The organism is Microcoleus sp. A006_D1, assembly GCF_036702805.1.
In the GTDB taxonomy this organism is placed as follows: Bacteria; Cyanobacteriota; Cyanobacteriia; order Cyanobacteriales; family Microcoleaceae; genus Microcoleus.
The window spans coordinates 1-115,343 of record NZ_JAUBVZ010000009.1; the positions used below are offsets into that span (position 1 = coordinate 1).

A 115,343-nucleotide genomic window follows, 5' to 3' on the forward strand; every position below is an offset into this window, starting at 1 on the left:
CTGTTTGAAGATGGCGAAGGTGCAAACACTTTCCCAGCTTTTAACCCAACTCAGTCTGAAGAAACCTACTCGATGGTTACAGCTAACCGTTTTTGGTCGCAAATCTTCGGAATTGCGTTCTCTAACAAGCGCTGGTTGCACTTCTTCATGTTGTTCGTCCCTGTCACAGGCTTGTGGATGAGCTCATTGGGCATCGTCGGTTTAGCATTAAACCTGCGGGCTTATGACTTCGTATCACAAGAACTTCGCGCTGCTGAAGATCCTGAGTTTGAAACGTTCTACACTAAGAACATTCTGCTTAACGAAGGTATTCGTGCTTGGATGGCTCCAACTGACCAACCGCACGAAAACTTCATCTTCCCTGAAGAAGTTCTGCCTCGTGGTAACGCTCTGTAATCAGCGCGATCTCTCAAAAAATCCAACATTTTGAAAGGATAAGATCGATAATTTAAATTTTATCCTCAATGTTTAAAAAGCTCCTGCCGAGCGATCGGCGGGAGCTTTTTATTTTATTTGTGACAATACCAACGTTCGGGGCCGCATGGGGATTTTGCCAGGTTGCTAACTCAACAACAGTTAAATTCTGCCTTTGATGAATCTAGCGGACTTTCGCTGCACCCGACGACGCCGCATTTGTCAAGCTTCTGTCTGGCAAAAAATCGAGCTTTTGAACGGATCGCACATTTCCCGCTCCACACCCCGCCCCACAGCCCAGCTTCTGGATCGAATATTTGCAATCCGTTCAAAAGCTCGATCCAGAAGCTGGGCTGTTGAGATAGATCGAAAACCTTACCGATAGATTAATTTGCCCGCATTTTGCAAAAATATCAATTTGCATCCCCCCACTTCTAATTTCTTGTGCTATTCTAATAATTGTGACTACTGGAATGATACTCAGAACGCAGGTTCTTTCGGTTACGCTGGCAAGGGCTAGCGCACAAATACTCACACCAAATCTTGTATTTGGGTGAGGTGCGTTCAAATATTAAACCATTTAGCTAATCCCGGAGGTGATGCCCATGATAGGTAGTAAACTCATGGGTCATCAGATTGGAAACTACCGGCTGTGCGCCGGGGCCGCTCACTAGCAGCCAGCCGTCGTTGCCAACTGGAAACGACTTCCACGGGGAACCAGGCTGAGCTAGGGATTCTCCCGGCAGTCAGGTTCTAATCTGAAGACCCGCTAGACCGCTCTCACCTCAAATAGTGTTAAATCTTGAGTGTTAAAACTTGAGGCTCAATACTATTGGTGAGAGCGGATAGTTTTTGGTCAGATTTTCTACAGGTGGGTAGTTAATCTGCCAAAAAGCTCATCCCAAAATAAAATAAAAATTATGGCTGACCTACTTAACGATACTGAAATTCAAGAGCGCACCAGTCAATTATCGGGCTGGAGGGTTGAAGACAAGCAACTGCGGTGTACCCGGAAATTTAAAGACTTTATTGCAGCGATCGCCTTTGTGAATAAGTTGGTCGCCCCCTCAGAAGCCGCAGCACATCACCCAGACATAGAAATCTCCTACAACAAAGTTACACTTAACTTGACAACTCACGATGCCGGAGGCTTAACTGAGAAAGACTTTGCGCTAGCTCAAGAGATTTCTACGTTAGATTAAAAGAGTTCCCGTTTTCGTAACAGGAGCCACGGCATCTAGCGACAGTCCCAAGAGCAGAAAGTTCGCCAATAAAAAATCGACTCTGGGTTAGAATCGGGTGTGAGAAAGTCGAGATGCAAAAAGTCCAAGGTATTAAAGGCTATTCGCCATCATCCGACCATGATCGTATTTGAAAGGCCAGAGTTTAAGAACGAATCTGCTGTAGAAAAAACCGATCTGATAGAAAAGCTTTTGGATATAGGCGCGGCTCTGTCGAGCGCCCAAGATTTGGGCGAATTGTTAAACTTAATTTTATCCAAAAGCCGGGAAATTACCTACAGCGATGCGGGGAGCGTTTATTTAGTAGATCACAGCGACGAAAAATCAAAGTTGCTGTTCAAAGTAGCCCAAAACGGTTCTAAACCCAGACTGTCGTTTAAGGAGTTTGCTCTGCCCCTGACAGACAAAAGCTTAGCGGGATACGTGGCGATTACAGGTCAAAGTTTGAACCTGTCTGATGCTTATAACTTGCCCAACGGCGTACCCTACCAGCTAGATACCAGTTTTGACAGGGATATTAATTACCGCACTTGCTCGGTAATGGTGCTGCCGATGCAAAACCGACAGGGGGAGACAATCGGCGTACTGCAACTGATCAACCGCAAAACAAAGGCAGATGCGGTGCTGACAGCCGACAATGCTTGGGAATCGACGCAGCAGTATTCGGAGTGGGAAGAAAGGATAGTTCGATCGCTGGCATCTCAAGCAGCAATCTCGATCGAGCGAAATCAACTCCAAGAAAGCATAGAACATTTGTTCGAGGGCTTCGTAAAAGCAAGTGTGCAAGTCATAGAAGCCAGAGACCCCTGTACCTTCGGTCATTCAGAACGAGTCGCAGCCCTAACAGTACGCCTGTCAGAAGAAGTAAACGCCGTCAATAGCGGATGGCTGCGCTCTGTTTACTTTAATCCCCGCCAAATTCAAGAAATTCGCTACGCCGCCCTGCTGCACGATTTTGGGAAAATCGGAGTGCCAGAAGCAGTTTTGACTAAGCAGAAAAAGCTATACCCGGCACAGCTAGAAATCATCCGCCACCGCTTTGGCTTAGCTCAGCGGACGATGGAAATGGAATGCGTCCAGTCTAAATATAAATACTTGCTAGAGCATTCAGCTTACCGCAGACACCCGAGCGAGGAGTCTGAGTGCGCTCAATGCCAAGAAATCGAACAGCTAGACACGGTGCTAGCAAATGGCAAAACCAGATTGGCAGAATACTGGGAAGTCTTGTTGGAAGCCAACGAACCTCACATTTTGGCAGAAGAACCGCTAGCTCAACTGCGAGAACTTTCCCGGCAAACTTACAGAGATATCGACGGGGCAATTAAACCGCTGCTGAGTCCTGACGAAATCGTGCAATTGATGGTGTCGAGGGGCAACCTGACAGCGGAAGAACGATCGGCAATAGAATCTCACGTAACTCACACTTACGAATTTCTCAGCCAAATTCCTTGGACAAAGGATCTAAAAAATGTGCCCCAAATAGCCTACGGACACCATGAAAAACTAGACGGCACAGGTTATCCGCGAGGTCTGAAACACTCAGAAATCCCCATTCAAGCGCAATTGATGACGATTGCCGATATTTATGACGCCCTGACAGCAGGCGATCGCCCCTACAAGCGAGCTCTGCGAACTGAGGCAGCGATGCAAATTTTGCGACAAGAAGCCGCTCACCACAAAATCAACGCTGATTTGTTAGAACTATTCGATCACTGTCGCGTCTTTAGCGTTCTCGGACACAGCTTGGAGGTTAAAGTCGAATCAGCCTAGACGACTCCAGGCGACTGTGCTAGAAAGTAAATAGACGGCGATCGGGCGCGATCGGAGTGTCAGAAGTCAAATCAACCAACAGCCAAAGTCTTGTAAGGTTTTGAGGCGGTTGATTGCAGGGTAAAAAACAGGCTCTGTGCAGCCGCAAGTCCCATCTAGACGCTTAGTCAGCCCGAAAGAATCAAAAGAAAAAGTTAATTTTGGATCTCTTTTTAAACTATGCTGGTGTGGCAACTACTGACCGCATAGAAGACCAGAAAATTTTCTTTGTAATCGGTGTGAGGAGGAGAGTGAACATGACAAAAATTTTGTGGAGATATCTACTAATCAGCCCAGCAGTCTTGGGAGCTACCCTAGTAGTTTCTTCAAGGGCGATGGCAGCAGACACTCAGCAAGCTGCTGATGCGCTCAAGCCTCAAGCTGCCAAAACTGAAACGGCTGAAAGCTTTGACGCGAAAGTCAATACTTTAGCTGCTGTTTCCGAAACTACTGCTGCCGAGGAGCCTGTCACAGAAATTTCCCAAGCTGCAAGCCGGGAAACCCAGCCAGGGATTGCAGATGCTAGCACGGCTGCAACGGGCAGCGCGATCGCCGCAGCTAACACAGATCCTGGAGTGGCAAATCCCCAAGCTGCATCACAATCTGCAAGTGAATATGAAGCCGCCAGGCCAACAGTCGCTCAACCAGTAGAAATTGCAGCCCCAGCAGCTACCGCTGTCCCAGAGATCCTCGGCGCAGCTCAATTAGAAACAACTGCCCCGACAGTGGCACAGCCGGCACAACCAAGTGTGGCTTCTCCGGCTGAATCTGTAGCCCAAACTGCTGCACCACAAGCTCAAAACCCAGCCACCACATTAGAGCAGCTCAACGAGTACAGCAGCGAAGGTACTGCCGATGGCGAAACTCAAGCTCAAGTTACCTCAGTATCTCAACTTTCCGACGTGCGCCCGACAGACTGGGCATTCCAAGCACTGCAATCCCTAGTCGAGCGCTACGGCTGTATTGCCGGGTATCCCGACGGCACATTCCGCGGCAACCGGGCAATGACCCGCTACGAATTTGCCGCCGGTTTAAACGCTTGCTTAGACAAAGTTAACGAGCTAATTAGAGCTGGTACGACCAACTTAGCGACCAAAGATGACTTGGCAGCCCTCCAACGGCTCCAAGAAGAATTTGCAGCGGAACTGGCAACCCTGCGCGGCCGGGTCGATGCTCTGGAAGCTCGGACATCCGAACTCGAAGCCAACCAATTCTCAACTACTACCAAGCTGACTGGGGAAGCAATTTTTGCCCTCAGCGACGACTTTGGTGGCAATGACGGTTTGTTGGGCAGAAACAACACCAGAATCGGCAGCGGTAACAATGAAACCGTCTTCCAACAGCGGGTACGTCTCAATTTAAATACGAGCTTCACCGGCAGAGACTTGTTGCTGACCAGGCTTCAAGTCGGCAACGGTCGCAACTTCAATTTTGGGGCTACCAGCGAAGGTACTCAAACTTGGAATATAGTCGGCAGAACCGATAACGTTTTTGCCCTAGACAGCTTGCTGTACAAGTTTCCTCTGTCCGCGCGGACGAACGTTACCATTGCAGCCAACGCTGGCGTTTGGGACGACATTATTCCGACTGTCAACCCTTACTTTGAAGACTTTGACGGCGGCAACGGCTCGCTGAGCGCGTTCGGACAGCGCAACCCGATTTACCGCTTGGGCGGTGGCGCTGGTATCGGCTTTGACTATGCCTTCGGTGGCAGGGGCTTGCTGGGCGGCGTGTTCGGCCCGACTTCTCTGTCCTTCGGTTATTTGGCGTCAAATGCAGCCAGTCCCGCCAAGGGTGCAGGCTTGTTTAACGGCGACTACGCGGCGATGGGCCAGTTGACTTTTACCCCCGGACGCAACTTGCAAGTTGCTTTCAACTACAACCACGGTTACTTTAGCCGAGGTAACTTCGGGTTTGACAACGGTTTGGGGAACGGGGCCGGCAATCTCGGCGGTTTCACTGGTACCGGCGTGGCTAATTCCCTCAACGGTTTGAGCGAAGGTTTTGGCGGTGCCAACGGCTTCCGCGCTCGTAAAGTTGTCAGCAATTCTTACGGCGCTCAGGCTTCGTTGCGCCTGAATCCCAGATTTATACTGGGGGGCTGGGCCGGTTTAACTAATGCTCGCATTCTCGGCATCGGCGATGCGAGAATTTGGAACTACGCTGTCACATTGGCTTTGCCTGATTTAGGGAAAGAAGGCAACTTGCTGGGCTTTGTGGTAGGTCGCGAGCCTTACTTGGATAAACTTGAGGCTGCAAGCAATTTGCGGAGTTTCCGCAATGATACTTCGTGGCACGTTGAAGGGTTCTACAAGTACCAGCTTACGGATAACATCTCTCTGACTCCAGGCGTCGTTTGGATTACGAACCCGAATCAAAACCGCCGTAACGATGACATCATTATTGGTACTCTGAGAACTACTTTCACGTTTTAAGAGCGGTTAGATGAGGCAGGGCGGGTGATACCCTCTCTGCTGACAATTAACTACTAAATGCCAAATTTAGCTCTGCCTCGGGCAGGGCTTTTTTGTGCGCTGGACGAGTTCAGTGCTGCTATATTGGGTGAAAGTCGATTAAGTTCAGTGGAAAACCGGAGTATAATAAGAACTTAGGGGTTAGAATTTTTAACTCAACACTGAGGAGAATTTTAATATCTGACTTCAAAGTTGAGAATTCTGGTATGTGAAGCAATTATGGTGGAACTCTCCTGTAAAAGCGAATACGCAATCTTAGCTTTGCTGGAGCTGGCCGATTGCTACGATGAGGGCGAACCCCTGCAAATTCGCCAGATAGCGGCTCAGCAAAATATTCCAGATCGATATCTAGAACAGTTGCTGGCTACTATGAGACGCTGCGGGCTGATTCGCAGCCAGCGAGGAGCTAAGGGCGGTTATATCTTGGCGCGAGAACCGTGGAAAATTACACTCCTAGAAATTATCAACTGTCTCGAAGGTTCAGAGTTCGATCGCACTCAAAAAGACTCGCCTGCTCAAACTGTAGAAAGTGCGGTGATTTGGGAAGTTTGGCAAGAAGCTCGATCGCAAGCCAACTTGGTTTTGCAAAAATACACGCTACAGGATCTGCGCGAAAAACGCAATGGCAGGCGGCAGCTCGATATTATGTATTACATCTAGTTAAGCTGGCGCGCGTCTAATTCTCAAAATCCTGTTTTTTGACGCCAGAGTGGGGTGGGCATCTTGCCCGCCCTAAAAGTTAAATCTCAATGCAGAATAGCTGAGTATTGCCAACTAGAAATTAACATTGACTTTCAACAACCAACTGACAAAGATTATGCGTATTGCTGGCGACATTACAGAATTGGTGGGGCACACGCCCCTGGTGCAACTCAACCGCATTCCCCAATCCGAAGGCTGCTTGGCTCGGATTGTGGTAAAACTCGAAGGCATGAATCCGGCAGCATCCGTAAAAGACCGGATTGGTGTCAATATGGTGAATCAAGCCGAGGCAGAAGGGCTGATTACTCCAGGCAAAACGGTTTTAGTAGAACCGACATCTGGCAATACCGGAATTGCTTTGGCCATGGTGGCGGCGGCTAAGGGCTACCAGTTGATTTTGACAATGCCGGATACGATGAGCACGGAACGCCGATCGATGCTGCGGGCTTACGGGGCCCAACTCGAACTGACTCCCGGCATTGAGGGGATGAGCGGCTGCATCCGCCGCGCTCAAGAGATTGTGGACAAAACTCCGAATGCTTATATGTTGCAGCAGTTTCGGAATCCAGCGAACCCAGAGGTGCACCGTTCGACAACGGCTGAGGAAATTTGGGCAGATACCGACGGCGAAGTCGATTTCCTGATTGCTGGAGTCGGCACTGGCGGTACGATTACGGGTATTGCAGAGGTGATTAAGTCGCGGAAACCGGAGTTTAAGGCGATCGCCGTTGAACCGGCTAACAGTCATGTACTGTCGGGCGGAAAGCCGGGGCCTCACAAAATTCAAGGTATCGGTGCTGGTTTTATCCCGCCGGTGCTGAATGTGAATGCGATCGACGAGGTGATAGTTGTTAGCGATGACGAGGCGATCGTCTACGGGCGCCGCTTAGCCAGAGAAGAAGGACTTTTGTCAGGTATTTCCAGCGGTGCGGCACTCTATGCAGCCTTGAAAGTCGGCAAGCGTCCGGAGAATGCAGGGAAATTGATTGTGATGATTCAGCCTAGCTTCGGCGAACGCTATCTCAGCACTCCATTATTCCAAGATCCAGAACTCAATCTGGCGGTAGCTGTCAACTAAACTAGCCTCCGGCGTGAGTTGCAGAAACTAAAAGCAGGGCGTACAGTGTACGCCCTGCTCGGCTTTGTTGTGTGTAATCCGGAATGCAAGTCCTTCTTAACTGAACTCCGCATAGAGAGGACTGAAGTCATCACTACAAACTTTCAAATAATCAATATTTTTCTAAAATGGATTTATTATAATAATTGGAAAACAAAGGTTTTTTACCTATAATCTTTGGCATTTATATCAGACAAATAACTAATATATTAGCAAGTAATGATATTTTTGTCAAGCCGTTTTTCGCAGATCATCCAGATTTCAAGGAAATAACAGCGTGTCTTCCGTTACCAATCACTACAGAACCCTAAAGATTAGCCCAACAGCAACACAGGCCGAGATTAAACAAGCATACCGCCGTTTAGTCAAAATATTTCATCCAGACAGCCAAAGCTCAACAGCCGGTCACGAAGAGATTATCCGCCTCAACGCAGCCTATGAAATATTAGGAGACGCTCAACACAGACAATCTTACGATCGCCAAATTTCCCAGCCAAGCGAACAGCAATCACCCTGGGCGCCAAACGTCAGCCGCCAGCAAAAACAAACAGCACGCGACGCCGACGAACAAATGGAACAATGGCTGATCAAAGTATACAAACCAGTCAATCGAATGCTCAACAGCATCTTGAAGCCGCTTAAAAAAGAAATAAACGAATTGTCAGCAGATCCGTTTGATGACCAACTGATCGAAAAGTTTCAAACTTATATCGAAACTAGCCGCGACTTTCTTTCAAAAGCTCATAACTTTCTGAAAGCGATGCCCAATCCATCTAATGTAGCCGGAGTTGCAGCGCATCTCTACTACTCCATCAATCAAGTCGGCGATGGCATAGAAGAATTGCATTTATTTACGCTAAATTATGACGATCGCCATTTGCACACAGGTCAAGAATTGTTTAGGATTGCCGCTAGATTGCGGCGGGAAGCACAGGAGGAATTGAAATTTAAAAGTTAGTTAGTTGAAAGAAAGGGGAAGAGGGGGAGAGGGGGAGAATGGGAGAGGGGGAGAGGGGGAGAATGGGAGAGGGGAAGAATTGCCCAATTACCAATTCCCGATTCCCAATTCCCAATTCCTAATGACTAATGACTAATGACTAATGACTGAGAAAGAGAAAGAGGGCGGGTTTAGCCATTTTTTTAGTCATTTGTATCATATATCTTTAGCTAAACCCGCCCCTACAAAGGGCGGGTTTAGCCATTTTTTTAGTCATTTGTATCATATATCTTTAGCTAAACCCGCCCCTACAAAGTCAAATTCCAAAAAGAACTTGAATTCGCTTCCGAATTTTAATAAAAGGAGTTTGTTCCAGAGAGTCGTCATCTAACAATCCCAAATCTCTCAAAGCTTGCTGGCGTTCAGACAATTTTTGAGCAATCTGATCTGCCAAATTCGGCTGTTCTATTAAAAGTTTTTGCAAGTCGTGGCGTTCCACCACAAACAAAATTGCATCTTCGCTAGTTTTAACAGTCGCGGTTCTCGGAGTTCCCAACAGCAAAGATATTTCCCCAAAAAACTCGCCCTCGTGAAGTGTCGCAATATACTGATCGGCTTTTTGAGAAAGAACTTCTACAGCACCAGAAAGAATAATATAAAAAGAATCGCCCGGGTCATCTTCTTTACATACAACCTGTCCCGCTGGAAACAGTTGTCGGTAGCCGTATTCAATTAACTGTCGCAGTTCTAAATCCGTACACTGTTCAAAATAAGTTACTCGCCGCAACAAATCTCGCAGCGTCCAATTATTAGGCGATTTAGCCCCGGGCTTTTTATGATCGGAAACCGTAGGATTTGATTTTATTTCTGCTGAATGTTTGGCATTCTGCGGAAAAACTTTGCCGTTGGAATGATCGTCTTTGTTATTGTTGTAAAAAAGTTTAGTTAACTCTTGCGGGTTTCGCAGCCACAAATCCCGCTGGGGAAATGGAATTTCGATATTTCGGTGGCGCAATTCGTAATCAATTAAAAAATTGACCGCACTTTTAATGGCATCGCTTTCCTGCGGCTGGTCAATCCAAACTAAAAGTTCAAAATTTAAGGCGTTATCTCCAAAACCGCGAAACCATACTTTAGGAGAAGGATGGGACAAGACATTAGATTCCATCCGCGCCGCAATTAACAGCGCTTCGGTAACTATTACTGGGTCAGAACCGTAAGCAACGCCGATGGGGATGTGGAGGCGGCATCTGGGGTCTCTGTAACTCCAGTTAATAATGTTGGTTTCGACAAATTTAATATTTGGGATAATCACAAATAGTCCGTCAATTGTCTTAATAATTGTGGAGCGAATCGAAATTGTTTCTACTGTTCCTAATAAGTTGTCTATTTCAATAAAATCTCCGACTCTAATTTGGTGCTCGAATAGCAGGGTAAGACCGCTGATAAAGTTGCTGGCAAGATTTTGCAAGCCGAAGCCGAAACCAATGCCGACAACGCCAGCTAAGACGGTGAGAGAAGTGAGGTTGATCCCGGCACCTTGCAGGACGAATATACAGCCAAGAGTTGCTAAAATATAGCTGATGATGGTGGAAATTGCTTCTCGACTGCCGCGATCCAATCCCATCCGAACTAGCAGGCTGCGCTTGATTCCTTCACTGAGGAGACGAGCTATAAAAAAGGCAAGTATAGCTAAGATTATCAGTTGGACGATCGCGCCAATCGACAGATGAGTGTCCCCGATATAAAATAGCGGGGTTGTCATCGCACCCCAAAAATGTTCAAAAAAGCGATCGGCTGATTCAGTAATCCAATTCATTAATATTTGGTAATGAGTAATTGGTGATGGCTAAGGAGTGATGAGTTTTGGTAGCAACTGAACCGCAAACGGCTAAGTATTGCAGAGCTTAGACTGAAAACTCGAACTGTGGAGTGTCCAGTGTTGCAAAAAAGGTGCGCGCAGGCGCAGCTATCCCTCTTGGCTGAATCGTACTTTGTCAAAGACTGGTAAGTGATGCGCTAGCAACCGATCGCGAGAAACTATTTTGTAGCGGTATTTTCGGCCGGATATCTGTGTTGTGCGGCAAAATCAGCTTTGGGGAGCGATCGGCGACGTGTTGCCAATATCTGAAAAATTGGTAGAAATTCATCTAGAGCACCCTCAAATTATCGAAAAATTCCAGCGAAAATTGGTTTATCCTTAAGAAGTAAGTCCTTTACAGAACTTAACAAGCTTACCTTACTTGACTTTTATGCAGTGCATCATCAATCGTCGGGCACAGTTTTCGGCGAGTCATCGGTACTGGCTACCGGAGTTGAGCGAAGCCGAGAACTTTGAGCGGTTTGGCCCAACAGCCCGCGCACCGGGACACGGACACAATTACGTTCTTTACGTTTCCATGATAGGAGAACTCGACGAGTACGGCATGGTGCTCAACCTGTCTGATGTCAAGCACGTCATCAAGCGGGAAGTTACCAAGGATCTCGATTTTTCCTACCTTAACGAAGCATGGCCGGAATTTGAGCAGACTCTGCCAACTACCGAAAACATAGCACGGCAAATTTGGCTGCGACTAGCTCCTCATTTGCCGGTGAGCAAAATTCAATTGTTTGAACACCCCGAACTTTGGGCTGAATATTTAGGAAACGGAATGGAAGCTTATCTAACTCTGTCTACTCATTTTAGCGCCGCCCATCGGTTAGCTCGTCCCGATTTGAGCTTTGAAGAAAACTCGGAAATTTACGGTAAATGTGCTCGTCCGAACGGTCACGGTCACAACTATCATTTAGAGGTGACTGTTAAAGGAGAAATTGATGCGCGGACTGGGATGATTGCTGATTTGGGAGCTTTGCAAAAAGCTATTGACGATTATGTTGTTGAACCCTTCGATCACACTTTTTTAAATAAGGATATTTCTTATTTTGAGCAGGTTGTGCCGACGGCGGAGAATATTGCGGTTCGGATCGGGCAATTATTGCGATCGCCCGTTCGGGAATTAGGCGCCGAGTTGCACAAAATTAAGCTGATTGAAAGTCCGAATAATAGCTGTGAAATTTACGGTGCAGATTTAGATGTAGCCGATGTCGCGCGCCAGCAACCATCAGCGGTTTTAGCTGGGGTTTAGAGTTAAACATCGGGTTGGTTGGGGCGGGTTCACCCGGATGTTTGGCTAATTGTGTAAATTGGTGAAGCCGCCCCGACGATTTCGAGGGTGATTCCGAGGGTTATTCAACCGGATGAGGGGCGAGAATATATTTTTTGACAAAAGTTCTAGAGCCAGAATTATTGGCACTTTTCCTGACAAGTCAGACGCAGCCCGTATTTTGGAGATAGTAGGCCAGCATTCCTCATCTCAGTTATTCTAACCGCCCAGAGTATGAGGTCGATCGCCCGATCGCTGACAAACAAGCACTAATTTCTCCTAGGTGAGTTGACGTTTATGCGAGTCTCAAATGTAGCTCTCTTGACTCTGGCCGCCCTCGCATCCCAGAATTTAACTGCTAACACTAGCGCCGCTCCTGCTGCACCTCCCGTCTCTGGTGGGACACCGCAGGCTAGCAACTTTGTTGATGCCATAAATAATATCGCATCCCGTCCGGCGGAGTCAATTAGCGCGCCTGAGACGATCGCCCACGAACAATTTTCCCCAAGAATTGCGGTAAAATCGCAGACTGGTTTGCTGGTAGCGGCGGTGCAACCGGAGTTGTCTGCTGGTGCAAAAACCAAGGCGAATACTCCTGCTGCATCCGGCGATGAACTAACAAAATCTTTACAACAAACCTGGCTGACTAAATTAATCGAAACCGGGGTTAAAAGCAATCCTCAAGCTCGGGACGGTTTCGACTTTCTTTCCCCGCAGACTGGCAGTGCTGAATCTGGATACGGTTTTAATAATACTATAAATCTGCTGAATATTTTGCTGATTCTCGGTACTGTATTTCCACCTGTGACAATCGCGTTTTTTTGGGCGATCCGTCGGCTGGTAGTGAGACAGTTGGTTGCGGATGCCAATCAAAGATTGCAGGGCATTGGCGTGTTGGAATCAGAGCTGATTAATTCTAGCCAACTGACTCAAAAATTGCGGGATGAATTAGAAGCGCAATTAAGTGCAGCTAAACAATCCATAGATTTTTTAAGTAGAGAAACTGAAATTTCTAAATCTTCCGTCGAGCAAATTGAGACTCTCAAATCTCAATTTCTGATGCACCTGCAAGTTTTGCTGACCGAAGTTTACGAGAAGAAATCGCAAATTGTTCAAGAAATTTCCCAACTTCCGGCAGTTGTTGCCAAAGAATCTGTAAAACTCGCACCTCAACCGCAGTCAAACACTTCCCCAAATTCGGCAAATGTACCTAGCGACGCCGAAAATTTGATTGCTGACGATTATATCAAGCAAGGCGAAGGGCTTTATTTTGAAGGCAATTATGATGAGGCAGTAGTCTGCTTTGAAAAAGCAATTCTCAAGAATAATAATTTGGATGAGGCTTGGTATTGGCGCGGAAATGTGTTAATAAAATTGCAGCGTCACGAAGAAGCACTCGCCTGTTACGACCAAGCAATATTAATTAAACCGGATGGCTGGGAAGCGTGGTATAATAAAGCGAATTTGCTGGCAAAATTGCAGAAGTACGAAGAGGCGATCGCCAGTTACGAGCGAGCAAGTAGCAGCGAGTCCCACAAATACGCTTGTTGGCACAGCATAGCAGCTTTGTTGGGTAAGTTGCAGCATTACGAAGAGGCGATCGCCAGTTACGATCGCGCCCTGGCTATCAAAACAACCGACAGCGAAATTTGGCACAACCGAGGCGCGATGCTAGGTAAAGTACAGCAGCACGCAGCAGCAGTCGATTCTTACGATCGCGCTCTGGCTCTCAATGCCAATAGATACGAGACTTGGTACAACCGAGGTAATATGCTGTGGAGATTGCTGCGCTACAGCGATGCGATTGATTCTTACGATCGAGCTCTCGGCATCCGGGCCGACAAATACGAAGTTTGGTACAATAAAGGCGCAGTGCTGGGAAAAATGCAGCGCTATCAAGATGCGATCGCATCCTACGACAAAGCAATTGCCATTAAACCGCAGGATTTTGAAGTGTGGCACAACCGAGGCGCAGCTTTGGACAAACTGTCGCAGCACGAAGCAGCAATTGCATCTTACGAATCAGCAATCGCCTTGAATTCTGAGTGTTACGAGGCTTGGTTTGGTAAAGGCGAATCTTTGACAAAAATGCAGCGTCATCAAGACGCGATCGCAGCTTACGAAAAAGCGATCGCGCTCAAGCCGGATTCCTACGATGCTTGGCACCACTTGGGTACAGCTTTGTCACAATTAAATCGTTACGAGGAAGCAATGGCAGCTTACGATCGGGCGATCGCCATCAAGCCGGAAAATGCTGAAGCTTGGCGCGATCGAGGCGCAATCGCCTCAGAATTAAAGCAAGATACAGAAGGATTTGCTACTGGCGAAAAAGATACTTAAAACCAGTCACAATCCGATGAATATTCGGACAGTTAGTTAGGCGTAAGGTGCACGCGGATCGGTGCACTTTTTTTTGGCAAGGTTTACGCGGAGGCGTGTAGCAATTTTTTTGCTCGCTCAAATATTTACAGAAACTTTGAAATATTGTCCTGAAAGTGGTTGAGTCAATAGAAACATATAGCTAAACTGTTAGCAGTATTTGCAATCGGCAATCGGCATTATTTTCTAAACTGAATAGGTATTAATTCTGATCTAACAGAATATTAAAATTTCGGGAACATTGCGACAGCATTCTCATTCTCCACTCTTAACAGGACATCAAAGCGGAAATACAGTTGCAAAAATAGCACGACAGCATAAAATTGCACATAGAGATTACCTTATGGGGTAAAAAAGTATACTAAATACTGACATAAGTACCCGGTTTTTCTCCAAGTCATCTGTTAATTAAAATACCGCAATCTTACCCTGCACAATCTCTACAGGTGCTTCTACCACAAGCAAAAAAAATTAACCTGTGGAGTTAAAAAAACAATGGCAAACATAACAGGAACTCTCGGCCCCGATGTAATGCCGGGAATCTTACCCGACGGTCGCACAATTGGCCTGGGAAACTTACTGGCAGACGACACCATCAGCGGCCTTGACGGCAATGATGCGATCAATGCAGGGCCAGGAAATGACCTGGTATACGGTGGCCCCGGCAACGATATTCTGAATGGCAATGAAGGCGACGATCAAGTATACGGCGGCAAAGACGACGACCAAGTTTACGGCGGCAAAGGCAACGACTTAGTTAGAGGCGACATCGGCAATGACAGCGTTTTCGGCAATGACGGGAACGACAGTCTGTTCGGCGGCAAAGACAACGATACGATGTTCGGCGGCAAAGGCAACGACTTGATCCTGGGCGACCTCGGCGACGATGTACTCTACGGCGACCTCGGTTCTGATACGATGAGTGGCGGTGGTGGAAATGACATTTTTGCGATCGGGCGAGTCGGCGACGGCAAACCCACAGCCACCACCGGCGGCCCCGGAGTCCCCGATGCCGACGTAATTACCGACTTCCGAGTCGCCGGCAACGATGTCATCCAACTATTCGGCGGCCTGCAATTCAGCGATTTGCAGTTCATCGACGGCACCGGTTCCAACGGCATTAGCATCGGCAACACCCTGATTCGCGATACCGGCACCGGCGAGTATTTAGTCAACATCCAAGGTTTGAGCGCAGCCCAACTGAGCGCGAACCCGGCTTGGTTCCAATCGGCTGGATTCCCGACACCAACGCCAACGCCAACACCAACGCCAACACCGACACCGACACCGACACCGACTCCTGCAAGTGTCTTCAGCTTTAGCGCAAATAATTACTCTACTCCCGAAGGCAGTCCCGCTACAGTCACAGTGATTCGCACGGGCAATACTTCCTCCCCTGGAAGCATTGATTTCGGCACTGTGGACGGTTCAGCACTTTCTACCGGCTCGGCTGCTGACTACACTGCTGCTACGGGAAGTCTGAACTTTGCGGCAGGACAAACTAGCGCGACTTTCACTATCCCAACTCTGAATGACGCCATTACCGAAGCGCCCGAAACCGTGAATGTCTTCTTGAGCAATGGCAATGTGGGTACTGTCAATCCAGCCACGGTGACGATTTTTGATGCTTCAACCTCGGTATCACCAACTCCGACACCGACTCCGATTCCGACTCCGACTCCAACGCCTGCAAGTGTCTTCCAGTTCAGCCAGCAGAGTTACACTGTCAGCGAAGGTGGCCAGGCTACGATTACAGTTACTCGCACCGGTGGGACGGGTGCAGCAACAATTAACTACGCCAGTGTTGACGGTTCGGCTACTTCTAGCGGGACTGCGCCGGATTACACGGTGGCGGCGGGTTCCCTGAACTTTGCGCCGGGGCAAAATAGCGCGAGTTTCACTGTCCCGGCGTTGACTGATGCGATTACTGAAGGCCCGGAAACTGTGAACTTGGTTCTCAGTGGCGGCAGTGTTGGCAGCAATCCGGCAATCTTGACGATTAATGATGTGGCGCCGACTCCGACTCCGACTCCGACTCCAACGAGTCCGACTCCAACTCCGACGACAGCGACTACTGGGCCTAGTATGTTCTTCTTTAGTGCCGCGACTTACAGCGGCAACGAAGGTAGCACTGTGAATGTGACAATCAATCGCTCTGGGGATTTGACAAAGGCAGGAACAATTCTATTTAGCACTGCTGACGGTTCGGCCACAGCTTCTGGCCCTGATTATGTCCCTGTCAGCAATGTGTCAGTGAACTTTGCTCCCGGTCAAGCTAGCGCGACAGTCGGCGTACCCATCCTCAATGATACGGTGCCGGAATTGACTGAGACTGTGAACTTATTCCTGAGCGGCGGCTCTGTAGCTAGTCCGTCAGCAGCAGTCTTATCGATTCTTGACAGCAGCGGTGGGCCAAGCAATGGATTCTTCTACGGTTCGGCTCCTGCCCCTGTGGCGGACTCTAGCACTGGAGCGTTTACAATCAACCGGACAAGCGGTGTCGGTGCTGGAGCGATCGACTTTTTGATCGCCGCACCTGGTGGTGGCCAACCCCAAAATCTTACGGACTACTTTATCACTGGCCCTGCTGTAGTCCCCAACGCTACCGGCGGCACCGTGAATTTTGCTAACGGGCAAACTAGCGTCAGCCTGACAATTAACAACATAACTGGTTTGACTGCTGGTAATGTCAACTTAGGTTTCGGCGCTGGTTCGATCGCTACTCCAGCATCAACCTCGATTACTCTGCTTTAGGACTATTAGTAGAGCAATGCTTGCTCTACTAATAGGTTTCTGGAGTGCAGTTAAACTATTTTAGTTTAAGATTTGCCATTTAAGTTTTCCTCTTTTCGCCGCTCTATTTGGGGCGGTTTTTTTTTGTGGTAAGCTTAGAGCAACTGTTGAAAAAGGAGAATAGTTATGTTTGTTCAGACTCAAAGACGGCTATTTACAGTGCAAGAATATCACCTGATGAGTGAGGCTGGCGTATTTAGAGATAATGAACGAGTAGAACTTATCGAAGGAGAAATTATCCAAATGGCAGCAATTGGTAGACGCCACGCCGCCCGTGTCGATCGCCTTGCGCGAATGTTCAGCCGCATTCCAGAGTCGCTGGTGATTTTCCGAGTGCAAAATCCTATTTGCCTTAATGATAACTCAGAACCGCAACCTGATATTGCTTTAGTCCAACCCCGCGCTGATTTTTATGAAGAATCCCTGCCAAATAGCGGGGATGTTTTGCTGTTGGTAGAGGTAGCAGATAGTACCGTTAATTATGACCGCGATGTGAAAGTACCGAATTATGCGCGATCGGGCATTCAGGAAGTATGGCTGTGGGATCTTGAAGCGAACTGTTTAGAAGTTTACCGCAATCCTACGGCAAATGGCTATACTTCAATCCAAAAATTTGAGCGGGGAGAAATTGTTTCGCCACTAGCTTTTCCTGAATTTGCGGTGAGTATTGATTTGATTTTGAGTTAGGGAAATTGGGCTATATTATGTGTATGTGGGTACTCCGCTGAAAGTGGCTAAGTGTGATCGCTGTCTCTCTCATCTAAATAGTGATGCAGGTAATTGACTACACAGTTATGATATGATTCCTTAAGAATTTCACCCAAAACAGCTTCACAAAAAGATATGCCCCAATATCCAGAGATTTCTTACGCACGTATCCTGTCTGAGCTTTCTGTTAATCGCAAAGACCCGTGCGAAGTCATCCGAGAGTTGATATCTAACTCTTATGATGCTTCAGCATCTCGAATCGAGATATACCCGCTAGTGCAGTCGCAATATAAAGGATTTATATACTTTGACAATGGTACGGGTTTAAGCGAAGAAGAAGAGATAAATGAAATAACTCCTTACAGAGCATTTTTCTCCATTGGCAAGTCTACTAAAATACAGGGAGAGTCTATAGGTTACAAATGTCAAGGGTCAAAGCTGTGCTTTGCTTCCCAACAAATTACTTTGATAACACGCTGTAAAAATGAGGAAAACTGGCGTTCAATATCTATTGATAATCCGAAGCATAAGTTGAATCAAGAGTATGACATCCAATCTCAAACTGATTGTAGTCCTTGGGAAACATTGAAGAAGATATTTATACATAATAATAAAACGACAACCAATATTTTGGAAAAGTTTAACCAAGACTTTTTTGTCAACCAATTTTCTACAGGAGCTATGATCGTTGTTCACAAGCTTGAGGTGGAAAATTTTTCTGAATTTTACGATGCCGAGGAAGATGGTACAACCAAATGGTCATATCTCAAACATTACATACGTTTTAACACAAAGCATGGAGACATGAGGATTCTACGCCCTGATGAAACAGATTTTCCAGATGCTCAATCAGTCAGTTTTAAAAAGTCTTTAGGATACAACGAAGATTGTGAATTATACCTGTGTACAACAAATAAACTTGAAAAACTTAAGGCAGGATATCCCTACTTAGGGAAGCCGGATGAGCAAGATAAATTGCAGATCAAAAGCCCTGCTAAAATAGCTAGATTAAATGATGGGAGATTTTTTGGTCGTGGGGCTGCCACTTTCCGTTTTCAAGATACAACATACTGTTTAACTCTAGCAATAGATGGTAATCGCCGAGCGCTAGATAAGCATGAAGAATTGGATAGAAAGGGCAAGAAAAAATCTGGAATTCGATTAACCGATCAAAGAGGCACATTTATTTGCTCCGACGGTGTAAAAATTTGCGAATACAATGAGCTATTTGAACATAGCAAGCTGCAAGATTACGCAGTCCTTGGCACGGCAAGTGGACAGTTACACTATATTTTTATGATTAATGGCACTTTTGATGTTGTGACTAACAGAAATTCTTTGACTGACACTTCCTTAAGCATACTAAAAGACGATTCTTTTATCGATAATATCAAACAGTTTTTTGACAAAGCAAAAAGTAGAATTAATGCTTTTATAGAACTTATAGACAGGCTAAATAAAGAGGATCGGGATTTAAAACTAGAGGCTTATACTAAAAAGCTGATTGAGCTAAAAGAAGGGATTCAGGACAGAACAAGGTTTACTGTACGCGATATCGATCAACTCAAAGAAAAAATTTTGGTGGAGCCTGGGGTTGGAGAAGAGCATTGGGTAGGAGCATTGTACACAATGTTTGCTCATTTTGTACCCCAGGAATCGCAGTACGCTGATATTTGGCTGCGTCCGCTTACCTTCTCTGGCATGGGAATTGATAGCGTTGCTGTTAGTATTGGCGAGAAAACCCTAGCAACTAAGATTCAGAAGGCTCTTGAGTACAAGTACACTCTCTCGCCTAGTGATGAGTTTAATCATCCGTTGAAGTTGACTGACCAGATTGTATGCTGGGAGATGACGATTCCAAAAGAGGGCGAGGATATTAGTGACTCATACGAACATTTTGGAAAGGTATCGTTAACTGAAGAGCTTAAGGAAATAGGATACAAAATTATAAAGATTCAGAGTCGTGATGGGGAATGGCATGACGGGGAAGTCAAAGTAATTAGCCTCAAAAATCTCATCAACAAGACTTTTGACTGCGAATGGGTAACTCCACCACCAAAAGCAACCAATTCCAATAAAAGAAAAGGCAGTAAAAAGTCAAAATAACTAGGAACTTGGAATAATTTTCACTGATAGGCAAAATTGCCAAATGAAACTCAGCATAAGTTCAGCAATGCCGATCGCTCTTTTTTTACAGCAGAAATATCGCCAGTAAGGAAAGTGCGATCGCACATCCAAAAAATCCGAAATTAATTATCTTTTATTTTTCATAAATTTCAGGATTTTTATTAAAACTTCACATCCTCATGGAAGTTTTATAAAGATTTAATCTTTACCCAACATAAGTGCTAGTATTATAAACCTAAAGCTAGGGGTGCCCGCAGATCCGGGCTGAGAAAACACCCTTAGAACCTGAGTCTGGGTAATACCAGCGGAGGGAAGCTGTTTATCAAGGAATTCAATATTATGCGTACCGAATGGATCGCTAAGCGTCAGGGGCAAGCCAATGTATCTCAAATGCACTACGCTCGTCAAGGTGTCATCACTGAGGAAATGGACTATGTTGCTAAGCGAGAAAATCTCCCAGCAGAATTGATCCGCGCCGAAGTAGCACGGGGACGGATGATTATTCCGGCTAACATCAATCACACGAATTTGGAGCCAATGGCGATCGGCATTGCTTCCAGATGCAAAGTCAATGCTAATATCGGTGCATCTCCCAACTCTTCCAATATGCAGGAAGAAGTTGATAAGCTGAAATTAGCAGTCAAATACGGCGCTGATACCGTGATGGACTTGTCCACCGGCGGCGGTAATCTGGATGAAATTCGCACTACAATTATCAAAGCTTCACCAGTGCCGATCGGTACAGTACCGATTTATCAAGCACTAGAAAGCGTTCATGGTAACATGGAAAGTCTGACCGCCAATGACTTTCTGCATATCATTGAAAAACACGCTCAACAAGGTGTTGATTACCAAACTATTCACGCCGGAATTCTGATCGAGCATTTGCCATTAGTGAGAGATCGCCTGACTGGAATTGTATCTCGCGGTGGCGGCATTTTGGCGCGGTGGATGCTGCATCACCACAAACAAAATCCTCTCTACACTCACTTTAACGACATCATTGAAATCTTCAAAAAATACGATGTTTCGTTTAGTTTGGGAGATTCTTTGCGCCCCGGTTGCACTCACGATGCGTCGGATGCGGCTCAATTAGCTGAACTCAAAACTTTGGGACAATTAACTCGCAAAGCTTGGGAACATGATATCCAGGTAATGGTGGAAGGCCCGGGCCATGTACCGATGGATCAAATTGAGTTTAATGTCAAGAAACAAATGGAGGAATGTTCGGAAGCTCCTTTCTATGTTTTGGGGCCGTTGGTGACAGATATTGCACCCGGTTACGACCACATTACCTCGGCAATTGGGGCGGCGATGGCTGGTTGGTACGGTACTGCGATGCTTTGCTACGTAACGCCGAAGGAACACTTGGGATTGCCGAATGCTGAGGATGTCAGAAACGGGCTGATTGCTTACAAAATCGCGGCTCACGCTGCGGATATTGCGCGGGGCCGTCCGGGTGCGCGCGATCGCGATGATGAACTCTCTAAGGCGCGTTACAATTTCGATTGGAACCGTCAATTTGAGCTATCGCTCGATCCAGAAAGAGCGAGGGAATATCACGACGAAACTTTGCCGGCGGATATCTACAAAACTGCGGAGTTCTGTTCGATGTGCGGGCCTAAGTTCTGTCCGATGCAGACGAAGGTTGATGCGGATGCTTTGACTGAGTTGGAGAAGTTTCTTGCTAAGGAACCTGTAGCCCAAAGCTAATCTTAATCAGGTGGGCGGATTAATTCGCCCACCTGATTAATTCACAAGGCACTAACTTTTTGTTTGGTAGGGGACAAAACATTCTGGATAACTTCTTGAGCCACAGCTTTAACTACATTAATACTGACGCTATTGCCCAGTTGATAGTAAGCTTTATCATCATTGGGATGCAGTACAAAACTATCGGAAAAACCTTGTAACCGTGCGGCTTCGCGGGGAGTAATTCGGCGGACTCGGTGGTTATGATAAACACCTAATTTATTCGCATCGCTGGCAACAATTGTTACAGAAATCTTCTGCGGATCGAGAAATTTATATACTTCAAAGGAAAAGTTACCCGATACAGGTTTGTACAAATCGTTGTTCCGCTGTAGGTACTTCTTGGCAACCAGTAAATCCAGAATTTCATCGAGATTGGGATGAGCAAAAAAAGTAGCGATTTGCTCTTTAGTTAATAGCTTGCCATCTTGGTCATGCCCAAATTCTTTATTTCGCCTTTTCAATATAAAACGATTCATCAACTCAATTTCGTCTAAACTGCACTCGCCTCGCAAACCTAGTTCCCAAGAATGAATCGAATTGCCGCCGCGATAGTCAATTAGCCGGATTCCGTGCAAGTGGTTGAAATCATTCTTGACGATTGGTTTCAATGCCTTGACAAATTCTGGCGAGCAATCATATTTTGGCTCGGGATTGTCTTCCAAAATATCTGCAACTACGACGGGTTTACTTAAGGGGGAAAATAAGGATAGCTGTTGATGGTTACAGGAATGGGAATCTTTTGGCCCCAAGTCGGAAACTAACCCAAATTGGGGCGAAGCATTTAAAATTCCTACTAGGTAAACTCGGACGCGGTTCTGATTAACTTTTCGGGCGGGCTCGCGTGCCCACCCCACAAGAGAGAGTTTCAAGAAACAGGATTGTAAAAATTAGATGCGCGCCAGCTTATTTCTTGCTAAGAATCCATTCTTTGAGATCCGCGATCGTAAAAACGGTCTGAAAATCCAATCCCGCCTCGCGATACAACTCCCCTCCACCTTGCTCCCTGTCGATCAGCGACAACACCCGATCGACCTTATAGCCAGCACCCCGCAGCCTCTCCACCGCCTGCATCGCCGACTTACCCGTTGTTACGACATCTTCCAACACCGCAACATTCGTCCCAGAGGGCAACACAGGCCCCTCAATATACGCCATTGTGCCGTGTCCCTTCGTCTCCTTGCGGACAATTAGCGCTGGAATCGATCGACCTTCCAGAGCCGAAACCACGCTCACCGCAGTGACAATCGGGTCAGCACCCAAAGTCAAACCGCCCACAGCTTGCACCTGAGGCGGCAGCATCGAGAGGAGTACGCGCCCCGTCGCCAAAGCACCTTCAGCGTGCAAAGTCACCGGTTTGCAGTTGATATAATAAGAACTTTTCTGCCCCGAAGACAGTACAAAATCGCCCTCGCGATAGGCAAACTCGCACAATAAATCCAAAAGTCGATCGCGCAACACCTTTAAATCAGCAGCATTCATAACTCACACCGTGTAAAAAACACAAATAATCCGCCGATAATCAGTTTATATTGGAACCGTAATTAATCTAGAAACTGAAATATATGAGTCAAAAGTTAAAAAGCCTGAGCGGCGCGTTGATTCTCGCTGTCGCCTCTGCCGCACTGGCATCAGTGAAACCAGCTCAAGCAGAACCAGCTCGATTTCAACCGATTAGCGACGACTTCAACCGACAATTCTTTGAAGCTTCAGGAGACTTTTACCACAACGTCAGCTTGCAAGGTTACTTTGGCGACTATTTAGGCATCGGTTCCCCCAGCGGCGTTGTTGCCTTTCCCGAAAAAGAAATTGAGCGAGATGCCAGCCGCGTTAACGGGATGTACCGAAGAGTCATGCAGCGGCAAGTTTCCAGCGATCCGATTCTCCGCGTCCCGGATGCCACCAATCCCTTTGATGCCTCAATCATGGCTTTGCCTCCAGCTTGCCAAACAGCACCTCAACCGAGCGGCTGTTTTGCCACTCCCGCCGGAGTCCAAGAGCAGCTTGTACCTCAAAGACAGCAGCAAGAGCCACAGACAGCTCCAGGCTCGGTGAGAGGACTGTACAATGTATCGCCGGCTGGTAGAAATTAATTACCGATTTGCGATCGAAATTGTTTGTAGTCAGGACTTTAATCCCGATCGACTAAAAGTCACACAGAGCACTGAAGTCCTCACTACAAACCTGCTCAAATTGGTTCGCAGTCAGGACTTTAGTCCTCCTAAAATTCTCAGGACTAAAAGTTCTTACTACAAACTTATGATGAAACAATGCTGCCGTCAGGCATGATTGTTCCTTTCAAATAAGCACCACCGAGATTAGCTCCCGCCAAGTTCGCTCCTCTGAGATTTGCCCCCGTCAAATTCGCTCCCCTCAAGTCAGCTTTGCCAAGATTTGACCAGCGCAAATCGGCAGCGATCAACTCCGCAAAACTGAGATTTGCCCTAAAAAGATATGCGCCAGTGAAGTGAGCTTCGCCGAGGTTAGCTTTAGACAAATTAGCTGCATAACAATGCGCTTCAATCAATTCCGCTTGAGTGAGATTAGCTTGACTGAGATTAGCATGATTGAAGTGAGCGCCGATCGCATTAACTCGAAACATTACCGCACCGATTAAATTCGCATCTTTGAAATCGGCTTGTTGGAGATTGGCAGCGGTGAGATCTGCCCCAATTAAATTAGCACCGCTCAAATCAGCTCCCCTGATGTCGGCTGCTCGGAGGTTTGCTCCAGTTAAATTAGCTTTCATCAAATTAGTTTCGAGCAGTTGCGCTCCGGCAAGATTGGCTAAACTCAGGTTAGATTCGGCGAGGTTTGCCGCAATTAACTTAGCATTAAATAAGTCTATTTTACAAAGGTTAGACCGCCCGAGATGCGCACCTCTGAGATTTGCTGATGCGAGGTTAGCTTCGCTGAGGTCAGGTTGCAGATTCGGGTTGAGATTTCTCCATTCAATCCAAGTAACTGCCCCTTTTTTCAGCAGCGCTAAATGCTGTGTGTTTGCCATAATTGCATCTCCTTTAAGGGCTATTCCTTGCGACCAAAAATTGCGGGATTTTCCCGGCCCGTCACGCTTTCCACTGCCGCAATTGCTGCCCGGGAACCTGCTAAAATATCTTGTTCTGAGCCGCCGAGGTAAAGTCGCCCAAAACTGCCGACAGCCTGAACTTCTAAGATGTTAATCGATGCGCCTTTTTCTGCTTCATTGGCCGCCAGCGCTGCATAGGCCGCTGGTTCTACTTCTAAGACGTAAAGCGTTTGTCCCGCCAGCAGCAACTGTCCGCGCCTAGTGCGGTTGATTAATTGCGTTTGGTGCGGGTCAATGTTGCGAATAATTTGGCTGGAAATCACCCGCGGTTTGATACATTCTTCTCTGCGGACTCCGATGAATTCTAGAATTGCTTTGCCGGCGGCCCGGGTTTCCCCCTGCTGGCTCGAGTGTACTTCCAGCAAGCCGTACAAGCGCTCGACTATCTGGATTCCGGGGCGCACGGAGGCAGATTTGAGGGCGACATCGGTAATTCGGTTAATTTCGATACCGGGCGAGATTTCTATCCACAGCGACGCATCCCCCGGCAGCGGCAAGAATCCGGCGGCGATGGTGCCGATGTATGCTGCGTGCTGCGGCTGCAAGTTGTCTAGAAATACGTAGCTGCGTAGCTCTATACCCAATTTATTTTGATCTCCGTCGATCGAGCTTTAAGTGTGGTCTGTCCAATACCTGAGTTTACCTTTTTTTGTCAACAGTAGATTGTCTATTATGTTTGGCGCTTCAACCTCACAAGCAACCAAGCTGTAAAGCGCGCGCTTGTCTCTTGCTGGAATGCCACAGCAAGTCACGTTTCATTTGATGCGCCTGCTAAAAACAAATAGGATATCAATCTGTAGTAATAGCTGGAGTTTATCAATCTTTACTGCTACAGGTGGATTTAACTTTAATTGCCGATCGATATAGTGGTGATAGTTAAACATTTTTGCCAACAGAGAGCATTTGAATTATGAAACGTTCTGACTTATCCAAAGCAATCGGTGCAGGTATTATCGCTGCTGGTTTAGCCATTGCACCAGCTCATCTGCCTGCTTCTGCTCAGACAAATACAGCTCCCGGTACTAACAGCAGAGATACCACCACCACCACCACCACTCCTCGCTCCGATGTCTACAGTGCTGAAAACGATCGCGATTTTGACTGGGGATGGTTGGGCTTGCTCGGCTTGTCGGGTTTGCTCGGTTTGATGCCCCGCAAACGCGAAGAAAATGTCCGCTATACCACTACTACAACGGGCGATCGCGACCCCGCAGTTCGTACAGATTACCGCTAATGCTCCAGCATAACGGGCTGTGGGCATGATGCAGGGACAGGATGTTTTAACCTGTCGGACGATCGCGAATAATCATCAAAAAACCTCCATCTGTGAGGTTTTTTTATGTACGGTTCGATCGTTCGGACTTTAGTCCTCAGAAAGAGAGGACTAAAGTCCGAACGATCGAACCTATATTATTTATTTCTTCTTTTCTTCTACCTTTCTTCCTTCGCGTCCTTAGCGCCTTCTTGCTTTCGTTAAATAAAGATTTTTAGCAGGTAAAAACAATTTAAACAATATTTTTGTTCGATCGCTCCACGAGCAAATCCAACATCGCCTGCACCAACTTGTCAGGATCTAAAGGCTTAGAAAGATGGCGCCCGAACCCCGCAGCCAGGGCTTGCTGATAATCAATTTCTCCAGCATAAGCTGTCAGGGCGATCGCAGGCACCAGTCCGCCTTGCTCGGGCGGCAGAGCCCGCACCTGCCGCAGCAACATATAACCGTCAGTGTCCGGCATTCCAATATCGCTCAACAGCAAATCTGGCACAGACTGAGTTAAAACCGCCAAGGCATCGTCGGCGTTAGAAACTGCTGTCACGGTTGCGCCACAATCCTCAAGCAGAAAAACCACCAAATCTCGCGCATCAGCATCATCATCCACCGCTAACACCCGGATACCGCTCAAATTGAAGGATGACTCCGGCGGTGTTTGTGCAGGACTTGTCTGAGGTTGCAACGGCATCAGGGGTATGCTGACTGTAAATGTCGCGCCTTGTCCTTCGCCTGCACTGTCCGATTTGACTGTGCCGCCGTGGAGTTCGACGAGATGGCGGACGATCGCCAATCCTAAACCCAATCCGCCAAACTTGCGCGTAAACGTGCTGTCTGCTTGCCGGAAATAGTCGAAGACGTAGGGCAGAAAATCCGGTTCAATGCCTTTGCCCGTATCAGTTACAGTAATTTGAGCGTCGTTGTCAACCCGATCGAGCTTGACATCGATTTTGCCCCCGGGGGAGGTGAATTTGACGGAATTTGACAGCAAATTCCAGAATACCTGCTGAAGTCTGCCCGCATCGCCCAACACTCTTGCCAGATTTGGGGTAAATTGAGTGCTGATTTGAATCGATTTAACTTCCGCCGACAGACGCACCGTTTCAATGGCACTGGCGATCGCCCCGGCTAAATCCACAGGTACAATATTCAAGCTGACTTTGCCTTGCAGAATCCCCGACACGTCGAGCAAATCTTCGATTAGCTGGGTTTGCAGTTTGGCATTGCGCTCGATCGTTTCTATGGCGTAGCGCTGTTTTTCCGGCGACAGATTGTTCGATCGCAGCAGCTTAGACCAGCCCAAAATCGGGTTTAAGGGAGTCCGCAATTCGTGGGACAAAACAGCCAAAAATTCGTCTTTGACGCGGTTAGCGCGTTCTGCTTCCTCTCTGGCGGCCTTTTCTCCGGCTAGCAAGCGTTCCCGTTCCGCTGCGGCAAGTTGGCGCTCGGTAATGTCGGTGTTGGTGCCGCACCAGCGCAGCACATTACCTCGATCGTCGCGAATCGGCACGGCGCGGGAGAGAAACCAGCGGTAAGATCCGTCTGTGCCACGCAAGGGAAAAGTATCTTCCCAGAGTTCGCCTGTTTCAACACAGCGTCTAAATTTTGCGACAACCCGATCGACGTGTTCCGGGTGCTGCACCTGCTGCCAGCCCCAGCCTTGCATTTCCTCTAGAGTGGTGCCCGTGTAGTCAAACCAGCGCTGGTTGTACCAGAAAATCCAGCCGGTGGCATCTGTCATCCAGGCCAACTGGGCGATGTTGTCAGCTAGGGCGCGGAACCGATCCTCGCTTTCGTGCAAGTCTTGCAGGGCTCGCGCGTGCAGGATCACCGTCCAGAGGCGAGCCACCATTTCTTGCATCAGCGAAACTTCATCATGCCGCCAGTGCCGAACCGCCTTTGATATCACCGACAAAACAGCCACCCAGCGCCCGTCCTGAAGGCAGGGAACCCCGACCAAAGCGCGAATGCCAACGCCACCGTATTTATCGACAAAAGGCGCTGTATCCGGGTAATTAGCGATATCTGAGATGACTGCGGTTTGACCTGCCTGGTACAGAGCTTTCTGTTGTGGCGTATTAAAGTCTGAGATTTGATAGGTACCGGCGATGCTGGCAAGCCCGGGCTGGTGCCAATCTCGATCGACAATTGCCAGTCCGGCTGCTGCATCGATATCGTGCCAGATGCAGCGATCGACCTGTAAATATTCTCCCAGACTGCTGGTGGCTTCCCAGAACATTTCTTGGGGGTTGGAGCGCTGCCGCAACCGAAGTTCGAGCCCGGAGAGAAACTGTTCGTGGAGTTGGGTTTGTTTGCGATCGTGAATATCGGTATTCGTGCCGATCCACTCGACAATCTCGCCCTCTGCGTCGCGAATTGGCACGGCGCGGGACAAATGCCAGCGTTCCATTTGGTCGGAGGCCCGCCGCAGGCGCAGCTCAACTTGATAAACTTCTCCGGTGATTTGACACTCTTGCCAGCGGGCAGCAGATTCTGCCAAATCGGACGGCGGCACTAGGGAATCCCAATTGTTTTGAGCGGCTTCCTCGTAAGACATTCCCAGATATTCCGACCATTTTTGATTGGCAAAGCGAAGTTCTCCGGCGGTGTCTACATTCCAAATCAGGTGGGGGAGAGACTCAGCCAAGAAGCGGAAGCGGCGGTCGCTTTCTGCTAAGCTTTCTTCGGCTTGTTTGCGATCGTCAATATCAATCCCGATCCCCACCCATTGCAGCACCTGTCCCTCCCCGTCTTTGATGGGTACAACTCGCTTTAGATGCCAGCGGTAGATGCCGTCAAACCTGCGTACCCGACATTCAAATTCGTAGGCGAGTCCTGCTTGAATCGCCTGAGTGCGCGTGGCGACAACTGCGGGCAGATCAAGAGGATGAAATATTTCTAACATCGTCACAGCCACAGGTAGTTCGGGCATCCAGCCCGTGTACCTTTCCCAGTGCTGGTTGCAAAAATCTAACCTGCCGTCGGCGGTGTTGCTCCACATTAACTGCGGCACCGCATCGGCGATCGTGCGATAGCGATTTTCGCTTTGGCGCAGTGCTTCTTCTGCTTGCCGGCGCTCGGTTTTGTCCTGCATGATTTTCAGGAAACCTTGGAGCTCGCCTGCTGCGTCGCGCAGGGGCATCACCAGCCCGCTGCCCCAAAAGCGGCTGCCGTCTTTGCGGAGGTGCCAGCGCTCGTTTTCTCCTTTTCCCTCAGTCAGGGCAAGGTGCATTTCTAGTTCCGACTTGCGGGCGGCAGAGTCTTCTGGGGTGAAGATGATTCGTCCGTGCCGCCCGACGATTTGGGCTTCAGCATAGCCCAACACTCGCTCCGCGCCTGCGTTCCAACTGGTAATGTGTCCGCCGGTGTCGAGGGTGATGATGGCGTAGTCTTTGGCGCTGTCGAGAATCAACTGCAAGTGGGTTTCGCGATCGCGCAATGCTGCTTCTGCTTGTTTGCGCTTGGTGATGTCGGTGGTGAAGCCGACAATTTTGGTCACTTCGCCTTGCTGGTTGCGGATCGAACAGCCGCGCTCCCAAACATCGATCCAGCGCCCGTCTGCGTGCCGGACTCGGTACTCGCCTTCGTAGCGCTCCTGTTTTAAGGTTAATTCCGCTCCGGCTTCGATGCGCGCCACATCGACGGGATCGATGCGTTCTTTCCACCACTCTGGTGTTGCTTGTGCATCCTCTGGGCGGACACCGATGAGGGAGTACAGTCCCTCGGAACGGTAAACCGTGTTCGATGCGAGATCCCACTCAAACACGATGCCGTCGATCGCCTTTGTAGCTAACTCGAAGCGCTGGTTGCTGGCTTGCAAATCGAGTTCGGCTTGTTTGCGATCGGTAGCATCAAATACTACTCCGATAAACCGCACTGCAACGCCTGCTGCGGTGTCGTAGAAATAGCGCCCGAACACGCTCAACCAGCGGATTTCTCGTGTGTCTGCCCGGATGATGCGGTACTCGATCGAGTAGAGCGATCCTGTTTCCCGAGATGTTTTGACTGCGTGCATGACTCGCTTTAAGTCGTCTGGATGCACGCAGTTTTTCCACACAGCCACTGTTGTTTCCCCGCCCGGTGCCGGTTCGCAGCCAAAAATCCTGAAATGGTTCGCCGACCAAATTACTCGATTTGTTCGCACGTCTAGATCCCAGGTTGCCATGCCTGAGCCTTCGATAGCGAGGCTCAAACGTTCTTCGCTTTGTTGGAAGGCTGTTTCTGTTTGTTTGCGATCGCCGATATCGGTCAGGAAACCCACGGCGCGCACGGGATTGCCGGATTCGTCCCAAATTGCTCGCCCTCTGGCTAAAACCCATTTGTAGCGCCCATCGGGACAGCGGATGCGGTATTCGCAGCAGTAATGTGAGGTTTCTTGATGCAAGTGCTGCTGCCAAGTGCTCTGCATTCTCTCCAAATCGTCGGGATGAACCCAGCTCAAATATTGGCTGAAGTGCTTGACTTCTTCGGGCTCGCGTTCCAAAATCTCTAAACAGCGATCGCTCACAACATGGCAATTTGTTTGTAAATTATGATCCCAAATGCCGTCGTTGTTGCCCTGCAAGGCTAGCTGCCAGCGTTCTTCGCTTTCTCTGAGGGCTTCTTTGGTTTGATTAGCGCGATCGATTTGTAGGGCGGCAACGGCAAAGTCTGCTAGGGCAAAAGCGATCCGCAAGTCTTCCGCATCGAACTGGCCCGAATCGTGAGATACAATCCAGATTGCTCCCAGCGGTTGATTTTCTGCTAGCAGTGGCAGGACTAATGCTTCGGCGATCGGCATTTCTAGCTGCTGCAAGTCGGTGAAGTATTGTTCTGGATGCAAGTAAAGCTGGGGAGTTTGGAAGTCTAGATTTGTTCCTGACAAACGCAATGTAGGGGGTGTGTTTGTGCGTTCTGCGGCTGCCCACGCGCCCGCCAAGGCTTCCCAGCGAAATATTTGTTCTGATGTGGCATTTTCTTCTAACAAGCCGACTCCGACGCTGCCTGCGCTGCACAAATCTTGAGCGATCGCCACGAGTGTTTTCAGCAGCGTGTGCGGCGAGGTTGCCAGTTGTCGGGCCAGCGTTTGCAGCGCTAGGTTTTCTGCTTGCAGATCCCGATGGCGAGGATTGCGGCGCGACAGTTCCTGGGCGATCGGAATGTCGGTTAAGTTAGTTTGTGAGGTTTGCCAAGGTTCCATCAATTAGTCGTCTCTACGTCTTTCGGTCTGAGCGGGCAATGTCGTATTAGCGCGCAGTTAAATCATCTGCTATATTGTATTATCTACCCACAGACAGAAACAGTTATCTATCTTTAGCATTAGTTTTGAGTTTGCGGGCTAGATAATTGCCTTGTTTGTCTTTGCTCTTGCCTCCAGAATATAGTTTTAAATCCGATAAAATACAGGACACGGCAGTGCCGTTTCCCTACCCAAGCATCTGTACTTCCTTCCATCAAATGAAAACCCAAATATGCACAATTTTATTCCAGAATCGCGCTTTTTTCCCTATCTGACTTGGACAGAAATTCAGTCGATGCCGGATAAGGAAAATACTGTGATAATTCAGCCGCTAGGTGCGATCGAGCAACACGGCCCGCATTTGCCTTTAATTGTAGATGCGGCAATTAGCGCGGCGGTGACTGGTAAAGCACTGGCAAAGTTAGATGCAAGTATTCCCGCTTACGCTTTGCCGCCTTTGTACTACGGTAAATCGAACGAACACTGGCATTTTCCTGGTACAATTATGCTCAGCGCTCAGACACTTTTAGCCGTAATTGGTGAAATTGCTGACAGTATTTATCGGGCAGGATTTCGGAAATTGGTGTTGATGAATGCTCACGGCGGACAGCCGCAGGTGATGGAAATTGCGGCGCGGGATATTCATCAGAAATATCAGGATTTTTCGGTGTTTCCGCTGTTTGTTTGGCGGGTGCCGAATGTGGCTGCGGAATTACTAACTGCGAAGGAGTTAGAATTGGGAATTCACGCGGGTGATGCAGAAACGAGTTTGATGTTGTCAATTTTGCCGTCACAGGTGAAAATGGATCGAGCAGTTTGCGAGTATCCGAGGGATTTGCCAGCAGACAGTTTGCTGAGTATGGAAGGTAATTTGCCTTTTGCTTGGCTGACGCGAGAGTTGACTGATAGCGGTGTGTTGGGCGATGCGACGGTGGCGACGCCAGAAAAGGGCGATCGTATTCTTGAATCTCTATCTGACGGCTGGGCACAAGTTATTAAAGATGTGCACAAGTTTCGACAGCCGGGAAGTAAGCTTTAGATGTTCAAGGGGGAGAGTGGGAGAGTGGGAGATGGGGAGATGGGGAGAGTGGGAGAGTGGGAGAGTGGGAGAGCGGGAAAATAGTCTCTCTTCCTTCTTCCTTCTTCCTTTTTCCCTCTTCCTTCTGTTATAAAATTCAAAAATTTGTTCTCATCCGTGTCAAAATAAGTATAACAAATTTTCTGAGTTGGAAGACTAACGATGAGTGTAAATTCTAAATTGCAGCGCGCATTTGAGCAAGGCCGCGCCCTGAAAATTATCAGCGGTTTAAATAATTTTGATGCAGCCAACGTTGCGGCTGTTGTCAAAGCAGCGGATCTTGGCGGTGCTTCGTTTGTTGATATTGCTTGCGATCGCGATTTGGTATTGATGGCAAAACAGTTGACAAATTTGCCAATTTGTGTATCGGCTGTGGAACCAGAAAAGTTTGTGGCTGCGGTAGAAGCTGGCGCCGATTTGATTGAAATTGGCAACTTTGATGCTTTCTACGCACTAGGCCGCCGCTTTGAAGCTGAGGAAGTTTTGGAGTTGACTCGCCAAACGCGATCGCTATTTGGGAATATCACGCTTTCTGTAACAGTTCCGCACATTTTGACCCTCGACAAACAAGTGCAGTTAGCAACAGAATTAGTCAAAGCTGGCGCTAACATCATCCAAACTGAAGGTGGCACTAGCGCCCAACCAATTCACGCCGGAACTTTGGGATTGATTGAAAAAGCAGCGCCTACTTTGGCCGCAGCCTTTGAAATTTCCCGCGCCGTACAAGTTCCCGTACTCTGCGCTTCGGGCATCTCCAGCGTCACCGCACCGCTCGCTATTGGCGCCGGCGCTGCGGGTGTGGGCGTCGGTTCTGCTGTCAGCCAACTTAATAGCGAAGTGGCGATGATTGCTGCGGTTCGCAGTTTGGTTGAAGCTTTGGCTTTGGTTTCGCGATCGCACTTTGTGGCTGCAATTTAATTAAGAAGTTCGGCAACGGATTTTGTAGCGGATGTAACGGATGGATTTTGGGGTTGAAGGGAGAGGAAATGGGGAATTGGGAATGGGGAATTGGTAATTGGTAATTGGGAAATTCTCCGACTCTCCCCCTCTCCGACTCTCCCCCTCTTTCCCGACTTTCTTAATAGTTGAGAAACCACACTGAATAATCGTGCAATAACTGATGGTTAGGGGAGATGACATCAACTGATTCTAACTCTGACAAAGGCAACGTAAACTTTTTGCAATCGCCGAGGCGCTGCACTTCCACAAATATGCCTTCTTGTTGAACGCAAAAATCATCCAACCGATTAATTGTGAAGCTATCAGTATAAGAAGGTTGAGTTTTTTTGAGCCTTGCATATTCTTTTTTAGTGCCCGAACCCATTGTATATTCTTCTTCCCATTCAAACTCTTCTATGCCAGTAACGTGGCACGGCAATAGAAGATTTTGCTTGATATACTCTAGATATTTGATTGCATTTTCGAGGCTGAGCGCAATATTTTTAGATCCGAAAATTTTTCTAATTTTACTTTCAAATTGCTTTGCCTTAAACGGGTTATTTTCATGGAGATGGGTGAACATTTCTGGCTCGAATCCCGCTCTAAATTCCGGTACTTCGGCAAGCAGGCGCTGCAAGTCGTTTAGCTGTTTCGGTCTTCTGCCTGCTACAATGGTTTCATCAACCTGAACTGGAGGAAGTTCGGATTCTGAGGGCAGGGATTTGCTTGAAGTTGGGCTGTTAAATTTAGATTTGTTAACTTTAGGCTTGTTAAATTTAGGCATCGCTCGGTCTCGCTGTATCGGTTTATCAATAAAGTATATCTTGGCAGAAGTACATTCGTGTCTGATAGGAGGAAGCTGTGATGCAATTACTCAAATCGCCTGATGAATCGGAAGTCTATCAAGGACAATTCGGCGAGTTTACGATTACTCAAAGCGATCGCACCGGAGTGTTGATCTACCGCGCTGGATTGGGGGTGGCGGCGCTGTGTTTGGCGGTGGGTGCTACTCTGGTGCTGCAACAAAGCGACAACCCAACGGCAATCCAAGCTGTAACGCCTGTTTTTGCGTGTTTCTGGATAGCTTTGGGCGTTAGTTTGGCAACTATTCACATTTACATGATTGCGCTGCACCGCACGTTACAGGTGTTTTGGGCGATCGGTGGCGCGGCAGCATTGTTTGTCGCCTTACAAAGCAGCGAACCTTTGGCTTTAGCTGTGTATGAACATCCAGCGACTTTGTGGGGAATTGGCTTTACTTTTGCGGCATTGAATGGCATCTTTTTTAAGGAGGCTTTCTGCTTCAACCGCCTAGAAACTAAGTTTTTGACTCCGGGAGTTCCGCTGTTACTTTTAGGACATATTTTCGGATTTTTGACACCGGAAAATGAACAGTTGTTGCTGGGGCTTTGGGCGATATTGTTTATCATTTTTGCCGTGCGGAAGTTCTTTCAAGCGATACCGCAGGATATTGGAGACAAGAGCGTTTTTGAGTATCTTAAACATAAATAGAAAAAGGAAGATTGGCAGCGGATTGTGTAGCGGATTTAACGGATTTAACGGATTTAACGGATTTAATTTTGCACTCGAAAGTTAGATCTATTGGTGTGATTTTTATCAGAACAGTTTGCGATCGCACTCTTAGGCTAGAAACCGGGTTTATAGCCTAAGAGTGCGTAAATCGTCAAGAATTAGATTAATATGAATTTTGCCAGAATGCGAAAACTCAAAATCAAAATTAGTCTAATCCGCCGCCAAGAAATGTGGGCAATTACCTGGGAAGGTTGGGTAATTGCGATCGCAGGTTTAATCATTACCATGCTCTTAATTATCACAAATATCCATCCATTTTTGGCGGTAAATGCGCCGATTAAAGCAGATCTACTGGTTGTAGAAGGCTGGTTGCCGGATTATGCAGTCGAAAGTGCGATCGCCGAATTCAAAAAAGGCGGATATCGCCAATTGGTGACAACCGGACTTCCCGTAGGTAAAGGCTACTATCTCGCTGAATATAAAAATTATGCCGAACTAACCGCCGCGACTTGTATTGCGCTAGGATTTGATAAAGATAAAGTAGTAGCCGTACCCGCTGCGAGTGTTGTCAAACATCGCACTGCTGCTTCTGCGATCGCCCTTCGAGATTGGCTAGCTACTTCCGGCCTAAAAGTGGACTCAATTAATCTTTATTCTTTTGGCACTCACGCCCGCCGCAGTTGGATTGTTTTTAAAGAAGTGCTACATCCTGACATTAAAGTGGGGATCATAGCTGCTGAATCGCAAGATTACAACGCGCAAGAATGGTGGAAATCCAGCGAAGGCTTTCGGACAGTAACAGGAGAAATCATAGCTTATATTTACGCCCGTTTTGTCGATTGGCAAGCCTAAATTAGGTTCGTAGTGAGGACTTTAGTCCGCAACAAAAGAAAGGACTGAAGTCCTCACTACGAACCTTCAAAAAATGATAAAATTATTCTCAGATAAATTGAGGGCAAGTCTTTGCTAGAAGAACGCGCTTACTGGTTAGCATGGTCGCAAATTAACGGTATCGGGCCGATTTTGCTGCAAAGATTGCACCAACATTTCCCTAGTTTGGCAGACGCTTGGATGGCGAAACCAGTAGATTTAATGCGAGTAGAAGGGTTTGGCAAGCAGGTAATTGATACAACTGTGCAAGAACGATCTAAACTCAATCCTGAAGAATTTATTGAAAAACATTTGATTAAAAATCCCTGTTTCTGGACACCAGCAGATAAGGATTATCCCAGCTTATTATTGGAAATTCCGAGTCCGCCGCCTGTGTTGTATTATCGCGGTTTAGTTGACTTAAAAGAGAATCAAGGAATTACGCCGACGGTGGCAATTGTTGGGACTCGTAGTCCTTCTGAATACGGCCGCCGCTGGACTCGCAAATTTAGTGCGGCTTTGGCTACGAACGGTTTTATTGTTGTTTCGGGATTTGCTGCGGGTATTGATACGGAGGCTCATACAAGCTGTTTGGAGGCGGGCGGCCGGACTTTTGCTGTTTTTGGGACTGGGGTTGATGTTGTTTATCCTAAGCCAAATGAGCGGTTGTGCGATCGCCTCGTGCAGCAGGGATTGGCAATTAGCGAATATCCGGCGGGGACTCAACCGAATAAAACTAATTTTCCGCGCCGCAATCGGATAATTGCGGGCTTGAGTCGCGCTACAATTGTGATTGAAGCTCCGCACAAATCCGGCGCGTTAATTACTGCTTATCAAGCTAATGATTTTTGCCGGGATGTGTATGTTTTGACGGCAAGGTTGGATGATGAGCGATCGTTTGGATGTTTGGAGTTGCTGAGTAAAGGTGCTCATCCGATTCTCCCGAATTGCGATCGACAGTTAAGTGAAGACCGGTTGCTGGAAATGCTCGGAGCTATGCCAAAATTGGATAGCGCGCAGCAGTTGTCCTTGTTTCCGACAAATCAGGCCCCTGAAAGGCCAGGCCCGCCGTTGGATGCGGAGTTGGCTGTGGTGCTGGGGGCGATCGGTTCTGGGCCGAATTCTTTTGATACAATTGTGGAGGCTGCGGGATTGGAACCGGGAACGGTTTCTGGTATTCTTTTGCAGTTGGAATTGTTGGGATTAGTTTCGCAGTTGCCGGGTATGCGCTATCAGCGGTGTTGATTGGTGTTAGAAAAGACGGCGGTTGAAACCGCGTTTATACTGAACAGAAGACGGCGGTTGAAACCGCGTCTATACAAACGATGTCCGCCGACGCGGACTGAATAAAATAAGGCAATTTAAACCGCCTACTATTCAACCCCTCTGAGCTCGGGTTTTGTCTGTATAGACGCGGTTTCAACCGCCCGGTTTTCTTCAACCGGCGGAGGCGGGTTTTGTTTGACAAGAGGCGGGTTTCAACCGCCCCATCTTATCAAAACAATCTCAAATTCGACGCGCTAATGCTGCTACCGGCAACTCCGTTGATAGTAGCTAAAAGCTCCCCTGTTTGGGTAAACCTGACTAATGTTTTACCTCGGTCTTCACTAATCGTCAATTGCCCGGAAACCAGCCCGTTACCCAATACTAATACGTCTTCACCAAATGTAAAATCCGTAATAAAATCACTCCCGGAGTTGGTAGCAATTACGAATTTATTGGTTCCTATTCCTCCTGTCAAAGTATCATTTCCCAAACCGCCATTCAGGAAATTATCTCCTTTGCCGCCAAACAAGATATCATTGCCATCGCCGCCCAGCAAAGTATCATCTCCTAGACCGCCAAACAAGATATCATCTCCTTTACCGCCCAGTAAAGTATCGCTACCTTTGCCGCCGAAAAGAGTGTCATTGCCAAGGCCGCCGTCTAGGGAATCATTGCCTCGCAAGCCGTAGATAACATCATTGCCATTGCTGCCGGTGAGGGTGTCGTCGCTATTTGTACCCTTGATTTGACCTGGGGAATTGCTGACCAAATTGGCGTCGCCGGCGACAACAGGAACTGCAAGGCCTGTGGGCAAGATTGCGGATTGAATTTTGCTATCTAAAGCAGCACCAGTATTGTCAGTAACTAGCTGGGAAATTGGCTTGCTTCCGGCACCAACTGCTTTGAAGTCTTGACTCGTTGCGCCCAAGGATACTTGTTGGACGCGGGCCACGGCTTCGGGAATTGATGTTGCTGTTGGATTGGCGATCGCGAGATCGATGCGCTGATTTGCTGTTGCCATTACTGTCGCTGCTTGCTGGGTAATTTGGGTGACAGTTTCAATTTTGAAACTGGGGTCAATCTGCTGTATTTTAGCAGCGGATTGCTGAATTATTGGTTCTAAGGCGGCTGGATTGCTGAGATTTAAGATAGCACCGCCTTGAATTTTATCGCCCATTGAACTGACAACAGCTTTGACAAGATCGTGATTGGCTGCACTGGATGCGCCGTCAATCAAAGCGACTGTTTGAGTGATGACGTTTTGGACTTTCACCATTGCTGCTAAGACTTGGACTCCGCCCGGTTGGTTGTTGTTGGTGGCGAGGATGGGGTCTAAGGTGGTCAGGTCAACATCAGCGGGGAGTCCCAGGGCTGCTTTGACTAAAGATTGCGCTGATTCTGGTTCAATTCCTTTGTCGGTTAAGTCCGCGATTAAGCTGGTTAATAGGGTGACTACACTGGAATCTGGAGGTGCGGTGACTGGGGTTTCTAGGGGTAATCCGGTGGCGGTGTCTGTGCCTCCAATTGCGACTAGATTGCCTTCTTCGGGGTCGATTTCTCCGTTTTTGTTTTTGTCGAAGATGTCGAAGGGAATATTGAGGTTGAATTTACCGCTTGCGTCGGTGGTGGTGGATGGTTCGTTGCTATCTTTGATGCCGTTTTTGTTGGCATCGAGGAAGAGAGTTGAACCGGAGATGTAACTGTCAATCACTAAACCAGTGCTGCTAAATGTTAGCAACATACCATCGTCATCGCTGACATTAGCACCCGCCTCGTCTGTTGCTGTTAACTTGATTTTTAACTGCTGCGCTATGGGACTTGTGCCGCTGAGGGTACGGGTATCTGGGTTGAAAGTGAGCCAGCTTGGTAGGGGACTGCCGTCGATCAGAGTGGCTGTGTAGGTGAGCTTATCGCCCGGAAGATCGGGGTCTGTGAAAGTGTCCGCTGGGAACGTGTAGGTGAATGTGGATGAGTTGCTTACTGGTAGGTATTGGTAATGCCACGGGGTTGTAGTCTGGCCGTAGTTTAGAACTGGGGGGCGGTTGACGACTGTAAAACTGCCCTCTGTGGCGAAAGGTGAACCGGCCCAAGCTGTGTCAATTGCTTGCACGCTCCAGTAATATGTCCCTGGAGACAAGTCTTTGAGTTGCCAGGTAGTGTTTTGGTTGGCATTGCCGAGCCCCACTACTTGCCGAGTTCCATCGTCGAGAGACATGGGGGCGAGAATATCCTTCCCACCGGGAGTAGTGCCAACTCGCAGGTTGTAGCTTAAACCATCAGCAGGAGTTTGAGCGTCTGTTGCTGGGTTCCAGTTGAAGGTAACTTCTGGGCCGGAAGCCTCAGCCGACAATCCTGTGGGTGCCGTGGGAGGAGTATTGGCATTGGCTGTATTGCTGCGGTAGACTTGGTTGCCGATCAAGATGTCAAGTTTGCCGTCATTGTCGTAGTCTCCCCAAGCACCTAAACCACTGTCACTCAGTCCAGCACTCGCGTCTTCGCTAAAGCCGCCGCCAGTGTTGCGGTACACTTTGCCGTCGAGTAAGATATCTAGTTTGCCATCATTGTCGTAGTCTCCCCAAGCTCCAAAACTGCCCCCCGGCAATGCCGCATTGGCATCTTCAAAGCCGTTGCCAGTGTTGCGGTAGACTTTGGCTATTTTGCCCGAACCTGTATCGCCCGCCAGCAGGATATCGAGTTTGCCGTCATTGTTGTAATCTCCCCAGGCTGCCGAACCGCCAGAAACACCGGGTAAGGCGAAAGCTTCGGTAAAGCTGGTGCCAGTATTGCGAAACACCTTGGCTATTTTGCCGGAACCGGTATCGCCCGTCAGCAGGAGATCCAACTTGCCGTCTTTGTCATAATCTCCCCACGCAGAGGAACCGTTGAGAACGCCGGGGATTTGGGCATTAATATCTGGCGTTAAAACACCATCGCTATTATTCCCATTATTGCGATACAGTACGCTGGCGTTTCGCTGAACCAATTCGCTTGTCTGTGGGTTGGTGATACTTGTTTGGGTGGCACTCAGAAGATCGAGTTTGCCGTCGTTGTTGTAGTCTGCCCACGATTGGGAACTACCTTCGGAACTTCTCTGCTGGCTGTTGAATGGATTTGTTGCGCCGTAGATTTTGAGAAAGCTTGGTGCTTGAATTTTGCCAATTCCATTTATTTGCAAAGAAAAATTTAGCTTGCCGTCATTATCGTAGTCTCCCCAAGCTGCGGCACTGGCTAACCCCAAATTTGGGTAGCCACTGTCAGCGGTAAAGGTAGTGCCACTATTTCGGTACAGCCAAGAGCCTACGAAGTCGGAATTACTACCGAAGCTGCCTACAGACTGAGAACGTCCCGATGCGATAAAATCCAGTTTCCCGTCGTTGTTGTAGTCTCCCCAACCGCTAATCGCTCCGCCATTGAAATAATTCGAGATTTCGGTATTGATTTTGCTGAAAGTGTAATTGCGTTCGAGGTTAGTTACGCTGACATCTTGAGGATCGATGCCCGCGTAATTGAAACCCGAACTTGCAGGATTGCGATCGCTCAGGGCAGGATCGAGGATAATTTTGTAAGAGGTGTCCCCATCAGGTTGATTGTCGTTAACACCTGTGACTGTGACAGTCTGAGCCGTATTCCAATTATCAGGAGTGAAAATTAGCTGTGACACAGAAGCATTTCCTTCTGCCGTGTTGTCACTTTTCACTGGAATTACGACATCAGCGCTAGGTTGGCTAGCAAGTAAAACACTAAAATTGGCAGTACCGCCTGCTTCTGTTGTTGTCAGCCCCCTTGCCGGCTCGACTAAAATTTCTGGGCTTGAATAACCCCGATAGCGGAATATATTGGTGACACTGACATCAGCAGCATCAATATCTGAGTATTTGGGATCGGTGCTAATTGCAGGGGCAGTGACGATCGTGTAAGGACGGTTCGCAGCCATCATCAGAGTACCGGGTTGTCCCGTTACCGTTACTTCTTGGGGTATATTCCAGTTGTCTGGTGTAAAGGTAACTCCAGGAGTCGAGAGACTGCCTTCTACAGGATTTTGAGGAGAAACGTTTAAGCCGATCGTCACAGGAGCCGTGGGCGGGCTGTTTAGTTGGAGGGTAAATTTAGCTTTCCCGCCTGTTTTCGTAGTAGCTAACCCGCTGGTGGGACTGACAGTAATTCCGGGAGTGTCGCTAATCGTAAAACTGCCCGATTCAGCAAAAGGTGAACCCGCCCAGGCGGTATCAATTGCCTGCACGCTCCAGTAATAGGTTCCCGGTTGTAAATCTTTTAACTGCCAGTTAGTGTTTTGATTGGCATTTCCCAATCCGACAATTTGCCGAGTTCCGTCATTTAAAGACATCGGTGCAACAATATCTGTGCCGTCGGCCGTCGTGCCAACTCGCAGGTTGTAGCTTAAGCCATTAGCAGGAGTTTGAGCGTCTGTTGCTGCATTCCAACTGAAAGAAACTTGTCTGTTATTAACTTGCGATCGCAGTCCTGCGGGTACAGTGGGAGGAGTATTGGCATTGGCAGTTTTGTTGATGTACAGTTTGTTCTTGAACAAAATATCGAGTTTGCCGTCACTGTCGTAGTCTCCCCAAGCACCAGCGAAATTGCCACCAGTCAACCCGGTATTGGTATCTTCGCTAAAGCGGCTGCCAGTGTTGCGGTACACTTTGCCGTCGAGTAAGATATCTAGTTTGCCATCATTGTCGTAGTCTCCCCAAGCTCCAAAACTGCCCCCCGGCAATGCCGCATTGGCATCTTCAAAGCCGTTGCCAGTGTTGCGGTAGACTTTGGCTATTTTGCCCGAACCTGTATCGCCCGCCAGCAGGATATCGAGTTTGCCGTCATTGTTGTAATCTCCCCAGGCTGCCGAACCGCCAGAAACACCGGGTAAGGCGAAATCTTCGGTAAACCCGCTGCCAGTATTGCGGAACACCTTGGCTATATAGCCCGCATTGGTATTGCCGGTGAGCAAAATATCTTGTTTCCCGTCGCTGTCGTAGTCTCCCCAAGCAGCCACACCGTCGGTAACACCTGGCAAATTAGCGCTGGTATTAATATCTTGCACCTGGCTGCTGCCAGTGTTGCGGTACAGCAGGCTGGCGTTTTGCAGTACGTATTGGCCGGTAGTATCTTTGGCTTTTCGATTGTTGGCGTCTAGGAAATCAAGTTTGCCGTCATTGTTATAATCTGCCCAAGCAAGATAACCTGCTGAACGCCGATCGGAATCTCGATCGGAAGTAACATCTGATCGCCTCCAAGAGCTGCCGGTATTGCCATACAGTAAGATTTGCCGCACTGGCACAATGCCCTCAGTGGCAGACCTTGTACCTACATCTACCACGAAATCTAGCCGCCCATCATTGTCAGCATCTCCCCAAGCGGCGGATGAATTAGCGCGAATATCGTTGCTATCTACAGTTAGGGTGTTGCCCGTGTTGCGGTACAGCCAAGTTCTATCGCCGATTGAGAATATCGGATCGCTTCCTGATGCTAAAACATCAAGTTTTCCATCGTTGTTGTAGTCTCCCCAAATTCCCCTAATGCGCCCGGGCAACTGCGATATTTCTGTGGGGAGTTCGGTAAACAGCCCAGCAGATTCGGATAGGCCCTGCGGTGTGTCGTTACCTCTGCCAATATTATCGATCGGAAACAGTGATATCGGTCTCGGCGTTGGTGTCGGCGTCGCCGTAACAGATGTTGGCGTCGGAGTTGGTGTCGGTGTCGGCGTAACAGATGTTGGCGTCGGAGTTGGTGTCGGTGTCGGCGTAACAGATGTTGGCGTCGGAGTTGGTGTCGGCGTCGGCGTTCCCGTCGGTGTCGGAGTCGGCGTTCCCGTCGGTGTCGGAGTCGGCGTTCCCGTCGGAGTCGGCGTTCCCGTCGGTGTCGGAGTCGGCGTTCCCGTCGGTGTCGGAGTCGGCGTTCCCGTCGGTGTGGGTGATGGCGTTCCCGGCGGTGTCGGAGTCGGCGTTCCCGTCGGTGTCGGTGATGGTGATGGTGTCGGCGTTACATCGTTATCGGCGATCGCCACTGTCACGCCCGGAATCCCGATCGCACTATACTTAGCATCAGCACTCGCAGCCGTATGAGAAATACTGCCCGTATGATTGCCTTCAACAACCGCATCGTCTGTAGCCGTGACAGTCACTGGTTTCGCCACATTCCAGTTAGTATAGTCAAAAGTAACATCCGCGATCGCATTTATTTGATCCCCTGTAGCAAAACTAATCGTCACAGGCGCGGTGGGCTGGGATTTTAACTGAACGCTGTACGTCCCTGTAGCACCGCCTTCCGTAGCGGTGGTACTCGTCGGTGAAATAGTCACACCTGCGGCATCATTATCAGCAATCGTGGCAGTCACAGGAGAAATCGTCAGATTGTTATACTTGGTATCCGTGCTGACAGAAGTGTGAGCGATCGTCCCGCTGTGGGCTCCTTGGGCTATGCTGTCATCGATCGCACTCACGGTCACATTTTGAGCAACATTCCAATTATTCGGCGTAAAAGTGATAGGTGCGATCGCACTAATTTGAGTACCCGCGTCAAAATTAATCGTCACAGGTGCGGTAGGTGCGCTAGTCAGAAGCACGCCGTAGGTAGCCGTTGCACCGCCTTCAGCAATATTTGTACTACCGGCCGATTGGACGATCGAAATACCCGCACTATCGTTATCAGTAATTGATGCTGTCACATCGGGAATCACTTTGGCGTTATAACTAACATCGGTACTGCTAGCTGTGTGTGCGATCGTCCCTGTGTGCGTTCCTTGTGCTACATTGTCATCGATCGCAGTAGCAATGACAGTCTTCTCAACATTCCAGTTAGTGCTGTTAAAAGTAATTTGGGCGATCGGGCTAATTGCATTGCCAGTATTAAAGGTAATGTTAACGGGTGCAGAAGGTTGCGAATTTAGCTTAACTTTGTAACTGCCCGTTGCGCCGCCTTCTGTAGCAGTGATGTTCGTAGGTGCGATGGTGAAACCGGCAGTGTCATCATTGGCGATCGTCATGGTAGCAGTTGCCGTCGGAATTGTCGGCGCGCCACCCGGTGAAACAGGATTCGATAGCGTAACCGTAACTGTTTCGTCAGGTTCAACCAATCCGTCGCCCAACACATCCAAAGTAACAGTTTTCGATGTTTCGCCCGCTGCAAAAGTAATTTTGCCAGTAGCAGTCGTCGCCCCAGAAGTACCACCGATATTGTTGTAGTCGCTGCCGTTAGTCGCAGTTCCGGCAATACTATAATCTACCGTACTCCAAAGTTCCGTGCTGCCATTGCGAGCGATCGTAAATGTGGCGGGAGTCTTGCCAGAATTGCCTTCAATAATGCTAGGAGTATTGGCGGCAATAGTATAAGAACTATTCCGATCCAAGATTGCCACTTTAGCTTGACTGCTGCCACCAGTAACGGCAGTGCCACCTGTAATTTTGCCAAAATTTAGAACAATTTGTTCGTTACTGTCAACGATATTGTCAGGTTTGATAGTGACTGCAATATTCTGGGTGAGAGTAGTAGTGTTGGCCGCAAAAGTCAGAGATGTAGTTGAAAGAGTGTAATCAGCACCTAGAGTAGCTGTGCTGCTAGGGTCGATGACAATTGGTACAACTACATCACCAAAAGAACTGCTGTTGGTGATAGTAACCGGGATGTTAATTACTGTGTCGGTAGCGCCTTCATTGACATTGTAAGTACCACTATTTTTAGCGCCGACAAAACTTACCTTACTGGGTGTATTCAGCAGAATTGATACCTCGCTAGAGGTTTCATTCGTTACCATTACTCCCATATCTGGCAGGGAATCGCCGTTAAAATCGTTAACTGATATCTTACCGGGACTTGTCCCTATCACAGCAAAGTCGATCGGCTGATTAAAGCCTCCTGTACCATTTCCTACTAAAATTGATACGTTATTAGAAGAGCCAGAATTTACAGCTAAATCGACCTTGCCATCTGCGTTAAAATCGGCTACGGCAAGGGAAGAAGGACTGCTGCCGACGCTAAATGTAGTTGAAGCACTAAAACCTCCAGTGCCATTTCCTAAAAGAATTGAGACGTTGCTGGAACCATTGTTAGTTGTTGCTAAGTCGAGCTTGCCATCTGCATTAAAGTCTGCTGAAACAATGGAATTGGGATTTTGCCCGGTACTGAAGTTGCTTGCCGCACTAAAACCGCCACTACCGTTCCCCAATAAGATAGAAACGTTGTTGGATAAACTGTTAGCTACTGCTAAATCATCGAAGTTGTCAGCATTAAATCTCCCTACAACAACGCCAGCAGCGCCAGATGTCCCAAGGTTGATGTTAGTAGGGCCGGTAAAGCCACCTGTCCCATTCCCCAACAGAATTGAGACGTTGCCAGTGGGACTGCCGGAGTTAAAGTTTGTTACTGCCAAGTCAGGGAAGGCATCGGCGTTAAATTGGCCGACAGCAATCCCGGTGTTTTGAAACCCTGCCCCAAAGGTATTGGGAGCGTTGAAACCGCCAGTGCCATTACCCAAGCGAATTGCAACAGTATTAGTGCCGCTGACTGTTGCCAAGTCGAGGATGCTGTCGCTGTTAAAGTTGCTAAGGGCGCTCATGCTACTTATGCTATTGACGGGAAGTTTAAAACTCCCAGTGCCGTTGGCTAAGAAAATTACTCCGCCTACAACTAAGTCGAAGATGCCGTCGCCGTTGTAGTCTACTGAGGGAACGAAGGCATCTGATGCCATAGGAAAATTATTAGCAGCACTGAATGTCGAGAGAACGTGATTGTAAGCGACTAAGACTTCTTCCTGAAACGCTAAAGATGTCTTAATTTCCCCGGTTGTTGCTTCGAGTTTCCAATCGCCACCTTTTGCCGCGCTTCCCGTGAGGTTTTTGGAAGCTGCAACATTGGTATTGGTGAGTTGGGCGATGCGCTGAATGAATGCGATCGCACTTAATGCCACATTACAACCATAAATCAGAATGTCCGCGCCGTGTGTGAAAGCACTCCGCCACTGCTGCAATTTCTCGGAATAAGCTTCTAGATTGTCTAAACTCAAGCCACCGCTACCCAGTTGCAAGCGGCCGGGACTGCCGTGAGAAATGATGTGGATGCTGTCAATATTTGTGCGATCGGCTAAGATTTGAGTAATTTGGTCGATCGCATCTTCCGTCGCATCCAAAACTACTACTTCCGTACCGGGTGTTACCCCAGCCACCAAGCTTTGATAATCTGGTACTTGAGTGTCGATAAAGGCGATCGACTTTACTGAAACTGGAATATTTAAATTGGGCATAATACACCTGACTGGGGTTAAAAAAAGACAAAGAGTCTCCTATTTCGTTAATTACATACGAAACTATTTATCAATTTTTATTTACAAAAACACAGCATCCCTGTGTAACAAATTGACGATGGAATATCTGTTGTAGCAACAATAACAGTTTTTTTAGAGAATATATATAAAGTTTTCTTAAAAAACACCTTGTCAATTAAAGTTTTGGTAAAGTTTCGGAAAACATTAAGTATTATTACTACGGTCAATGCAAGATTGATTACTTACCACACATATTTTTGAAACGTAAGTGCAATTGTACGGAAATTTTGAATCATCACTTTTGATACATAATTTTGGGTAAGTAAAGTGATGTGCGATCGCCCAAATTAGACACCTTAATTACGGGTAAGCGCCCAGAAATGAGATTATTTAGCGATATTTCATCAAAAAACCCGGTTGTTTAAACCAACCGGGTCATCCAGGGCGATCGCACATTAAATGCTAACTACAGCAAACTGAAATCCGCCGCATTAATCTGAGTTGCAGACACTCCAATTAAATCAGCAAAAACTTTTCCGGTGGCGGCAAAACTAATTTGAGTTAAGCCATTACTTTGAGTAATTGCCAGTTGCGAAAAAGTCACCCCATTACCGAGAATTAGCAAATCTTTACCATCTTCAAAATCGGTAATAGTATCAGTCCCAGAATCAATAGATAGTAAAAATTTATCAACTCCGTTTCCTCCTGTCAAAGTATCATCTCCCAAACCACCATCCAATAAATCATCTCCCTTATTGCCAAATAAGATATCATTACCGCTACCGCCCAACAAAGTATCGTTATCTTTGCCACCATAAAGAGTGTCATTCCCAAGATTACCGTCTAGGGAATCATTGCCTCGTCGGCCGTTCAGCACATCATTATCGCTGGTGCCGGTGATGAAGTCATCGCCACTTGTGCCATTGATTTTACCAGGGGAATTGCTACCCAGATTCACATCACCAGTGACAACAGGAACCGCAAGCCCAGTCGGCGTTGTGCCTTGAATCTTGCTATCTAAAGCAGCACCAGTATTCTCAGTAACTAGCTGCGAAATTGGCTTACTTCCCGCACCAACTGCTTTGAAACTTTGAGAAGTTTCACCCAAAGATACTTTTTGGACACGGGCAACGGCTTGGGGGATTGATGTTGCGGTTGGATTGATAACAGCGATATCAACGCGCTGATTTGATGTTGCCATTACAATCGCGGATTGCGGGGCTATTTGCGTAACTTTCTGAATGTTTAAATTGGGGTCAATCTGCTGGACTTTAACAGCAGATTGCTGAATAATTGGCTCTAAATCCGCTGCCTTGCTGAGATTTAAGGCACTACCATCTTGAATTTTATCGCCAATTGAACTAACAACAGCCTTGACAATATCGTTAGTAGATGCACTAGATGCACCGTCAATCAAAGCCGCTGTTTGAGTGATCACGTTTTGGGTTTTCACCATTGCGGCTAAGACTTGGACTCCGCCCGGTTCCTGGTTGTTAGTCGCCTTGATGGGGTCTAAAGTAGTCAGGTCAATATTCGCGGGGATTCCCAGGGCTGATTTGACTAAGGATTGGGCTGATTCTGGTGCAATTCCTTTGTCAGTTAAGTCGGTGACTAAGCTGGTTAACAGGGTGACGACACTGGAATCGACAGGTGCGGTGACTGGGGTTTCTAGGGGTAATCCGGTGGCGGTGTCAATGCCTCCAATCGCAACTATATTGCCTTCTTCTGGGTCGATTTCTCCGTTTTTGTTTTTGTCGAAGATGTCGAAGGGAATATCGAGATCATATTCACCGTTAGCATCAGTGATAGTTGATGGTTCATTGCTATCTTTGATGCCGTTTTTGTTGGCATCAAGGAAGACAGTTGCGCCGGAAATGTAATTGTCAATGACTACGCCTTTGCTACTAAATGTCAGCTTCATACCCAGACTGTCGCTGACACTAGCGCCCGCCTTGTCCGTTGCTGTGAACTTGATTGTTAACTCCTGCGGTTTAGGAATTGTACCGCTGAGTGTACGAGTATCTGGGTTGAATTTGAGCCAGTTTGGTAGAGGCTTGCCGTCCTTCAAAGTAGCTGTATAGGTTAGTTTGTCGCCCGGATCGGGATCTGTGAAAGTGTTCGCCGGGAAAGTATAGTTGAATGTTCGTGAGTTGCTGCTTTTTAGGTTTCCGTAATGCCACGGGGTTGTAGTGGGGCCGTCGTTTAGCACTGGTGGGCGATTGGCAATTTCGTTGAGGAGTTTCTCTCCATTATCGGTATTGGTAACGGTGACATCGGCTGCATTTAACCCGGAGTATTTACTATCATTACTGACAGCAGGTTTTGTAATAATTGTGTAGGCTTTATTTCCGTCATCTACATTGTCGTTAACACCTGTTACTGTTACTGTCTGCGAGGAATTCCAGTTAACAGAGTTGAATGTCAGCGAGGGCGTAGAAATTGTTCCTTCTGCTTTATTGGAACTTTCTAGGTCAATTTTGACATCAGCAGTCGGCGCATTATTTAGTTTGATGGTAAATGTTGCCTTGCCTCCGGCTTCTGTGGTGGTTAATCCTGATGTCGGATTAACAGTGATTCCAGCGGTTCCAGTTACCGTTGGTGCGATCGGTATTGTCGTTGTCGTTGTCGTTGTCGTTGTCGTTGTCGTTGGTGTTGTCGTTGTCGTTGTCGTTGGCGTTGTCGTTGGTGTTGTCGTTGGTGTTGTCGTTGTCGTTGGTGTTGTCGTTGGTGTTGTCGTTGTCGTTGGTGTTGTCGTTGTCGTTGTCGTTGGTGTTGTCGTTGGTGTTGTCGTTGGTGTCAGGGGTGGGACATCGCTATCGGCGATCGCCACCGTCACACCAGAAATCCCAATTTTGTTATACTTAGTATCACCACTCGTAGCTGTGTGAGCGATCGTCCCTAGGTGTTCATCCTCAATGAAATCATCGTCTGTAGCCGTAACAGTGACTGATTTTGCGACATTCCAGTTAGTAGCGTCAAATATGATTGGGGCGATCGCATCAACTTGACTCCCAGTAGCGAAACTAATCGTCACAGGTTGCGTCGGTTGCGAAGTAAGCTTGACATTGTAACTGCCTTTTGCACCGCCTTCTACCGCAGTTGTACTCGTAGGTGAAATGCTGACGCTAGCAATATCGTTATCAGTAACCGTGGCAGTTATAGGAGAAATCGTCAAGTTGTTATACTTAGTATCCGTGCTGGCAGACTTGTGAGTAATAATGCCATTGCGGGTTTCATTAGCTTTACCATCATTGATCGCCTCAATGCTGATATTTTGAGCAACATTCCAATTATTAGGCGTAAAAGTCAGAGGTGGCGGATTATTTGAATTGCCCGTGTCAAAATTAATCGTAACATTTGCAGTAGGTGCAGTAGTCAAAAGCACCCCGTAGGTAGCCTTTCCACTGCCTTCAGTAAGATTTATACCACCTAGCGGCTGGACAATCGAAACACCTGCACTATCGTTATCAGTAATCGATGCCGTCACATCGGGAATCACTTTCGCGTTATATTTCGGATCGGTACTCGTAACTGTGTGAGTAATCGTGCCAGTGTGGAGTCCTTGTGCTATCTTGTCATCGATCGCAATAACAGTCACATTTTGAGGAACATTCCAGTTAGTGCCGTTAAAAGTCATTTGCGCGATCGGATTAATTTTATTACCAGTATTAAAGGTAATATTAACTGGTGCGATCGGTTGGGCATTTAGCTTAATTTTGTAACTACCTGCTGCACCACCTTCTGTAGCAGTTATACTCCTAGGTGTAATGCTAAAACCGACCGTATCATCATTCTTTACAGTAGTTATAGCAGCTGGAGTAGTAATTACAGGTATCGGCCCCGGTGCCACAGGATTCGACAGCGTAATTTCAACAGTTTCGTCAAATCCAACCAATCCATCACCTAACACATTTAAAGTGATAGTTTTCGATGTTTCAGCCGCCGCAAAATTGATTATACCGCTAACATCCTTTGCCCCAGAAGTGCCACCAATACTACTATAGTCGCTTCTATTAGTAGTTCCTTTAATTGCATAATTAACGGTACTCGGTACAGCAGTACCACCAGCGCGAGTCACAGTAAAAGTTAAGGGAGTTGTCCCAGTGTTGCCCTCAATGATACTAGGAATAGCAGCCGCAATCCCGTAAGAGATTTTATCATTAGGTGCAATTGCTACTGTTGCTTGTTTTGTTGTACCGGCAACCCCTCCAGTTATTGTACCAAAGTTAAAAATTGCGGTTTCGGTATTTTCAGGAATGTTATCAGGTTTGATAATAACTGTAACATTCTGAGTAAGAGTGGTAGTACCCGCCGGGAAAGTAATAGTTGTAGGCGAAAAAGTGTAATCTAAATTTTGAGTAGCTGTGCTGCTGGGGTTAATGACAATTGGTACAGTTAAAGTATCCTTGGGAGTCTCATTGATAGTGACTGGGATATTAATTGCTGTGTCAGTCTTACGTTCATTAGCACCGTAAGCATTGCCTGTTGTTGGAAGACCAAAATTTATTGTACTGATTGTATTCACTGCATAGGGTGTATTGGATTAAAACTGAGACATTTTTATACCAATTGGATCATTTTTAAAATTGATCCTGATAATTGGATATTCGCTTGTATTTATGGAAGAGGAGGCTTGCTTTTAAATTCATCCCTATCATTCCACAGACGAAACTATAAGTCAATTCATAAAAGTCATTTGTTGAGTTCATAAAAGTCATAAGCCTCAACTCATAAAAGTCATAAGCCTCAACTCATAAAAGTCATAAAGTGTTTGAAATTTATGGAAATTTGTCAAATTAAGGCAACAGTAGTCGTAGAGTATGTTGCCCTAAAAAATCCCTAACTTGCATATCGACAATTTAACACCGACGCATCTTATGAACCGTATTGTGCTATAAGCTTTTCGACTCTTTTGGGAATCATCGATAGCGACACTACAAATAATGTTGCAACAATTATGAAAATTGGTATTAAATGTGGGACAGCTTTTGACAAAACAGTTGATTACCGCAAACCCGCATCAATCTCCGTCAAAATCCCCTCAGCATCCGCGCACAAAGCAGCGTGACAGCAACCATTACTCGCCAATAATCCCCCCCACTGACTAACATCTCCCCGGTTGTATTGCAAAGCAGAACCGTCAAAACGAGTAAATCGGCCGCCCGCTTCCGTCAAAATCAATTCCGGCGCAGCCAAATCCCAATCCTTCGGCGCAGACTTGGCGGAAAGCGCAATATAAACATCAGCTTTTTGTTCGACAATCGTCGCAATCTTGCAGCCGATGCTGCCGACAGCCAGTTGATTTTGGCAGGGAAATTTGTGCAATAATCGATTTAGGCGATCGTCCCGGTGACTACGACTTGTTACTATAGATAAATCTGCCACTATATTGCGCGCAGAAACCTGCAATTTCACCGCAGAACCCCCGCGACTTTCCCCAAAAGCCCCTGCATCGCGGATGGCATAATAAATCTTTTGCTGTTCCGGCCAAGCCACAACTGCTAATACGGGTTTTCCCTCGAACGCTAAAGCAATGTGAACCGCAAATTCCCCGGTTTTGTCAATAAAATCGCGCGTTCCATCCAAAGGGTCAATAATCCAAACCCAAGATTGAGGTAAAGGAATTTGACCGCAACTTTCTAAATAAGATTTGTAAGTTTCTTCGCTGAGATAGCCAAATTCTGCATTCCCTAAAACTGATTGCAGTTTGTCTAGGATGTAAGAATTGGCTGCTACATCGGCGGCGGTAACTGGGCCGTCTTTTTTTTCTTGAATGTCCAGGCTTGGAGTATTGCAATCAGGGCGATAATAGGATTGCAAAATATCTGCGGCACCCCAAGCTGCGGCCTGGGCAATTTCGCTTAATTCTTCGAGATTTTTCATGTTTGTCGATTTAAGTAGGGTGCGTCAGATTGCATCTACTTCATAATAATCGAAAAACCCCAAGTGACGCACCCTACGAATGAGTGATTAACTGCCAACTGCCAACTGCCAACTGACAACTGCCAACTGACAACTGCCAACTGCCAACTGCCAACTGTCAACTGTCAACTGTCAACTACCAATTAATATGAGGATATTTCCATTCATAATAATTGGGAAACACAAAATTAGTAAACGACACCGAAATACTCACTTCCAGCGATTTTACGTGATGCCACCAACCCACAGGAATAAATATAACTTCTCCCGGTTCCAAAATCACCTCAATGATTTTCGCATCTCTGTAAAGCGGATATTTGTCATAGTCGGGATTCTCGCCGTCAACCTTGCTGAAAACTCCGACGTGATTGTAAAGTAGAGGTGTTTGCTGCGGACAAATCAACTTAATCAGTTTGCGTCCCGATACCTGTGCTAAAACTAAATTAACTGGGTCGTGATGCAGCGGCGTAATTGTACCTTTCGGGCCAAACCAAAAGAAAACTCTGCCTTTTGTATCGTCGGGATTGAGATATTCGGGAAAAATTTCAAAGTCGTTAAATAAGGGTTTAAATTCTTCTCTTTCCAAAGTTTGGTTGTTAGCAACCATGTAGCAGTCGTTGCTGGGGCCGCCGTTGACGACCATATCTATATACTCGCGGAACTGAACGGTTTTTTTGTGGTTGTGTACCTTAATTTCGTAATCCGGGTCTGAGTTGCGGTTGGCTTGAATTTCTACCGCTGCATCGCCGTATTTTTGCTGCAAATACTCCGGCGTCCACAACTGCAATGCTTTCCAGTTGTGCATGATGTTGGTAATAATTACCGGAGTATTTTTGGCGTAGTAATTCTCTAAAAAATACTCTCGGGAAAGGCTGCTTTTGCGTTCGATTGTGCCAAACTTGGAAGAAAGGGCTGCTAATTGATTGTTGATGCTGAGTTGCGATTCCAGTTTTTGCAGTAACTGCACGTATTGACTGCCTGCTTGGAAGTAAGGATGAGATGATATGGCCGTAACTTCTGCGGTTGCTGTTTCGGCATCAACACCTGTATTTATTAAGCCTTGAATGATGTCTGCATCTGGTAGATTTAATAATTTATTGGCCGCCACCCACTGTTTCAGGTTGTCGGGGACTTGTGGTTTGCTGGGCGCTGCTGCGAGTAGATTGGGCAAGTTTTGCGTCAGCCATTCTAGGTTAACTTGCTGTTCTTCGGTTAGGGTAATCCGCAAGGGGGGAAGTGTGATGGTTAGGGGTTGGGTTTCAGGCATGATTCGAGTGTTTTGTTTTAGGGTAGTTTGGTTTTGCTTGCAGGTGTTTGACTAATATAGCAATCTTGTTTGGTTTGTGAATGAGTTTTTTTGCGAACCGCGAAAATGAACAGGCGAGACGCCTGTTCCACGGGCGCTAAGGAAGAGAGAGAGGGTTGCTATGACTATTTTAGCTTAACAAGTGTTGGCTGTTAGAGTTTTCTGGGTGCGATCGCTTTTGTCCGGATATTTGTGTTAATTTAAAGTTAAGGTTGAAGATTTTTTATCCATTGGCGGGTTCCGAAATATTTGCAGGAATCGGAAGCTACTTTAGCCGCGGCGGCTAGGGCGTTCGTAAAGTTTTCTTGTAAAATGTAGTGGCAGAATGCACCGTGAAAGATGTCGCCTGCGCCTAATGTGTCTGCGGCTTGAATTTGAGGTACTTCTAAATTACCAAAACTGCCATTGCTGAGGTATTGAATTGGTTTTTCGCCACGAGTGATGGCAATGTTGGGAATTCCGGCTGCTGAGAGATAAGCAAAGATTTGTTGGGAATTATCGCATTCGGGCGGATGAAAGTTATCCGAACACACGGCCCATTTAACGAATGGCAATATTTCCTCTAATCCGGGTTTCCAACTGCCGCCATCTAAAACAATTGGGATGTTTTTGGATTTGGCGAATTGAGCAATTTCTAGGCTGGCTGGGATTTGGTGTCCGTCAAACAGTATGATATTAACTGATGTAAAAATATCGGGATTAATTGCTTGGCTGTCAACCTGGGATTTAGTAGCATTAATCGAGATTACTGCCCGATCGCCCGTTTGTTCAGTTACAATAATCGAAGAGACTGGCGGAGAGTGCGATCGCCCTGGTTGCAAATCGATTATCCTGACATCATACTCCGCTAAGTCTGCACGAATCAATTGGGCGATCGCGTGAGTGCCCAAAACCCCCGCCAACACCGCCACATTCCCCAAAGCGCTAAAAGCCACCGCAGCATTTGTCGCCGGCCCGCCCGCAGGAATGGTACAATCAGCAGCAACAACCTTCTGATTTTCACCCGGAGGCTTCTCGGCCAAATAAATTAAATCTAAAGTTGCCAATCCCAAAAACAATCCAGTCTTCATATCTGCGTGAATCCGCGTTCATCTGCGGTTAAAAACTCCAAATTATCAAAATGCAGCCAAATCCCAATACAGGAACACTTTACATTGTCGGAACGCCGATCGGCAATCTCGAAGACATGACATATCGCGCCATCCGAATTTTGCAAGCAGCAGACTTCATCGCAGCCGAAGACACGCGCCACACAGGCAAACTTTTACACCACTTTCAAATCAAAACGCCCCAAATCAGCTATCACGAACATAATCAACAGCAGCGACTCCCCGAATTAATCGACAAACTGCTGTTAGGAAAAAGTATCGCCCTCGTAACCGATGCTGGAATGCCGGGAATTTCTGACCCCGGATACGAATTAGTCAAAGCCTGCGCCGATGCTAACATTAACATTATTCCGATTCCCGGCCCCAGCGCCTGCATAGTCGGGATAAGTGCATCGGGATTACCTACAGACAGATTTGTATTTGAAGGATTTTTACCCGTCAAAGGTCAAGAACGCCAGCGGAGTTTAGAAAATTTGCAAATAGAATCCCGCACTATTATCTTATACGAATCTCCGCACCGATTGCGGCAAACTTTACAAGATTTAGCAATTACTTTGGGAACCGACAGACAGATTGTGCTAGCGAGGGAATTGACAAAAATGCACGAAGAGTTTTGGCGTGGTAGTATCAAAAGTGCGATCGAACTTTACACCAGCCGCGAACCCCAAGGAGAATTTACCCTAGTAATTGGCGGCCTGCAAACAGACGCACCAATTTTCTCAGAAGACGCCATCAAAGCAGAATTGCAAACATTAATAGCAGAAGGCATAAGCCGTTCCCAAGCCAGCCGCCAACTAGCGCAACAAACATCCCTCCCCCGCCGCCAAATCTACCAACTCGCCCTCACAATAGGCGACGGCGAATCACCCGAACAACCCGCTTGATGACTTGTGAATAACTCTCTCTTCTCCTCCTCTGCGCCCTCTGCGCCCTCTGCGGTTAAATAAATAAAAAAAGCTAAATAATCACACTAATAATTCTATGGTACGCGGAAACTACGATCGACAAAAACCCTACTTACGCAACCCCCACATCAACAAACCAATCGCCGAAATCTATGCAGACTTAGACGCATTTAGCTGGGAGATATTTGAAGACCAACCCCACCGCTTCGATACCGTCAGTTTCTACGTCTTGCTTCCCCCGCTGTTTTACGAAGGAAAATTCATCAAAGGGATTTACTTCAGCGAAGGAGTCGAACTGATAAACAAACTATTTCCCCAACTTTCTTCAGTATTTTTCTCCTTCACCTATTCCCCCGGAACGTCCTATTCCTGGGCACCGGTAGCCGACGCTTACTCCAGTTTATACAAAAACCCGCAGCGAGATAAGTGGTTTCGTGAGACTTATGTCGATCGCGCCAACAAACCAATCATACCACTGCAAGACACAGACTTCATCAACGAATACTTAATTTCCCCTCGCAACGTCCCCGCCAAAGACATCGACTTACTCGCCGTCGCCCGCATTTCCGAAGAAAAGAACTTGCCGATAATTGCCAAAGCCTTAAAAATTTACAGCCAAAAATATCCGCAGAAACCAATCAAATTAACAGTTGTCAGCGGCCACGACTTTGATGTTAATAACCTAAATACTCTCGACGAACTCGCCTTAAAAGAATGGCACCAAGTAGAGCAAATTTTAGGCAATCCCTCCGACTACATCAACTTACTGCCGCGAGTTGACTACTACCAAGAAATTTCCAACTATTATTCGCGGGCGCAAGCCTTCGTCCTCGGTTCTCTTCTCGAAGGCAAAAATCGCGGAATTACCGAAGCAATGAGTTGCAACGTACCAGTAATTTGTTTTGAAGAATTTAACCAATATTCCAGAGGAAACTCGCCTGTTTTCCCCGAAGGTGCGGGACTTTATGCCAAATTCGACCCGGAATCCTTAGCCGATACGATTCATACAGTCTTGGAAAATAAAACCGAATTTAAGCCACGATATCAGTATTTAAAGCATTGCGGCCGCAAAAACTTTTTTAACACTTGTATAGACAGTTTTCCTTACTATCAGCATAACATTCCCGACTACAAACCGGGAGCAGCATTTAAGAATTTGTGGCTGGATTTGGCAGTTCAGCAAAATTATCAAGTTAGTTTGGATAGTTTTTTGTACGGAGGCTCTCCCCTGTCTCATATTCGCGGCATAAATACGATTCAGCAAAATCTCGGTGAGTTGACAAAGTTTATAGGATAATTGGCAGGTTTGTAGTACGGACTTTAGTCCCAATCCAAGAAGGACTAAAGTCCTCACTACAAACCTGAATCCAAGAAGGACTAAAGTCCTCACTACAAACTTGTTTGTATTACGGACTTTAGTCCGAAAAAGCAGGACTAAAGTCCTCACTACAAACTTATTTGTATTACGGGTGATTGACTGGCCCCGATATAAATGCAATCTGATGCACCCTACCTCAGATGTAATGATCGATACTAAAATATAAAATATAAAATATACAATAATATGATGATGTCATTCAACAGGAGAAACACACAATGCAGGACTTAAAAGTTGTCATCATCGGTGCAGGAATTGGTGGCTTAACTGCGGGCATTGCGCTGCAACAAGCAGGATATGAAGTTGAAATATACGATCGCGTAAAAGAACTGCGTCCAGCAGGCGCTGGCATTTCCCTGTGGTCAAACGGGGTCAAAGTTCTCAACCGCTTGGGTTTAGGCGAAAACATGGCGAAAATTGGCGGCAAAATGGATCGCATGGAATACCGCACCAAAACCGGTCAACTGCTAAATGACATCGATTTAATGCCGCTAATTCAACAAGTCGGTCAGCGTCCTTATCCGGTGGCGCGCCGCGATTTACAACAAATGTTATTAGCAGCTTTTAAGGGAGAAGTCAAGCTCGATCGCAAATGTGTCGCCGTAGAAGAAGACGCAACCGGAGTAACTGCAACCTTTGAAAACGGAGACAAAGCGCGGGGCGATTTGTTGGTGGCGGCGGATGGTGTGCGCTCAATTTTGCGAACCTATGTACTGGGCCACGAAGTACAGCCGAAATACGGCGGTTATATTAACTGGAATGGACTTGTGCCTGCCGATGAAGCACTAGCGCCGAAAGACACTTGGGCGATTTATGTCGGCGACTACAAGCGGGCTTCATTAATGCCCGTCGCGGGCGATCGCTTTTACTTTTTCTTAGATGTTCCCTTACCGACAGGAACTCCTGCCAATCCCGACAATTACAAAGCCGAACTTAAAGAACATTTTAAAGGTTGGGCCGAACCAGTGCAATTGCTGATCGAAACTTTCGATCCCGCCACAGTCGCCCGGCCCGAAATTCACGACGTAGGGCCGATCGACTCCTACGTTCGCGGTAGAGTTGCTTTGCTAGGAGATTCCGCCCACGCTACCTGCCCAGATTTGGGCCAGGGAGGCTGTCAGGCTATGGAAGATGGGCTGGTACTCAGCAACTACCTTTCGACTACGAATTTGGGGGTAGAATACGCCCTCAAACGCTACGAAACTGAGCGCAAGCAGCGGGCGAATGCAGTTGTAGAAAAAGCGCGGGAGCGTGCCGAAGAAATTCACGGTAAAGATCCGCAGGTGACGGATAAATGGTACGAACAACTGGCTCAGGAAAAGCCAACCAATGTGACTGATTCAATAGCAAAAGTCATCATGGCAGGCCCGTTACACTAGCACAATCTAACGCAAAAGTCAATCAACAATCAGCATTTAACCTTACAATAATGTCAGGCAAACTTACTACCCACGTTCTCGATACAGCCCGTGGCTGTCCGGCGGCAAATATGTCGATCGCCCTGCAATCAATTGACCCCAACTCCGGCGCCAAAACCCTGCTAAAAACTGTAACAACCAATGCTGACGGCCGTACCGCTGCTCCGTTACTATCAGAAAGCGACCTCAAACCCGGAGTTTACGAATTAGTCTTTGCTGTTGGCGAATACTTCGCGCAGTCCGCCGAAAATTTGCCAGATCCGCCTTTTTTAAACAGCGTTCCAATTCAATTTGGCATCGCCGATCCAAGCTTACACTATCACGTACCGCTGTTAGTTTCGCCTTGGTCTTACAGCACCTATCGCGGTAGTTGAATAATATACTCGGCGGTTGAAACCGCGTCTACACAAACGAAGTCCGCCTGCGCGGACTAAAGAATAATAGAGGTAAGGTGCGCCCATAAGCATCATACATAATTAGTCAATTCTGGTTGGGAAAAACCATGTTAGTCACCAAACAACCTGTTTTCAAACGCTTCTGGTATCCCGTTATTCCCATTGCAGAATTGGGTGGCGAACCCAAACCTTTTGTATTATTAGGTCAGCCGATCGCACTTTGGCTCGATTCCGAAGGCAAACCCGCAGCAGTAGAAGACCGCTGCTGTCACCGTACTGCTAAACTTTCCCTGGGAAAAGTTGTCAACGGCAACATTTCCTGTGCTTACCACGGCTGGACATTCAACTCGTCAGGAACTTGTGTCCGCGTTCCCCAACAGCCAAACGGCGCAATTTCTCCTAACTACAAAGTCAAATCTTATCAGACGTGCGATCGCTACGGATACGTTTGGGTTTGTTTGGGCGAACCAATCGCCGACATTCCCGATATTCCCGAAGCAGCAGACCCCAACTACCGCCAAATTCACGAATTTTACGAACCTTGGAATTGTGCGGGATTGCGAGTGATGGAAAATGAATTAGATATGGCTCATCCTACTTTTGTACATACCACAACTTTCGGCAGCGAAGAGCATCTCACGCCGGATGTGATGGAGTTTACAGAAACAGAATGGGAACTGCATTATCGGAGCGTTTTGGGTGTCACCAATCCCGCACAACAACAGCAAAACTTAAAAATAGAGCAACAGGAAACCGTGCGGACGATCGATGGAGTTTGGTTTATGCCGTTTACCGTCAAACTGCGGATTGCTTACCCGAACGGACTCGTTCACATCATCGTCAATACCATGACTCCGATTGACGATTCGACTTCTCAAATGGTGCAGTTTTGTCTCCGCAACGATACCGAAGATCAGGCAAAAGCCAGCGATATTATTGCCTTCGATCGCGCTGTTACTTTAGAGGATAAGCGGATTTTAGAAACAACCGATTGGGACGTGCCGCTCGACATCGCCCAAGAGCAACATATGCTGACAGATAAGCCGGGAATCATCATCCGCCGCAAGATTGCTGCATTCCTAAAAGCCCACGGCGAAGTCGAACAAACTAAAGTCAGTTGACAGTTGACAGTTTGTAGATGTAGGGTGCGTCGCCCTGGAAAATTCCCCGAAAACATCGACAATCTCACAGCGACGCACCACGCGAATACTGTTGTCTGAGTTTTAAGAATTGGCACAATTAATTTAATTAGCAATGCAATACTCTCTAGTTGAGCTCAACCAAATGAGCCAGGAGGCATTTACAGAGGCTTTGGGCGCGATTTTTGAAGATACGCCCGCCGTCGCCCGCAGCACTTGGGACGATCGCCCTTTTGCCAACATAGCCGACTTACACGCCAAAATGGTAACAGTCGTCAATTCCACAACTCAGGAAGAAAAATTAGCTTTAATTCAAGCACACCCAGACTTGGGAAGCAAAGCAAAAATGGCGGAAGCATCGGTTAACGAACAAGCCGGTGCAGGTTTGGATCGGCTTTCTCTTGCAGAATTCGATCGCTTTCAATTCCTCAACCGAGAATATCGCCAAAAGTTTAGTTTCCCCTTCATTGTGGCGGTGAAAAACCACACAAAAACCAGCATTCTCGAAGCATTTGAGCGCCGCCTCGACAATTCCCTGGAAGCAGAAATGCAGCAGGCTTTAGCAGAAATCTATGAGATTGCGCGGTTTCGCCTGGAGTCAACCATTGGGAAAGACGACTGAAGTTCTCACTACAAACCTTCTTTCTTGAGTCCGCGAAGGCGGACATCGTTTGTGTAGACGCGGTTTCAACCGCCGAGTCCCTTAATTCCCCAGTCCGCGAAGGCGGACATCGTTTGTGTAGACGCGGTTTCAACCGCCGAGTCCCTTAATTCCCCAGTCCGCGAAGGCGGACATCGTTTGTGTAGACGCGGTTTCAACCGCCGAGTCCCCATCCGGACATCGTTTGTATAGACGCGGTTTCAACCGCCGAGTCAGCTAACCCAAATGAGATATCACCCGATCGGGTGATACGTTCCGCCAAAAATGTTGTAGAATGGTATCATAAGGCACAGAAAAAGATTCGGACATACCCCAGCTAAGCGGTGCTGATGCCGGGGAGCGTGGTGACAGGTTTCGATGTGTCTCCCAGAAACACAAAAATCTCGGAGGCAAGTTTATGAACTTCTTCAATCGTCAAGCAACCAAAAAATCCCCCGCGCCGACACCGGTAACAGACATCCAACCGGTTCAGCACGAAGAACCTTTAGGCCATATGCACGGTAATTTCCGCCACTGGGTTTGGTTGAAGCCATCCAATCACCGCGCCCAGTAAATCAGGTATTTCTCCGCCGCAGCAAACAAGCCGTAAAGCACGGTTCCCATCACTGCTAAAACCATCAATCCTGCAAAACCTAAAGGCACGTCGAAATTAGAACTCGCGGTGACAATTAAGTAGCCGAGGCCTTTGTTGGATGCTACTGTTTCCGAAATTACAGCGCCAACAAAAGCCAGGGAAATTGCGACTTTTAGGGATGCAAAGACGTAGGGTAAGGTGTGAGGGAACCCGACTTTTTGGAAAATTTCGATTTGGGATGCACCTAGCGATCGCATTACATCTTTCATCTCTGGTTCCACTGTATCTAATCCCAAAGCTACGTTAACTGCGATCGGGAAAAATGCCAGCAAAAAAGCAGTCAAAATTGCCGGCACTGTACCAATCCCAAACCACAGCGCAAACAGTGGCACTAACGCGACTTTCGGTACAGTATTAAACCCAACTAATAGTGGGTAAAGAACTATATAGGCAATTCGCGAATATCCGATCAGAAACCCCAGCACTACCCCTGCTACAATTGCGAGGATGAAACCCGCTAGAGTTGTAAACAGAGTTTGTCCGCTGTTTTCGATCAGCGCCTGACTTTGGTTGAAACTTGCCGCGATTATCGCTGAAGGTGCGGGCAAGTTGTACGGGGGAATCTTGAACAAAAATACCAGAATTTCCCACAACACGAACAGCAAAATTGTGGCAGCAAGTGGCATCACAATGTTGGCTGTTTTTGACTGAGAAAATCTCTCTAAATTATCCATTGTTTTCTCAAAATCCTGTTCAAATATTTTAGTTTTGGACGCATTCGCCCCCCAAGAAACCGGGTTTTTTAGAGATTGAGGGTTTTCAGCACGTATGCGGGTTAAAAACCCGGTTTCTGACCCCCGTGCATCTGTGACTAGACAATCAATTGCGCTGAATATGGCGGCGCAACTCTGCAACAATGTGGTTGAATTCATCCGACAGAATCATATCTACAGTGACAGGACGTGGCAGGTTGACTTTGACTTTATACACGATCGAACTCGGCCGCGGGCCCATCACATAAACCGTATCTGACAAAAATACAGCCTCACGCAAATCGTGAGTGATCAGGATGCAAACGCACTTCACTCGCATCCACAAATCTTGCAGCATCACCCACATTTCCTCGCGGGTGAAAGCATCTAACGCGCCAAAAGGTTCATCTAGCAGCAGTATTTCCGGTTGGTGAATTAACCCGCGACACAGGGAAGCTCTTTGTCGCATTCCTCCCGACAATTGCCACGGAAACTGTTTCTGAAAGTCTTGCAGTCCGACGGTAGTTAGTAATTCTTGGGCTTGGCGCACAAACATCTCGCGCCGCTTCGGATCTTTAGATTCCCGCTTGTAAGGCTGCACTACTTCCAGCGGCAAAAGTACGTTGTCGAGGGTATTTCGCCAAGGCAAAAGCACGGGATTCTGAAAGGCAATTCCGACATTTTTTAGGGGTTTGGTAATCTTTTTTTCCCGCATCCGTATTTCGCCGAGCGGTGCCGGAGCCAGCCCGGAAACCATTCTTAAAATAGATGTTTTACCGCAGCCGCTCGGGCCCACAAATGACACAAATTCTCCTTGGGCGATCGACAGTGAAATCTCGTCTATAATCCGTCTGGGTTGACCATCAACTTGGTACTCTAAACCCACGCGATCGAATTCCAAAAGTACGGGTTCTTTGGTTTCGATCGCCTCTGTTGACATTGTATGCTGTACCATAATTAGTCTATCTCCTTTCTTGAGCAAGCGATTAGCAGTATTCTGTATACAAAAAATCTTTTTAGATCCTATATTCCATATATTGTCCATAGTCTTGAATCTTTCTGTATCGCCACATACAAAAAACTTTCAATTACACCAACTCACCATTAAGTGCTGTAAGTGCTGGGGAAAATATCAATCTATCCTAGTCTATTGTGGTTTGATCAAAAAGAAAAAACTGTGTATTTGTATACAGTATTCAAAATTGTTGTAATATACTGTATACAACAAGCCCTAGCCAAGCTTAACTTTGAGGCGATATCTGCAAAGATTAGTAAGCATATTTGGCGCGTTCAAGGGGTTTTTGCTTGGGTTTGTTGTCCAAATAGTAAGCTTTTTAGTGATGAAAAATAGTTGGTTAGTACGATCGCTCTCCCTAATATTAATTGCAGCCCCAGCCCTCCTGAGTAGCTGTCAATCTCAACAGCCGAACGCCACAACTACTCCAGCAGCGGGAGGAGCAACAGCCACAACGGCGGCAGACACCGCCCAGAAACGCGCCATCAAAGTCAATCCCTCTTGGCTGCTGCAAGGCGATAATGCACCGCTAACCATCGCCATTGACAAAGGCTATTTCTCAACAGAAGGATTGGATGTTAAAATCGAGCGGGGCTACGGTTCCTCAGACACCATCACCAAAGTTGCAGCCGGTCAGTTCGAGCTCGGATTTGGCGATATTTACTCGATGATGGAGTTCAACGCCAAAAATCCCAACGATCCAGTAGTAGCAGTTGCAGTGCCTTATAATCGATCGGCTTTTTCAATTGTCAGCCTCAAGTCGAGCAACATTGCAGATCCTAAAGGATTAACAGGCAAAAAGCTAGGAGCTCCCGCAGGAGATGCACCGCGCAAACTGTGGCCAGTATTTGCCGAAAAAGTCGGCGTGCAGCCCGACAGCGTAGAATGGATTACAATGGAACCAAAGCTGCGAGAAACCTTACTAATTAAAGGCGATATCGATGCAGTGAGCGGATTTGCCACAACCATCATCCCAGCCTTAGAAAAAGCGGGCAGAAAGCCCGAAGATATAAATGTCTTCTACTATAACGAGAACGGCCTAGATTTGTACGGAAATGCGATCGTGGTTAAAAAAGCGTTTCTCGACAAGAATCCCGAAGTAGTCAAAGGATTTTTGAGAGCGTATTTAAAAGGACTGCAAGATACTTTAAAAGATCCGACAGCCGGATGGGAATCGGTGGTGAAAGCGGGAGATAGCTTGATGGACAAAAACGCCGAGAAACGCCGCCTGCAAATCGCCTTAGAACGGCTCTATATCTCTCCTGAAGTTGAAAAAGTTGGCTTGGGAGGAGTCGATCCAACTCGCCTGGAAACAACAGCCAAACAAGTAGCAGGAGTTTTAAAGATAGAAGCTCCCCCAGTAAATAAGATATTTGATGAAAGCTACTTGCCTCCTTTAGAGCAGCGAGCTTTACCTCCAGCAGCAGAGCGCAAACCGCTGATTTAAAAAATGACTAAAGTCATTACAACAAACAGTAAATTAACTGGTAGGGTGCGTCAGTTAAAAAAACTGAAAATAGAGCCACGATTGCACTGATATCGTGTCCCGTCGATTGACAACGATCGGATTGGTTCGTAGTGCGGACTTTAGTCCGCAACCAAAGAGCGGACTAAAGTCCGCACTACGAACTGTTTTTGTTATAGTAATTGACCGGACATGATACGACGCACCCAATTAACTGACTAAATGCTGTTTGAGTAAGTAAGTCCTTAACTAATAGGGTGCGTCAGTTAAAAACTCTAAAAATTGAGCATTGATTGTGACTGACGCACCCTACCAACTAAAAGAGCGAGTAAGTCTCAAATTTCTTGTATTTCATATCTACGGTGTGAGGATCATGTCTAAATTTTTGTATTTCCAAATCCTGCTGACAGCAACGCCAGCACTACTTTGTATTAGCTTGTTGAATTCTCCAACAAGTTATGCAGCAGAAATTCATGCTGCTGAAACCATAAAATTAACGGACTTGCCTTTAGTGGCTGCCGCTGAGTCACAAAGTGCGATCGCCCAAATTGAAACAACAAATCCAGGCGTAACGCCAGAAACTACCGCTGAGATCAAACCAGAAAATCCAGAAAACCCCGAAAGTATTTCCCTCGCAACAGAAAGCGAAAAAATAGCAGAAAAATTTCAAGCCAACGATGTAAATGCGACAAATCTAGCAACGGAAAAACCGGGCGCACCGCAAATTGCGATCGAGCAAAATGCAGCACAGACAAATCCTGCGCTAACCCCAGAACAAACTGTTGAGATTTCACCAAAATCAACACACCCCGAAGCGGAAGTCGCCGCAGTTTCCCCACCAAATAATCTCCCACCTACAGATACAGCCAAGCAAAACTCCAACGAACCAAACCTCTTATCAGAGTCAATTGAAACCCCACAAAATCCCGCGCCGGCAAGCATCGCCCAAATCTCACCAGACAGCTTAGAAATAACCGATTCTTCATCCACGCCGGAGATGGAACAAGTTACTTCTGTTTCCCAACTCAGCGATGTTAAACCCACAGATTGGGCATTTCAAGCACTGCAATCGTTAGTTGAACGCTACGGCTGCATAGCGGGATATCCCGACGGAACCTATCGCGGAAATCGAGCGATGACTCGCTACGAATTCGCCGCCGGCTTGAATGCTTGCCTCGATAAAGTTGCTGAGTTGGTAACAGCAGGAACCTCGAATTTAGTTAAAAAAGAGGATTTACAGAAACTCCAGAGACTGCAAGAAGAATTTGCGGCCGAACTAGCAACGCTGCGCGGTAGAATTGATGTACTAGAAGCTCGTACTGCGAATCTAGAATCGAATCAGTTTTCAACTACCACGAAACTTAATGCTACGGTTTGGTTAAACCTCACATCAGCATTTCCGACAGGCGATATTAGGGCAGAACGCAGCCGCACTGCCCCGAATAGCCCCTTTGCTGCCCCTACTCGCGATGCCAACAATCGACCGACTCGCGTCGATCGCGGGCAGCCTGAAACTACTTTTAGTTACTACGCTTTTCTGACGCTAAATACTTCGTTTACTGGTAAAGATTCGCTGGTGACTCAGTTGGTTTTCGGCAACGGCAACTCGCCTGCAAACGAATTGGTTTCGGCTGGTTTTTACAACTCGTGGGGAACGCCGTTTTTAGATCAAACTGGCACGCCGGCGGCTAATGTTGTGGGAATTCGCGAGATGTCTTACACGTTTCCCGTAGGAAATAAAGTTCAAGTTGCGATCGGGCCGCGATTGAATTATTATCGATATTTCGATGGCAACCGTTTCACGTTTTTTCTGAGAGGGGCAACGAGTTTTAACTCGAACGGCAGTACACTGTTAAATGCGGTCGATCGCGGTTCTGGTGCTGTTATTAGTTGGCAAGCTGCCAAGCGGCTTAAGTTGACTGCTGCTTATATGGCTGAAAATACAGAATTTCTGAATCCTGCGGTATTTAATACTGCTAGCAATCCCAGGGATGGTTTGTTTAACAGTTCCAATACGATGACAGCACAGTTGGAATACGCCCCCACCAACTCTTTTAATCTCAGGTTGATTTACGCGCGATCGAGTATCAAACCTTATAATGGTTTTATTGGCGGAGCAGTGGGCGAACCGTTGCCTTACGGCTATGCCGATGATGGTTTTGGGGGAAAAGTTAGAGATTCCGGTGCCGATGCTTTTGTGGTAAATTTTGATTGGTTGCTGGGTCGGAATTTTGGTTTATTTGGGCGGTATTCCTACGGGCAGCTTGAGGTGAATCCGGTAAATCGCGATCGCTCTGGCGGAGACATCAAGGTACAATCTTTTCAAGTTGGCATGGGATTTCCCGATATTGGAAAAAAGGGCGCGTTGGGTGTACTTTCCTTTGTGGTTCCCCACGATTATATATCGGGCCGCAGGTTCTTGCTCGCTGGTGGTGGCAATGGAGGTACTCAGTACGAAGTAGAGGGCTCGTATTATTACCCGATTACTAATAATATTGCGATCGTCCCGGCGTTCTACGCTATCTTTAATGCGAACAACTTTGATGGCAATCCCACCGTGTTTGTGGGAAATATTCGCACTCAGTTCAGCTTTTAAGCAGCTTCGGGTAGGGACACGGCGGGCAACATTGGTGTCAAGTTAACCCCAAACCTAGTCACAGACGGCTTTCTGGCGATCAAAACCCGATCCCCCCTAGCCCCCCTTAAGAAGGGGGGGACAAGAAGCGGCTCAAAGTCCCTTGTTAAGGGGGGGGACAAGAATATTCTCAAAGTCCCCCTTCTTAAGGGGGATTTAGGGGGATCGGGACTCAGGGATAAACGAGATTTATTAGGGGTTTTAGTCTTAAGTTGACATCAATCGGCACTGTCGCGTCTCTACATATTATCTTGTGTGGGAGCGCCGCTGTGATGTATCCTTAAGAATGAGGCAGCCAAAACCTAGTTTTATTTAACATAAAAATCTTAGATATGAGGCTGAATCAACAATTTTTAACAACAGTGAATTCACTTTAGTTTTAACTTAAGGATAACTGACTTTGGGTCTTTCATTTCGCGCGATTCGCCGCACTCAATCTCTCCACGAACAAACTTATCAAGCTATCCGAACTGCTATCCTGTCGGGGGAATTAGCGGCTGGAGAACGCCTGATCGAAACACAACTGGCAGATATGCTAAATGTCAGCCGTACTCCGGTGAGAGAGGCTTTGTGCCAACTGCAACGGGAGAATTTAGTGACGGCAGATTCGCATCATGGATTGCGCGTGGCGACCCTGTCGATCGCCGATGCAGCGGATCTTTATGATTGTCGGATTGCTTTGGAACAGCTATCGGTGGCCGGGGCCTGCCAAAATGCTACACAGGCTCAATTGCAACAATTGGAATCTCTCGTGCTGCAAGCAGAAAGTACAACACATTTGCGATCGAGCGAATTGACAAATTATCAATTGCTTTACGCTGACTACCAATTTCATCGCTTGCTAGCACAAAGTTCCGACAATTCTTGGTTAGTAACTCTATTAGATCAGGTGTTTGATAAAATGATCTTAGTGCGGCTTCGCACGATGGAATACAATCCGGGAGTCTTGGAAATTCGCAGCGAACACCGCCGCATTTATCAAGCTGTTAGCGAACAGAATGCAGCCCGAGCTCAGCAAGTGATGAAAGAGCATTTAATCGCTAGTAAAGCGCGGGTAATTAAAGAAATTCAGGAGATAGAAAAGCAAGATGTTCATTCAGTTGACAGTTGACAGTTGACAGTTGACAGATGAGTGCGACCTATACCTAAAAGGAAGAGGATTGGAGTAATGAATAGTTTTCTTTTAATTTCTCCCCGATCAGGGTTCCGGCTTTAAACCAATTGTTTCTGGTAAAATAGATAAATTAGACCTCTTGCAAAAATAGTTAGGACGATGCTCAGAGCAACGTCCTAAAAATTGATTAAAATAACTTTTTCAATTCAAGTCTATTGAAATAAATCAAATCACGAAACCCGGTTTCTTTGTCGGGATGAATAGACCCGATACCCCTTAAGCATAAATGATTTGATTCCCGTAATATGCAACTGTCAACTGTCAACTGTCAACTGTCAACTGTTATATATGTCAGCAAATTATCCCAGAGAATTAGTCGGTTACGGGCAAAATCCCCCCAATCCTCAATGGCCCGATCGATCGCGCCTAGCACTACAATTTGTGATCAACTACGAAGAAGGCGGAGAAACCTGCATCCTGCACGGTGACGGTTCTTCGGAAACATTTCTGTCAGAGATTGTCGGCGCCGAGCCCCTATCGGGACTGCGCCACATGAATATGGAATCCTGTTACGAATACGGCAGTCGGGCGGGTTTGTGGCGCTTGCACAGGATGTTTACTTCTCGGAAGATACCGGTGACTGTTTACGGCGTGGCGATGGCCTTAGAAAGGCATCCCGAAGCAGTTGCAGCGATGTTGGAGGCCGATTGGGAAATTGCCAGTCACGGCTACCGCTGGATTGATTATAAGTATTTTGGGGAAGAGGCGGAACGGGAGCATTTGCAAAGGGCGATCGCGATTCACACCCAAGTTACCGGCAGCCGTCCCCTCGGCTGGTATACGGGGCGCACAAGTGCCCACACCCGCAAGCTAGTAGTCGAAGAAGGTGGTTTTCTCTACGATGCGGACAGCTACGCGGATGACTTGCCTTACTGGGTGTACGAGTGCGACAGGCCTCACTTAGTAATTCCTTATACCCTCGACAATAACGATATGCGGTTTGCGACGAGTCAGGGGTTTAACTCTGGCGATCAGTTTTTTGCTTACCTGCGCGATTCCTTTGATGTACTCTACGCCGAGGGCGAGACTGCGCCGAAGATGATGAGTGTGGGGCTGCATTGTCGTTTGGCGGGGAGGCCGGGGCGGGCGGCGGCCTTGGCGCGTTTTTTGGATTACGTGCAGCAGCATGAAAGGGTTTGGATATGCCGCCGCATTGATATTGCCCGACACTGGCATGAATATCATAAACCGATGGTTTTTAAGGAGGACTGAAGTTTTTACTACGAAACAAAAGAGAGGACTGAAATCCTGACATCTTGCACCCGTCAAGAACAGGCATCTTGCCTGTTCCACAAAAGGTGAGTTTGATTGTGGGGTGTCTCGCCCGTCAAGAACAGGCAAGATGCCTGTTCCAGAAAGGGCCAAGAACAGGCAAGATGCCTGTTCCACAAAAGGTGAGTTTGATTGTGGGGTGTCTCGCCCGCCCTAACAGGCAGGCTGATTGCAAATGGTGCAAAACTCAGTAGTGCTAACCTGCTTTGTAAGCGGCCCACCCACCGCGATCGGAAATATCTTCCCATTGGTATTTCTCCACTAACTCGCGCGGGTACAGGAAAGCAGTTAATACTTCCCCGTCTTCGAGAATCACATCGGATGGATACATATGTGGGGGCTCGCCCGTTGCAAGCTGTTCAAAGTCTTCGGGAGTTAATTCGTATACTTCTCCCGGAATTGATGCGCCTCCGCTAGCCACTTCATAAATAGCAGGATGCCAGCCGTTTTCTGCCGAGTGCAAGCGGTAAATCGGACGTGTTTTGGCTTCTCTGAGGAACTTGGCATCTCCAAGGTTTTTGTTGTCCGGCTGGCCGCGAAGGGCGGAACCGCAAATGAATACTCGTTTTGCTGCAATTGCTGTTTGATTCATAAGTAGAAGGAAGAAGAAAGAAGGAAGAAGGAAGAAGGCTATAAAGGCCGCGCCAGCGGGTAAAAAGAAGACATACACGCGAAGCTTGAGGGCGATCGGTATTTTACGTTTAATTAGGTGGATTGACTCATATCACCCGATCGATAAAAATTGTGCTTTTTTCTACAGTTAAATTGCTGCGATCGCTCTATGCTGCGTGCTGTGTTTGCCTCCAGCATTTTAAGTGCTACAGCCGATCGCCTTTTGTAGGCAAGACTACATTATTGTACAGATTTAACTAATATTGCATACAGTATACAATAATTAGTTACATTACTAATCATACAAGAGCGATCGCCCGATCGAATTTCCCAGAATTAGGAGAATGTGACATGACAGTTACGCTAGCGCTTTCAGTTAACGGTTCGCGCCTCAACCGCAGTATTGCCGAACTCGCCGAAATCGGCAAACTGCCGGGAGGAGGCGTCAGTCGGGTAGCTTTTACCAAAGAAGATTTGCTGGCGCGCAAACTTGTTGAATCTTGGATGGTAGAAGCAGGAATGACAGTTCGGATTGACGCGGCCGGTAATACAATTGGCAGGTACGCCGGATTGCGGGAAGGTGCCGCACTAGCAACCGGTTCTCACATTGATACCGTTCCCACGGCGGGCCATTACGACGGAGTTTTGGGAGTTTTGGCAGGAATTGAAGTCGTGCGGGTGTTGCACGAAAACGGGGTACGCTTGGAACACGCGATCGAGACGATCGTATTTACCGACGAAGAAAGCACCGTTATCGGCTGCAAAGCGATGGCGGGAAACACAGTCAACAACCCCGAATATTACCGCCGCAACGATGGCACTTCCATCGAAACTTGTTTAGCACAAATTGGCGGAGATTGGTCAAAAATTGCCGAGGCAAAACGTCATCCCAAAGAAATAGCAGCTTTTGTGGAATTGCACGTCGAACAAGGAGGCGTTTTGGAAAGTACGGGAGATGAAATAGGAGTAGTACAAGGAATTGTCGGACAGTACCGCCTCGGAGTGACAGTAACGGGCCGCCCCAATCATGCCGGATCGACGCCCATGCACGCCCGAAAAGATGCGCTGGTAGCGGCTTCCCAAATGGTATTAGCAGTCAACAAATTGGGAGTGGAAACACCGGGGGAACAAGTCGCAACCGTAGGTTACTTAACTGTGTGGCCGAATGCTACTAATACTGTGCCTGGAAAAGTTGAGTTTAAAATCGACTTGCGCGATTTGTCTCAAACTAATTTAGAAGAGTTGTTAACCCAAATGAAATTGGAGTTTCAAGCAATAGCTTCTGCCACCAAAACTGAAATTCAAATCACTCAATTGCTGCACGTAGATCCGACGCTAGCAGCATCAAAAATCCAGAATGCAATTGTAGAAGTTTGTGAAGAATTAGGCTTGAGTTACACGCATTTAATCAGTCGCGCCGGACACGACGCCCAAGAAATCGGACGCTTTACCGATATGGGGATGATTTTCGTAGCTTCTAAGGGCGGCATCAGCCATGCAGAAGATGAGTATACTTCCCCGGAACAGTGTACTCAGGGGGCGAATGCGCTGCTGCAAACGTTCTTGAAGCTCGATATATTGTATGCTAAGGGCGATCGATAATCTGCGTTCAAAGCGATGTATGGTGCGTGAATGTGAATAGATTTGTGCAGTAGTAGAAAGTCTCAGGAGTCACGCACCGCAATCTTATGTAATAGCAGAATTTTTTACCTAAATTGATATTACATCTAGGACTTCGAGGAGTTAGAAACCGGGTTTTTTACGAAAATATTTCGTTATAGCCAACAGATTAGGTAAAAACCCGGTTTCTTTGGTCTTGATGCGTAAGCCTTGATATCATTAAAGAAGACCAGGCGGTTTTAAGCGTACGTCTTATCTATTTCAGAAGGCAGAAATATCCGCATAAATCTTTTTTGCCAACATCCTAGCCAAATTAACAGGTACGGCATTCCCAACCATTTTATAGCCGTCAGCAATATACTTGTACTTAAAAACAAAGTCATCCGGGAAAGTCTGAACTCTCGCACACTCTCGCACAGAAAGCCGACGGTAAGGCTGAGGTGAATTCGGGTCAAAAATACGCTTATCCTTGCCAACCAAAATCATCTTACTAGCTTGAGGGTGCAGAGGTGCGTGTCTGCCACTTGCCTGAATTGTAAACGAAGGTTCGCACCAACTTCTAACTCGATTCCGCGACATATAAATGCTAGAAAACCCCAAATCTGCACATTCGTGATTCGCGACAGAATCGTGATAATTATCTACTTTACCATGAACTAGAATTGGTTCAGCCTGCAAATCAAAAATCGCATTTTTCAGCGTCAAAACATCGGTATCAGGTTCGGGAAACTCAAAACCAAAACCCAGATTCTGCCGATAACCAACAACAATCACCCTTTGTCTATCTTGCGGCACACCAAAACTTTTAGCATTAACCAACTTGAACGAAACCCGATACCCAATTTTCTCAAACTGCGATAATATATAAGTGAAAGCATCCTGATTTCTGGGTGCTAAGATACCACTAACATTCTCAGCCAAGAAAAACAAAGGCTGCTTGTCCCGCACAATTCTGATATACTCCCAGAAAAGCTGACCTCGACTGTCATCAATCCCGCGTTTCGCGCCCGCCGCACTCCAACTTTGACAAGGAGGCCCGCCGATAATCCCAATACAGTCGGGAATTTCATCAGAATTGATTTTTCTGATATCTCTGCGATCTAAAATAGTTTCAGAATGGTTAAATTGATAAGTATCCCAAATAGACTTATCATATTCATTCGCCCAAACCGGATTAAACCCAGCCAAGCGAAAACCCAAATCTAAGCCACCGCAACCCGAAAACAGAGAAATAATATTCCTATTTATCAACATCTATCTCTTTTCTTCCTTCGCGCTCTTTGCGCCTTCGCGGTTCGTCAAAAAAAAATCTAATTCAAAAACAAATATAACACTCAATGAATGCAAACTCCATCCTCCAATCATACCAACACTTCGGCATCCACCTCGGCCTCGAAAGAATTCAGCAACTTCTCGAAAAACTCGACAACCCCCACAAACAAGTACCCATTATTCACGTTGCCGGCACAAATGGCAAAGGTTCCGTTTGTGCTTATCTCTCATCCGTACTCACAGTAGCAGGCTATCGAGTCGGGCGCTACACATCTCCGCACTTAATCGATTGGACAGAAAGAATTTGCATCAACCAAAAACCGATTTCTACAACCGCATTGCAACAGTGTCTAGAAAAAGTTGCCTGCGCTGCTGAAGGTAATACCGAAACTCCGACTCAATTTGAAATCATCACCGCTGCGGCTTGGCTGTATTTCGCAGAACAAAAAGCAGATATTGCAGTCATAGAAACCGGATTGGGCGGCAGATTAGATGCGACTAATGTTTGCGAAACTCCCATCGTCAGTGTCATCACTTCTATCAGTCTCGAACACTGGCAAATACTCGGCCCCACTGTCGCTGATATTGCTGGGGAAAAAGCGGGAATTCTTAAATCAAAGTGTCCGGCAGTGATTGGAGAATTGCCAGAATCTGCTAGAATAGTAGTAGAAAAACGGATTCAAGAATTAGATTGTCCGGCAGTTTGGGTAAAACCTGCGGTAGATTTAGGAGAAGGATTTGCAGAATACAATCCTAATTCAGAAATTAGCGTTAATTCTGATTCATCTACTGTTAAAATAAAGTATCAATTGCTATTGTTGGGACAAGTTCAATTAATGAATTCGGCGATCGCGATCGCAACTATCCACACCCTGCAAAACCTAGGATGGCAAATCTCCCCAACCGCCATCGCAGACGGTATCGCCCAAACCCAATGGCCGGGAAGACTTCAGCAGACAACTTGGAACAACCGCAACATCCTAATTGACGGCGCGCACAACCCCGCTGCTGCGATCGCCCTGCGCGAATACGTAGACAATCTTACCACTTCCCCGTCACCGATTAACTGGGTAATCGGCATTCTGGCGACTAAAGACTGTGATGATATCTTACAAGCATTACTCAAAAAGGGCGATCGGCTTTATCTAGTACCCGTACCCGATCAAAATTCTGCATCCCCCGCAGAATTAGCCACCATTGCTGAACATATCTGCCCTGAATTAAGCCTCTGTCAAGCCTTCCCCGACTTAACAACAGCCTTAGATGTGGCTGTTACCGACGAAAACCTCACAATCCTCTGCGGTTCCCTCTATCTCGTCGGCTACTTTATGCAACAACAATCTCAAGCTTAAACGCATCAGGATTGTGTTTCTTCCTCAGTAAAAATCGGAGGCCACAATTCCGACACCGGCAATTCCCAACCGGGGAAAAGTTCTGCGACTGTTAATATATCGCCATTTGCTAAAATAATCGGTTCACCAGTCGATCGATAAATTGCCACTGTTTCCTCATCAGGATCGATCAGAATGCCGACAACCGCACCCAGCTCGATAAACTTCAAAACCTTAGTTTCTATTGCCTTAATGCGATCGCTCTGAGATTTGATCTCAACCACCAAATCAGGGACAAGTTCACCAAAATAACGCGGACTTTGGCGCAAGCGGGCGGCACGCACAAACGAAACATCCGGTGCTTTGACGTTTGTATTCGGCATGATGAAACCGCCTGCGGAGTCAAACACTCTCCCCAAGCGACGTGGATAAACCCAATTACCGAGTAAGCGAATCAAAATACTCCCAATTTCACTGGATACGATGTCTGATGGGCCCATAACTGAAATTTTCCCGTCTTCTAGTTCAATTTTGTAATCTAAACCCGCTTCGGTAAAAGCAGTTTGAACTTGGTTTAAATCTTTGACTGTCATCACTGACATAATAACTTTCTCCTATTATGAGCTGAACTCTGATTTTAACACAAGTCAAATTTATGAATATTTTAGGAGTTCAGGCTATATTCTTACCAATCATCGATTAAGCTGAATTGATAAAGGCGATCGCACTTTTCAACGCACAATCGCCTCAAACATGAGGTTTCTCGCTACAAAATCGTCAAATAGGTTTCAGTGGGACTGATTGGTAAAGGCTTCAAAATTTGATTTTGCAAGTCTATTTCCAATCCCAATGCTTCTAAAGGTATTACCCCCAAAAGCGCATCATTACCTCCCGGCAATTCCAAGCACTCGAAAGTGCCTTCCCGGTCAAACATTGATATTTTTGCATCTTGGAAAATTCGGGCTTTACCAATACCCATTGCTGTTGCTACATCTACTTCTTTCAGGATTTTTAGTCCCAGTTTGGCGATCGCATCTTTTGGCAGACATAAGGTACTTGCTCCCGTATCTACCAATACATTTTTGAGAACGATCGAGCGAATTGCTTCAGGTGAAATCGTCCCATCTTCTGCCCGAATTTGGTCTGCTCGATTCATGATTGTCAGAGTGGCAAAAACTTTTCCCATTTGATTGCTGTTTTGAATTTGCATAGTTGCCTCCTGCGGTAGCGTCGGAGTTATTAACTACTTTAATTATAGCTTTTTAACTGGTTCCAAGGCAGAGCCTTGAAACCAATATGTAGAGGCTCTGCCTCGGCTGGAAAAAAGGAGGCAGAGCCTCCGGATCTGCGTTACCAGGCACTGCTGGTAACGAGTAAAGTCCTCACTACGAACTTATGATGATAATTTAAAAGCTGATATCTGCGTATATATGGCCGCACAGATTCCCATTATTCAATAATACGTCAAGTCCCGGAAAAAAGCAAGGGGGAAAGCAAAATAATTTCCGCCCCAGCTTCAATCAAAAACTACCTTTCATTCCACGCCGCCGCCGCATCATTCACACCTTGGTCTACTGTTTTCTCCCCCAACATCGCCGCTTGCAAATTGTCATAAATCGCCTTTTGCAACTTCTTAACATCCTTCAGAGGTGGAATCAACAACTCGGCTTTTTCCAACCCAGAAGCACTGATAATCCGAGCTCGATCGGCCGGAGCACCATCAGCCGGAACGCTCTTAAAATAAGAGTCCTGCAAAGCCTCAACCGTTGAAGGCAAAACATTAGCCGCCTTCGCAAAAGCCAACTGATTTTGAGAATTTGTGACGTACAAAGCAAACTTGACAGCATCATCAGGGCGCTTGCTGTCGCGGGGTACAACTAAATTCATCACCGCCACAGTCTTCTTGCCGCTTTCCCCCGTAATTTGAGGCGCAGCAACCGAAACAGCACCAACACTCGGAGCATTTTCAGAAATTGCCTTTAAAAACTGAGGCCCAGAACCCAACAAAGCAGTTTCCCCAGCTTGATAAAGCTCGATCGCCCTGCGGTGTCCCTGCACCAAAACATCCTGCGGCAAAAGTCCGCCCTTATACAAATCCACCCAATACTGAAAAACAGCCTTACCTTTATCGGTATTAAAAGCCGCTTTACCTTGAGCATCCACCAAAGGCACACCCATCTGCACAAAAGATTGCAAAACTTCCCCCGAATCCTCTGGTACAAAAGTGGCAAAAAAAGCAAACTTACCAGTCTTCTCTTTCACCTGTTTCGCCACAGTCGCCAACTCGGCATAGGTAGCCGGAGGCTTAGCAATTCCAGCTTTTTTAAACAACTCTGTATTGTAAATAGTTACCGGAGTTGTAAGATACCAAGGAATGCCAAAAGTCTTACCGTCAAGTACACTAGCTTTCCAGATATTTGCGAGATAGAGCGATCGCACTTGCTCGGAAATCCGAGAGTCCAAATCCAGCCAAGCATTGCGCCCCGCTAACAGCGAAGCAAAATCGGGATTCAGGTTCACCACATCCGGGGCAGTTTTCGCCGACACAGCCCCCAAAATCTTGCTTTCCATCGCCGACCAAGGCACGTCCACCCAGCGCACCTTCACCCCCGGATTTTCGGCTTCAAAACCCGCGATAGTTTTGTTGAAATAATCAGTAAACTGAGGTTGAAGCTGCATCGTCCAGAACTCGATTTCCTCCGTATTCTTTGCCTGGGAATTAACAGCCGGCTTGCTGCAACTCACCACCGCAGCCAGCAGCAGCCCCACCAGCCCAAAAACAGCGAACAGTTGCCAAGATTTACGTTTCATAGAATTTAATTTGAGAATCATAGTTCGCCAAGGAGAAAAAAGTATCGCCCGCAGACAGCGCGAGAGACTTAAGCGCGAGAGTTTTATGCTCTCTGCGGGCGAGGGAGAGAGTCGGTTTTGATGCAAAATCGGCAATTTTTCGGTCGATCGAGCTTAAACTTGTTGACATTCTCCGCAGAATAGCTATTGTCAGGTAAATTGGATAGCATAAAATCGGAACTAGCGATCGCGGAACACAGACAGCTCCGCTACGGCGGGATACCGAGATTACAGCAAGATCGAGGGCAGTGGGAAACCAATCCTCCAACACCCAACGGCTGAATCAGGCTGGCCAACCACAACATAAAAAAATAGCAATTACCGGCGACCCAATCCTATGGTTAACTTTTTCAAAGGTCTACTTTCCCAACGCCAGCCAGGAATCGGCATCGAAATAGCCCCAGACCGCATCAACATCATTCAGCTCGAAAAGAAAGCTCAAGCTTTAAAATTAGGCCTCCTAGCCTCAATAGAAGTACCAGAAGACATAGTACAAGAAGGGCAAATAGTCGATCCCCCAGGAATGGCAGAACTAATACGTACAGTCCTCGACGAAAACAAAATCAAAGCCAAGCGAGTAGCCACAGCCATTCCCGGCCGCGAAGCCGTGATCAGGCTAATTCCAGTTCCCGCAGAACTCAACGAAGAAGAACTACGGGATTACATGAACGCCGAAGCAGGACTGTACTTGCCGTTTCCCCGAGAAGACGCCGACGTAGACTATCAAAAAATCGGCCTATTTGTAGATGGCGACGGCGTTGAAAAAGTGCAAGTTGTATTAGTAGCTACCCGCAGAGAAGTTACCGACACATACATCGAAACCTTTAAAGAAGCCGGACTGATTATCGACGTGCTGGAAGTAACCAGCTTTGCCCTAATTCGTACCCTCAAAGACCAACTGCAACAATTTTCGTCCCAAGAAGCCGCAGTCCTCGCCGACATAGAATTTGACAGTACCGAGTTGGCTATAGTAGTGGATGGCATACCTCAGTTCAACCGTACCATCCCGATCGGCACCTACCAAATCCAGACCGCTCTCAACCAAGCCATGAACCTGCCGCCAACCAGAGACACCAGCGAACTGCAAGGCATGACCCTGCCAGTCACAGATACAATGGGCGCATCGGGAGACGCCAATCCCGGCACCAATGCGATGATTAAAGTATTGGGAGAACTAGCAGACGAACTGCGCCGTTCAGTAGACTTTTACCTCAACCAGAGCGAAGAACTCGAAGTAGCGCAACTGTTGCTAGCAGGCCCTGGAGCTGCGATCGGCAAACTCGACGAATTTTTCATGCAAAGATTAAGCTTGCCCGCATCTCAAGTCGATCCCATCGAAACCCTAGGACTCGAAATCAGCCAAGAAATTACCCCAGAACAGCGAGCAGGTTTAGGAGTCGCCTTAGGTTTAGGACTGAGGGAGGTGATGTGACCTAACTTTAGATAGAAAAACCGATTTGAGAATTTTAGGTAAGTAGGTCATTGCAAAAAAAAACAATAGTATCTGGTAGGGGCGGGTTTAGTTCAGAATCCATGATACAAGCCAGTTGATCAAGACTAAACCCGCCCTCCCCATCTAATATTTATTTGTACCCACCTACTTAAAAGCCACAACAATCCCCTCCGAAAGAAGAAAGCCCCTGATGCAGAAGGTAGAATATTGGAGGTAAAAGGTAAAAGGTAGAATATCGGAAGTTGAAGCATCCACTTCCTTCGGTAGAAGGCAGAAATTTGTTTCTTTGTTCCCTAAATAAATCCTTCACTTATACCGACAATCTGGCGCTGTGTCTAAAATCTAAAATTTCAAATTAAAATCTATAGCAACAGCCAAGACGGTTGGGACGTTCTTAATTGCTGAAACCATGCGGTCGATTGCACCTTCCATCGGATTTATTCCTTCTTCCTTCTTCCTTCTTCCTTCTGCCTTCTGCCTTCTGCCTTCTTCCTTCTTCCTTATGCCATAAAATCGAGTGAAGCCATGTACAGCCTAGATATTAATTTTCTCAACGACCGTCCCGACTACAAACCCGCTGCCGCCAAAAGCTCACCTAAAAGAAGTTCCGGCGGAGCCAAAGACCAACTGCCCCTAATCGGGGCGGCGCTGTTTGCCTTCGGCATCAACGCCGCAGTCATGGGCGCTTGGTGGTGGGCGACCAACGAAAATAACGGATTGGTCACAGAACAAGCAAACATCGACCAAGAAGTGGCAAAGTTAAACACTCAAGCCAACGTCATCAAAGCCATCAACGCCGAAACCGACAAAGTTACCGCCGAATACAAAGCATTAGCCGGAGTATTCGACCAAATTAAACCTTGGTCAGCGATGCTGCAAGACCTGAGTGCCCGCACTCCCGCCGGAGTGCAAATTTCCAAAATCGAGCAAATCGACCCCAGTCCCTCCCCGGTAGCAGCAGCACCCCCACCCCCCGCACCAACTCCCGCGGCTTCCCCGGGGGCGAGTCCGTCTCCAGGGGCGAGTCCCTCCCCAGCCAGCCCTACCCCAGTCGCAGCTCCACCGCCAGCCCTCCCGCAGCAGGCAGCAAAAGTACAAATTTCAGGCATAGCAAGTACCTTTGCTCAAGTTAACGACTTTATGCTGCTAGTCCAGCGCTCTCCTTTCTTCCTCAACAGCGATACCAGACTGGTAGCGGCCACCTTAAAAAACAACCCCACACAATTACAAGTGCGCAACCCAAGCGCAGCAGCAGCAGAACTTCCCAAACTGCGGCCCGTGGTGGAATATAAAATTGAAACGACGCTCAGCCCGACAGGAGCTTCCGAGTTGCTTCCCGAGCTGCGCAGCAAGCAAGCAGACGGGCTAGCAATACGCATAGAAACACTTCAAGAAAAAGGAGTGCTAGAACCAGCAAAACCAGAGGTGAAAAAACCATGACAGCAGAATTTATTGCCACCGGATCACAAGCAGAAGAGGCAGGGACTCAGGAAATATTTGGAATTAAGCTGACACCCCAAGTCCAAGCAATAGCCGTCGCGGTTCTGGGCCTCGTCGTTGCCGCAGGCATCGGCTACCAGTTTGTACTGCCAGAATTCCAAAAAGGCGGCGAAATCAAGCAAAAAATTACCGAAAGCAAGCAAACGCAACTGCAATTGCAAGGTCAAATTCAAAAAAAGGCAGAAGCAGAAGCAAAACAAGAAGAAGCAAAACAGCGCCGGGCCAACGTGACGGCAATGTTTGCCAGCGACGCGAGCGCGACCACGCTGCTGCTTGACATGACCCAACTGGTGAACAGAATCAACGCCGGCGTGCAAGGTGACGAGCAGAAGGCTAAAATTACCAAATTTGAGCCGGATATCCCCCCAGCAGCAGCAGCACCTGTGCCGGGAGCTCCCGACCCTGATATTCTCAGCGATACGTCCTTCGGGCCGTCCCTGGCTGGCAAGCTCAGACGCAAAAAATATAAGGTAGAGTTTGAAGGCAATTTCGCTCAAACCCGCAATTTTATGCGTAACTTGGAGTTGATGCAGTCGCTGTTGGTAGTGAGGAATTTGAAATCTGAATTGCTAGCATCAAATCAGGCAATGCAAATAGATTTTATAAAAGGCACAATCATCCCCGTGGAACAGCCGCAAACTAAAATTAAAACGGCTTTTGATTTGCACGCGCTGCTGCCGTTAAAGGAAGTAGAAAAACCGCCAAGTCAGGCTCCGAGTCCTGCTAAGTAGCGGTATTTTTGCGGATATTAGCTATTGTTCTAAAGTCGCTGTTTCAGCAGAAGGTAAAAGGCAGAAAGTTGAAGATTGAAGATTTAAGGTAGAAGTCCAACAAACATGAATGCCAGAAAAAGAGTTGTTTATATGGCTATCTAAAATAAGAATTTCTGCCGAATTTTTTCTAACTTCTTCCTTCAAAAAAAGTGCGATCGCTTGAATATTTCAGTCAGTTGAAAAACGCTGACCACAGACTGCGAACAATAAATAACAAAGTGTAGTTGAGGAGAGAACGTGAAACAGCATCTACGGTTAAGTGGAGGACTCTTGTGCAGCGTTGCCGGAGTTCTGATCGTGCAAGCGCCCGTATGGGCCGCGCCGACTCAAGTCACAGGAGTGCAAGTAAGTCAAGGCAATAATGGCGTAAATATTGTCCTGGCTACCGAAAAGGGCGATCGCCCGCAAGTGATCGCCATCAATACCGGCAATACTTACCAAGCCACAATTATCAACACCCAGCTCCGCTTGCCCCAAGGCAACAGCTTCCGGCAAGATAACCCGGCTCCGGGCATTTCCTCGGTACAAGTCAGCCAGGTAGACGGCAACAGCATCCGCGTTGTGGTAGCAGGAACCAACGGAGTTCCCAACGGACAAGTTGTGCCCGGACAAGGCCAAAGCATCGTCCTCAGCGTTGCCGGACAGGGCGGCACAGTGCAGTCTGCCCAAGTCGCTTCTGCGCCCCCGCCGCCTCCGGGACTGCCGCTGAGCCCATCAACTCCTCGACCGGCTCCCCAAATTCGCACCTCGCAAACCCCGGGCGTGATGCTGCCAAATCCCGAAGTTACTGTCACTAGGAACGATCGCCCGCCCCTCCCCAGCGAAATACAATCTCAGAACAATCAAGCTGCGCCTTTCCAGCCGCGAGCCGTAGCGCCGCCCTTAGGAGATATCGCCGTATCTAACATCGCGCCTGCTGGGGCAAATATCGAACTGAGTTCGGGAGAACGCATCCCCCGCTTGGTACTGCGCGATGCCCCAGTCCGCGACGTGTTAGCTCTGCTGGCCCGCGCAGCAGGATTGAACATTGCTTTTACAGGCGGCGGAGCCCCCGGTCAACCGGGCCAGCCGGCGGCTGCTCCGGGAGCAGCAGGAGGCTCTGATGAAGGGCCGAAGATTTCCTTGGACATCGAAAATGAGTCGGTGCAAGATGTTTTTAATTACGTGCTGCGGATCAGCGGACTGCAAGCCAACCGCGTCGGGCGCACGATTTTTGTGGGCACTAATTTGCCACTAGACTCGCGCAATATCATCGTTCGGACTCTGCGGCTCAATCAAGTCAGATCTACCGATGCAGCTAACTTTTTGAGCGCTCAAGGTGCGGAAACTCAACTCCCGATTACTCGGGTGACTATTCAAACCGTGGGCCAGGGAAATACGGCGCGGGATGTGGAAATTCGGGAACCGGACATTAAGGTGATCGGCGCGAGGGACGGCAACGGGCCGCTGTTGCTGAGGGGACTGTCGGTGCTGGCTGATGCGAGGCTCAATTCGATCACTTTGGTGGGCGATCCGCGCAAAGTTGATATTGCGGTAGCTTTCTTGAGTCAGCTAGATCTGCGCCGCCGTCAAGTGGCTGTCAACGTCAAGGTGATCGATGTCAACTTGTTGGGAAACAACAGAACTAACAGCAGTTTCTCTTTCGGAATTAATAACAATTTCTTTGTCAATGACAACGGAGTAGCAAGTCTCAATTTTGGCGGGTTGCAGCCGCCTACCGTAACTGATATCAACAATGGCAGCCGATTGGGTCGGCCGCTCGTCCCGAACCCCATCGGAACTCAGCAGCCTTTCTACGATCCGAGGGGTAATCTAATCAACGTGCCGCTCACAGGACAGGGCGGCGGGTTGTTCGTCCAGCCGACAGCGCCGATTACTAATGACCCCACGCGAGTCGGGATTAGCGATTACACGCCGTTTAACCCTGCAACCGTGAATTCTGTGGGAAGTGCGACTTTCGCCCTGTTCCCGCTGTTCCAATATCCGAGGAGGCTGCTGTCAGCGCTGCAGGCAACTATTGAAAGCCGGAATGCCAAAATCCTGACCGATCCGACTCTGGTGGTTCAAGAAGGAGAAACGGCGAATGTGAATATTACTGATGAGGTGATCACTAACATCACCTCGCAAACGCAGACTACCGGAAATACAAGTACCACAACGGTGACGGCCGTCAAAGACAAGGCAGGTTTGCAGTTGGGGGTGGCGATCGATCGGGTTGACGATAATGGTTTTGTCTCTCTGCGGGTGAACCCGATTATCAGGACACCAGGCGGCACTCAAGACCTGATTACGGGCGGGAATTCCACAAATCAGATCAGGCTGCTGGGCGAGCGTTCGTTGCAATCGGGGCTAATTCGCCTGCGGGACGGTCAGACTTTGATTGTTTCGGGGATTATCCGCGACGAAGAACGGGTTACAGCGAACAAAATCCCAATTTTGGGAGATCTGCCGATTATCGGTTCGCTGTTCAGGAGTACAAATAAGACCAACGAGCGGGCGGAGTTGATTGTATTGCTGACTCCGCAGATTTTGGATGATAGCGATCGATCGAACTTTGGCTATCAAAACAGCATCAGTCCCGACGCCCGCCAACTGTTGCAGCGCAGTCAGCCCGTTCAGCCGAGACAGTAGGAAGTTCGGCAACGAGCAAGGTGCGGGATTTCACGGATTTCACGGATGCAACTACTCGTTACCAGGCTGGAGCCTGGTAACGCAGATCCGGAGGCTCTGCCTCCTATGATCCTGGCGAGGCAGAGCCTCTGGACATAGGTTCCCAGGCTCCAGCCTGGGAACCAGTTAACAATTGTTGACACCAATCGGAAAAAGTCCGAGGTTCGAGGGAAAGAAATTTTTCTTTTCCCCTTGACAATTCAGACTTTGTTCCTTTAAAGTCACCTTCTTTCTCTCAGAAGGAATCAGGAATTAGGAAAAAAAGTTTTGTTAAACCCTTGACAAATGACATTTTATTCTTTCCATTTCCGCTTATTTTTCCATTTCAAATCCACTCCCGGCGAGAAATCTTGTCTCCGAGGTGGTATTTTTTTACCTAAATTTGGGGATTAATTCTAAAAAGTTGGCAAGTTCCATATAAATTAAAGGTTCCACCGATCCATAAGGGTCGGCAAGACTTTAGAATAATGCAGTGAAAATTAGATGCTGTCGGGTTTTCAGCAGTTAGAAACAAAAATTCCTTTTCTGACCAATTACCCTAGGGTAATTGGTATTCAGCAGGAGTTCTTAATTGGGGAAGCGGGCTGGAGCAATAGGGGACTACCCAAATCTCCTCACCCCAACTCCAATACAGTTGATAACTCACAGCTAATAATTGAAATCTGTTTGACGTATTTTGCAAATCCCAGAAGGAGTGCGCAATGAACAAAGGTGAATTGGTTGATGCAGTCGCGGAAAAGGCTAGCGTGACGAAAAAACAGGCAGATGCTGTTTTGAGTGCAGCCTTGGAAGCAATCATGGAGGCTGTCTCCGAGGGCGACAAGGTGACGCTGGTCGGTTTTGGCTCGTTTGAGTCGCGGGAACGCAAAGCCCGTGAGGGTCGCAATCCTAAAACTGGCGACAAGATGGAAATCCCGGCAACCAGAGTTCCTGCATTTTCCGCAGGCAAGTTGTTTAAGGACAGAGTTGCACCGCCGAAAGAACCCAAAATTTAATTGGTGAACTGAGTCTTGATTAGACCTGTACACGGTGGGAATTTAGCTTGGGCCGCCGCACTGGCTGGCTGCCCAGCCTCTGCTATTCTCGATTTTTCTGCCAGTATCAGTCCTTTGGGCCCTCCTGAGTCGGCCCTGGCTGCGATTCAAGCTCATTTGAGCAGTCTCACGGCTTACCCAGACCCGGATTATGGAGAGCTGAGGACTGCTTTGGGTGAGGCGTTTAATGTTGACCCGGATTGGATTTTGCCGGGGAATGGTTCGGCGGAATTGTTGACTTGGGCGGCTCTTGATTTGTCGAAGCTGGAGGCGACTTATTTGGTGACTCCGGCTTTTGGCGATTACTGGCGGGCTCTGAAGGCTTTTGGCGCGCAGGTGCTGGATTGTCCTTTGGAGCTGAAATCGTTGGACTGGGAGACTGGAAGCGGGTTAGTAACGGATGATTTGTCGGTTTCTGACCGTTCTTTTGTCTCTCCTTCTCTGGCTCTCCCGGTTCCTGTTGCTCTGGATGCCGATCGAGGTTTGCTGCTGAACAACCCGCACAATCCGACGGGTTTGCTGTTCGCTAGGGAGGCGATTCGCCCTTATTTGGAGCAGTTAGGTCTGGTGGTGGTGGATGAGGCCTTTATGGACTTTCTACCGCCTGCGAAGCAGGAAACTTTGATCGCACAGGTTGAGGAGTTTCCGAATTTGGTGATTTTACGATCGCTCACCAAATTCTATTCTCTGCCGGGACTGCGGATGGGATGTGCGATCGCCCATCCCGACATCCTGCGCCGCTGGCAGTTGCTGCGCGATCCTTGGCCTGTGAATGCCTTGGCTGCGGCAGCAGCAGCCGCTGTGGTGCGAGATACCGCTTTTGAACGGCAAACTTGGGATTGGCTGCCTGTGGCTCGACGAGAGCTATTTGAGGGTTTGGCTAATTTACCCGGTTTGCGGCCAATTGCCGGGGCAGCTAATTTTTTGTTGGTTGAGTCGTCGGTGTCGGTGGCTGCGATGCAAAAAAGTCTGTTGCAACAACACCGGATTTTGATTCGCGATTGTTTGAGTTTTCCTGAGTTGGGCGATCAATTTTTTCGGGTAGCCGTGCGCGAGAGGGCGGACAATCTGCGATTGATTGCTGGACTTGCCGAAGTTATTAGCCGTTAACTCGGAAATTACGGATAATAAGAAGTGTTTGTAGTGAAGACTTTAGTTCTCTGATTTTCATGAGAAATAAAGTCCTTACTACCAACAGTTTTTATTAAACTTTTTCTATAAATCGGTTTGCGAAACTACTGATAAAAAATGCTTTTGAAACTGATCGGGATGCTTCCAATACTGACTAATGACTACTGACTAATGACTAATGACTACTGACTACTGACTACTGACTACTGACTACTGACTACTGACTACTGACTTTTTTATTTATGCTTGATTATGATTTAGTGATTATTGGTGGAACTGCGGCCGGACGTTATGCTGCTTTGACTGCAACTAATTTCCCGGCCCGGATTGCTTTGGTGGAACCGTTAAGTAATTCCCAAGATTTGCCGAGTGGTGGGAAAGAGTCGATCGACCTTGGTTTAAGATACAGCCAAACTTTGAGCGAAGCCGCTCGTTTTGCCCAGCAGATTAGCCGCCAACAGTTCGGGGTTCGGTGGGAAGTGGCTAATTCAGAAATGCCGATCGAATTGCGGTTTGATTGGGCTCGGAAGTGGGCTGAAGGTGTTGTGGCTAATTTAGAAGAAATTGATGATCTCGGCGTTTTGGCTGCTCGCGGGGTCGATATTATTTTTGGTAGCTGCGAGTTTGTTGCCAAACCGCATTTGGCTTTGGTTGTGGGCGACAGGAAATTGCGATCGCGCTGTTATTTGCTAGCTTGTCCAACAATGCCTGCAATTCCCAATATTGAAGGACTTTCGTCTGCGGGCTTTTTTACTTCGGAAACTGTCGGAGAATTAGCAAAACTTCCACAGCTTCCTAAGACTTTGGCTGTAGTCGGCGGCGATCCCAGCGGTGTTGAAGTGGCTCAAACTTTTGCTCGATTAGGGGTTGCTGTGACGCTTGCGGTCAAGGGTTCCCACATTTTGACGAAAGAAGACCGGGAGGCTGCTGGCTTGGTTCAAGCTGCAATGGAAGCCGAAGGAGTGCGGATTCTGACTGCTACTGAGGTGACTCAAGCTCGGGTGATTGAGGGTAAAAAGTGGATTCAAGCTGGGCCAAGGGCGATCGAGACTGAGGAGATTTTTCTCGCCGCGGGCCGCGGGCATAATTTTGCATCGTTAAATCTCGAAGCGGCTAGGGTTAAATTTAGCGATCGCGGGTTGATTTTAAATGAAAAGCTGCAAACAACTAATTCGCGCATTTATGCTTGTGGTGATGTTGCTGGAGGTTATTCGTTCCCTCACATTGCTAATTGCGAAGCTGCTGTTGCTGTGAAAAATGCTTTGTTTTTACCCTTGTTTCACATAGATTATCGCGGGATTCCTTGGGCGATTTTTTCCGAGCCGCAGTTGGCGAGGGTTGGCTTGACTGAAGCGCAAGCAAGGCGGCGTTTTGGAGATGATTTGATTGTGGCTCGGGAATATTTTAAGAATGTTGAAAGAGCTCAAATGTCCGGTGAGACGACTGGTTTTTGTAAGATTGTCGGGCGGCGCAACGGGGAGATTTTGGGAGCGAGTATTGTGGGGCCACAAGCTGCTGAGTTGATTCATGCGATCGCCCTGGCTGTGCGTCACGGAATGAAGGTTGAGGCGATCGCGGAACTTCCTTATATTTGGTCAAGTTTTTCGGCAATTAGCGGTCAAACTGCTGCCGTTTGGGAGTCAGAGCGCCTCCGCAGCAATACTTTTATCCAGAATTTGTGGGAGAATTTGTTTCACTGGCGCAGGTATTGGAAATGAACAAATTGGTCATTGGTCATTGGTCATTGGGCATTGGGCATTGGCCAAACAGGGCATTGGGCATTGGGCATTGGTCATTGGTCATTGGTCAGTAGTCATTGGTCATTGGTCAGTAGTCAGTAGTCAGTAGACCTGAATTGCAAAAATCGCTTTCTAATCTTGAAATTATCTGCGTTTATCTGTGTTAATCTGCCTCACATCTGCGGTCGATCGATTAATCAAATATTTAGGCAAGAGGTTTATTGGTGATTGGTCATTGGTAAACTGAGATACTTGATTTGTTAAAAATTATAAATTCTCATCAATTTTAATCAAAAACCCTTGATTTAGTTGCCGCTATGGAAGATAATAATCAAGGTCAAAAACTAAAAATAGTTGAGACACGCTACTAACTACCCGAGGTCGGATTCATGGATTGCAAAACTGCTACTTTAGTTTACGAAACAGGAAATCCCCTGGAAAAGATTCGCGAGATGTTTCCAGAAGCTTGGCAATTTTTGACAGCTCAGTCTGCGGCTTTTGTGGCAGGGAAAGATGATGCTTTTGATACGGAAATTAAAAAGTCGATCGGCAAAACGTCTTTTCAGTTCAGAATTACTCACCGCGACGATACTGAACAGTTGACAAAGGATATCTCTGAACTGTTGGGCGATATCACTTCTCGCTTACTTTTGGAACAGCATTTTTCTCAAGTTGTCGGTCGTCCTCTTTATTTCAGCACAATTTGCTGTTCCAGTCACCTGACAGCCGATCGCGAATTGACGTTAGATGAAGTTTTGCCAATTCAGCGGGCTGCTGTTAAGTTGCAATAGTTAAGCGGTTGCTCTAATTATTGCGGGCGAGAGTGCAACGCTGGATTTAACGATCGCTGGTACAATGCGATCGCACGCCATTCTCGCCCCTGAAAGGTTTCTCGCCACTGGGCCAACTTGCAGCGCTGCTAAACCACCAGTTACAAATAATTCGCATCCAGGCCAACGCAGGTGTTTGTCTAAAACTGGCAAACCTTTAACTATTTCAATGGGATAGGTTTCTAGCATTTCCTTGAACAAAGGCTCGGCTGTAATATCTAGTTTAGTGCCAGTTGCTAGCCAAATGCGATCGACAAATAAGCTCTCTCCATCGCTGCAATCAACAGTCCATCTATTATCTTCCCACCGAACGCCAACAACTTCGCACTCTTCATGAAATTTCAGCTTTTCGCTGTGGGACAACCTGCGTAACTGCGTCATAATTGCCGGTGTCATCGAGCCACCATTGCGAGCTTGTTGAATAGCTTCCCAACGCTTCTGACAATCTGGTTCCGCGGCGAATCCTTTCAGATATTTTGGCCCCAACCAACCGGGTTCCGCATCAAATAGTTTTTCTTGGAAATAGCGCCGCGTCATTAACAGGACTTTTGCTCCTCTAGCAATTGCTCCTACTGCTAAATGTCCGCTAGTTAGCCCGCCACCGACAATTAATATTTGTTCTCCTGATAATTCTAAATTTCGTAAATCTACTTGATTAGAGTGGCGAATTCTTTCGCCGGGATGCTGTGTTTGAATTTGATTTACCCAGGCTGGTAAATGGGGTTTTCCACTTCCGGCGGCGACAATTACTCGACGGGCGATCGCACTTTTTCCATCTTCAAACCACAGGCGGAAACGGCCGGATTTGGGCTGAATGCGGGTGACTTTTGCTTTGATAACTCGATCGCCCAAATCCCACCGTTTAACTGTATCAGCGCAAAATTCCTCAAATAACCGACTTCCGGGCAAATCGTAGGGGGGAAACAATTCCGAGGAGCGATTTTCGGCAAACCTCCGCAATTCGTAAGGGTTGGGATCTGGGTGGTGCACGGCGGGCGATCGCAAATGCCCAATTTCTAAAGCAGCAAATTGCCTCCGCCACTCAGTCAGCCATTCGCCGCTCGGATCGAATGCTAAAAGTTTATCCCGCAGGCTATTGCGTTTTTGCAATATATGTGCAATCAGAGTCAGGGCGTGGGGCCCAGCACCGATGACAGCTAAATCAATTTTGTGCGGCGTGGTTGCTGAGTTCCCTTGCATAGAGAATTGCCAAATTGCGAATGATAACAATTCTCATTATAGATCGATCGGGCATTTCCGTGGACAGCAATCCAGAATAAACTTCAATTGCCAGCATTTCGCTCTCAATTCTTGAATTATCTGCGTTAATCTGTGTTAATCTGCCTCACATCTGCGGTTAAGCTATCAATTTCAGAATCAAGGCAGCGCCACAAACTTGTAATCACTTCCTTGACGCTGAACTTGTACTAAAATCGGTTTACCCGATCGATCGCCCGTTGGCAAAAACCTCACATCCTCACTCGCACCCATAGCCGAAAAATTCTGATTCTTGAGTGCTTGTTTCAATCCTTCCCGCGTATTGCTTTTCTGCAAACCGGCGATGATAGCTTGAGTCGCATCAAAACTCGTTGCGGTGCGCCAATTCACCACGCCTCCCCACCGCTGAATCGCATTCTTAGAAAATGGGTTATTAGGATTGGTGTCAGGATGCCACGGAACGGGCAAAACCAGCCCGTCAACGTCTTTCTGCCCGTTTTTTACCGTGTCAAATGTGTACATCGTAGTGCTGCCGTAGAGTGGTAATTTGGCTGGATTAGCCTTGGCTAGGTCGATCGCGCGATCGATGCGATCGATATGAGGCGCTATCATTAACGCTTGTGCACCTTTGCTAACAGCATCAGCAACGCTAGCGCTCGAATTAAATCCTGGCGTTGAAAAGTCACAAACCGTAGGCACTACCTTGCCACCCAAAGCCGAAAACGACGAAACAAATTCATCTTTAAACGATACATTATCGGGAGCTTGAGAGTCATAACAGATAGCAACAGTAGTTTTGCCAGCTTTCTTAACCATATATTCTGCTAAAGGAGCAGCCATCGATTGAATCGCCGGGATTGTCCGAAAAATGTAGCTGCCAAAACCTGATAAATTGTTAGCAAAGCTAGTTGGTGTCACCATCACCAATTTGTTTTCTTGATAGATGGGAGCAGCAGCTAAAGAGGCATTGCTCGCATTGTGTCCGACGACTGCTAAAATTTTCGGGTCATTTACGAATCCGGTTGCAAGTTCTTTTGCAAAACTTTCACTATTGTCATCATTCGCAATCAAAACTTGCAAACTCGCACCATTAATGCCTCCTCTAGAATTAGCTTCCTCTTGAGCTTGGGCTACTCCTCGAAGAATTTCTTGCGCTACATTCGGGTTAGTTCCAATGGGAACGCTGACGGCAATTTTCAGAGGATTATTATCGTTTGCTTTGGCATTGTTCAAATAAATTACTGTCTCTGGATCGTTGCGATTTTGTTGCAGCGATGCCTGAAAGTTTTTGAAAGCTTCTTTGTAATCTCCCTTAGCAAAAGCTTGAACACCTGCTTGTTTTCCTGCTGTTGTTTGCGATTGCACCAATATTTTGTTTCCTAAACTGAGGCGAGTATCGATAGAACCAGATGTAGTAGGTGTATCTGGATTTCCGCCCTTGAATAAGCTGGGAATAAACTTGAATGCGCCAATGGCAATTAAAGCAAATGCAACAATAAAAACAATTGGCGGTGGGCCTTTTCTTTTTGTAGGATCTTGCATGATTAGTTCTCCTGAGTTTAATATTGTTTTGAGGCTTGGATTTCGGGTAGGCATTCCCTGGCAGAATGGAATAAATCGGCTAAAGCCGGGAATGCTCCGGTTGTCAACCTATAGAAATATCTAGTAGCTTGGATTGCGACCGACTTTTGTAGTAGCTGCTCAGTGCTGCTATCAGTTGATGTATTGATTATGAATAAAAGCTTTGTTAAAGTCAATTCATAAATTCATTATATGAACTCATAAAAGTCATATTATTGAGTTCATAAAAGTCATATTTGTGAATATTATTTTCAATAACTCATATCATGTTAGTTGCATTACCCTAATAAAACCTGTTTGATCCTTCGGACTTTAGTCCTCAGATTTTGCGGACTAAAGTCCTCACTACAAACCAATTTTAGTGCGATCGCTCTCTTCGGATATAATAGAATTCTTCGGCAATACTTTGTAGGCGGCTCAAAATAGCAGTTGGCCGATCGCTCTTTTCCCACATAAATCAGGTGCTCCGCGCACACCCGGAGTAGAAAGTTGGAGTAACATACAGCAAAAGCACCCTAAGTTAATAAGGTGCTGGTGGTGCATTGGATTTTTAGATCTACGGAGAGGGTGGGATTTGAACCCACGTTAAGGTTGCCCCTAAAGTAGTTTTCGAGACTACCGCATTCAACCGCTCTGCCACCTCTCCAATTGACTTGAGATGCGAGCTAAAAATATCTTACCGCACAGTGCACCACATTGTAAATCCTTACAGAAAAGAAGTTTGATTTTCTTCCGACTCCAGAGTCGTCTTAAATCCCGCTGCTGGCGTCCACTGGAGGGCTCCGTCGCGCCCTGTCCAGAAAATCTGGGTTTTGCTTTGGCGCAGTTGGGCTGCGGTTTCTGGGTCGATTTCGTCCGCTGAGGCGATCGCCACCTGCGGCCCAACTGCGCCCAATAACTCGGCCGTCAGGGGTTTTCCCGACCACAACAGCACTTGTGTCCGCTTCACTGTTCCCGTTGCTGCCAATCTCTTTGATAACATACTTTGCGCTTCCGGTGTCATGTCACCGACAAACAACCAAGTGCGCTCGCCCACCAGCAATTCTACCACCGGAATCTCAGCATTCACTAACTGCAACCGCGTCGAACCCAGATTAACTGTACTGTTAGTTTCTAAAGGAAAGTAAACGCCTTGGCGAGATTGCACAGCCGTCATAAATTCCCGATCGCTGCCGCCGTGAATTTGTGTGGCATCTTTGCTATCATAAAACGTTTTAATTGGCAAGCGATCTAGTAATTTTCCCCAACCGCCACTCAAACCTAAATGACCGTGAGTGGCGATCGCAAAATTTACAGAATTAACTCCTTGCTGCTGCAAAAAAGGCAACACTGTAAACCTCACAGTATTTTCATCGCCACTATTAATCAGCGCCACTTTTCCCCGATCTTGAATTACCAAAACAGGTTCGTCAGATGTCGCCAGCAAAGTAACTTGAAACAAAGATGCTTGAACGTGCCAAGCTGGCAAAACTATGATAGTAATTCCCGCCATCAGCGCCAGCGGTAAAATCCAAGCCGCAGAAAAACTCGGCAGCACAAAAATTCTGCTTTTCTGCTTTTTCCCTCTCTCTTTTCCCTGATTTTTCTTCCTACCTACTTCCCTCTTCCCTCTTGTTTCCTGCTTCCTCCTTCTATCCGTTACATCCGTTAAATCCCGTACAGTGCTCGTTGCCGAACTGACATCCGTTACATCCGCTACAGAATCCGTTGCCGAACTTCCCCCCAGCCAAACCCAGCAGATTAAACCGTAAAGCGCGATTAGCTGAAACACCGATACTTGACCGACAGCTACCGAATTACCGGGCAATTGCGAGAAATATTGGGCGATCGCAATTAACCACCTTGCAGGATACTCCAACACTTGCACCAAAACACTACCAGCCAGCGGAAAAATCAATCCAGCTAAAGCGCTAACCATCCCACCAATACTCAAAATCCACAGCAAAGGAGCCGCAATAATATTGACTAAAATACTGTAAGGTGATACCACACTAAAAACGTAAAGTAGTAGTGGCAGCACCCAAACTGAAGCGGCGATGGGAATCACAACAATCGAAGCGATCGCAGGCGGCATCCAATCAAACATTGCCATCAGCGGCGGCGCTGTCACCACTAATCCCAAAGTCGCCAAAAAACTCAGTTGAAAACCTAAATCCCAAATCCACAAAGGGTTAACTAGCAGTAAAATAGTAGCAGCGATTAACAACAATCCTAATGGCTTAACTTCACGACTTAGCAGCAAAGCAAATAGTGTGCCAAATCCCATCACAGCGGCGCGGCAGATAGAAGCTTCAAAGCCTGTTAATCCCACGAGCAAAAATAAGGCGCCGACGCCAAAACAGAATTGTAACTGTTTGGAAAAACGCCTGGTTAAAGCTATCACTAAACCCAAAACCATTGAGACTTGAGTGCCGGAAGCTGCGATCGCGTGGGCCAATCCAGCTTGCACAAAAGAGTCGCGGATGTTGTAAGGTAAATCTACTGCTTGTTTGCCCAGGGCGATCGCACTGATCAACGGCCCTTCGGGAACATTCAACTGCGATAGTTGCGATCGCACGATCCGCTGCCGCATAGCTTGAATTTGCGATGGCCGCATCCCGCTTGACTCCCACAAAGCAGCCGTTTTGCTGTTAAGTCGATTGACATCCGCGATCGCATTTTCTCTCTTCCAGTCAATCTGACGCCCTTTAAGCCCTGCAAAAGCCCCTTCTCGGGCTAAATATGCTCGAAAATCAAACGCCCCCGGATTCGACGGCGGCTGCGGTTTGTACAGCGAGCCCACAACTGCGATCGTATTGTCGGCGTACAGGCCCGTTGCTTGCAGCAGAGGCACTGTCACGTAGAGTTTGCCGGATACTTCGCGGTTGACGACTACTCCTCCCTCGCTGCCGTTTATTTCGCTAACTAAATCTGTGTCTAGCCAAAATTGCGATCGACCACTTCGAGTCAATCGGGGTGTACTGACAACTCTACCGCGAACTGTCACCGCCACTTCTTGAGTATTTCCACCAACGGGAATCAACTTGCTGATGTCATTAATTGTCGGTTGGGGCGATCGCACTGCCAAATAAAAGCTAGCGAGAAATGCCGTCAAACCCGCCACTGCCCACACCCATTTTGCTCTCGGCAGCCTCTCCAGCAAACTCAATTCTTCCCTCGCCTCAAAGGGTTCTACAACAATATTTTCTTTGGTTCTGCTGCGTCTTTTCTTAGTGCTTTTGAGAGAATTCCTAGTATACTTTAACAACAATTTAGGCATGGCGACTGCGATCGCTATTCCCACAGCAAGTATCCCGTACCTACCCCAGGAAACCCCTGTAGAAATCAATCCTACAATGTATGCAAGACAGAAAATGACACCCGTTGCTTGATTCATTAATTAGTAAGTGATTAGCAATTCTTACTGTCAAAAATAGAGTTTATTTTACTTTCTAAAGCCTAACAAATTAAGCTCAGAAAATAGAAAAAAATTCGCTTTGACAACCTATTCAGCAGATAAGATTGCACTCATTCGCAAACTATCTTGAAATTATCTGCGTTGATCTGCGTTTATCTACCTTGCATCTGCGGTTGACTGGCTCTATCAAAGATTTATGCAAGAGGTCTAGTATTTAAATTGTATATCAAGAAATAATCAAACTCTTGTGGGGTGGGCTTCTAGCCCGCCCCGAATATGCAATTTAAATCCTCAACAGCTTAGCTTAAATAGACAAACCCAATTTTAAACCGAAAGCCGCGTGCAACACCATAAGTGCTAAAGCCGTCGTACCCAAATAAGCATGAACCGCGCGCAGGGCCAGCTTATTGCCCCCAAAACCCGTCAGCGAAATCAAGCTACCAACAGCCAGCAAAACTAGCACTCCCGAACCCGTCCAAAAGTGCGGGCTTTCCATGACTGGCTGGTGCTGCATTACCAGCGACAATAAGCCGCCTGTATAGCCCAAAGCTAGAAACAGAAACATCCACGGTGCCAGCTTGCGGTGATCCGATCGACTTTTGAGCGCCACATCTTTATCGGCTGCCAAACGTCCCTGCCATCCCGTATACCCGACAAAACTGCCCATTGCCACAACCACAATCCCCATCATTACAGGATGTCCCCAATGCGTAATCGGTTCGGGAATTCCCAGACTGCGAAATTGGCTGGCGATGGGTTCTAGAAGTTCGCTTAAATTTACCATTTGATTTTGATTCCAAGCTTAGCGATAAATATTTTTGGACTAATTCTTAAAATATAATAAAATACTTAGTATGGCAACTGCGATCGCGCACTTTCAAAAGCAGTTTAACCTGACAGCAAAACATTTCTCACAAGCCTATATTTACACAAAACTTAGCCGGCGTTAGCCGGCTGTGAGATTTTTACAGCAGCAATGCTGTTTCAAGTTAATTGTTAGCCTTATGCGCTAAATCGCCAAGCAAAAATAAACGCAATTCGCCCGTACGTCACACCCCGGGGCGGCTTTTCGCCCAATCTTCACAGCCTCATCCTCACTCTGGATGTAAATTTTACCTATCTACTCAAAGTTAATTAAATTCCTTGACTTTTGAATGCCAAAGCGAGAAATTAACCTGGCAGCAGATGAGCAGTGGCACTTATACATTTTGCGCATCGCTCTCAAGGGAGAGTCAACTGCTGCACAAAAAATTAGAGGTTTCAACTATGAGACTTCTTGGATCGATTATGCAGTCTGCCCGGGCAGACTTCCATCGACTGAGTGCGAGACTGAGCCCCTGAAGGCACCCTGAAAGCACCCTTGTCGGTTGAGCTGCCATCGCCGGCGCAGCGCGCTAACCCTCTCAACTTACTCGCTGGGGATTCGGTTTTAGTCCGCAAGCAACGACTTTCGCGCTTAGCCTTCTCAGTAACCCTGCAATCGCTAAACTCTCTGCGCCGTCGCCACAGTAGCTTCCGAAGGTTGGATCTGATACTTTACGAGATTTGCCAGTTCTTGCAACTGACTAATCGCCTCTGCACCTTCTAGTTTCATCAGTTCGCGATCGTCCCGCATCTCAGTCCAAGTAATTCCGTAATCTGACACTAAAAATCGAATCAGATGGTTGTCCGTCAAACTGACCATAAATGAGGCACTGTTCATCTGACCCCCGCAAGTATAGCAGGATGCCAGATAACCCCGACGCTCTAGCACGATCGCCAAAGCCTGAAGGTTCATTACCAAATCTTGGACGAATTTACGGTGTTGTTCTGCAAGTCTCAGAAACACAGTTTTTCTCCTATCACCACGCCGTTAATTTTACACCCAATTTAATAATTTCTTAAACATTGGGTTTTTAGGTGCTGGTTCAGTATACGTTTAGTATGCTCAAAAAAAATCGGATTAGCGACCTCTTCAGCTTACTTATACTAGACTAACCGAGTTGCGCTCCTAACTAAGTATCAGCAACGACATTCAGCCAAAACACGCTGTCATCCGGGACTCCAGCCGGAAAATTCGCCTGCTATGACGGCTGATTCAGCCCTGGGACAGCCCAAAGATACAAATAACTAATCATAGCAATGGAATTAGTTAAGTATAAGAGTTCAATCGCCTTGGGGATACTCCTCCCAAAGCGTTGTAGTCTGCCGCAAGCTGCGAAAATCGCCATTCCCCAAAATCAAGTGATCCAGCAGCGGAATCGACAAAAACTGGGCTCCCGCCAGCAACTGTCGCGTCAAAGCAATATCCTCCGGGCTCGGATCTACAATTCCCGAGGGGTGATTGTGCGAGATAATTGCCCGCGTCGCCCCTTGGCGGATCACCTCCCGAAAAATATCCCTCGGGTGAGCTAAAGTTTCCGTAGCTGTGCCGATCGTAATTACCTGAGTTCCCAGCAGCCGATTCTTCACATCCAGCAGCACCACAGCGAAACGCTCCTGAGACTGCCACATCAAATCCTGACTCAGAGCATCCGCAGCAGCCTGCGGAGAGTCAACCACCGCCATGTCGGGCGGCCGCGACTGAAACACCCGCTTACCCAACTCCACCGCAGCCAAAATCGAAGTAGCCTTGGCTGGGCCGATCCCGTGAATCTGCGTCAACTCCTGCACGCTAATACTCCGCAGCACACCCAGAGGGTCACGGGAATGCAAGCTCAACTGATTTAAAATATACTGTCCCAGCCCGACGGCCGAAAGTTTGCCTGGGCCCTGACCGGTACCCAGCAGAATCGCAATCAATTCCGCAGTCGCCAAACTTTTCGGGCCACCGGCCATCAGTCGCTCCCGCGGCCGTTCACTGGTTGGCAAATCGACAATTCTCAAGCTGTAAGTCATAGATGCACTCTTTACCGCAAGCTCAACAATTACATAATTTTAGCCGATCGATTTCCTGGTTCAAATCAGTAGAATCACCCAAAAAAGCCAACGGATTAACCCAGGCTTTGGGCGCGTGCAAATCTAAGGTAGCGTTTCACAAGCGATCGAGTCTTTATCTCGATCGAGCTTAAACGGATCGCCATTCGCGGTAAAATTATTGATAATTAATATCATTAATTTTTAGAGAGCATCCAGCCATGACCATCACCCTGACGGAGAAAGAGAATCGGGAACTGTGGGCGGAAGCTAACCACAATTACTCACAACCATCGGGAACAGAGCCATTTGAAATCATCAGTGAAATGCCCAAGCAACTCGGTAAAGGCTATATGCGGGATATTGAAGTGCATCCTCATCTCTGGCTTACGATTTTGGACTATGAATATCACGATGATGTCGTACATAAAGGCATTGAGTGGGATCACCCACTGCAATTTTTCGTTCTCCTTTCCGGCAAAGTCATAGACGAAGATGGGGGGCAGGTAGGGGAAGGATGTACGTGTATTTCTGCTAGCGGTATTCAACGCAAAATGCTTACAAAATCCCCCAAATCTCGACGGGTGGGCGTTGACATTCATATGCCTCCTGACTTGCTGGCAACTTTTTTCCCCGATGAAACAGGAGAAATTCCCCAGCAGTTGCGTCTGTTGGCAAAGGGTAATGATTGGCAGACTTTGCTCTACCCGGAAACTACGGCGGCTATTCAGGGAGTAGCACAGCAAATTGTCAACTGTCCTTTCCAGGGAATCACAAAGCGGATGTATTTACAGGGTAAGGTGTTGGAACTAATGGCGTTGCAGTTAGCTCCCATCTTATCTGCTCAAGACGGACTGCAACCGGAGCCGCGATTGAAGATAGACACCATCGCCCGGATTCATCTGGCTAGGGAAATTTTAGTGGCACGTTTGGAGAATCCGCCGTCATTGCTGGAGTTAGCGCAAAGTGTCGGGGTGAGCGATCGCACTCTGCAACGTGGATTTAAGGAAATGTTTGGCAAAACAGCATTTAGCTACCTGAGAGATAAACGTATGGAATCGGCAGAGCAGTTATTGCGTCAAGGAAACATAACTATTACTGAGGTTGCTCACCGAGTTGGTTATTCCGAGCCAAGACGCTTTGCTGAAGCCTTTAAGCGCAGGTTTGGTATCACGCCCAGCGGATGTTTATTTGGTAGAAAGTCGTTTTCAGGCACATAATGCGGTTTTAGGCATAGACGCACTTGCGATTCATTCTCTATACTCAGCTCCATTGAATTAGAAACTATTTGCAGTAATCGAGTTTGGGTCTAACACCTAATAACTCTTGAAGCACCCCACCCGCGCTGTCGCGACCTTCCCCTTGGTAAGGAGAGGGTTGGGGAAGGGCATAGGTGTCAACTTAAGCCTGAAAGCCTTGATAAATCTCGGTTTTACCTGAGTCCAGATCCCCCTCGCATCCCCCTTAAGAAGGGGGACTTTGAGTAAGTTCTTGTCCCCCCCTTGCTTTCGGGGGGCTAGGGGGGATCTAGATTTAATAGTCAAACAGCATTCTGTGACTGGGTTTCAGCCTTAAGTTGACACCTATGGGGGGAGCGATATTACTGCAAAGCGGATTAATTCAGTCAAGTTCTGCAAAAAGCTGGTGTATTAGGAGTTGCTATGAAGCGTTGGTGTTTGTCTGGTAGTGTGCGACTGTGGTTTTTACTGTGTCTGTCGGGATGCTTGAATGCTGTTGCAATTGGGCCGGGATGGGCAGAAATTCAACCAATGGGTGAAAAGCAGGAAGTCGAAAGTCAGGAAAATTTACAACCTCTGTTGACAGGAAAAATTCGGCAATTGAGTGAAGTTGAGCCTCCCAGCACTAGCGCCCAAATGCTGGTGCAGTCGCCAGCACCAACTAACCCCCCTTCCGTCCCAGGGTGGTTTCATTCTCACCAGAAACGTGAATTTTTTAGGGGTAGTGCCCCCGTGCCTACCCCCGACCCAGACGATTCGCGAGGCAGGTCAGACCCAGAGGGCCGGCACGGGGGCACGGCCCCTAGGTCGAATGAAACAGCCCTGCCTTCCGTCCCCCCTTACCAAGGCCAGGGGGGTGAAATTGTGCAAGTTACATCGGCAGAAATTCAACCAATGGGTGAAAAGCAGGAAGTCGAAAGTCAGGAAAATTTACAATCTCTGTTGACAGGAAAAATTCGGCAATTGAGTGAAGTTGAGCATCCCAGCACTAGCGCCAGATTGCTGGTGCAGTCGCCAGTACCCCAAACAGCCCCCTCATCAGAAATTGTACAGGTGACGTCCGTGCAAGCTAGACCCACAGAGAAAGGTGTGGAGGTGATTTTACAGACGACTCAAAGAGAACGACTGCAAATCACCGATCGCAGTGCTGAGAATAACTTTATCGCTGATATTCCTAATGCACAACTGCGGTTAACCAGTGGCGATGCTTTTACATTCCGCTCGGAAAAACCAGTTGAGGGAATTACTGAGATAACTGTCACAAATCTGGATGCCAATACTATTCGGGTGACGGTGGTAGGTGATAAAACTTTACCAACGGTTGAGTTATTTAATGATGATGCAGGTCTGGTTTTTGGTGTAACTTCTGCTGCAATTGCGACTCCGCCTCCACTGCAACCAGAACCAGAGCAGCCCACGAGTGAGACACCGCAAGAGGAACCATCGGCACAAACTGATCGGCGGCCAATTGAGTTAGTCGTGACGGGTCAGCAAGATGCCTATCGAGTGCCGAATACCAGCGTGGGAACGCGAACTGATACACCATTGCGGGATATTCCCCAATCAATTCAAGTTGTGCCGCAAGAGGTGTTGCGCGATCAAAATGTGACCCGTCAAGAAGAAGCCCTAAGGAATGTTAGTGGTGTGGTTACGGGAAATCCTCCCTACTATCAAGGGAGTTTCTACCGAATTCGCGGTTTTCTTATCGAGAATTTTTCAGGTAATAATCTAACAAATGGCATACCTGACTTCGTGGGTGGTCTTTCGACTGGGTTTTCCAATGTTGAAAGAGTAGAAGTCCTTAAAGGTCCAGCCTCCGTTTTATTTGGGCAGGGCAGTCCCGGTGGAACAATCAATACCGTCACAAAACAGCCCTTACGTGAACCGTTCTATGAGCTCAATGCCACAATTGGCAATTATGATTTCTACCAAGGTGGAATTGATTTGTCTGGACCACTAGACAATCGTGGCAATGTTCTATACCGATTAAATACATCCTATAGAAGTGCTGGTAGTTCTATTGATCTCATAGAAAATAAAAATTTTCAGATAGCTCCTGTCTTGAGTTGGGCGATTAGTGATAGAACAAAGTTGACCCTTGAAGGGGATTATGTCAACGATAGTGTTCCTCCCCCAACGGGTGTGCCAGCTCTTGGATCTGTACTTCCCAATCCTAACGGAAAAATATCACGTAACCGCAACTACAACGAGTCTAACGCCAGTCAACAAGTGAATCTTGGTCGAGTTGGATATAGATTAGAGCATCAGTTCAGTGATTCCTGGTCACTACGTAATGCTTTTTCTGCATCATTTTATGACTTAAAAGTATCCAATCTTGCTTTGCCATCTGGTCTACAGTCTGACAATCGCACGCTAAATCGTCGATTCCTGGACACAACACGCGATATTACTTCTTACGTACTCGCATCGGATGTAACTGGGAAATTGTCAACTGGATCAATTGAACACCAGTTGACACTTGGATTTGATTTTAACGATTTCTACAATAGAGATACTGGCAATGCAGTAACTGGTTCGCCGATTGATATATTCAACCCTGTTTTTGGGCAGATTGTTGCGCCTACTCCTCTTTTCGCGTTTGATAATGCTACTGACAGGACAGCATTAGGAATCTATGCTCAAGATCAGATTACAATAGCGGAAAATTTGAAGCTACTACTAGGTTTACGTTTTGATACGTTCAATCAGACAGTTAAGGATCGAGAAGGTGGCACGGAACAAAATCAATCGGAAAATTCTTTTAGTCCTCGTGTTGGTATTGTTTATCAACCCATTCGACCGATTTCCCTTTATGCCAGCTACAGCCAATCTTTTTCTCCTGTTATTGGGCGCAGTTTTGAAAACGCACAGTTTCAACCAGAAAGAGGTACACAATATGAAGTTGGGGTAAAAGCAGATTTAAGTGACAGATTATCTGCAACACTTGCATTCTACGATCTACTCCTCTCCAATGTTTTAACCGACGATCCAGTCAATCCTGACTTTTCTGTTCAAACAGGCAAACAACGTAGCAGAGGTATAGAGATGAATCTGTCAGGTGAAATCTTACCAGGATGGAATATCATTACTGGCTATGCTTACACTGATGCTCGCATCGAAGAAGATAATGCTCTGCCTGTAGGAAATCGACTTTCTAACATACCAAAACATTCTTTCAATTTGTGGACAACCTATGAGATTCAAGCGGGTAACTTAAAAGGACTGGGTTTTGGCTTAGGGCTTTTCTATGTTGGTGAACGTCAAGGTGATTTGGCAAATTCCTTTGAGATACCTGGCTATTTACGGACAGATGCCGCCATTTTTTACAAACGAGATAATTGGAGAGCAGCGCTCAATGTCAGGAATCTATTCGGGGTAGACTATTTTGAAAGTTCTTTTAATCGAAATCGGCTTTTTGCTGGAGAAGACCTTACAATTCAAGGTACGATTTCTTGGCAATTCTAACAGTCAAGGAAAGAGACGAAGATACATAAGCCGCTTCGTCACTTGGCTATCTTTGGGCATGATGGGACTTTTGCTTGTCACAGCCTGTACTCCTAAAGATCGCCACAACATTCAAATACCTATTGAATCGGGCATTGCAGAGTGCCATTCGTTTCAGCACGTTATGGGTGAAACTTGTATTCCTACTGCCCCGAAACGTATCATTACATTATCTGCCTTAACTCTCAATAATGCCCTTCTTCTGGGAGTAAAACCCCTTGGCAGCACTCATTTTCTAGACGATCATAAGTTACTTATCAGCAATGGCATAGAATATTTGGGACCTTCTCAACCTAATCTAGAGAAGATATCCTTGCTTAAGCCAGATTTGATTTTAGGCTGGGAAAACATTGACAAGAGTGTTTACCCCTTACTTTCAAAAATTGCTCCTACCGTGTTGGGAAAATGGGAAGAACCTCTGGATTGGTCAAAGCACTTTGATTTTGTCGCTCAGGTTTTAGGTAAGGAAAAAGAAGCCAAAGAAGCGTGGCAGAATTACTACAAAAAAATTGAAACCTTGAAAATAGCTTTGGGCATTGACGCGACCTCTTTAGAAGAGAATGGCTACCAGGGACAAGAAATTTCATTTATCAACATACATTTTGGTAATCGTGGTGTTGGGAGTGATGTGAAAAACTCGTTTGCTGGTTCTATTCTAGATGCTGTTGGCTTACAGCGTCCAACAGCACAGAATATTAATGCTCCCTATGGACAGCTCAGTATTTCTGAAGAGGAATTAGAGAAGGCTGATGGAGACGTGCTATTTGTTTCTATTATTAGAAATAACGCCAAAGAAGCTTTTGCAAAAATTCAGAAAAACCCCCTTTGGAGACAGCTTAATGCAGTTCAGAAAAATCATGTTTATTTAGTTGATCCTTCGACCTGGACTGGTTCAAGTTTAACTGCGGCAAATGCTGTCCTTGATGATCTCTACAAATACCTCGTCAACGCACCTTAAACCTATGCCAAAACACACCCTATTCATCTGTAAATCCTGCCACAGTTCCTCTGAAAAACGACCAGATAATTCACCTTTTGATGGCACAATTTTACTTGACAAACTCAACACTTTATGCGCCGAGCATTTCCCAGATAATGAAGTGCAAATTCAACCAGTGGGATGTTTATGGGCGTGCAGTCAAGGCTGTGTTGTATCCGTCGCTAGTCCAGATAAACCAACCTATCTCTTCGTCAATCTCACCCCCAGTGAAAGTGCCACAGCCTTACTAGATTTTATGCAACTGTATATCAAAAGCCCTAAAGGAACTGTAGTTTGGAAACAGCTTCCTGAAATATTACAGTCTGCTATTTTCGCCCAAATACCCCCTGTAGTAATTAAGGAAACTCTCGGTAATTCTGATTAATTATTTTCTCTAAATTGGGCATTTATCATGACCTCTTTCCCATTAACAAAAAACCCTCCTCTCTTACGTTTATTACACTATGCTAAAAACTACCGCCCTCAAGTTTGGACTGCGGCTACTTTTACCATCCTCAATACAATCTTCGACCTCGCACCATCCTATTTAATTGGGGTAGCTGTAGATGTTGTGGTGGAAAAAGAAAGTTCTATCATTGCCCAATTTGGGATTACCAACATCATTGGACAATTGGCAATCCTTTCATTATTCACATTATTAATTTGGACTTTAGAATCATTATCTGAATTGATCTACGATCGCCTATGGCGCAACCTGGCCCAAACCATCCAACACGAACTGCGTCTTGATGCCTATAGTCATCTACAAGAACTAGAACTGAGCTACTTTGAAGAACGTTCTACAGGCACACTTTTGTCAATATTAAATGATGATATCAATCAATTAGAACGGTTTCTTGATTCTGGGGCTGCGGAAATTCTGCAATTTATCACCACTATTTTAGCTGTGGGTGGTTCATTTGTTGTGATAGCTCCCAATGTAGCTTGGTTGGCAATCCTACCCACACCCTTCATTTTCTGGGGTTCATTAGCATTCCAAAAACGACTCGCACCCCGTTATGCCGATGTGCGCGACAAAGCTGGATTTATTAATAGTCGTTTAGCTAATAATATCTCAGGGATTGCTACAATTAAAAGCTTCACGGCTGAAACCTATGAAAGAGGTCGTGTCTCATCTGAAAGCGAATCCTATCGCCGCAGTAATGGTAAAGCGATCGCACTTTCGGCTGCTTTTTATCCAGCGATTCGATTAGTGGTTGTAATCGGTTTCATCGCCACGCTATTTTTTGGCGGGGTTGCGGTGGCGAATAATCAGTTAACTGTGGGAACTTATGGTTTTATGGTATTCATTGTCCAGCAATTACTGTGGCCGTTTGCCAGCTTGAGCCAAATTATGGATGAGTATCAACGGGCAATGGCTTCTATTAAACGAGTCATGGGATTGTTGGATACTCCCATTGCTATTCCCACAGGAAACCGTACTTTACCAAAAGTACGCGGTGAGGTGCATTTTGACAAGATCGCCTTTGCATACAACGATCGCACCAATGTACTCAAAGATTTATCATTGCATATTCCAAGCGGAGCAAATATTGGCATTGTTGGTGCAACGGGTTCTGGTAAAAGTACCCTAGTCAAACTACTGCTACGCTTTTACGAAGTCCAAGGCGGACAAATCCTAATTGATGGTATCGATATTCGGGAGTTACAACTATCGGAACTGCGACGCTGTATCGGTTGGGTGAGTCAGGATGTATTTCTGTTTCACGGTACGGTAGCTGAGAACATTGCTTATGGTAGCTTTGATGCAAGTAATGAAGACATCATCCATGCTGCTAAATTAGCCCAGGCTGATGAATTTATCCTGCAACTACCCCAAGAATACGATACTATCGTTGGTGAACGGGGTCAAAAGCTTTCTGGTGGTCAACGGCAGCGAATTGCGATCGCCCGTGCTATTCTCAAAGACCCACCAATTTTGATTTTGGATGAGGCGACTTCTGCGGTGGATAATGAAACAGAAGCGGCGATTCAGAAGTCGCTGGCTATGATTACTCAAAATCGGACGACAATTGCGATCGCTCATCGTCTTTCCACAATTCGCCACAGTCATTGTATATATGTAATGGATTATGGTCAAATTGTCGAGCAGGGTAAGCATGAGGATTTACTAGCACTTGATGGGATTTATGCCAGTTTGTGGCGCGTACAGTCTGGGATTCATTAATACTTGCCTTAGATGGAATGGCCTACAACAACACCAAGTAATTGGATATGTCCCCGTTCAATTTGATGGTTAATAAACAGTTAATTGTTGAGAGAGTGCATAAAATGACAAAAGGGTTCACAAAATTGTCTAGAGAATGGAAAAATCCCCAAATATCACCCTTATCTGGTCTGGTTTTGGGACTGGTTATCTTGTTCATTTGCTTGGTATATAGTGTCACTTTAGGTGCAGCCGAAATACCTCTGGAAAAGATTTTGACATCTTTTATAGCCTTTGATGGTTCCTACGATCACTTAGTAATTCAGACAGTAAGATTACCGCGATCGCTCATTGCTATACTCGTAGGTTCAGCCTTGGCAGTATCAGGAGCGTTAATGCAAGGTTTAACGCGCAACCCCTTAGCAGATCCAGGTATTTTAGGTATTCAGTCGGGGGCTGCATTGGCTGTAGTTGCCACAATTTTTGTTTTTGGCAGTTCGTCCTTGAGTGTTTTAACCATTGTGGCTTTTTTGGGTGCAGGAGCCACAGCAATGTTAGTCTACTTCCTTGGTTCTCTAGGAAAAGGAGGCCCTACACCATTGAATCTCACAGTAGCAGGCGCAGCGCTCACGGCTCTGATTTCTTCCCTGACAACTGCTATCCTTATCGTCAGTCAACGCACCTTAGAAGAAATTAGATTTTGGTTAGCAGGTTCACTGGCTGGGCGCGATATCAATATGTTCTTGCAAGCACTGCCTTTCGTCGCCCTTGGATTAGTCGTTGCTTTTGCCCTTGGTAGACAAATTACTACCATGAGTCTCGGTGAAGATATAGCAAAAGGCTTAGGTCAACAGACAGCTTGGGTGAAAATCATCACGGCTATTAGCGTTGTTTTACTGGCGGGAAGTGCCGTGTCTATTGCCGGGCCAATCGGCTTTATCGGCTTGGTTGTTCCCCATATAGTGAGATTTTTCATTAAAGCTGATTACCGTTGGATTTTGCCCTATTCCGCAGTGGTAGGTGCAACTTTACTTTTGGTTGCAGATATTACCGCCCGTGTATTACTTAAACCCCAGGAATTACCTGTGGGAATAATGACAGCACTGGTTGGTGCGCCCTTTTTTGTCTACTTGGCTAAGTCAAAGGTGAAGAAATGAAGTTGGATTGGCTCGTTATCCGTTCCGAGGCGATATCTTTTCGCATAGACCGACGTGTACCACTGATGCTGTTATGTTTGGCAGTGGTGATTGCAGTGGCGATGGTGATGAATGTGGGCAGAGGTGAATATCCCATTTCGCCCTTGGATATCGTCAAAACTGTCTTAGGTTTAGATACAGGCAACCCAGACCATGCTTTCGTGATTCACAACCTACGGCTACCCCGCACCCTTGTCGCTTTTATGGTGGGAGTGGCGTTTGCTATTTCTGGCACTATCTTTCAAGGTCTCACACGCAATCCCTTAGCTGACCCTGGTATTATTGGCATCAATGCTGGGGCGAGTTTAGCAGCAGTGACAGTAATTGTCCTATTTCCATCAGCACCGATTTATACATTGCCTCTTTCAGCCTTTGGAGGTGCTTTGCTAATGGCTGTTTTAATTTACTCCCTAGCTTGGAATAACGGTAGTTCGCCGATTCTATTAATTTTAATGGGTATTGGCTTGTCTGCGATCGCCAGTGCATTCACCAGCTTGATGATTACCTTTGGGGATATTTATGACGTTAGTAATGCTTTGGTTTGGTTGGCTGGCAGTGTCTACGGACGCACTTGGGAGCAAGTCTTTTCCTTCTTACCTTGGTTGATTGTTTTCGTACCAATGGCGTTGACATTGGCAAGACATTTGAACGTCTTAAATTTAGGAGATGATGTCGCTAAAGGTTTAGGTACTCGCGTGGAATGGCAACGTGGTTTGCTAGTGCTGGTGGGTGTAGCTTTAGCAGGTGCAGGAGTCGCTACTGCCGGAATGATTGGTTTTGTCGGTTTAATTGCACCTCATTTAGGGAGACAGTTGGTAGGTACAAATCATGAAGGGTTAATTCCCACCTCGGCACTGTTGGGGGGAGTAATAGTTGTGGTCGCAGACTTGCTAGGAAGAACAATGTTTGCGCCTATCGAACTTCCTTGTGGGGTAGTGACTGCTGCTATTGGTGCGCCTTATTTTCTGTATCTGTTAATTCGTAACCGGAAAAAATAAGGAATTGGCGACTGGGAACTTGATAAAAATCATATTTTATCAACCAAGAAATCAGGTTTTCATAAATCCAAAATCTAAAATCCAAAGTCTATAGCAACCGCCACATCGGTGAGGACATAAATAACTTCATGAATAGAGCCGATACCCGTACTGCATCAATGGTTTGATTCGGGTTATGCAACTGTCAACTGTCCACTGTCAACTGTCCACTGCTATAAAATGGTATCAACTATGAAAGGATTATCAACCAAAAGTCTGTCTTTAGCTTATGATGGTGTGCCAATTATTAAAGATTTAAATTTAGCAATTCCTACCGGACAAATTAGTGCTTTAGTTGGTGCTAATGGTTGTGGTAAATCAACTTTGCTAAGAGGTCTGGCCAGACTTCTCAAACCATATCACGGTACAGTATATCTTGACAGCACCTCAATTTTTAAGCTTTCCACCAAGGAAGTAGCCCAGCAGTTGGGTATTTTGCCCCAAGGGCCAGTAGCACCGGAAGGATTAACAGTCAGAGATTTGGTAGCACAAGGACGTTACCCTTATCAAAATTGGTTGCAGCAGTGGTCAGCCAAAGATGAAACAATTGTGCAGCAGGCACTTTTAATTACAAATTTACTGGAGTTGGCAGATAGAGGATTAGATACTTTGTCTGGTGGACAACGACAGCGAGCTTGGATTGCAATGGCACTAGCACAGGATACAGATATTTTACTTTTGGATGAGCCGACTACTTTTTTGGATTTGGCACACCAGATAGAAGTTTTAGATTTGTTGTATGAGTTGAACCAAAGTCAGGGAAGGACAATTGTGATGGTATTGCATGACTTGAATCAAGCGTGCCGTTATGCTGATTATTTAGTTGCTGTCAAAGATGGTCGAATTTTTGCGGCTGGGGAACCGAAACTGGTAATGACTGAGGAGATGGTTCAGGAGGTTTTTGCATTAGAGTGCCGTATTATTCCTGACCCAATTTTGGGAACGCCAATGTGTGTGCCGATAGGACGTAAGGGAAAGTTAACTTCCTCGCAAACAAACGCGTGCGAGTAGCAATGGAACAAAAATGTACGCTAACGACTGATAAGTCTGATTCAGCCACTCCACGATCTCCCCATAACTTTTGAAACAGGGGCGATCGTTCTTTCTGGCTAGCAGTGCGACAGGTTTTTAGTTGTTGCTCGCCTTCTCTCTGCACTTTCGGCGATCGTCAGAATCAGTTGGCGTGCCATAACTAATGACCTCTCAACAGTATCTTTATTCTATGCAACTTCATGTAAAACTGGTATCAGATGAAAAAACTAAACATAGCGACTTTTACCAGTTAAAAGTAGAAGTAATCCAAGACGCAGAAACCGGGTTTATTTTACCAAAATACGCAGTAAATGACTAGAACCAAGTATTTTTCTTAAAAAACTACGTTTCTGGCCCCAACCGGACGTAAGTCCTGGTAAAATTGTTTGTAACGCTACCAGAAACGTGAGGTGCGCGCGCAGCTACGTTCAGCGCAAAGGTTCGCTCACCATAGATTCTGGCCATTCAGTTGAGGCTGACAGCGCCGAAGCAACTGGCTGCGACGGCTTAGGTGCTGACACGCCAACCAATACAAACGAAGCCACCATCAAAACGCCGTATAAAGCAACAGATAGCTTGCGAGTTCCCAGCCCCACCCATTGAGGATTTACCAAACCCAGACAAAAAGCCGGTGTTGAAAACATGAAAGTTAAGACAAACAAGCTGGACATCAAGCACCTCCGACTCGCGAACTGTACCGATCGATTACTTGTTTATCCAATTAAAACCCCAAAAATCCGCTGAAAAAAGTTGCGATAGATGTATTTATAACCTGAGGATTATTGCTATTTATAAAACAAAAATAAAACTCTTTAAATCTCATACTTTAGCTAGTTGTTAAAAAAAATAATGTATTTTGGGAACTGTAGAAAATCTAGCTTAAAATAGAAATTAAATTCTTTACTCAAAATATGCAAGTCCGCTTTAACGTAGTCCGCCAAAATCAAAACGAGGCTCCCCGCGTTCACGCTTACACCCTAGAGGTGGATGAAAGCAATACCATCCTAGACTGCCTCAACAGCATCAAGTGGGAACAAGACGGCACTTTAGCTTTTCGCAAAAATTGCCGCAATACAATTTGCGGCAGTTGTTCGATGCGAATTAACGGGCGCTCGGCCTTGGCCTGCAAAGAAAATGTTGGTAGCGAACTCGCCAGATTGCAAAAAATAGCTAATTCTAGTTCAGCAGAACAGCCTGCTGGTTTCATCCCAGAAATTACCGTCGCCCCCATGGGAAATATGCCGGTAATTAAAGATTTGGTTGTTGACATGACCAGTTTTTGGGACAACCTAGAAGCCGTTCAACCCTATGTCAGCACCGCCTCGCGAGCAATTCCAGAACGAGAATTTCTGCAAACTCCCGAAGAGCGATCGAAACTCGACCAAACCGGCAACTGCATCCTCTGCGGCGCGTGCTATTCTGAGTGCAACGCCCGGGAAGTGAACCCGGAATTTGTCGGCCCCCACGCCCTCGCTAAAGCTTACCGCACGATCGCCGATTCCCGCGATAGCGAAACCGAAAATCGGCTGGAAAAATACAACGAAGGTACCGCAGGCGTTTGGGGCTGCACCCGTTGTTACAACTGCAACTCGGTTTGCCCGATGGAGGTGGCGCCGATGGATCAAATTGGTAAGATTAAACAGGAGATTCTCGATCGCAAAGACGACCAAGCCAGTCGATCGATCCGCCACCGCAAAGTCTTGATCGAGCTCGTCAAAGAAGGCGGCTGGATAGATGAGCGCAAATTTGGCATCGAAGTAGTAGGAAACTCCTTTCGCGACGTTCAAGGTTTGCTGAGTCTGGGCCCGTTGGGTTTGAGAATGCTCGCTCGCGGCAAATTCCCGCTATCTTTTGAGCCTTCTGAAGGTACCGAAACTGTGCGAAATCTGATTGAATCGGTGCAAAGTTTAGAAAATTCGGCAGATTAGCGATCGGCTGCCATTTTCCTTGTAAATTAGAAGTTGTGCGATCGTCAAACTTCTCAAAAATCTTTACTCAAAATTCGCAACTCAAAACATTTAAATGACTGCTAAAACTCCTTCATCCCCAAAACCGACAACCTCAAATACTCCAAAACAAGCAGAACCAGCCTTTGGCTGGAATGCCTACGCGGAAAAAACCAATGGACGATTTGCGATGGTGGGCTTTGTGGCACTTTTGCTGCTAGAATTCTTCACCCGCCAGAATTTTTTCACCTGGCTGGGCTTGCGTTAAATTCAGAATAACTCGGTGGATAGCCACTGGCGCGTAATAAGTTTGTAGCGAGGTTTAGTCCTCACTACAAACATTTTTTTAGGGATGATTGACTTGACATCATATAAATAACTACGCTTGGGTTAACACTATTTATGCCCCGGAGATCTCCGGGGCATCAAGAAAGGTTGTAGGGGGACGAAAGAGAGCTTTCTTGCCCCCCCCTTTTTTAGGGGGGTGCCAGGGAGATCAGCCTTAAGTGAACCATATTGTGATATATAGCAACCGCCACATCGGTGAGGACATAAATAACCGGAATGAATAGAGCTGATACCCGTACGGAATCAATGGTTTGATTCGGGTTATGCAACTGTCAACTGTCCACTGTCAACTGTCAACTGCTATAAATCATGTTCACAAAAAAAGCAGGTAAGAAATAGATAATTATCCATTTTCTACCTGCCTCAGAGCTTGTCAAAAGCGGAAATCGAGTTCAGTTGTTGCCAATTTAATCTGTACTTGTGAGCCTGGCAAGCAGCCCGCCAATCCAGGAAGTTTTGACATAGATACTCGATTTTGAGGCAATTAATTTCCAGTTGTTTCGCGGACGGTCAAAGTGTACTTGCCTTTACCTTTTGGAGGCGGATCGTAAGCATTAACAATAATGCGGTAGCGACCGCTCGCAGACAAGGTAAGAGTCAGCTCAGAATTGGAATTTTGCTGCGTGACATCATCATTTTCTGCAAGTAGCTCGGCCTGGGAGTTGAAAATAGCCAGATAAGTATCAAAATCGGTACTTTCTACGGTAATAACTACTTTTTGACCCTGAGTGCCTTCAAACGTATACTCGTCGTACAAACTGCTGTCCGAGGCCAGTACAGAAGACTTCGCAGGGGTGAGTTCTCCCTTTTGCTCTAAAATGACTTTAGATGAACCTCCAGCAGGACTCGGCGGAGACTGTATGGGGGTCTGAGTTGCCGAGGGCTTTGGAGATGGCGACGAAGATGGCGAGGGTTTGGGACTTGCTTGAGCTAAAACAGCCATGCTGGGATGGCTCGTATCATGTGAATTTTGAGGAAATTCTGCTGAAACGATCTTGGAACTGCTATTAGTAACTCCATCTGAATTTGACACTGGCACGGAGAGAGTCGGTTTGCCAGAAAAAGTAGCTAGTAGAGCAATTGGCGCGATCGCCCAAAATCTCACTTTACTCATGAATTACCTCGATTTGTAACACAGAAATAAGGAAGTAGTCAGTAGTCAGTAGTCAGTAGTCATGAGTTATTTGTTATTTGTTAGGTGCTACCAATGTCCAATGCCCAATGCCCAATGCCCAATTCCCAATTTTCAATTTTCAACGGACAGTTAGAGTATAACGACCCCGACCTGAAGCATCGTAAGCATTGACAACTATGCGGTAGCGACCCGTAGCGGGCAAAGTAACGTTCAGAAACGCATTTTTAGTCGAAGCGCTCGCATCGTCATTTTCTCCCAATAATCGACCATTAGGGCCAAATATCGCCACATAGGGATCGAAATCTGTACTTTCGAGGGAAATGGTTACAGACTGACCCGATCGACCTTCAAAAGTATACTCGCGATACAGACTGTTGTCAGATGGCAGTACGGGGCCGCCTGCGACCAAAGCACCTTCTTCTTGTAAAATCGCCCGAGAAGGTGACGTAGGAGCACTTGCTTTCAGTTCTAGCGTATAAGCCCCCGCCTGCCTAGCTTGGTAGGAATTTGCCACTAACGTGTAAATACCGTCTGCTGGCAATCTGACTGTAATTCTGGCGTTTTTACCGCCTGCTCCGTCATCATCTTGTTTGATTTCGCGCTGATTGGGCCCGAGCAAAATTAAATAAGGGTCAATTTCTTGACTTTTCATTTCTATGGTGATTTGCTGGCCCGCTCTTCCCTCAAAAGAGTAGAGGTCAAAAAAGCTGTTGTCTGCGGGCAGAATGCTAGATTTGTCGGTAAGTTTGCCGCTGACGACGGGCCCGTTTAAGGCAATTTTTTGAGGTGTTTTGTTGCCCAGGGGCGATCGCCTTTGGGCAACCCGGGGAGCTCGCCCTTCTCGCACCGCTGTCAGGAAAGCCGGCACTTTGTCTACAGAAATTGCAAAACCGATACCGATATTGCCTCCGCCCTGACCGCGAGTAAAAATAGAAGTATTGACGCCGATTAATTCTCCAGAACTGTTGAGCAGCGGGCCTCCTGAATTGCCGGGATTGATGGCGGCGTCGGTTTGAATCAAGCCCCCCAGGGGGTCGATGCGGCTGACGATTCCGACGGTAAAAGTACCTTGAAATCTACCGAAGGGATTGCCGATCGCAAATGCTTGTTGTCCGACTTTCACCGAACCGGGACGGGCTAAAGGAATTGTGGGCAAATTGTTTTGATTGCGAATCTTCACCACCGCTAAGTCTAAACCTTCTTCGCCGAATCCGACGACATCGGCGACAAGTTTTCTGCCGTCTGACAGACTTATATTCACGGTACCGCCGGCCGAAACAACGTGGGCGTTGGTTAACACCATGCCGTCGGGGCTGATAATTGTGCCACTGCCGTTAGATTTCTCTGTATCAACGCTAACAACGGCCGGACTGGCTTTTTCGTAGACTCGAATGTTGGTTTGTTCTTCGACATTTTGGGCGATCGCCCCTGGGGAATGTAGTGACTTAAATTCCGCTAAATCTGTTGATTGACGCACAGCAGATGTCGTAACAACCGCAGCAGCGCTGCCTGTTACCCCAACTGTTAAAATTCCCAATACTGCTAAACTTACAATTTTGAAATTCATGGTTATCGATTAGTATTTAAGCGATCGGTAGCTAGTAATTCGGCTTTGTTGCTAACTACTAACTACCCTTAGTAATTATTTTAGGACTTGTATAGCATTTCTCAGATAGATGAGGTATGTAATAAGGCTTGAAAGTCCCGATATTCAGAGAATAGGAGTGCACCTCATCTTTTTAAGAAAGGCTATACAAAGGTTTCAGATAAGAATCCCCCGTATTTTGGACGGGGGATAAGTCAATATTTGCCTATTTGTCGAAATTGGGGGAATTATCCGGTTGGTCTTCCGGGTATTCTACTGGTCGATATTCCACGTAGTCTGACGGGGGTGCTTCCACGTCGCGGTTGCTGGGGCGAGACCTAGATGCTTCTGTAGGACGGGTTTTTTTTGTTCTCGGCGGCGCCTCAGAACTGCGGTTTTCCGAAGTTGGGGGGCGGTTGCTGCGGCTGCGAGCGGGTCTTTCTTCGGGGTTGTCTGAAACGTCCCAGTTGTCAGACCCTTGGGCTGGCGGGGCTTCTGGGCGGGGACGCTTGCGCGAGGAGCGATCGGGCGCATCGGGCTTGGAGGTGCTAGCGCTGCCGTTGCGGTTCGAGGGACGGCGGCGGGCCTCGTCGTCGTAGGCTTCCCGGGAGGAACGGTTGTCTTGGCTGCCTCGAATCCGGGGACGCTGCGGGTAGTCTTCCTCTGGTTCTAGCTGGTCGATTTCAGAATCGTAGCCGTCGTAAGCATAGGCGTTGCTGACGGGTCGTTCTTCATCTACATATTGAGCGCGACTTTTGGCTTGGGCTGTGGTCGCTCCCCGCAGTTTGATGCTTTCGGCTGCAAAAAAAATCGCCGAACCGGTCAGCAGGAACTGACCGAAGGCCAGAATCGGATCGAGCCGCCATCCTTGAAATAACAGAATACCGCCACACAGCAGGCCGACTGCTGCAAAGAAAATATCGTGGTCTCGGGCTAGTTTGGGACGCCACGATCGCAGAAAGTACAGTCCTGCCCCTGCTACTGCTAGGATGATCCCTAACAGGCTGCTCCAGTTCAATCCTAAATTGACCATTAGCCTATCTCCTATGTCTTTCCTATGTTAGCGAGTTAGATTTTACATCTATCAATAAGTCTGTCAGTCTGTTATCCCGACTGTAGTTTCACAGGGCAGCCTCCGGTCAGGCTTTCAGCTTGGTTCGCGAACCATATAATAATGAGTTTAACGGGAAAAAACCTCAGCGAAAGCAGTCAACCGAAGGTTTTGCCTTGACAGTTGCTGGTAGCCGAGGTTTCGCACGGGGGAAATGCCCGACGTTTAGCCGAAAATTGACTCGCGCGCCGGACGCTTGAAACCCGCCAACTTTTTAGGTACGCTTGATTTTGTCTTTTTGGCTGATAAAGATTAGGGCGATCGTTCCTGGGATCACGATTAGCCCAACGCCCACCAGCAGGCTGTACAGAAAATTCGCGAGTGAAGGAGTCATAGATTCAAAACCTTTGTTACAACTATTTGATTTTTATTAATTTTATCAGCAGTCAGTTCTCAGAGGGAAGTTCGGCAACAGATGTTGCAATGGATGTCGAGGATGTAACGGAGCGAGGTTGACAAGCAATATTTTCCCCCTAAAAAACTATAACCATTGAACCCTCAAACCCTTGAATACTGTATGTCTGAAGGTACGATACCGGAAAAATTCTACTTATCCAGTTCGATCGCACCTACGAAACGGTTAGAATTATGAGGCGCTGACTTAACAAAACTTAAGATTTCGAGATAAGACCCATGACTGGTATTACCGTTGCAAGTTGGATTCTGGGCTCTGTCCTAGTAGTGATGACTTTGCTATTTATTTTCCGTATCGTTCTGACTTGGTATCCCGGCGTGAACCTCAGCCGACTGCCGTTGAGTCTGATTGCTTGGCCGACTGAACCTTTTTTAGCCCTAACTAGAAAAATTGTACCGCCGATCGGCGGAGTGGACATTACGCCGATTATTTGGGTCGGCATCTGTAGCTTGCTGCGGGAAATGATTCTCGGTCAGCAAGGGCTACTGACGA

The 115,343-nt window shown here is 47.0% G+C and carries 85 protein-coding genes, 1 tRNA gene, 1 pseudogene and 1 riboswitch (1 of these 88 running past the window's edge); of the genes and pseudogenes, 53 read left to right on the plus strand and 34 right to left on the minus strand.

The window, feature by feature from the left end; translation table 11 throughout:
* From QUB68_RS17280 to QUB68_RS17310, 7 genes and pseudogenes are all read left to right on the plus strand, one after another.
* Positions 1-396 (plus strand): annotated as a pseudogene (locus QUB68_RS17280) (photosystem II D2 protein (photosystem q(a) protein)); the annotation flags it as partial.
* A gap of 938 nt (positions 397-1,334) precedes the next feature.
* Positions 1,335-1,616: a 4a-hydroxytetrahydrobiopterin dehydratase gene (locus QUB68_RS17285; protein ID WP_332994714.1), complete on the plus strand. Its 282-nt coding sequence runs from the start codon at positions 1,335-1,337 to the stop codon at positions 1,614-1,616.
* Between the two features lie 159 nt (positions 1,617-1,775).
* Positions 1,776-3,425, plus strand: a complete 1,650-nt coding sequence (locus QUB68_RS17290; RefSeq protein WP_332994716.1) for an HD domain-containing phosphohydrolase — start codon at positions 1,776-1,778, stop codon at positions 3,423-3,425.
* A gap of 296 nt (positions 3,426-3,721) precedes the next feature.
* Positions 3,722-5,899, plus strand: coding sequence for an iron uptake porin (locus QUB68_RS17295; RefSeq protein ID WP_332994719.1), 2,178 nt, complete (start codon positions 3,722-3,724; stop codon positions 5,897-5,899).
* A 258-nt stretch (positions 5,900-6,157) separates the two neighbouring features.
* Positions 6,158-6,598, plus strand: coding sequence for an Rrf2 family transcriptional regulator (locus tag QUB68_RS17300; RefSeq protein WP_332994722.1), 441 nt, complete (start codon positions 6,158-6,160; stop codon positions 6,596-6,598).
* 157 nt (positions 6,599-6,755) lie between these two features.
* Positions 6,756-7,718: a cysteine synthase A gene (gene cysK / locus QUB68_RS17305; RefSeq protein WP_332994724.1), complete on the plus strand. Its 963-nt coding sequence runs from the start codon at positions 6,756-6,758 to the stop codon at positions 7,716-7,718.
* A 316-nt stretch (positions 7,719-8,034) separates the two neighbouring features.
* Positions 8,035-8,715: a J domain-containing protein gene (locus QUB68_RS17310; protein WP_332994725.1), complete on the plus strand. Its 681-nt coding sequence runs from the start codon at positions 8,035-8,037 to the stop codon at positions 8,713-8,715.
* 295 nt (positions 8,716-9,010) lie between these two features.
* On the opposite strand, the gene QUB68_RS17315 is transcribed toward QUB68_RS17310, so the two are convergent.
* Both QUB68_RS17315 and QUB68_RS17320 read right to left on the minus strand, forming a co-directional pair.
* On the minus strand, positions 9,011-10,513 hold the full coding sequence (locus QUB68_RS17315; RefSeq protein ID WP_332994727.1) for a cyclic nucleotide-binding domain-containing protein: 1,503 nt from the start codon (positions 10,511-10,513) through the stop codon (positions 9,011-9,013).
* Between the two features lie 178 nt (positions 10,514-10,691).
* Positions 10,692-10,844: a hypothetical protein gene (locus QUB68_RS17320; RefSeq protein ID WP_332994728.1), complete on the minus strand. Its 153-nt coding sequence runs from the start codon at positions 10,842-10,844 to the stop codon at positions 10,692-10,694.
* A gap of 102 nt (positions 10,845-10,946) precedes the next feature.
* Here QUB68_RS17320 and QUB68_RS17325 point away from each other — a divergent pair, with 102 nt between their 5' ends.
* From QUB68_RS17325 to thiC, 6 genes are all read left to right on the plus strand, one after another.
* Positions 10,947-11,819 carry a 6-carboxytetrahydropterin synthase gene (locus QUB68_RS17325; protein WP_332994730.1) on the plus strand — a complete coding sequence of 291 codons (873 nt, stop codon included), beginning with the start codon at positions 10,947-10,949 and terminating at the stop codon, positions 11,817-11,819.
* 315 nt (positions 11,820-12,134) lie between these two features.
* Positions 12,135-14,177, plus strand: a complete 2,043-nt coding sequence (locus QUB68_RS17330; protein WP_332994732.1) for a tetratricopeptide repeat protein — start codon at positions 12,135-12,137, stop codon at positions 14,175-14,177.
* 534 nt (positions 14,178-14,711) lie between these two features.
* Positions 14,712-16,970, plus strand: coding sequence for a Calx-beta domain-containing protein (locus QUB68_RS17335; RefSeq protein WP_332994735.1), 2,259 nt, complete (start codon positions 14,712-14,714; stop codon positions 16,968-16,970).
* Between the two features lie 165 nt (positions 16,971-17,135).
* Positions 17,136-17,696: a Uma2 family endonuclease gene (locus tag QUB68_RS17340; RefSeq protein WP_332994737.1), complete on the plus strand. Its 561-nt coding sequence runs from the start codon at positions 17,136-17,138 to the stop codon at positions 17,694-17,696.
* Positions 17,697-17,852: 156 nt separating this feature from the next.
* On the plus strand, positions 17,853-19,823 hold the full coding sequence (locus QUB68_RS17345) for an ATP-binding protein (protein ID WP_332994739.1): 1,971 nt from the start codon (positions 17,853-17,855) through the stop codon (positions 19,821-19,823).
* A gap of 254 nt (positions 19,824-20,077) precedes the next feature.
* Positions 20,078-20,174, plus strand: a riboswitch (TPP riboswitch).
* Between the two features lie 9 nt (positions 20,175-20,183).
* The gene (gene thiC, locus QUB68_RS17350; RefSeq protein WP_332994741.1) at positions 20,184-21,557 is read left to right on the plus strand and encodes a phosphomethylpyrimidine synthase ThiC; all 1,374 of its coding nucleotides are present in this window, start codon (positions 20,184-20,186) and stop codon (positions 21,555-21,557) included.
* A gap of 41 nt (positions 21,558-21,598) precedes the next feature.
* On the opposite strand, the gene dcm is transcribed toward thiC, so the two are convergent.
* Positions 21,599-22,453: a DNA (cytosine-5-)-methyltransferase gene (dcm, locus tag QUB68_RS17355; protein WP_332994743.1), complete on the minus strand. Its 855-nt coding sequence runs from the start codon at positions 22,451-22,453 to the stop codon at positions 21,599-21,601.
* A gap of 49 nt (positions 22,454-22,502) precedes the next feature.
* Positions 22,503-23,078, minus strand: a complete 576-nt coding sequence (gene pyrE / locus QUB68_RS17360) for an orotate phosphoribosyltransferase (protein WP_332994745.1) — start codon at positions 23,076-23,078, stop codon at positions 22,503-22,505.
* Positions 23,079-23,161: 83 nt separating this feature from the next.
* Between pyrE and QUB68_RS17365 the strand changes: the two genes are divergently transcribed.
* Positions 23,162-23,689 carry a hypothetical protein gene (locus tag QUB68_RS17365; RefSeq protein ID WP_332994748.1) on the plus strand — a complete coding sequence of 176 codons (528 nt, stop codon included), beginning with the start codon at positions 23,162-23,164 and terminating at the stop codon, positions 23,687-23,689.
* Positions 23,690-23,853: 164 nt separating this feature from the next.
* On the opposite strand, the gene QUB68_RS17370 is transcribed toward QUB68_RS17365, so the two are convergent.
* Both QUB68_RS17370 and QUB68_RS17375 read right to left on the minus strand, forming a co-directional pair.
* The gene (locus tag QUB68_RS17370) at positions 23,854-24,603 is read right to left on the minus strand and encodes a pentapeptide repeat-containing protein (protein WP_332994750.1); all 750 of its coding nucleotides are present in this window, start codon (positions 24,601-24,603) and stop codon (positions 23,854-23,856) included.
* A gap of 20 nt (positions 24,604-24,623) precedes the next feature.
* On the minus strand, positions 24,624-25,268 hold the full coding sequence (locus QUB68_RS17375) for a hypothetical protein (protein ID WP_332994751.1): 645 nt from the start codon (positions 25,266-25,268) through the stop codon (positions 24,624-24,626).
* Positions 25,269-25,594: 326 nt separating this feature from the next.
* Here QUB68_RS17375 and QUB68_RS17380 point away from each other — a divergent pair, with 326 nt between their 5' ends.
* Entirely contained in the window at positions 25,595-25,918 is a 324-nt protein-coding gene (locus tag QUB68_RS17380) for a WGxxGxxG family protein (protein WP_332994753.1), read from the plus strand.
* A gap of 271 nt (positions 25,919-26,189) precedes the next feature.
* Here QUB68_RS17380 and QUB68_RS17385 read toward each other — a convergent pair whose 3' ends face one another.
* Complete coding sequence (locus tag QUB68_RS17385; protein WP_332994755.1) at positions 26,190-31,133, minus strand: PAS domain S-box protein; 4,944 nt, start codon at positions 31,131-31,133, stop codon at positions 26,190-26,192.
* Between the two features lie 271 nt (positions 31,134-31,404).
* On the opposite strand from QUB68_RS17385, the gene QUB68_RS17390 reads away from it, so the two are divergent.
* Both QUB68_RS17390 and QUB68_RS17395 read left to right on the plus strand, forming a co-directional pair.
* Positions 31,405-32,211 (plus strand): creatininase family protein, encoded by an 807-nt coding sequence (locus QUB68_RS17390; RefSeq protein WP_332994759.1) that lies wholly within the window; start codon positions 31,405-31,407, stop codon positions 32,209-32,211.
* 201 nt (positions 32,212-32,412) lie between these two features.
* The gene (locus QUB68_RS17395) at positions 32,413-33,168 is read left to right on the plus strand and encodes a DUF561 domain-containing protein (RefSeq protein WP_332994761.1); all 756 of its coding nucleotides are present in this window, start codon (positions 32,413-32,415) and stop codon (positions 33,166-33,168) included.
* A 160-nt stretch (positions 33,169-33,328) separates the two neighbouring features.
* On the opposite strand, the gene QUB68_RS17400 is transcribed toward QUB68_RS17395, so the two are convergent.
* Positions 33,329-33,973 (minus strand): hypothetical protein, encoded by a 645-nt coding sequence (locus QUB68_RS17400; protein ID WP_332994763.1) that lies wholly within the window; start codon positions 33,971-33,973, stop codon positions 33,329-33,331.
* Between the two features lie 80 nt (positions 33,974-34,053).
* On the opposite strand from QUB68_RS17400, the gene QUB68_RS17405 reads away from it, so the two are divergent.
* The 3 genes from QUB68_RS17405 (at position 34,054) to dprA (ending at position 36,837) form a co-directional block, all read left to right on the plus strand.
* Positions 34,054-34,701 (plus strand): DUF2301 domain-containing membrane protein, encoded by a 648-nt coding sequence (locus QUB68_RS17405; RefSeq protein ID WP_332994766.1) that lies wholly within the window; start codon positions 34,054-34,056, stop codon positions 34,699-34,701.
* A gap of 189 nt (positions 34,702-34,890) precedes the next feature.
* Positions 34,891-35,574, plus strand: coding sequence for a YdcF family protein (locus tag QUB68_RS17410; RefSeq protein WP_332994770.1), 684 nt, complete (start codon positions 34,891-34,893; stop codon positions 35,572-35,574).
* A 111-nt stretch (positions 35,575-35,685) separates the two neighbouring features.
* On the plus strand, positions 35,686-36,837 hold the full coding sequence (gene dprA, locus QUB68_RS17415) for a DNA-processing protein DprA (RefSeq protein WP_332994772.1): 1,152 nt from the start codon (positions 35,686-35,688) through the stop codon (positions 36,835-36,837).
* Positions 36,838-37,087: 250 nt separating this feature from the next.
* Here the strand turns inward: dprA and QUB68_RS17420 are convergent, their stop codons facing one another.
* From QUB68_RS17420 to QUB68_RS17440, 5 genes are all read right to left on the minus strand, one after another.
* Complete coding sequence (locus tag QUB68_RS17420; protein ID WP_332994773.1) at positions 37,088-46,111, minus strand: FG-GAP-like repeat-containing protein; 9,024 nt, start codon at positions 46,109-46,111, stop codon at positions 37,088-37,090.
* A gap of 487 nt (positions 46,112-46,598) precedes the next feature.
* Positions 46,599-50,657, minus strand: coding sequence for a putative Ig domain-containing protein (locus QUB68_RS17425; RefSeq protein WP_332994775.1), 4,059 nt, complete (start codon positions 50,655-50,657; stop codon positions 46,599-46,601).
* A 479-nt stretch (positions 50,658-51,136) separates the two neighbouring features.
* Positions 51,137-52,015 (minus strand): 3'(2'),5'-bisphosphate nucleotidase CysQ family protein, encoded by an 879-nt coding sequence (locus QUB68_RS17430; RefSeq protein WP_332994778.1) that lies wholly within the window; start codon positions 52,013-52,015, stop codon positions 51,137-51,139.
* Between the two features lie 175 nt (positions 52,016-52,190).
* Positions 52,191-53,321 carry a cupin-like domain-containing protein gene (locus QUB68_RS17435; protein WP_332994780.1) on the minus strand — a complete coding sequence of 377 codons (1,131 nt, stop codon included), beginning with the start codon at positions 53,319-53,321 and terminating at the stop codon, positions 52,191-52,193.
* A gap of 245 nt (positions 53,322-53,566) precedes the next feature.
* Entirely contained in the window at positions 53,567-54,430 is an 864-nt protein-coding gene (locus QUB68_RS17440) for a PfkB family carbohydrate kinase (protein WP_332994782.1), read from the minus strand.
* Between the two features lie 50 nt (positions 54,431-54,480).
* Here QUB68_RS17440 and rsmI point away from each other — a divergent pair, with 50 nt between their 5' ends.
* The 7 genes from rsmI (at position 54,481) to QUB68_RS17475 (ending at position 60,918) form a co-directional block, all read left to right on the plus strand.
* The gene (rsmI, locus tag QUB68_RS17445) at positions 54,481-55,353 is read left to right on the plus strand and encodes a 16S rRNA (cytidine(1402)-2'-O)-methyltransferase (protein WP_332994785.1); all 873 of its coding nucleotides are present in this window, start codon (positions 54,481-54,483) and stop codon (positions 55,351-55,353) included.
* Positions 55,354-55,450: 97 nt separating this feature from the next.
* Positions 55,451-56,671 (plus strand): glycosyltransferase, encoded by a 1,221-nt coding sequence (locus tag QUB68_RS17450; RefSeq protein WP_332994788.1) that lies wholly within the window; start codon positions 55,451-55,453, stop codon positions 56,669-56,671.
* 299 nt (positions 56,672-56,970) lie between these two features.
* On the plus strand, positions 56,971-58,131 hold the full coding sequence (gene hpxO / locus QUB68_RS17455) for an FAD-dependent urate hydroxylase HpxO (RefSeq protein WP_332994790.1): 1,161 nt from the start codon (positions 56,971-56,973) through the stop codon (positions 58,129-58,131).
* Positions 58,132-58,181: 50 nt separating this feature from the next.
* Entirely contained in the window at positions 58,182-58,544 is a 363-nt protein-coding gene (gene uraH / locus QUB68_RS17460; RefSeq protein ID WP_332994792.1) for a hydroxyisourate hydrolase, read from the plus strand.
* Positions 58,545-58,672: 128 nt separating this feature from the next.
* Positions 58,673-59,686, plus strand: coding sequence for an aromatic ring-hydroxylating dioxygenase subunit alpha (locus QUB68_RS17465; RefSeq protein WP_332994794.1), 1,014 nt, complete (start codon positions 58,673-58,675; stop codon positions 59,684-59,686).
* A 133-nt stretch (positions 59,687-59,819) separates the two neighbouring features.
* A complete protein-coding gene (gene uraD, locus QUB68_RS17470) occupies positions 59,820-60,326 on the plus strand; it encodes a 2-oxo-4-hydroxy-4-carboxy-5-ureidoimidazoline decarboxylase (RefSeq protein ID WP_332994795.1) in 507 nt (168 codons plus the stop codon).
* 436 nt (positions 60,327-60,762) lie between these two features.
* A complete protein-coding gene (locus QUB68_RS17475) occupies positions 60,763-60,918 on the plus strand; it encodes a hypothetical protein (RefSeq protein WP_332994797.1) in 156 nt (51 codons plus the stop codon).
* Here QUB68_RS17475 and QUB68_RS17480 read toward each other — a convergent pair.
* Both QUB68_RS17480 and QUB68_RS17485 read right to left on the minus strand, forming a co-directional pair.
* On the minus strand, positions 60,903-61,673 hold the full coding sequence (locus tag QUB68_RS17480; protein WP_332994799.1) for an ABC transporter permease: 771 nt from the start codon (positions 61,671-61,673) through the stop codon (positions 60,903-60,905). The genes QUB68_RS17475 and QUB68_RS17480 overlap by 16 nt on opposite strands.
* Positions 61,674-61,818: 145 nt before the next feature.
* A complete protein-coding gene (locus QUB68_RS17485) occupies positions 61,819-62,646 on the minus strand; it encodes an ABC transporter ATP-binding protein (RefSeq protein WP_332994802.1) in 828 nt (275 codons plus the stop codon).
* Positions 62,647-63,031: 385 nt separating this feature from the next.
* Here QUB68_RS17485 and QUB68_RS17490 point away from each other — a divergent pair, with 385 nt between their 5' ends.
* From QUB68_RS17490 to puuE, 4 genes are all read left to right on the plus strand, one after another.
* Positions 63,032-64,153 (plus strand): ABC transporter substrate-binding protein, encoded by a 1,122-nt coding sequence (locus QUB68_RS17490; RefSeq protein WP_332994804.1) that lies wholly within the window; start codon positions 63,032-63,034, stop codon positions 64,151-64,153.
* A 313-nt stretch (positions 64,154-64,466) separates the two neighbouring features.
* Positions 64,467-66,767 (plus strand): iron uptake porin, encoded by a 2,301-nt coding sequence (locus tag QUB68_RS17495; protein ID WP_332994806.1) that lies wholly within the window; start codon positions 64,467-64,469, stop codon positions 66,765-66,767.
* A 439-nt stretch (positions 66,768-67,206) separates the two neighbouring features.
* Positions 67,207-67,917: a GntR family transcriptional regulator gene (locus QUB68_RS17500; protein ID WP_332994809.1), complete on the plus strand. Its 711-nt coding sequence runs from the start codon at positions 67,207-67,209 to the stop codon at positions 67,915-67,917.
* A gap of 351 nt (positions 67,918-68,268) precedes the next feature.
* On the plus strand, positions 68,269-69,192 hold the full coding sequence (puuE, locus tag QUB68_RS17505) for an allantoinase PuuE (RefSeq protein ID WP_332994811.1): 924 nt from the start codon (positions 68,269-68,271) through the stop codon (positions 69,190-69,192).
* 256 nt (positions 69,193-69,448) lie between these two features.
* Here the strand turns inward: puuE and QUB68_RS17510 are convergent, their stop codons facing one another.
* Complete coding sequence (locus QUB68_RS17510) at positions 69,449-69,844, minus strand: allophanate hydrolase-related protein (protein WP_332994814.1); 396 nt, start codon at positions 69,842-69,844, stop codon at positions 69,449-69,451.
* A 371-nt stretch (positions 69,845-70,215) separates the two neighbouring features.
* On the opposite strand from QUB68_RS17510, the gene QUB68_RS17515 reads away from it, so the two are divergent.
* A complete protein-coding gene (locus tag QUB68_RS17515) occupies positions 70,216-71,466 on the plus strand; it encodes a Zn-dependent hydrolase (RefSeq protein WP_332994815.1) in 1,251 nt (416 codons plus the stop codon).
* 279 nt (positions 71,467-71,745) lie between these two features.
* Here the strand turns inward: QUB68_RS17515 and QUB68_RS17520 are convergent, their stop codons facing one another.
* Positions 71,746-72,738: a DNA cytosine methyltransferase gene (locus tag QUB68_RS17520; protein WP_332994818.1), complete on the minus strand. Its 993-nt coding sequence runs from the start codon at positions 72,736-72,738 to the stop codon at positions 71,746-71,748.
* Positions 72,739-72,821: 83 nt separating this feature from the next.
* On the opposite strand from QUB68_RS17520, the gene QUB68_RS17525 reads away from it, so the two are divergent.
* Positions 72,822-74,108 (plus strand): bifunctional folylpolyglutamate synthase/dihydrofolate synthase, encoded by a 1,287-nt coding sequence (locus QUB68_RS17525; protein ID WP_332994819.1) that lies wholly within the window; start codon positions 72,822-72,824, stop codon positions 74,106-74,108.
* A gap of 5 nt (positions 74,109-74,113) precedes the next feature.
* On the opposite strand, the gene QUB68_RS17530 is transcribed toward QUB68_RS17525, so the two are convergent.
* From QUB68_RS17530 to QUB68_RS17545, 4 genes are all read right to left on the minus strand, one after another.
* A complete protein-coding gene (locus tag QUB68_RS17530) occupies positions 74,114-74,689 on the minus strand; it encodes a Uma2 family endonuclease (protein WP_332994821.1) in 576 nt (191 codons plus the stop codon).
* Positions 74,690-74,853: 164 nt separating this feature from the next.
* Entirely contained in the window at positions 74,854-75,297 is a 444-nt protein-coding gene (locus QUB68_RS17535) for a retroviral-like aspartic protease family protein (RefSeq protein ID WP_332994823.1), read from the minus strand.
* 317 nt (positions 75,298-75,614) lie between these two features.
* Entirely contained in the window at positions 75,615-76,898 is a 1,284-nt protein-coding gene (locus tag QUB68_RS17540) for an ABC transporter substrate-binding protein (RefSeq protein ID WP_332994826.1), read from the minus strand.
* On the minus strand, positions 76,888-77,067 hold the full coding sequence (locus tag QUB68_RS17545; RefSeq protein ID WP_332994828.1) for a hypothetical protein: 180 nt from the start codon (positions 77,065-77,067) through the stop codon (positions 76,888-76,890). Before QUB68_RS17545 ends, QUB68_RS17540 begins: the two co-directional genes overlap by 11 nt.
* 29 nt (positions 77,068-77,096) lie before the next feature.
* On the opposite strand from QUB68_RS17545, the gene QUB68_RS17550 reads away from it, so the two are divergent.
* From QUB68_RS17550 to QUB68_RS17590, 9 genes are all read left to right on the plus strand, one after another.
* Positions 77,097-77,219 carry a hypothetical protein gene (locus tag QUB68_RS17550; protein WP_332994829.1) on the plus strand — a complete coding sequence of 41 codons (123 nt, stop codon included), beginning with the start codon at positions 77,097-77,099 and terminating at the stop codon, positions 77,217-77,219.
* A 55-nt stretch (positions 77,220-77,274) separates the two neighbouring features.
* Positions 77,275-78,369, plus strand: coding sequence for a type IV pilus assembly protein PilM (pilM, locus tag QUB68_RS17555; RefSeq protein WP_332994832.1), 1,095 nt, complete (start codon positions 77,275-77,277; stop codon positions 78,367-78,369).
* 546 nt (positions 78,370-78,915) lie between these two features.
* A complete protein-coding gene (locus tag QUB68_RS17560) occupies positions 78,916-79,830 on the plus strand; it encodes a PilN domain-containing protein (RefSeq protein ID WP_332994834.1) in 915 nt (304 codons plus the stop codon).
* The gene (locus tag QUB68_RS17565; protein ID WP_332994837.1) at positions 79,827-80,621 is read left to right on the plus strand and encodes a pilus assembly protein PilO; all 795 of its coding nucleotides are present in this window, start codon (positions 79,827-79,829) and stop codon (positions 80,619-80,621) included. The genes QUB68_RS17560 and QUB68_RS17565 overlap by 4 nt, the downstream gene beginning before the upstream one ends.
* 279 nt (positions 80,622-80,900) lie before the next feature.
* Complete coding sequence (locus tag QUB68_RS17570) at positions 80,901-83,294, plus strand: AMIN domain-containing protein (protein WP_332994839.1); 2,394 nt, start codon at positions 80,901-80,903, stop codon at positions 83,292-83,294.
* A 701-nt stretch (positions 83,295-83,995) separates the two neighbouring features.
* A complete protein-coding gene (locus QUB68_RS17575; protein ID WP_332995191.1) occupies positions 83,996-84,328 on the plus strand; it encodes an HU family DNA-binding protein in 333 nt (110 codons plus the stop codon).
* Between the two features lie 15 nt (positions 84,329-84,343).
* Positions 84,344-85,477, plus strand: coding sequence for a threonine-phosphate decarboxylase CobD (gene cobD / locus QUB68_RS17580; RefSeq protein WP_332994840.1), 1,134 nt, complete (start codon positions 84,344-84,346; stop codon positions 85,475-85,477).
* A 263-nt stretch (positions 85,478-85,740) separates the two neighbouring features.
* Complete coding sequence (locus QUB68_RS17585) at positions 85,741-87,216, plus strand: dihydrolipoyl dehydrogenase family protein (RefSeq protein WP_332994843.1); 1,476 nt, start codon at positions 85,741-85,743, stop codon at positions 87,214-87,216.
* A 410-nt stretch (positions 87,217-87,626) separates the two neighbouring features.
* Positions 87,627-88,028: a hypothetical protein gene (locus tag QUB68_RS17590; RefSeq protein WP_332994846.1), complete on the plus strand. Its 402-nt coding sequence runs from the start codon at positions 87,627-87,629 to the stop codon at positions 88,026-88,028.
* Here the strand turns inward: QUB68_RS17590 and QUB68_RS17595 are convergent, their stop codons facing one another.
* From QUB68_RS17595 to QUB68_RS17630, 8 genes are all read right to left on the minus strand, one after another.
* Positions 88,029-89,267 carry an FAD/NAD(P)-binding protein gene (locus QUB68_RS17595; protein ID WP_332994849.1) on the minus strand — a complete coding sequence of 413 codons (1,239 nt, stop codon included), beginning with the start codon at positions 89,265-89,267 and terminating at the stop codon, positions 88,029-88,031.
* Positions 89,268-89,444: 177 nt separating this feature from the next.
* On the minus strand, positions 89,445-90,827 hold the full coding sequence (locus QUB68_RS17600; RefSeq protein WP_332994850.1) for an ABC transporter substrate-binding protein: 1,383 nt from the start codon (positions 90,825-90,827) through the stop codon (positions 89,445-89,447).
* Positions 90,828-91,425: 598 nt separating this feature from the next.
* A tRNA-Ser gene (locus QUB68_RS17605) sits at positions 91,426-91,512 on the minus strand.
* Between the two features lie 60 nt (positions 91,513-91,572).
* Positions 91,573-94,242 carry a ComEC/Rec2 family competence protein gene (locus QUB68_RS17610; protein ID WP_332994853.1) on the minus strand — a complete coding sequence of 890 codons (2,670 nt, stop codon included), beginning with the start codon at positions 94,240-94,242 and terminating at the stop codon, positions 91,573-91,575.
* Between the two features lie 325 nt (positions 94,243-94,567).
* Positions 94,568-95,047 (minus strand): DUF4079 domain-containing protein, encoded by a 480-nt coding sequence (locus QUB68_RS17615; protein ID WP_106333139.1) that lies wholly within the window; start codon positions 95,045-95,047, stop codon positions 94,568-94,570.
* A gap of 699 nt (positions 95,048-95,746) precedes the next feature.
* Positions 95,747-96,091, minus strand: a complete 345-nt coding sequence (locus QUB68_RS17620) for a DUF1815 family protein (protein ID WP_332994858.1) — start codon at positions 96,089-96,091, stop codon at positions 95,747-95,749.
* A 317-nt stretch (positions 96,092-96,408) separates the two neighbouring features.
* Positions 96,409-97,140 (minus strand): RadC family protein, encoded by a 732-nt coding sequence (radC, locus tag QUB68_RS17625; RefSeq protein ID WP_332994860.1) that lies wholly within the window; start codon positions 97,138-97,140, stop codon positions 96,409-96,411.
* Between the two features lie 123 nt (positions 97,141-97,263).
* The gene (locus tag QUB68_RS17630) at positions 97,264-97,356 is read right to left on the minus strand and encodes an excalibur calcium-binding domain-containing protein (protein ID WP_332994862.1); all 93 of its coding nucleotides are present in this window, start codon (positions 97,354-97,356) and stop codon (positions 97,264-97,266) included.
* A gap of 23 nt (positions 97,357-97,379) precedes the next feature.
* On the opposite strand from QUB68_RS17630, the gene QUB68_RS17635 reads away from it, so the two are divergent.
* From QUB68_RS17635 to QUB68_RS17670, 8 genes are all read left to right on the plus strand, one after another.
* On the plus strand, positions 97,380-98,378 hold the full coding sequence (locus QUB68_RS17635; RefSeq protein ID WP_332994864.1) for an AraC family transcriptional regulator: 999 nt from the start codon (positions 97,380-97,382) through the stop codon (positions 98,376-98,378).
* Positions 98,379-99,260: 882 nt separating this feature from the next.
* Positions 99,261-101,861, plus strand: a complete 2,601-nt coding sequence (locus QUB68_RS17640) for a TonB-dependent siderophore receptor (RefSeq protein ID WP_332994867.1) — start codon at positions 99,261-99,263, stop codon at positions 101,859-101,861.
* Positions 101,782-102,858, plus strand: a complete 1,077-nt coding sequence (locus QUB68_RS17645) for an iron-siderophore ABC transporter substrate-binding protein (protein ID WP_332994869.1) — start codon at positions 101,782-101,784, stop codon at positions 102,856-102,858. Before QUB68_RS17640 ends, QUB68_RS17645 begins: the two co-directional genes overlap by 80 nt.
* A 4-nt stretch (positions 102,859-102,862) precedes the next feature.
* Positions 102,863-103,264: a DUF1636 family protein gene (locus QUB68_RS17650; RefSeq protein WP_332994872.1), complete on the plus strand. Its 402-nt coding sequence runs from the start codon at positions 102,863-102,865 to the stop codon at positions 103,262-103,264.
* Positions 103,265-103,291: 27 nt separating this feature from the next.
* Positions 103,292-105,067 (plus strand): ABC transporter ATP-binding protein, encoded by a 1,776-nt coding sequence (locus tag QUB68_RS17655; RefSeq protein ID WP_332994874.1) that lies wholly within the window; start codon positions 103,292-103,294, stop codon positions 105,065-105,067.
* 104 nt (positions 105,068-105,171) lie between these two features.
* Positions 105,172-106,203 carry a FecCD family ABC transporter permease gene (locus tag QUB68_RS17660; RefSeq protein WP_332994875.1) on the plus strand — a complete coding sequence of 344 codons (1,032 nt, stop codon included), beginning with the start codon at positions 105,172-105,174 and terminating at the stop codon, positions 106,201-106,203.
* Positions 106,200-107,240 carry a FecCD family ABC transporter permease gene (locus QUB68_RS17665; protein ID WP_332994878.1) on the plus strand — a complete coding sequence of 347 codons (1,041 nt, stop codon included), beginning with the start codon at positions 106,200-106,202 and terminating at the stop codon, positions 107,238-107,240. The genes QUB68_RS17660 and QUB68_RS17665 overlap by 4 nt, the downstream gene beginning before the upstream one ends.
* A 231-nt stretch (positions 107,241-107,471) precedes the next feature.
* Positions 107,472-108,290 carry an ABC transporter ATP-binding protein gene (locus QUB68_RS17670; RefSeq protein WP_332994880.1) on the plus strand — a complete coding sequence of 273 codons (819 nt, stop codon included), beginning with the start codon at positions 107,472-107,474 and terminating at the stop codon, positions 108,288-108,290.
* Between the two features lie 449 nt (positions 108,291-108,739).
* Here the strand turns inward: QUB68_RS17670 and QUB68_RS17675 are convergent, their stop codons facing one another.
* A complete protein-coding gene (locus QUB68_RS17675; protein WP_332994882.1) occupies positions 108,740-108,982 on the minus strand; it encodes a hypothetical protein in 243 nt (80 codons plus the stop codon).
* 240 nt (positions 108,983-109,222) lie between these two features.
* On the opposite strand from QUB68_RS17675, the gene QUB68_RS17680 reads away from it, so the two are divergent.
* Both QUB68_RS17680 and QUB68_RS17685 read left to right on the plus strand, forming a co-directional pair.
* Positions 109,223-110,239, plus strand: coding sequence for a succinate dehydrogenase/fumarate reductase iron-sulfur subunit (locus QUB68_RS17680; RefSeq protein WP_332994883.1), 1,017 nt, complete (start codon positions 109,223-109,225; stop codon positions 110,237-110,239).
* Positions 110,240-110,333: 94 nt separating this feature from the next.
* Positions 110,334-110,525 (plus strand): chlorophyll a/b-binding protein, encoded by a 192-nt coding sequence (locus tag QUB68_RS17685; protein WP_332994885.1) that lies wholly within the window; start codon positions 110,334-110,336, stop codon positions 110,523-110,525.
* A gap of 564 nt (positions 110,526-111,089) precedes the next feature.
* Here QUB68_RS17685 and QUB68_RS17690 read toward each other — a convergent pair.
* From QUB68_RS17690 to psbX, 4 genes are all read right to left on the minus strand, one after another.
* On the minus strand, positions 111,090-111,719 hold the full coding sequence (locus QUB68_RS17690) for a pre-peptidase C-terminal domain-containing protein (protein WP_332994887.1): 630 nt from the start codon (positions 111,717-111,719) through the stop codon (positions 111,090-111,092).
* A gap of 139 nt (positions 111,720-111,858) precedes the next feature.
* Positions 111,859-113,307, minus strand: coding sequence for a trypsin-like peptidase domain-containing protein (locus tag QUB68_RS17695; protein ID WP_332994890.1), 1,449 nt, complete (start codon positions 113,305-113,307; stop codon positions 111,859-111,861).
* Between the two features lie 244 nt (positions 113,308-113,551).
* Positions 113,552-114,358 carry a Ycf66 family protein gene (locus QUB68_RS17700; protein WP_332994892.1) on the minus strand — a complete coding sequence of 269 codons (807 nt, stop codon included), beginning with the start codon at positions 114,356-114,358 and terminating at the stop codon, positions 113,552-113,554.
* A gap of 292 nt (positions 114,359-114,650) precedes the next feature.
* Complete coding sequence (gene psbX, locus QUB68_RS17705) at positions 114,651-114,770, minus strand: photosystem II reaction center X protein (RefSeq protein WP_106148830.1); 120 nt, start codon at positions 114,768-114,770, stop codon at positions 114,651-114,653.
* 299 nt (positions 114,771-115,069) lie between these two features.
* Here psbX and QUB68_RS17710 point away from each other — a divergent pair, with 299 nt between their 5' ends.
* Positions 115,070-115,343: the 5' portion of a YggT family protein gene (locus QUB68_RS17710; RefSeq protein WP_332994898.1), read on the plus strand. The gene runs 11 nt beyond the window's last position; only the first 274 of its 285 coding nucleotides appear in the window; the start codon lies at positions 115,070-115,072; its stop codon lies off the right edge, out of view.

Bases quoted from the DNA above. Each gene is read 5' to 3' on its own strand.
- QUB68_RS17660 (WP_332994875.1), top strand. From the start codon at position 105,172: ATGACAAAAGGGTTCACAAAATTGTCTAGAGAATGGAAAAATCCCCAA.
- QUB68_RS17485 (WP_332994802.1), bottom strand. From the start codon at position 62,646: ATGGTACAGCATACAATGTCAACAGAGGCGATCGAAACCAAAGAACCC.
- QUB68_RS17440 (WP_332994782.1), bottom strand. From the start codon at position 54,430: ATGAAGACTGGATTGTTTTTGGGATTGGCAACTTTAGATTTAATTTAT.
- thiC (WP_332994741.1), top strand. From the start codon at position 20,184: ATGCGTACCGAATGGATCGCTAAGCGTCAGGGGCAAGCCAATGTATCT.
- QUB68_RS17475 (WP_332994797.1), top strand. From the start codon at position 60,763: ATGAACTTCTTCAATCGTCAAGCAACCAAAAAATCCCCCGCGCCGACA.
- QUB68_RS17465 (WP_332994794.1), top strand. From the start codon at position 58,673: ATGTTAGTCACCAAACAACCTGTTTTCAAACGCTTCTGGTATCCCGTT.
- QUB68_RS17675 (WP_332994882.1), bottom strand. From the start codon at position 108,982: ATGTCCAGCTTGTTTGTCTTAACTTTCATGTTTTCAACACCGGCTTTT.
- QUB68_RS17365 (WP_332994748.1), top strand. From the start codon at position 23,162: ATGAGTCAAAAGTTAAAAAGCCTGAGCGGCGCGTTGATTCTCGCTGTC.
- QUB68_RS17590 (WP_332994846.1), top strand. From the start codon at position 87,627: ATGGATTGCAAAACTGCTACTTTAGTTTACGAAACAGGAAATCCCCTG.
- QUB68_RS17345 (WP_332994739.1), top strand. From the start codon at position 17,853: ATGCCCCAATATCCAGAGATTTCTTACGCACGTATCCTGTCTGAGCTT.
- QUB68_RS17695 (WP_332994890.1), bottom strand. From the start codon at position 113,307: ATGAATTTCAAAATTGTAAGTTTAGCAGTATTGGGAATTTTAACAGTT.
- QUB68_RS17535 (WP_332994823.1), bottom strand. From the start codon at position 75,297: ATGCAAATTCAAAACAGCAATCAAATGGGAAAAGTTTTTGCCACTCTG.
- QUB68_RS17435 (WP_332994780.1), bottom strand. From the start codon at position 53,321: ATGCCTGAAACCCAACCCCTAACCATCACACTTCCCCCCTTGCGGATT.
- QUB68_RS17565 (WP_332994837.1), top strand. From the start codon at position 79,827: ATGACAGCAGAATTTATTGCCACCGGATCACAAGCAGAAGAGGCAGGG.
- puuE (WP_332994811.1), top strand. From the start codon at position 68,269: ATGTCAGCAAATTATCCCAGAGAATTAGTCGGTTACGGGCAAAATCCC.
- QUB68_RS17650 (WP_332994872.1), top strand. From the start codon at position 102,863: ATGCCAAAACACACCCTATTCATCTGTAAATCCTGCCACAGTTCCTCT.
- QUB68_RS17480 (WP_332994799.1), bottom strand. From the start codon at position 61,673: ATGGATAATTTAGAGAGATTTTCTCAGTCAAAAACAGCCAACATTGTG.
- QUB68_RS17630 (WP_332994862.1), bottom strand. From the start codon at position 97,356: ATGATATTAATTATCAATAATTTTACCGCGAATGGCGATCCGTTTAAG.
- QUB68_RS17385 (WP_332994755.1), bottom strand. From the start codon at position 31,133: ATGGAACCTTGGCAAACCTCACAAACTAACTTAACCGACATTCCGATC.
- QUB68_RS17490 (WP_332994804.1), top strand. From the start codon at position 63,032: ATGAAAAATAGTTGGTTAGTACGATCGCTCTCCCTAATATTAATTGCA.
- QUB68_RS17510 (WP_332994814.1), bottom strand. From the start codon at position 69,844: ATGAATCAAACAGCAATTGCAGCAAAACGAGTATTCATTTGCGGTTCC.
- QUB68_RS17585 (WP_332994843.1), top strand. From the start codon at position 85,741: ATGCTTGATTATGATTTAGTGATTATTGGTGGAACTGCGGCCGGACGT.
- hpxO (WP_332994790.1), top strand. From the start codon at position 56,971: ATGCAGGACTTAAAAGTTGTCATCATCGGTGCAGGAATTGGTGGCTTA.
- QUB68_RS17525 (WP_332994819.1), top strand. From the start codon at position 72,822: ATGAATGCAAACTCCATCCTCCAATCATACCAACACTTCGGCATCCAC.
- QUB68_RS17615 (WP_106333139.1), bottom strand. From the start codon at position 95,047: ATGGTAAATTTAAGCGAACTTCTAGAACCCATCGCCAGCCAATTTCGC.
- pyrE (WP_332994745.1), bottom strand. From the start codon at position 23,078: ATGAATGCTGCTGATTTAAAGGTGTTGCGCGATCGACTTTTGGATTTA.
- QUB68_RS17520 (WP_332994818.1), bottom strand. From the start codon at position 72,738: ATGTTGATAAATAGGAATATTATTTCTCTGTTTTCGGGTTGCGGTGGC.
- QUB68_RS17540 (WP_332994826.1), bottom strand. From the start codon at position 76,898: ATGAAACGTAAATCTTGGCAACTGTTCGCTGTTTTTGGGCTGGTGGGG.
- QUB68_RS17610 (WP_332994853.1), bottom strand. From the start codon at position 94,242: ATGAATCAAGCAACGGGTGTCATTTTCTGTCTTGCATACATTGTAGGA.
- QUB68_RS17515 (WP_332994815.1), top strand. From the start codon at position 70,216: ATGACAGTTACGCTAGCGCTTTCAGTTAACGGTTCGCGCCTCAACCGC.
- uraH (WP_332994792.1), top strand. From the start codon at position 58,182: ATGTCAGGCAAACTTACTACCCACGTTCTCGATACAGCCCGTGGCTGT.
- QUB68_RS17290 (WP_332994716.1), top strand. From the start codon at position 1,776: ATGATCGTATTTGAAAGGCCAGAGTTTAAGAACGAATCTGCTGTAGAA.
- QUB68_RS17405 (WP_332994766.1), top strand. From the start codon at position 34,054: ATGCAATTACTCAAATCGCCTGATGAATCGGAAGTCTATCAAGGACAA.
- QUB68_RS17420 (WP_332994773.1), bottom strand. From the start codon at position 46,111: ATGCCCAATTTAAATATTCCAGTTTCAGTAAAGTCGATCGCCTTTATC.
- QUB68_RS17400 (WP_332994763.1), bottom strand. From the start codon at position 33,973: ATGCCTAAATTTAACAAGCCTAAAGTTAACAAATCTAAATTTAACAGC.
- QUB68_RS17430 (WP_332994778.1), bottom strand. From the start codon at position 52,015: ATGAAAAATCTCGAAGAATTAAGCGAAATTGCCCAGGCCGCAGCTTGG.
- QUB68_RS17370 (WP_332994750.1), bottom strand. From the start codon at position 24,603: ATGGCAAACACACAGCATTTAGCGCTGCTGAAAAAAGGGGCAGTTACT.
- QUB68_RS17560 (WP_332994834.1), top strand. From the start codon at position 78,916: ATGTACAGCCTAGATATTAATTTTCTCAACGACCGTCCCGACTACAAA.
- QUB68_RS17330 (WP_332994732.1), top strand. From the start codon at position 12,135: ATGCGAGTCTCAAATGTAGCTCTCTTGACTCTGGCCGCCCTCGCATCC.
- QUB68_RS17335 (WP_332994735.1), top strand. From the start codon at position 14,712: ATGGCAAACATAACAGGAACTCTCGGCCCCGATGTAATGCCGGGAATC.
- rsmI (WP_332994785.1), top strand. From the start codon at position 54,481: ATGCAGCCAAATCCCAATACAGGAACACTTTACATTGTCGGAACGCCG.
- QUB68_RS17690 (WP_332994887.1), bottom strand. From the start codon at position 111,719: ATGAGTAAAGTGAGATTTTGGGCGATCGCGCCAATTGCTCTACTAGCT.
- uraD (WP_332994795.1), top strand. From the start codon at position 59,820: ATGCAATACTCTCTAGTTGAGCTCAACCAAATGAGCCAGGAGGCATTT.
- QUB68_RS17685 (WP_332994885.1), top strand. From the start codon at position 110,334: ATGACTGCTAAAACTCCTTCATCCCCAAAACCGACAACCTCAAATACT.
- QUB68_RS17340 (WP_332994737.1), top strand. From the start codon at position 17,136: ATGTTTGTTCAGACTCAAAGACGGCTATTTACAGTGCAAGAATATCAC.
- QUB68_RS17545 (WP_332994828.1), bottom strand. From the start codon at position 77,067: ATGTCAACAAGTTTAAGCTCGATCGACCGAAAAATTGCCGATTTTGCA.
- pilM (WP_332994832.1), top strand. From the start codon at position 77,275: ATGGTTAACTTTTTCAAAGGTCTACTTTCCCAACGCCAGCCAGGAATC.
- QUB68_RS17670 (WP_332994880.1), top strand. From the start codon at position 107,472: ATGAAAGGATTATCAACCAAAAGTCTGTCTTTAGCTTATGATGGTGTG.
- QUB68_RS17655 (WP_332994874.1), top strand. From the start codon at position 103,292: ATGACCTCTTTCCCATTAACAAAAAACCCTCCTCTCTTACGTTTATTA.
- QUB68_RS17325 (WP_332994730.1), top strand. From the start codon at position 10,947: ATGCAGTGCATCATCAATCGTCGGGCACAGTTTTCGGCGAGTCATCGG.
- QUB68_RS17700 (WP_332994892.1), bottom strand. From the start codon at position 114,358: ATGGTCAATTTAGGATTGAACTGGAGCAGCCTGTTAGGGATCATCCTA.
- QUB68_RS17635 (WP_332994864.1), top strand. From the start codon at position 97,380: ATGACCATCACCCTGACGGAGAAAGAGAATCGGGAACTGTGGGCGGAA.
- QUB68_RS17380 (WP_332994753.1), top strand. From the start codon at position 25,595: ATGAAACGTTCTGACTTATCCAAAGCAATCGGTGCAGGTATTATCGCT.
- QUB68_RS17600 (WP_332994850.1), bottom strand. From the start codon at position 90,827: ATGCAAGATCCTACAAAAAGAAAAGGCCCACCGCCAATTGTTTTTATT.
- QUB68_RS17595 (WP_332994849.1), bottom strand. From the start codon at position 89,267: ATGCAAGGGAACTCAGCAACCACGCCGCACAAAATTGATTTAGCTGTC.
- cysK (WP_332994724.1), top strand. From the start codon at position 6,756: ATGCGTATTGCTGGCGACATTACAGAATTGGTGGGGCACACGCCCCTG.
- QUB68_RS17390 (WP_332994759.1), top strand. From the start codon at position 31,405: ATGCACAATTTTATTCCAGAATCGCGCTTTTTTCCCTATCTGACTTGG.
- QUB68_RS17315 (WP_332994727.1), bottom strand. From the start codon at position 10,513: ATGAATTGGATTACTGAATCAGCCGATCGCTTTTTTGAACATTTTTGG.
- QUB68_RS17320 (WP_332994728.1), bottom strand. From the start codon at position 10,844: ATGAATTTCTACCAATTTTTCAGATATTGGCAACACGTCGCCGATCGC.
- QUB68_RS17410 (WP_332994770.1), top strand. From the start codon at position 34,891: ATGAATTTTGCCAGAATGCGAAAACTCAAAATCAAAATTAGTCTAATC.
- QUB68_RS17295 (WP_332994719.1), top strand. From the start codon at position 3,722: ATGACAAAAATTTTGTGGAGATATCTACTAATCAGCCCAGCAGTCTTG.
- QUB68_RS17300 (WP_332994722.1), top strand. From the start codon at position 6,158: ATGGTGGAACTCTCCTGTAAAAGCGAATACGCAATCTTAGCTTTGCTG.
- radC (WP_332994860.1), bottom strand. From the start codon at position 97,140: ATGACTTACAGCTTGAGAATTGTCGATTTGCCAACCAGTGAACGGCCG.
- QUB68_RS17285 (WP_332994714.1), top strand. From the start codon at position 1,335: ATGGCTGACCTACTTAACGATACTGAAATTCAAGAGCGCACCAGTCAA.
- QUB68_RS17450 (WP_332994788.1), top strand. From the start codon at position 55,451: ATGGTACGCGGAAACTACGATCGACAAAAACCCTACTTACGCAACCCC.
- QUB68_RS17680 (WP_332994883.1), top strand. From the start codon at position 109,223: ATGCAAGTCCGCTTTAACGTAGTCCGCCAAAATCAAAACGAGGCTCCC.
- QUB68_RS17395 (WP_332994761.1), top strand. From the start codon at position 32,413: ATGAGTGTAAATTCTAAATTGCAGCGCGCATTTGAGCAAGGCCGCGCC.
- psbX (WP_106148830.1), bottom strand. From the start codon at position 114,770: ATGACTCCTTCACTCGCGAATTTTCTGTACAGCCTGCTGGTGGGCGTT.
- QUB68_RS17665 (WP_332994878.1), top strand. From the start codon at position 106,200: ATGAAGTTGGATTGGCTCGTTATCCGTTCCGAGGCGATATCTTTTCGC.
- QUB68_RS17530 (WP_332994821.1), bottom strand. From the start codon at position 74,689: ATGTCAGTGATGACAGTCAAAGATTTAAACCAAGTTCAAACTGCTTTT.